The organism is Enhygromyxa salina (assembly GCF_002994615.1).
GTDB classification, from domain to species: Bacteria; Myxococcota_A; Polyangia; order Nannocystales; family Nannocystaceae; genus Plesiocystis; species Plesiocystis salina_A.
Window position 1 is genome coordinate 1 of record NZ_PVNK01000242.1, and the last position, 111,398, is coordinate 111,398.

83 protein-coding genes and 2 pseudogenes are annotated in these 111,398 nt (G+C 68.5%); 42 read left to right on the forward strand and 43 right to left on the reverse strand.

Annotated elements, in window-relative coordinates; genetic code table 11:
• Positions 1-998 (reverse strand): annotated as a pseudogene (locus ENSA5_RS27715) (hypothetical protein); the annotation flags it as partial.
• A 244-nt stretch (positions 999-1,242) separates the two neighbouring features.
• Here ENSA5_RS27715 and ENSA5_RS27720 point away from each other — a divergent pair.
• Complete coding sequence (locus ENSA5_RS27720) at positions 1,243-3,642, forward strand: ATP-dependent DNA helicase (RefSeq protein WP_106394704.1); 2,400 nt, start codon at positions 1,243-1,245, stop codon at positions 3,640-3,642.
• A 19-nt stretch (positions 3,643-3,661) separates the two neighbouring features.
• On the opposite strand, the gene ENSA5_RS27725 is transcribed toward ENSA5_RS27720, so the two are convergent.
• On the reverse strand, positions 3,662-4,813 hold the full coding sequence (locus ENSA5_RS27725) for a Vps62-related protein (protein WP_146156185.1): 1,152 nt from the start codon (positions 4,811-4,813) through the stop codon (positions 3,662-3,664).
• A gap of 413 nt (positions 4,814-5,226) precedes the next feature.
• On the opposite strand from ENSA5_RS27725, the gene ENSA5_RS27730 reads away from it, so the two are divergent.
• Together ENSA5_RS27730 and ENSA5_RS27735 are read left to right on the forward strand one after the other, a co-directional pair.
• Positions 5,227-5,424: a hypothetical protein gene (locus ENSA5_RS27730; RefSeq protein ID WP_106394706.1), complete on the forward strand. Its 198-nt coding sequence runs from the start codon at positions 5,227-5,229 to the stop codon at positions 5,422-5,424.
• Between the two features lie 94 nt (positions 5,425-5,518).
• Positions 5,519-6,022 carry an EXPERA domain-containing protein gene (locus ENSA5_RS27735; protein WP_146156186.1) on the forward strand — a complete coding sequence of 168 codons (504 nt, stop codon included), beginning with the start codon at positions 5,519-5,521 and terminating at the stop codon, positions 6,020-6,022.
• Here the strand turns inward: ENSA5_RS27735 and ENSA5_RS38370 are convergent.
• On the reverse strand, positions 5,985-8,150 hold the full coding sequence (locus ENSA5_RS38370) for a hypothetical protein (RefSeq protein WP_181198206.1): 2,166 nt from the start codon (positions 8,148-8,150) through the stop codon (positions 5,985-5,987). The two genes, ENSA5_RS27735 and ENSA5_RS38370, sit on opposite strands and share 38 nt — an antisense overlap.
• 644 nt (positions 8,151-8,794) lie before the next feature.
• Positions 8,795-9,694 carry an SMP-30/gluconolactonase/LRE family protein gene (locus tag ENSA5_RS27745; protein WP_181198207.1) on the reverse strand — a complete coding sequence of 300 codons (900 nt, stop codon included), beginning with the start codon at positions 9,692-9,694 and terminating at the stop codon, positions 8,795-8,797.
• Positions 9,695-10,054: 360 nt separating this feature from the next.
• Between ENSA5_RS27745 and rpe the strand changes: the two genes are divergently transcribed.
• Genes rpe through cdd form a run of 3 tightly spaced genes read left to right on the forward strand, consistent with a single transcriptional unit; the run spans position 10,055 to position 12,151 of the window.
• The gene (gene rpe / locus ENSA5_RS27750) at positions 10,055-10,750 is read left to right on the forward strand and encodes a ribulose-phosphate 3-epimerase (protein WP_106394711.1); all 696 of its coding nucleotides are present in this window, start codon (positions 10,055-10,057) and stop codon (positions 10,748-10,750) included.
• 35 nt (positions 10,751-10,785) lie between these two features.
• Complete coding sequence (locus ENSA5_RS27755; protein ID WP_106394713.1) at positions 10,786-11,211, forward strand: hypothetical protein; 426 nt, start codon at positions 10,786-10,788, stop codon at positions 11,209-11,211.
• Between the two features lie 37 nt (positions 11,212-11,248).
• The gene (gene cdd, locus ENSA5_RS27760; protein ID WP_181198208.1) at positions 11,249-12,151 is read left to right on the forward strand and encodes a cytidine deaminase; all 903 of its coding nucleotides are present in this window, start codon (positions 11,249-11,251) and stop codon (positions 12,149-12,151) included.
• 299 nt (positions 12,152-12,450) lie between these two features.
• On the opposite strand, the gene ENSA5_RS27765 is transcribed toward cdd, so the two are convergent.
• Together ENSA5_RS27765 and ENSA5_RS27770 are read right to left on the reverse strand one after the other, a co-directional pair.
• Positions 12,451-14,487: a tetratricopeptide repeat protein gene (locus tag ENSA5_RS27765; RefSeq protein ID WP_106394718.1), complete on the reverse strand. Its 2,037-nt coding sequence runs from the start codon at positions 14,485-14,487 to the stop codon at positions 12,451-12,453.
• A 720-nt stretch (positions 14,488-15,207) separates the two neighbouring features.
• A complete protein-coding gene (locus ENSA5_RS27770) occupies positions 15,208-16,632 on the reverse strand; it encodes a hypothetical protein (RefSeq protein WP_146156187.1) in 1,425 nt (474 codons plus the stop codon).
• Positions 16,633-17,037: 405 nt separating this feature from the next.
• Here ENSA5_RS27770 and ENSA5_RS27775 point away from each other — a divergent pair, with 405 nt between their 5' ends.
• Complete coding sequence (locus ENSA5_RS27775) at positions 17,038-17,472, forward strand: MAPEG family protein (protein ID WP_181198209.1); 435 nt, start codon at positions 17,038-17,040, stop codon at positions 17,470-17,472.
• Positions 17,473-17,768: 296 nt separating this feature from the next.
• On the opposite strand, the gene ENSA5_RS27780 is transcribed toward ENSA5_RS27775, so the two are convergent.
• Both ENSA5_RS27780 and ENSA5_RS27785 read right to left on the reverse strand, forming a co-directional pair.
• A complete protein-coding gene (locus tag ENSA5_RS27780) occupies positions 17,769-19,181 on the reverse strand; it encodes an RICIN domain-containing protein (protein ID WP_181198210.1) in 1,413 nt (470 codons plus the stop codon).
• Between the two features lie 367 nt (positions 19,182-19,548).
• Positions 19,549-20,943: a sodium-dependent transporter gene (locus ENSA5_RS27785; protein ID WP_106394726.1), complete on the reverse strand. Its 1,395-nt coding sequence runs from the start codon at positions 20,941-20,943 to the stop codon at positions 19,549-19,551.
• Between the two features lie 73 nt (positions 20,944-21,016).
• On the opposite strand from ENSA5_RS27785, the gene proB reads away from it, so the two are divergent.
• Both proB and ENSA5_RS27795 read left to right on the forward strand, forming a co-directional pair.
• The gene (proB, locus tag ENSA5_RS27790) at positions 21,017-22,213 is read left to right on the forward strand and encodes a glutamate 5-kinase (protein ID WP_106394728.1); all 1,197 of its coding nucleotides are present in this window, start codon (positions 21,017-21,019) and stop codon (positions 22,211-22,213) included.
• Entirely contained in the window at positions 22,210-23,529 is a 1,320-nt protein-coding gene (locus ENSA5_RS27795) for a glutamate-5-semialdehyde dehydrogenase (protein ID WP_106394729.1), read from the forward strand. Before proB ends, ENSA5_RS27795 begins: the two co-directional genes overlap by 4 nt.
• A 111-nt stretch (positions 23,530-23,640) precedes the next feature.
• Here the strand turns inward: ENSA5_RS27795 and ENSA5_RS27800 are convergent, their stop codons facing one another.
• From ENSA5_RS27800 to ENSA5_RS27830, 5 genes are all read right to left on the reverse strand, one after another.
• Positions 23,641-25,101, reverse strand: coding sequence for a hypothetical protein (locus tag ENSA5_RS27800; RefSeq protein WP_181198211.1), 1,461 nt, complete (start codon positions 25,099-25,101; stop codon positions 23,641-23,643).
• 21 nt (positions 25,102-25,122) lie between these two features.
• Positions 25,123-26,511, reverse strand: coding sequence for a hypothetical protein (locus tag ENSA5_RS27810; protein WP_146156188.1), 1,389 nt, complete (start codon positions 26,509-26,511; stop codon positions 25,123-25,125).
• A 75-nt stretch (positions 26,512-26,586) separates the two neighbouring features.
• Complete coding sequence (locus ENSA5_RS27820; RefSeq protein ID WP_106394739.1) at positions 26,587-27,633, reverse strand: alkane 1-monooxygenase; 1,047 nt, start codon at positions 27,631-27,633, stop codon at positions 26,587-26,589.
• 10 nt (positions 27,634-27,643) lie between these two features.
• Positions 27,644-28,306, reverse strand: a complete 663-nt coding sequence (locus ENSA5_RS27825) for a TetR/AcrR family transcriptional regulator (RefSeq protein ID WP_106394741.1) — start codon at positions 28,304-28,306, stop codon at positions 27,644-27,646.
• A 99-nt stretch (positions 28,307-28,405) separates the two neighbouring features.
• On the reverse strand, positions 28,406-29,290 hold the full coding sequence (locus ENSA5_RS27830; protein WP_106394743.1) for a hypothetical protein: 885 nt from the start codon (positions 29,288-29,290) through the stop codon (positions 28,406-28,408).
• Positions 29,291-29,524: 234 nt separating this feature from the next.
• On the opposite strand from ENSA5_RS27830, the gene ENSA5_RS27835 reads away from it, so the two are divergent.
• Both ENSA5_RS27835 and ENSA5_RS27840 read left to right on the forward strand, forming a co-directional pair.
• Positions 29,525-30,004: a DUF2062 domain-containing protein gene (locus ENSA5_RS27835; RefSeq protein ID WP_181198212.1), complete on the forward strand. Its 480-nt coding sequence runs from the start codon at positions 29,525-29,527 to the stop codon at positions 30,002-30,004.
• Positions 30,005-30,022: 18 nt separating this feature from the next.
• Positions 30,023-30,562 carry a DUF4136 domain-containing protein gene (locus ENSA5_RS27840; RefSeq protein WP_106394747.1) on the forward strand — a complete coding sequence of 180 codons (540 nt, stop codon included), beginning with the start codon at positions 30,023-30,025 and terminating at the stop codon, positions 30,560-30,562.
• Here ENSA5_RS27840 and ENSA5_RS27845 read toward each other — a convergent pair.
• The 6 genes from ENSA5_RS27845 to ENSA5_RS27865 form a co-directional block, all read right to left on the reverse strand.
• Positions 30,559-32,490, reverse strand: coding sequence for a response regulator (locus ENSA5_RS27845; protein WP_106394749.1), 1,932 nt, complete (start codon positions 32,488-32,490; stop codon positions 30,559-30,561). The two genes, ENSA5_RS27840 and ENSA5_RS27845, sit on opposite strands and share 4 nt — an antisense overlap.
• Positions 32,491-32,623: 133 nt before the next feature.
• Positions 32,624-33,175, reverse strand: a complete 552-nt coding sequence (locus ENSA5_RS27850; protein ID WP_106394750.1) for a hypothetical protein — start codon at positions 33,173-33,175, stop codon at positions 32,624-32,626.
• 105 nt (positions 33,176-33,280) lie between these two features.
• Positions 33,281-34,408, reverse strand: coding sequence for a rod shape-determining protein RodA (gene rodA, locus ENSA5_RS27855; RefSeq protein WP_106394751.1), 1,128 nt, complete (start codon positions 34,406-34,408; stop codon positions 33,281-33,283).
• Positions 34,405-36,624 (reverse strand): penicillin-binding protein 2, encoded by a 2,220-nt coding sequence (mrdA, locus tag ENSA5_RS27860; protein ID WP_181198214.1) that lies wholly within the window; start codon positions 36,622-36,624, stop codon positions 34,405-34,407. Before mrdA ends, rodA begins: the two co-directional genes overlap by 4 nt.
• Entirely contained in the window at positions 36,621-37,169 is a 549-nt protein-coding gene (locus tag ENSA5_RS38375; RefSeq protein WP_181198215.1) for a hypothetical protein, read from the reverse strand. The genes mrdA and ENSA5_RS38375 overlap by 4 nt, the downstream gene beginning before the upstream one ends.
• A gap of 178 nt (positions 37,170-37,347) precedes the next feature.
• On the reverse strand, positions 37,348-38,436 hold the full coding sequence (locus tag ENSA5_RS27865) for a DNA adenine methylase (protein ID WP_106394753.1): 1,089 nt from the start codon (positions 38,434-38,436) through the stop codon (positions 37,348-37,350).
• Between the two features lie 94 nt (positions 38,437-38,530).
• On the opposite strand from ENSA5_RS27865, the gene ENSA5_RS27870 reads away from it, so the two are divergent.
• A complete protein-coding gene (locus tag ENSA5_RS27870; RefSeq protein WP_106394754.1) occupies positions 38,531-40,429 on the forward strand; it encodes a hypothetical protein in 1,899 nt (632 codons plus the stop codon).
• Here the strand turns inward: ENSA5_RS27870 and ENSA5_RS27875 are convergent, their stop codons facing one another.
• Positions 40,430-41,908 (reverse strand): aryl-sulfate sulfotransferase, encoded by a 1,479-nt coding sequence (locus tag ENSA5_RS27875; protein ID WP_106394755.1) that lies wholly within the window; start codon positions 41,906-41,908, stop codon positions 40,430-40,432.
• Between the two features lie 68 nt (positions 41,909-41,976).
• Between ENSA5_RS27875 and ENSA5_RS27880 the strand changes: the two genes are divergently transcribed.
• A complete protein-coding gene (locus tag ENSA5_RS27880; RefSeq protein WP_106394756.1) occupies positions 41,977-42,225 on the forward strand; it encodes a class I SAM-dependent methyltransferase in 249 nt (82 codons plus the stop codon).
• A 116-nt stretch (positions 42,226-42,341) separates the two neighbouring features.
• On the opposite strand, the gene ENSA5_RS27885 is transcribed toward ENSA5_RS27880, so the two are convergent.
• Positions 42,342-44,273 carry a caspase family protein gene (locus ENSA5_RS27885; protein ID WP_106394757.1) on the reverse strand — a complete coding sequence of 644 codons (1,932 nt, stop codon included), beginning with the start codon at positions 44,271-44,273 and terminating at the stop codon, positions 42,342-42,344.
• A 157-nt stretch (positions 44,274-44,430) separates the two neighbouring features.
• Here ENSA5_RS27885 and ENSA5_RS27890 point away from each other — a divergent pair, with 157 nt between their 5' ends.
• The 15 genes from ENSA5_RS27890 (at position 44,431) to ENSA5_RS27960 (ending at position 64,475) form a co-directional block, all read left to right on the forward strand.
• Positions 44,431-47,061, forward strand: coding sequence for a serine/threonine-protein kinase (locus ENSA5_RS27890; RefSeq protein WP_181198216.1), 2,631 nt, complete (start codon positions 44,431-44,433; stop codon positions 47,059-47,061).
• 68 nt (positions 47,062-47,129) lie between these two features.
• Complete coding sequence (locus ENSA5_RS27895) at positions 47,130-47,519, forward strand: hypothetical protein (protein WP_106394759.1); 390 nt, start codon at positions 47,130-47,132, stop codon at positions 47,517-47,519.
• A 45-nt stretch (positions 47,520-47,564) separates the two neighbouring features.
• Positions 47,565-48,245 carry an RNA polymerase sigma factor gene (locus ENSA5_RS27900; RefSeq protein WP_106394760.1) on the forward strand — a complete coding sequence of 227 codons (681 nt, stop codon included), beginning with the start codon at positions 47,565-47,567 and terminating at the stop codon, positions 48,243-48,245.
• A 52-nt stretch (positions 48,246-48,297) separates the two neighbouring features.
• Entirely contained in the window at positions 48,298-49,566 is a 1,269-nt protein-coding gene (locus ENSA5_RS27905; protein ID WP_106394761.1) for an SAVED domain-containing protein, read from the forward strand.
• Positions 49,567-49,604: 38 nt separating this feature from the next.
• A complete protein-coding gene (gene csb2, locus ENSA5_RS27910) occupies positions 49,605-50,384 on the forward strand; it encodes a type I-G CRISPR-associated protein Csb2 (protein WP_106394762.1) in 780 nt (259 codons plus the stop codon).
• On the forward strand, positions 50,381-51,772 hold the full coding sequence (locus ENSA5_RS27915) for an RAMP superfamily CRISPR-associated protein (RefSeq protein WP_106394763.1): 1,392 nt from the start codon (positions 50,381-50,383) through the stop codon (positions 51,770-51,772). The genes csb2 and ENSA5_RS27915 overlap by 4 nt, the downstream gene beginning before the upstream one ends.
• Complete coding sequence (gene cas10 / locus ENSA5_RS27920) at positions 51,769-53,613, forward strand: type III-B CRISPR-associated protein Cas10/Cmr2 (protein WP_106394764.1); 1,845 nt, start codon at positions 51,769-51,771, stop codon at positions 53,611-53,613. The genes ENSA5_RS27915 and cas10 overlap by 4 nt, the downstream gene beginning before the upstream one ends.
• Positions 53,610-54,761, forward strand: coding sequence for a type III-B CRISPR module-associated Cmr3 family protein (locus tag ENSA5_RS27925; protein WP_181198219.1), 1,152 nt, complete (start codon positions 53,610-53,612; stop codon positions 54,759-54,761). Before cas10 ends, ENSA5_RS27925 begins: the two co-directional genes overlap by 4 nt.
• 2 nt (positions 54,762-54,763) lie before the next feature.
• Positions 54,764-55,624 (forward strand): type III-B CRISPR module RAMP protein Cmr4, encoded by an 861-nt coding sequence (gene cmr4 / locus ENSA5_RS27930; protein WP_106394765.1) that lies wholly within the window; start codon positions 54,764-54,766, stop codon positions 55,622-55,624.
• Positions 55,621-55,995 carry a type III-B CRISPR module-associated protein Cmr5 gene (locus tag ENSA5_RS27935; protein ID WP_106394766.1) on the forward strand — a complete coding sequence of 125 codons (375 nt, stop codon included), beginning with the start codon at positions 55,621-55,623 and terminating at the stop codon, positions 55,993-55,995. The genes cmr4 and ENSA5_RS27935 overlap by 4 nt, the downstream gene beginning before the upstream one ends.
• Before the next feature lies 1 nt (position 55,996).
• Positions 55,997-57,157 (forward strand): type III-B CRISPR module RAMP protein Cmr6, encoded by a 1,161-nt coding sequence (gene cmr6, locus ENSA5_RS27940; protein WP_181198220.1) that lies wholly within the window; start codon positions 55,997-55,999, stop codon positions 57,155-57,157.
• Positions 57,158-58,109: 952 nt separating this feature from the next.
• The gene (locus ENSA5_RS27945; RefSeq protein ID WP_146156189.1) at positions 58,110-59,402 is read left to right on the forward strand and encodes a hypothetical protein; all 1,293 of its coding nucleotides are present in this window, start codon (positions 58,110-58,112) and stop codon (positions 59,400-59,402) included.
• On the forward strand, positions 59,402-61,381 hold the full coding sequence (locus tag ENSA5_RS27950) for an OmpA family protein (RefSeq protein ID WP_106394769.1): 1,980 nt from the start codon (positions 59,402-59,404) through the stop codon (positions 61,379-61,381). The genes ENSA5_RS27945 and ENSA5_RS27950 overlap by 1 nt, the downstream gene beginning before the upstream one ends.
• 161 nt (positions 61,382-61,542) lie before the next feature.
• Positions 61,543-62,871: an RCC1 domain-containing protein gene (locus ENSA5_RS27955; RefSeq protein ID WP_106394770.1), complete on the forward strand. Its 1,329-nt coding sequence runs from the start codon at positions 61,543-61,545 to the stop codon at positions 62,869-62,871.
• Between the two features lie 254 nt (positions 62,872-63,125).
• Positions 63,126-64,475, forward strand: a complete 1,350-nt coding sequence (locus ENSA5_RS27960; RefSeq protein WP_181198221.1) for an RCC1 domain-containing protein — start codon at positions 63,126-63,128, stop codon at positions 64,473-64,475.
• 147 nt (positions 64,476-64,622) lie between these two features.
• Here ENSA5_RS27960 and ENSA5_RS27965 read toward each other — a convergent pair whose 3' ends face one another.
• The 7 genes from ENSA5_RS27965 to ENSA5_RS27995 all read right to left on the reverse strand — a co-directional run bounded on the left by ENSA5_RS27965 (position 64,623) and on the right by ENSA5_RS27995 (position 71,682).
• Positions 64,623-65,396: a DUF1295 domain-containing protein gene (locus ENSA5_RS27965; protein ID WP_106394804.1), complete on the reverse strand. Its 774-nt coding sequence runs from the start codon at positions 65,394-65,396 to the stop codon at positions 64,623-64,625.
• Positions 65,397-65,469: 73 nt separating this feature from the next.
• Positions 65,470-66,975 (reverse strand): M20 family peptidase, encoded by a 1,506-nt coding sequence (locus tag ENSA5_RS27970; RefSeq protein WP_106394772.1) that lies wholly within the window; start codon positions 66,973-66,975, stop codon positions 65,470-65,472.
• 175 nt (positions 66,976-67,150) lie between these two features.
• Positions 67,151-67,843 carry a hypothetical protein gene (locus tag ENSA5_RS27975; protein WP_106394773.1) on the reverse strand — a complete coding sequence of 231 codons (693 nt, stop codon included), beginning with the start codon at positions 67,841-67,843 and terminating at the stop codon, positions 67,151-67,153.
• A 233-nt stretch (positions 67,844-68,076) separates the two neighbouring features.
• Entirely contained in the window at positions 68,077-68,787 is a 711-nt protein-coding gene (locus ENSA5_RS27980) for a helix-turn-helix domain-containing protein (protein ID WP_146156191.1), read from the reverse strand.
• The gene (locus ENSA5_RS27985) at positions 68,784-69,308 is read right to left on the reverse strand and encodes a hypothetical protein (RefSeq protein WP_146156192.1); all 525 of its coding nucleotides are present in this window, start codon (positions 69,306-69,308) and stop codon (positions 68,784-68,786) included. The genes ENSA5_RS27980 and ENSA5_RS27985 overlap by 4 nt, the downstream gene beginning before the upstream one ends.
• Positions 69,308-70,132 carry a hypothetical protein gene (locus ENSA5_RS27990; RefSeq protein WP_106394776.1) on the reverse strand — a complete coding sequence of 275 codons (825 nt, stop codon included), beginning with the start codon at positions 70,130-70,132 and terminating at the stop codon, positions 69,308-69,310. The genes ENSA5_RS27985 and ENSA5_RS27990 overlap by 1 nt, the downstream gene beginning before the upstream one ends.
• A complete protein-coding gene (locus tag ENSA5_RS27995) occupies positions 70,108-71,682 on the reverse strand; it encodes a serine/threonine protein kinase (protein WP_181198222.1) in 1,575 nt (524 codons plus the stop codon). Before ENSA5_RS27995 ends, ENSA5_RS27990 begins: the two co-directional genes overlap by 25 nt.
• A gap of 148 nt (positions 71,683-71,830) precedes the next feature.
• On the opposite strand from ENSA5_RS27995, the gene murJ reads away from it, so the two are divergent.
• Positions 71,831-73,384, forward strand: a complete 1,554-nt coding sequence (gene murJ, locus ENSA5_RS28000) for a murein biosynthesis integral membrane protein MurJ (RefSeq protein WP_181198223.1) — start codon at positions 71,831-71,833, stop codon at positions 73,382-73,384.
• Positions 73,385-73,584: 200 nt separating this feature from the next.
• Positions 73,585-74,148, forward strand: coding sequence for a hypothetical protein (locus tag ENSA5_RS28005; protein WP_146156193.1), 564 nt, complete (start codon positions 73,585-73,587; stop codon positions 74,146-74,148).
• A 375-nt stretch (positions 74,149-74,523) separates the two neighbouring features.
• On the opposite strand, the gene ENSA5_RS28010 is transcribed toward ENSA5_RS28005, so the two are convergent.
• The 3 genes and pseudogenes from ENSA5_RS28010 to ENSA5_RS39405 all read right to left on the reverse strand — a co-directional run.
• Positions 74,524-75,066, reverse strand: a complete 543-nt coding sequence (locus ENSA5_RS28010) for a hypothetical protein (protein WP_106394780.1) — start codon at positions 75,064-75,066, stop codon at positions 74,524-74,526.
• A 507-nt stretch (positions 75,067-75,573) separates the two neighbouring features.
• Positions 75,574-76,563, reverse strand: a complete 990-nt coding sequence (locus ENSA5_RS28015) for a hypothetical protein (protein WP_106394781.1) — start codon at positions 76,561-76,563, stop codon at positions 75,574-75,576.
• 456 nt (positions 76,564-77,019) lie between these two features.
• Positions 77,020-77,103: pseudogene (locus ENSA5_RS39405) on the reverse strand (50S ribosomal protein L17); the annotation flags it as partial.
• A gap of 991 nt (positions 77,104-78,094) precedes the next feature.
• On the opposite strand from ENSA5_RS39405, the gene ENSA5_RS28025 reads away from it, so the two are divergent.
• Together ENSA5_RS28025 and ENSA5_RS28030 are read left to right on the forward strand one after the other, a co-directional pair.
• Entirely contained in the window at positions 78,095-78,724 is a 630-nt protein-coding gene (locus tag ENSA5_RS28025) for a hypothetical protein (protein WP_106394782.1), read from the forward strand.
• Entirely contained in the window at positions 78,721-80,229 is a 1,509-nt protein-coding gene (locus ENSA5_RS28030; protein ID WP_146156194.1) for a TIM44-like domain-containing protein, read from the forward strand. The genes ENSA5_RS28025 and ENSA5_RS28030 overlap by 4 nt, the downstream gene beginning before the upstream one ends.
• A 256-nt stretch (positions 80,230-80,485) precedes the next feature.
• On the opposite strand, the gene ENSA5_RS28035 is transcribed toward ENSA5_RS28030, so the two are convergent.
• Positions 80,486-82,762 carry a serine/threonine-protein kinase gene (locus ENSA5_RS28035; protein WP_106394784.1) on the reverse strand — a complete coding sequence of 759 codons (2,277 nt, stop codon included), beginning with the start codon at positions 82,760-82,762 and terminating at the stop codon, positions 80,486-80,488.
• Between the two features lie 2 nt (positions 82,763-82,764).
• On the reverse strand, positions 82,765-83,829 hold the full coding sequence (locus ENSA5_RS28040) for a PEGA domain-containing protein (protein WP_106394785.1): 1,065 nt from the start codon (positions 83,827-83,829) through the stop codon (positions 82,765-82,767).
• Between the two features lie 243 nt (positions 83,830-84,072).
• Here ENSA5_RS28040 and ENSA5_RS28045 point away from each other — a divergent pair, with 243 nt between their 5' ends.
• From ENSA5_RS28045 to ENSA5_RS28055, 3 genes are all read left to right on the forward strand, one after another.
• Positions 84,073-85,569, forward strand: coding sequence for an aldehyde dehydrogenase family protein (locus ENSA5_RS28045; RefSeq protein ID WP_106394786.1), 1,497 nt, complete (start codon positions 84,073-84,075; stop codon positions 85,567-85,569).
• Positions 85,569-85,946: a DUF779 domain-containing protein gene (locus tag ENSA5_RS28050; protein WP_106394787.1), complete on the forward strand. Its 378-nt coding sequence runs from the start codon at positions 85,569-85,571 to the stop codon at positions 85,944-85,946. Before ENSA5_RS28045 ends, ENSA5_RS28050 begins: the two co-directional genes overlap by 1 nt.
• A gap of 331 nt (positions 85,947-86,277) precedes the next feature.
• Positions 86,278-87,927 (forward strand): Glu/Leu/Phe/Val dehydrogenase dimerization domain-containing protein, encoded by a 1,650-nt coding sequence (locus ENSA5_RS28055; RefSeq protein ID WP_106394788.1) that lies wholly within the window; start codon positions 86,278-86,280, stop codon positions 87,925-87,927.
• On the opposite strand, the gene ENSA5_RS28060 is transcribed toward ENSA5_RS28055, so the two are convergent.
• The 3 genes from ENSA5_RS28060 to ENSA5_RS28070 all read right to left on the reverse strand — a co-directional run bounded on the left by ENSA5_RS28060 (position 87,890) and on the right by ENSA5_RS28070 (position 96,274).
• Complete coding sequence (locus ENSA5_RS28060; RefSeq protein ID WP_106394789.1) at positions 87,890-91,063, reverse strand: response regulator; 3,174 nt, start codon at positions 91,061-91,063, stop codon at positions 87,890-87,892. The two genes, ENSA5_RS28055 and ENSA5_RS28060, sit on opposite strands and share 38 nt — an antisense overlap.
• Positions 91,064-91,623: 560 nt before the next feature.
• The gene (locus ENSA5_RS28065; protein ID WP_106394790.1) at positions 91,624-95,634 is read right to left on the reverse strand and encodes a zinc metalloprotease; all 4,011 of its coding nucleotides are present in this window, start codon (positions 95,632-95,634) and stop codon (positions 91,624-91,626) included.
• Positions 95,635-95,638: 4 nt separating this feature from the next.
• Positions 95,639-96,274: a PGRP and LysM peptidoglycan-binding domain-containing protein gene (locus tag ENSA5_RS28070; protein ID WP_146156195.1), complete on the reverse strand. Its 636-nt coding sequence runs from the start codon at positions 96,272-96,274 to the stop codon at positions 95,639-95,641.
• A gap of 119 nt (positions 96,275-96,393) precedes the next feature.
• Between ENSA5_RS28070 and ENSA5_RS28075 the strand changes: the two genes are divergently transcribed.
• A complete protein-coding gene (locus ENSA5_RS28075) occupies positions 96,394-96,951 on the forward strand; it encodes a hypothetical protein (protein WP_106394792.1) in 558 nt (185 codons plus the stop codon).
• Positions 96,952-96,970: 19 nt separating this feature from the next.
• Here the strand turns inward: ENSA5_RS28075 and ENSA5_RS28080 are convergent, their stop codons facing one another.
• The 4 genes from ENSA5_RS28080 to ENSA5_RS38385 all read right to left on the reverse strand — a co-directional run bounded on the left by ENSA5_RS28080 (position 96,971) and on the right by ENSA5_RS38385 (position 100,845).
• Entirely contained in the window at positions 96,971-97,921 is a 951-nt protein-coding gene (locus ENSA5_RS28080) for a DUF4349 domain-containing protein (protein WP_106394793.1), read from the reverse strand.
• A 51-nt stretch (positions 97,922-97,972) separates the two neighbouring features.
• Positions 97,973-98,623, reverse strand: coding sequence for a CAP domain-containing protein (locus tag ENSA5_RS28085; protein ID WP_181198225.1), 651 nt, complete (start codon positions 98,621-98,623; stop codon positions 97,973-97,975).
• Positions 98,624-98,937: 314 nt separating this feature from the next.
• A complete protein-coding gene (locus tag ENSA5_RS28090; protein ID WP_106394795.1) occupies positions 98,938-99,447 on the reverse strand; it encodes a hypothetical protein in 510 nt (169 codons plus the stop codon).
• Between the two features lie 288 nt (positions 99,448-99,735).
• A complete protein-coding gene (locus tag ENSA5_RS38385) occupies positions 99,736-100,845 on the reverse strand; it encodes a hypothetical protein (protein ID WP_181198226.1) in 1,110 nt (369 codons plus the stop codon).
• Between the two features lie 135 nt (positions 100,846-100,980).
• On the opposite strand from ENSA5_RS38385, the gene ENSA5_RS38390 reads away from it, so the two are divergent.
• Positions 100,981-101,811: a YkgJ family cysteine cluster protein gene (locus ENSA5_RS38390; RefSeq protein ID WP_181198227.1), complete on the forward strand. Its 831-nt coding sequence runs from the start codon at positions 100,981-100,983 to the stop codon at positions 101,809-101,811.
• A 5-nt stretch (positions 101,812-101,816) separates the two neighbouring features.
• Here ENSA5_RS38390 and ENSA5_RS28100 read toward each other — a convergent pair whose 3' ends face one another.
• Positions 101,817-103,511, reverse strand: a complete 1,695-nt coding sequence (locus tag ENSA5_RS28100) for an FG-GAP repeat domain-containing protein (RefSeq protein WP_146156196.1) — start codon at positions 103,509-103,511, stop codon at positions 101,817-101,819.
• Between the two features lie 62 nt (positions 103,512-103,573).
• The gene (locus tag ENSA5_RS28105) at positions 103,574-104,452 is read right to left on the reverse strand and encodes a Cys-rich lipoprotein (RefSeq protein ID WP_506737593.1); all 879 of its coding nucleotides are present in this window, start codon (positions 104,450-104,452) and stop codon (positions 103,574-103,576) included.
• 431 nt (positions 104,453-104,883) lie between these two features.
• On the opposite strand from ENSA5_RS28105, the gene ENSA5_RS28110 reads away from it, so the two are divergent.
• The 5 genes from ENSA5_RS28110 to ENSA5_RS38395 all read left to right on the forward strand — a co-directional run bounded on the left by ENSA5_RS28110 (position 104,884) and on the right by ENSA5_RS38395 (position 111,184).
• Positions 104,884-105,795, forward strand: coding sequence for a tetratricopeptide repeat protein (locus tag ENSA5_RS28110; RefSeq protein ID WP_146156197.1), 912 nt, complete (start codon positions 104,884-104,886; stop codon positions 105,793-105,795).
• A 60-nt stretch (positions 105,796-105,855) separates the two neighbouring features.
• Complete coding sequence (locus ENSA5_RS28120; protein ID WP_181198228.1) at positions 105,856-107,853, forward strand: vWA domain-containing protein; 1,998 nt, start codon at positions 105,856-105,858, stop codon at positions 107,851-107,853.
• Positions 107,850-109,448: a serine/threonine-protein kinase gene (locus ENSA5_RS28125; protein WP_106394800.1), complete on the forward strand. Its 1,599-nt coding sequence runs from the start codon at positions 107,850-107,852 to the stop codon at positions 109,446-109,448. Before ENSA5_RS28120 ends, ENSA5_RS28125 begins: the two co-directional genes overlap by 4 nt.
• 300 nt (positions 109,449-109,748) lie before the next feature.
• A complete protein-coding gene (locus ENSA5_RS28130) occupies positions 109,749-110,726 on the forward strand; it encodes a hypothetical protein (RefSeq protein WP_106394801.1) in 978 nt (325 codons plus the stop codon).
• A 233-nt stretch (positions 110,727-110,959) separates the two neighbouring features.
• Complete coding sequence (locus ENSA5_RS38395; RefSeq protein WP_181198229.1) at positions 110,960-111,184, forward strand: acyl-CoA thioesterase; 225 nt, start codon at positions 110,960-110,962, stop codon at positions 111,182-111,184.
• Here the strand turns inward: ENSA5_RS38395 and ENSA5_RS38400 are convergent.
• The coding region (locus ENSA5_RS38400; RefSeq protein WP_181198230.1) for a hypothetical protein at positions 111,181-111,398 on the reverse strand (218 nt) is incomplete at its 5' end. The two genes, ENSA5_RS38395 and ENSA5_RS38400, sit on opposite strands and share 4 nt — an antisense overlap.

Sequence of the window (111,398 nt, forward strand, 5' to 3'; positions counted from 1 at the left end):
CCTCCATCCCCGGTGTCAGGGCAGCCACCACCAACGCACACGGGGATCTCGGTCGAGCGCTCGTTGCCGTCGGCATCCGTCGCGGTAACCAACAGCGTCACAGGCCCATCACCGAGCCCGAGGCTGTTCCAGCGATAGGGAAACGCCTCATCCACAGCCGGCGGCGCGTCGAGGCCGACGACCTCGAGCTGAGCCGTGATCCCCCCGAAGGCATCCTCGATCTCGACGACCACATCAAAAGGCGCGACCACGTCGGCCCCAGGCTGCGGCTCGATCACCACGATCTCCGGCGCCCCGTCGTCAACCCGCGCGCCGATGTTGGCGAGCAGATCCGCGCTGCTGTTTTGCTCGCCCATCGAGCACTCGGCGTGGACACAGCCCGAGCCGCCGCCGTCGAGGTTGGCGCAGGCGTCCCCGAACTTCAGCGCGGAGTTGCTCCACCCCGACATCACCTGGCCGTTGCCGGCGATGTTCTCGAGCCCCCAGCCGTAGCCGAGCGCGCCCAGGGTATGAAAGGCCACGCGCTCCGGGTCGAGCTGATCGTCCAGGTCGAGGCAGCCCCAGTACGCGAAGGAGATCGCCGGGCCGCTGGCGTCACCGCAGTCCGAGAGCCCGACCTGCGTCGAACAGGTCCCGCCGAAGGAGCTCATGTGATCGTCGGCGCTCCCGAACACCACCATGTCGTAGGGGCCCGTGGCCGGCCGCTCGCCCACGAAGACGATGTCGAACGCGACGCTGGTGTCCTTGAGCAGCGCGAGCAGCTCGGCCTTTTGCTCGTCCGTCGCCCCGACCCAGCCGTCGAACTCGGTCATCATGTAGCCGTTGACGTTGACCGTATCAGTGCTCGGGTCGTTGACCGCCCCCGCCTGAACCGTGACCGGGTCGGTGTTGACGTAGACGACACGGCTGGCCTCGGCGTCGGTCGGCAGCAGCACGAGGACGCCCGCGGCCAGCGGGGCGAGGGTCAGCGGGGCGAGGATCCAATACAGGCTGCGCATGGGACCGATGGTACTGCCGAATCAGGCCGGGCGCCTCCAGTCGAAGGCTGTGGAGACGAGCACCCCAGCAGTGACCGGACCCGCGCGCCCGTCGATCGTCCGACCAACCAACCCGCGCGGCGCTTTCTTGGTCGTCTCCAACTCGCAGAGCTCGATCGCTGGCGCCGCCGCCTGTAGGGTCACCCGCATGTGGGTATCGCGGCCCCCGGGCTGCTAGACTCCGCGTCGACGCCGAGGAGATCGCATGCGCTACGACGAGGAGCGACAGACGCTCGAGCTGAGCGTGCGCGAGCTCGCCTTCGAGGCGCGCGAGCGGGGTCTGGTCGCGCCCGCGTTCGCGCGGCTTCGGACCGAGCTCGGCCGCGTCGTCCATCGTCGAGTCCAGCGCGAGTTCGGGCCCGGCGAGACCGAGGTCCCGCTCGAGCTGGTCCGCGAGATCGACGGCGTCCGCTGCCGTGTGCGCGGGCGCGCCGACCTCGTCCGGCGCCCGGAGCCGGGCGCGGAGTCGGGCTGGGTCGTCGAGGAGATCAAGAGCGTGATCGGGCACGACGCCGACCACGAGCGCCCCGGCGCCCAGTTTCAGGTCCAGCTCTACGCGCTCGCGCTGATCGAGGAGGCCGAGCGCGCCGGGGCCAGGGCCGAGCGCGTCGAGGCCCGGATCGTCCTGGTCGAGCTCGAGACCGACGCCCGACAGACGGTCGAGGTGCCCCTCGAGCGCGCGTCGGTCGAGCGGCGACTCGACGAGTCGCTCGCGCGCCAGCTCGCGGCCGCGCGCGCCCAGGCCGAGCTCGCGCGGACCCGGCGGGCGTCGGCCGAGACGGTTCGCTTTCCCTTTGCGTCCTTCCGGCCCGGCCAGGCCGAGCTGCTCGACGCCGTCGGCGAGGCCCTCGCGCAAGATCGCCCCGTGATGCTCGCCGCGCCGACGGGGACCGGCAAGACGGTCGTCTCGCTCGTGCCCGCGCTGCGTGAGGGGCTGCGGCGCGAGGCCTCGGTCTGGTTCCTCACCGCCAAGACGACCCAGCGCCAGCTCGCCGCCGAGACCTTCACCGCCGTGCGCGAGGCCTCGGGCGCGAGCTTGCGCGCGGTGGTCACCCGGCGCAAAGAAGACATGTGTCCGCCCGGGCACCTGCGCTGCCACCCCACGACCTGCCCGCTGATCGCCGAATTCTCCGAGCGCGCGGGCCCGACCCTGGCCGAGCTCGCCGACGAGCCCCTGCTGACCCCCGAGCATCTACTCGAGCGCGGGCGCGCGGCCAAGCTGTGCCCCTACGAGCTCATGCACGCGCGGATCGAGCAGGCCGATCTGGTCGTCGCCGACTACGCCCACGTCTACGATCCCCGCCGGAGCCGGGCCTTCGAGGGCCCCCGGCTCGTCGTCGTCGACGAGGCCCACAACCTCGTCGACCGGGCCCGGACGATGACCTCGGTGTTCGTCCCGGGTCGGCTGCCCCCGCTCGAGCGCGCCCCCAGCTGCGCCGCCGCGCTGGCCTCGCTCGGGCGCGAGCTCGACGACGTGATCAACGAACACGCGCGCGCGGCCGCCGAAGACGAGCGCCCCGCCCACGAGGGCCAGACCACCGTCGAGCTCGACCCGGGCACCTGGCAGGAGCTGGGCCTCCGGGCCGGGGTGCTCGCGCTTCGCTACGCCAACGAGCGCGCGCGCCTCGGCGAGCTCGACCCGCGCGACCCGGTGCTCGAGGCCCTCGAGGCGATCGCCCACCTCGGTGAGCTCGCCGGCGATCCCGATCCGGCGCTGACCGCCTACCTCGCCGGGCCCGAGGCCCCGCGCGGCGCCGGGGTCGGCGTGCTCTGCCTCGACCCCGGACGGCGGCTCGAGCGGGTCCATCGCCAGCTGGCCGGGGTCATCACGATGAGCGCGACGCTCGAGCCCCTCGACTACTTCGCCGACGTCCTCGGCCTCACGCGCCTCGACCCCGCGCAGCTTTGCGCCGCCTCATCCTTTCCGCCCGAGCATCGCTGCGTGTGCGTGGTCCCTGCCGTGCGCACGACCTTCGCCGAGCGCGACGAACACACCCCCGCGATCGCCCGCAGCATCGTCGAGGTCCTCCGCGCCCGACCGGGCAACTACGCGGCCTTCTTCCCCAGCTTTCGCTTCCTCGCGAGCGTCGCCGCCGCGCTCGGGCGCGACGCGCTCGGCGAGGTCGAGCTGCTGATCCAGCCGCCCGGAGCCAGCGAAGCGATCCGGGCCCGCTTCCTCGATCGCCTGACTCGCGCCGAGCGGCCCACCTTGTTGCTCGCAGCCACCGGAGGGGTGTTCGCCGAGGGCGTCGATCTTCCCCATGACGCGCTGATCGGGGCGATCGTCGTCGGCCCGGCGCTGCCAGCCCTGAGCTTCGAGCGCCTGTTGATGCAGGCCCATCACCAAGCCCGGCGCGAGGCCGGCTTCGCCTACGCGATGGCCTACCCCGGGATGCAGCGGGTGATCCAGGCCGCCGGCCGCGTGCACCGAAGCCCCGACGACCGCGGGGTGATCGTGCTGCTCGGGGCGCGCTTCGCCGAGCCGCCCTTTTGCGAGGCGCTCCCAGGCCACTGGTACGACCACGCGCCCGCCGAGCTGCTGACCGAAGATCTCGACGCCCTCGGCCAGCGGCTCCGCCGGTTCTGGGCCCGGGCTTCGACCTGACCCGGTGCGACCCGAGCCGCTACTCGAGCTCGGGCCCCCACACCCCCTTCGAGACCGGCCCCGTCGGCCCATTCTCGAGCCGACACACGCCGATCAGATCGGTGATGTCGATCGGGATGCCGAGGACCGAGCAGTCCTCCTCGTTGCCCCAGCGGTAGATCGGCCCCATCCCCGGGACGGCGGGATCGCCCGCGCCCGCGTCGGTGAACTGGTCGCTCATCCACACCGGCCACTGGGCGCCGCCGATGCCCGCCTGCCCGCCGTAGTCGAGGGCGACCATGTTCGTCCACGTGTCCCAGGCCACGCCCGCGCTGGTCTGATCGGTGAGGTCGGCGCAGATCAGGGTCACGCAGACGTCGAAGAAGGTCTCGCCGATCGACTGGTACACGTGATCGCCGGGCCCAGCCCACAGCCCGTGCGAGCCCCAGGCCGAGTACACGACCGGGTGCGTGCCCTCGAAGAGCTCGACCTCGCCGCTGTCCCAGTCGTAGGCGCCACCGAAGCTGTGCGCCGACAGATAGACCTGGCTCGGCGTGTAGCCCTCGTCGGCGTTGCCGAGCAGGCGCACGGTGATGTGCTCCCAGTCGCCGACATGGTTGCCCCAGATCGTGTCGGCGACCGACTTGCCCCGGTTGTAGGGATAGTAGAAGAAGTAGACCAGATCGACGACGTCGCCGCCCTTGTCGGCCCAGAAGGCGTAGACCGGCGCCGTGTCGAGCTCCCCCGCGAAGAAGGGCAGCGTGTCCGAGGGGCTGTCGAGCGAGGCGATGCTTCGAACCGAGTGCTTGCCCTCGCCGTCGATGAAGCGCTCGAGCTCTGGAAACGCGAACTCGACCGAGGACGGCCAGTAGATCTCGTTGGCCGGAAACCACACCCGCGGCGCGTAGGTCTCGAGCTCGACCTGGCGCGGGTCCGGGTCACCGTCGCCGTCGCCGTCACCGTCACCCGTATCGCCGTCGCCGTCACCGTCACCCGTATCGCCGTCGCCGTCGCCATCGCCCGAGTCGCCGTCACCGTCGCCATCGCCCGAGTCGCCGTCGCCCGAGTCGCCGTCGCCCCTTTCATCCGTCTGCGTGGTGTCCGTACCTTGGCCGTCATCGCTCACGAGATCGACGGGATCCACGCACCCGCTGACCGCGAGTGAGCCCACGAGGATCAGATACCTGTTCATTTTCACAGCCTCGCAGATTACTACGGAGACCTGGGCTGTAGGTGGCCGAGACTCGCGCAGGACACGCCATAGCTCAATATCGCGCCTAAGCGAAGACCAGTGGGGCGTAATGCAACACACACACTTATCTTTTGTAGCGCGGGCTACATCCACACGTAGCTATCAAACTGACATCAGCGACTTTGTAGTTGAGTTCACAAAGCTGTTCATTCAGCGTGACTGTACTTTGGTACGAAAGATCTAGAATACTCACTCAGATCAGCTCTCTCGTGTGAAATCAAACCAAAGAAAATGCAGAAAAGCCGGCCCTTTGCGCACAACCTCACTGGTCTTAAGGACATGTCCTTTGGTACAGTTTGGGTGTGTCGGACAAGACGTCCCGTTGGGGCGATTCCGAACACCCGGAGACCACCATGAACCTTCGTGAAGTCAACCTCTCGTCCCGCTCCCTGATCCCGGCGGCCCTCGCGGTCCCGATCAACCGGGGCCCGGTAGACCTTCGGCTCCAGGAAGAGCGTGATCGGCGCCGCCGCGAGCACGAGAACGAGACCGGGCACATCGTCGACAGCACCCCCGCGCGCATCGACTCCTCGGTCAACTTCTTCATCTGAGCGGTCACACACCAACTTTGACGCTGGCCGCAGCCGCACCTGGAGGTGCAGGCTGCGGCCAGCGTACGTTTGGGCATACTCGCCGGTGTTGCAGATGCGCGAGCCCATCCCCCTGACCGAGCGCCGTCACGATCGCTGGTTGATCCTCGCGTTCTTGGTGTTCGCGTCGACCAGCTTGTTCGTCGACCGCCTCGCCGCCCTCGACGTCGACGTTTGCGGCCAACGAAGCATGTGGGGTGCGCTGTGCTGGTACGGCCGCGCGATCGATCCCCTGTTTCTGGCCAACCCGCAGTGGCTGCGGGTGATGTCGGGCATCTCGGCGTGGGTGTTCGGGCCGCTCTACCTGGTCCTGGCCTGGGCCTTTTGGCGGGGCGTCGACGCAGCGCGGGGTCCGGCCGTCGCGTGGGCCGTCGCGATGCTCTACTCCCTCGCGGTCCATCTGTGGATGGAGTTCTTTGGCGAGCATCCCCCCGTCCGACCAGCGCTGCTGCTCGGGGTCTACCTGCCCTACGTGCTCGTGCCCGGGTTGGTCCTGTGGCGCCTGCGTGCTCCACACGCGTTCACGCGGGTGAAGCCTCGCTCTGCGTCGCAGCCTTAGCGTCGCTCGGCTCGTCGCTCGGCTCGTCGCTCGGCTCTTCGCTCGGCTCGTCATCGCTCGGGGCGACGCTCAGCTCGTCAACTCGGGGCACCACCCGCCGGAGCTCTTCGAACAGCGAGACGACCGGGTCCACGGCCTGGCGGACACCGCCGGGCTCGAACTCGTCGCCGCCGCCAGCATCCTCGCCGCCGTCCTCGAGCTCCGCGTCGCCGGCCCCGGCGAGCAGATCATCGCCCGGCTCGAGCTCCGGTTGATCGGTGATGAACCCCGCCTCGCGGTGCACGCCGCCGACGCGCCCGGCCCCACCGCGGCTGGACAAGCCCGAGCGAGTCATCGGCGTGGCGCTGTCGGCGAGCTCGACTTGGGCGTCGTCGGTCTCAGCCGCGCTCGGCTCGTTGGGGTTGAGCTCCTCGCTGGGGTCCTGGCCCGCGTCGGCGAGCTCGGAGCCCGGGTCTGTTGCGAGCTCTTCGCTGTGGTCTCCACCCGCGCCGACTCCCCCCTCGCTCGCCAGCTCGGTGGCGCGCCACGGGCCCACCCCGACCCGCGCGAACACGCGGAGATCCAAGCTGCGCTGAAGGGGGCGGTGCGCTTGCAGATCACCCCAGGCTTCCCCGAGCGCGTCGCTGAAGATCTCGACGCCGAGCTCCTCGGACTCGCGCTCGAGCGCGAGCGCCTGGGACAACATCGGGACGTCGGCGAGCGGGATCACGTAGCGATCGACGAGGACCGCGACCTCTTCGGGCGAGAGCTCGAAGTGGCTGGCCAGCTCGCGGTCGATGCTGGTCCCGACCGCGTTGCGGTAGTCGAAGCGGCTCCACTGATCCTGGACCGACTGCAGCATCCGCGTGCGCAACAAGCTGGCGATGTTGCGGTAGGTGCGGTTCTCGTGCCCGCTGATGCCGCGATCCATGCGGTTGTAGAGCGAGGCCATGAGCTGGTCGGCGTGCCACTCCCACGGCGAGCTCAGCGAGTAGGGCCCGACCATGCCCCAGGTCACCGCCGGGCTGTCGCGCAGGAAGTCGCTGCCCGACTCGCGCTGGACGTCCTCGAACCACGCGGCCCACTCGTTGGGCGCGGACCCACGGTAGAGGTAGCGCGGGCTGGTCGCGTAAAAGTGCGGCCAGTAGAGGCGGTGGTGGTAGCCCTCGCCGAGGGTGTTGTCGTCGACCTCCCAGCCGAAGCGCGCGAGGCTCGTCGTGAAGCGGCCGGGCGGGAAGTGCATCTTCTTGTTCTCGGCCAGGAGGTTGGACTCGTCGAAGTCCTGGGCGAGCTGCCAGGCGTGGTCGACCTCGTGGACGAGCAGCCCGAGCAAGACCAGCGGCGGCGCGCCCTCGAGGCTGCCCGTGTAGACCGTCAGGGTCTGGGTCTGCGCGAGCATGAAGCCGTTGTCGCCGAGGTCGGGGCTGATCAGCAGCTGGTCTTCGACCGCGATCGTGCGCAGGGTCGGCAGGCGCTCGCGGAACACATAGCGGAGGGTGTCGTCGACCGCCTGGGTCAGCTCGGGCGTGAACCGGGCGCTGCGCTCGACGAGGATCACGCCAAAGTCGCGGAACAGCCCGGCCTGAAGCTCGGGCAGCGGCTCGGCCTTGCGTCGCGACCAGTCGAGGTGATCGGGGATCCCGTCGCCGTCGCGGTCGGCGAAGCTGCCGGGCTTGTCGGGCACGCCGTCACCGTCGGTGTCGACGCCGCCGACGTGGCGATCGTAGGGGGCCGAGTCGTAGACGTTGCGGATGCCGTCACCGTCGACGTCGATGTCGCCCTCGAAGAACTTCCCGCGGTACTCGCTGATCCGATAGTCGAGCACGCCGTCGTCGTCGGTGTCGCGGGTCGCAAAGGCGAGCAGCTCGACGTCGTTGCCGAACAGGTCGCGGAGCTCGCGGACCTCGACCGGGGGAGCTTCGGCGAGGTTGTGCTCGAGCCGACGCAGCTCGCGGGCGCTCGGCTTGGGCGGCGTCGCGTTGTTGCGATAAAATACGTGCTCGAGGCTGCGGCGCTGCTCTTCGGCGCGCTCGCTGGGGCCGAGCTCGAGGCCGCCGCTGGGGACGACCGGTGTGCGCGTATAGTTGCGCCCGCTCGTACAGCTGAACACCACCAGCAACAGCAGCAGCACGCCGAGGCCCCGGGGCATCCCGTCCCCTGACCCTCGGTCTCGGCGCCTGAACCACCCGCGGCGGCCCGTGTCGCGCGACGCTCGGCCTGTCGACCGGTCGTCTTTGCGAGGCTCGAGCCGTGCTCTGTCCATCGAGTCCAAGCTACCACCCTCCAAGCTGGCTGCACGAGAATCGTGGTCTTTGCGCGGTCAATGACGACAGCGTGAACGACTCGACGCACCCGCTGTGATCGTGGTGTCAGCCTGCGTCAGACGCCATCGAGCGCCACGACAGGGCGGACGCCCGCGCCTTGCACTGGCGACGGTCGCAGCCAGGTCTGGCATGATTCGCGGACTCTCGACCCCATGGACCACGCAGGCCCCGGGATCGGCCCCGGACCGGCCCATGACTGCGATGTCTCGGGGGGCCCGCGCGCTCGACCACGCAGCTCGCACGCGAGCTCGACGCGGTCAAGAAAACGGCGCGATCGAGGCGGCGGTGCGCAGGCGGGTTAGAGCTTTCACACCTGCGAGGTGACGGGTGCGGTCGCCCCCCGGCCAGGCCACGCGGAGCTCCGTGGCACGCGCAGGCGCCTGGCAGCCCACGCGTTGTTCACGCTCCGTGGCCGTGCAGGCGCGGGACCGGGGCGAGCGAACCAGTTTCTGGCCGGGTGCCTCGGGCTCTACCCGCCGACTTTGATGCGCAGCAAGCCGACCGGCGCGTCTGGACCCCCGCCAAAGCCGAAGTTCACGACGTACAAGGAGCGCCTGTCGCACCTGCGCTGGCCGAACGCGACGGTCGAGGGGAAGAACAGCCCGTCGCTGCCGTCGGCGAGGACCGTGGCGCAACCCGAGTCACGATCAATTCGCATCAACTCCGAGTGGTAGTTCGACACGAGTATCACGTCGCCGTCTTTCTCCAGCGCGATCCCGTCGGCGCCGCGGAGGTGCTCACCCGCGGCGAGGACCGAGAGCGCGCCGGCCTCACCGTCGTCGTCCTCGATCTCGATCAACGCCGGGACCTGGGAATTGACGACCAACACGCTGTCGGTGTGCTCGTCGTAGGCGATGCCGTTGACCCCGATCGGGAAGGGCACGGGCGACATGTCGACGTCACCGAAGAGCAGCGGATCCTGAACCCACAGCTCGGCGACGTTGGAGCCCTCCTCGACCTTGTAGACCGCGCCGCTGATCGACTCGGTCACGTACATGTTGCCCTCGTCGTCGAAGGCCAGGTCGTTGGGGAACTGGTCGGCGGTGAAGGCCACGACCCGGGTCGCGTCGCCCTCGTCGTCGACATGCCAGATCCCGGAGGTCTCGTCGTCGAAGGACCCGAGCGCGACGTAGAGCTCGTCGTCGTCGAAGGCCATGCCGAGCAAGAAGCCCCCGCCCGGGTCGAGCTGGGCGAAGCTCTGGCCGACGTGGGTCTTGCCGTCGATCCGGCGGAGCTCGCCGGTCCCGGCCAGGGTCACGTAGATGTCGCCATCGGGCGAGACGGCGACCCCCTCGGGGTACTCGCCGACGGACGCGTCGTAGCTCTCGATCACCTCGACCTCTGCGGCCAACGCGGGCGCGGAGCCCAAGAGAATCATAGTTGCGACTGCATACTTCATTGCTCGACTCCGATTGTACCGCTCACCGAAAGAAGTGAGGCGATTAATGTAGTGCCTCATGGAGCACATTCGATCAATCGAAGAGAGCATGTTCAATCGACGCGTTCCGTCCACACTGTATGATCGCACACAACATTCGCAGTCGACCCGCATCATATTGGGCCATTCAGTTTTGCTCACACTTCCACACATTCGTCGCAGGTGCCCCCAGGCCCCGCGCTCCCACCGCGGCGAGCTGCGCGACGACATCGAGTGCCTCGACCGCCGCTGCGGGGTTGACGGAGGCTGCGCACCGAGGACCTCGCCCCCGCGGCCGTGTTAGATCGCCGCATGCCCACCCCCGCGATCGCCCCCTCCATCCTCAGCGCCGACTTCAGCCGCCTCGGCGAAGAAGTTTGCGCGATCGACCAGGCCGGCGCGGACTGGATCCACGTCGACGTGATGGACGGCCGCTTCGTGCCCAACCTGACGATCGGGCCGATGGTCGTGCGAGCGCTGCGACCGGTGACGGCCAAATACATGGACTGCCACCTGATGATCGTCGAGCCCGAGAAGTACGTCGGCGAGTTCGCGGCCGCGGGCGCCGACGGGATCACGGTCCACGCCGAGGCCTGCCCGCACCTGCATCGCAACCTTCAGCAGATCCACGACCTGCCCCACCACGGTGGCGATCGCGTCCGCGCGGGCGTGAGCCTCAACCCGCACACCCCGATCGAAGCGGTGCTCCACGTGCTCGAGCTGTGCGACCTGGTCTTGCTGATGACCGTCAACCCCGGGTTCGGGGGCCAGCGCTTCATCCCCCAGGTCCGCCCGAAGATCCGCGCCCTGCGTGCGGCGATCGACGCGCGCGGGCTCGCGACCCGCGTGCAGGTCGACGGGGGCGTGACCGCGGCCAACATCCACGAGAGCGCGAGCGACGGCGCCGACACCTTCGTGGCCGGGTCGGCGGTGTTCCGGAGCAAGGAGCACCCTGGCGACTACGCCGGGGCGATCGCCGCCCTGCGCCGCAACGCAGCGAACGCATGATCAGGACCGCACGCCACCTGGGCTATGCTCCGCCCGTGGCCAAGTCCGACTACCGCCCCGGCCGCCGACGCAAGCCGATCGTCTCGCTGCTCCTCGACTGGGCCGCAGGCGTGCTGATCGGGATCTTGCTGGTCATGCTCGGCGCGGGCGTGGTCGCTGTGGCCGTGGCACCGGGTCTCGAGCGCCTCGGCGCGCTGGTGATGATGAGCTTCATCGCGTGGCCGATCGGCGCGGCCCTGGGCGTGTGGCTGTGCGTCGGTCGGCCGCTCACCGCCCGCGGGTTCGGCTACGGCTTGGGCGTCACGCTGGCGGGGGTCGGCGTGCTGATGCTGCCCTTTTGGCTCGACGTCGAGTCGGACGTCCTGCGGGGGATCGGCGGGATCGCGGCGCTGATCTGTGCGCCGGGCTTCGCCCGCGTCGGAGTCGCGCTGGCCCGGCGCCGCGAACACGCGCTGGAGTAGCGACGCTTTTTGGGACCAACTGCGCTACCATCGTGGGGTGTTGCCGCGCACGCCGACGGTCAAGCGCCTCGACGCGCGCCTCAGCGGCCCGGGCAGCGTGGCGATCGTCGAGGCCGAGGAGCTCGCCGCGCTCGAGCGTGAGACCGGGCTCGACGAGTCAGCGCTGATCCTCGCCTCTCTCGCCTGGGCCCAGCGCTGGGCTCGGGCGCCGCTGTCAAAGTTCGAGGTCGGGGCCGCGGCCCTCGGCCAGTCCGGGCGGCTCTACCTCGGGGCCAACCTCGAGTTTCGCGGGCTCCCGCTGTCGCAGACGATCCACGCCGAGCAGTCGGTCATCGCCCACGCCTGGGCCCACGAGGAGACCCGCCTGAGGGTGATCGCAACCTCGGCCGCGCCCTGCGGCTTTTGTCGTCAGTTCATGCTCGAGCTGCCCGAGCCGCGACCGCGGCTGCTGCTCGCCGACATCGGGCCCACGACCCTCGCCGAGCTCCTGCCCTCGGCCTTCGGTCCCACCCAGCTCGGACGCACGCCCGCGCTGCTGTGCGCCGGGCCCCACGGGCTGCGCTTCGTCGCCGAGCCCGCCGACATCGCCGAGCCCGAGCTCGCGCGCGCAGCCCTGGCCGCCGCCGAGCGCAGCTGCGCGCCCTACACCGGGGCGCTCGCAGCCGTCGCGCTCGAGACCGACGACGGCCACCGCTTTTGCGGCGCGGTCGCCGAGTCGGTCGCCTACAACCCCACGCTCGCGCCGATCCAGGCCGCCATGATCGCGGCCCACCACGGCGGCGCGCGGCTCGAGTCGATCACCCGGGTGGTGCTCGTCGAGCTCGAGGGGGGGCCGGTCTCGCAGCTCAACCTCGCCCGGCAGCTCGTGGCCCAGGTCGCCCCGGGCGCGAGCTTGAGCCGCGAGCTGCTCGCGCGGATCCCCAGCGATCCTCCGGCTTGACCGCCTCCGTGGCTTCGCCAGAGGCTTGTCGAGGTCTCTTCGGTTCCAGGGAGCTCGAGCGGCGAAGCCCCCTCCGCTCCCCCCAAACGCTCACCTCTCGGCTCGTATTGGCCCTAGCACCCCGGGCTGCTAAGTCATTCAGCTTGTTCAATTCAGCGCTTGATTGAGGTTTAGCAGCCCGCGATGTGCGTCCGGGTCATGTCGAGGATCCGATCGAACAGCCGCAATTCAGCGACCGGATCGGACACGAGCAGGCGGACTCTCCCGTCCATCATGCCCTCACGGATCGGGTCGACCGGTCATTCGTCGTCGACGGCGGCCCCGTCGACGAGCGCGCGAAACTCCGCGCGCTCGCGGATCGTCTCGAAGTCCGGGTCGCCGGCGATCAGCTCGCGGCGGCCGGGCTCGAGCTCGAGGGCCCGCGCGAGCGAGGTGATCACGTCGGCCAGCGGCGCCCCAGTCCTGGCCAGGACGCAAGCCCGAACGTAGGGCACGTGCCAGTAGTCGCTCGCGAGCTCGGCGGCGAGCTCGACCGCCGCGAGGGCGTCGCCATAGTGGCCGAGGTTGCAGTAGCAGCTTGCGAGCTCGGACATCGCGTGAACCGAGCCGGGGGCGAGCTCGACGGCCTCCTCCGCGAACGCGAACGCCTCGCGATGGAGCCCGCGCAGGGTGTGGGCCGCGCAGCGCCGAAGCACGAGGGCGTACCACGCCGCGCGCTCGCCCCCGAGCCGCGCGACGGTCGCGAGAGCCCGCACGAACCACGCGTCGGCGTCCGCGTAATTGGCCTCCCCGCCGCGCTCGAGCAGGCGATTGCCCTGGTTGAGCATCGCCCTAATCAACTGGCTCGAGTCGAAGTTGCGACGGTAGCCCCCGGCCCCGGTCTCGCGGGCACGCTCGACGGCGCGCTCGAGCAGCTCGATCGCCCGCGGCCAGTCTTCGCGCCTGAACGCCGAGGCTCCGAGCTCGCTGAGCGCCTCGAGGTGGTCGGGCTGACTGTCGAGCAGGGACTCGAGCAGCGCGTCGCTGCCCTCGCGCTTGGCCTGACGCAGGAACAGCGCGTGGGCGGTGTAGACATCCCCGCCGAGGGGATGGAGCGCGTGGACGCGCTCGTAGAAGCGGACGGCGAGTTCGGTCGACTCGGCCACTTCGATCCCGTGGCACATCTTGATGCGAAACAGCTCGGCCCACACGAGCAGCTCGCGCGCGAGCGCCTCGCGCCGGGCCTCGGTCTCGACGAGGCCATCGAGCGCGTCGAGATAGACCGCGAGCAGCTCGCGATAGAGGCCGCTGCGGTGGAGCAGCTCGGCATGAACGGCGAGGCCGCGCCCGGCCGCGCGGGCGCTCACGCACAGCTCGAAGGCCGCGCGCGCGTGCTCGCGGGCGCGCTCGTGCTCGCCCGCTCGGTCGGCGAGGAGCGCGAGCAGCTGGTGGGCCGCCTGGTGTTCGGGGTCGGCGTCGAGGACCTGCTCGAGCCACGCGGGCGCGCCCGCGTCATCACCGGCCTCGATCGACGCGAACGCGCCCGCGAGCAGCGTCTCGGGATCGGCCGTCAGGGCCGCGTGGCGCTCGAACCACTCGCGCGCCTCGGCCGGCCGTCGCTCGAGCCGCAGGAGGCGAGCCATCTGGGCGCAACACATGGCCTCGCGCTCGTCGAGGGCGAGCGCGCGCTCGACGTAGCCACGGCCGAGCTTGCGGCTCTTGCGACGCTCGCCCTTCGATCGCGAGGGGTGCTCGGCCCGCCCGAGGTGGTACGCGGCCCAATCGGCGAGCTCGCGGGCGGCGAAGCGGACCCAGGCCCGGTCAGCGGGCCGCGCCTGAGCCTCGCGCTCGTAGTAGTCGGACAGCCCGTCGACGAACTCGTTTTCGGCCCACCCGCGCTCGAACACGAGCTCGCCGTCGACGATGCGATAGGCGTCGACCCAGGTGTTGTAGTCCTCGCTGATCACGAACCGACAGTCCTCGACGTGAGGCGCGAGCTCGACGATCCTCCGATAGATGTTCTCGTAGCCGGCGTAGTTGCGGTCGGCGTCGTGAGCGAGGCGCACGAAGATCCGTCCGGGCGGGACCGGCTCGAGCACCGCCCCGCGGTCGCCCTTCCACGTCTTGTCGACCGCCTCGCTGGTCATCGCGCGAAAGAACCCAAGCAGCCGGTCAGAGAAGCCCTCGAAGATCGCAGCAACGGCGTCCTCGGCTTCGGGCCGCACGAGCAAGAAGGCCTCGCACGCCGTGCCCCAGACCGGAGTGATCTGCCCGACCTTGAACTCGCAGCGATACTCTTCGTCGTAGTCGCCGATCTCCGCCTCAAACGTGGGACCGTCTAACTTGGCGTTGGCCATCCGCCATTCTCGCAGCCCCAAACGACGACGTCGAGGGTGTCGACGGCCTCGGCATGATGTAGGAGCTGGCAGCCCGGAGACGGGGTTTGTCTCTGTGGCAAAGCCCGAAAGCGCCTGCGGGGGTCTTAACCAGCCCCCTTCCAGGGGGCCACGCACCCAGATAGCGAAGCTCATACCAGCCCATCGAGCGAAGGAGCGAAGCGACGTAGCGACCGGCCGCGCAGCGGCCGTGCATGGCAAGGTCCGCAAACGGCCGGGGGGGTCTAAACCAGCCGGCCACGCACCCAGATAGCGAAGCTCATGCCAGCCCATCGAGCGAAGGAGCGAAGCGACGTAGCGACCGGCCGCGCAGCGGCCGTGCATGGCAAGGTCCGCAAACGGCCGGGGGGGTCTTAACCAGCCGGCCACGCACCCAGATCGCGAAGCTCATGCCAGCCCATCGAGCGAAGGAGCGAAGCGACGTAGCGACCGGCCGCGCAGCGGCCGTGCATGGCAAGGTCCGCAAACGGCCGGGGGGGTCTAAACCAGCCGGCCACGCACCCAGATCGCGAAGCTCATGCCAGCCCATCGAGCGAAGGAGCGAAGCGACGTAGCGACCGGCCGCGCAGCGGCCGTGCATGGCAAAGTGCGAAAACGGCCGGGGGGGGGTCTTAACCAGCCAAGCCCGCGCTGGAGCTCCAGCGCGGGCTTGGTCAGCTGCTAGCTGCTAGCAGCCCAGGCTCAGGGCGCGGTGCACACGTCGGCGACGCAGGTGTTCGGGTCCTCGCACTCGCTGTTGTCGTCGCAGGCATCTCCGACGCTGCCGTCGGAGCAGGTCAGCGAGACGTCCGGGCAAAACGGCGCCATCATGGTGCAGTCCGAGGAGAACACGCAGGGGTCGCCCTCGTTGCCCGCGTTGCAGACGTTGCCCACGCAAAAGGGAGCCTCGGCCACGCAGTCGTTATCGAAGTCGCAGGGCTGGCCCTGGAGGCCGGTGCTGCACGCACCGAGGGCGCAAAATGGGGCCTCGGCCTCGCAGTCGTTGTCGAAGTCGCAGGGGTCGCCCTCGTTGCCGGGCTGGCACGCGTTCATGACGCAGTGGGGCTGGTCCATGCCGCAGTCGTTGTCGAAGTCGCAGGGCGCCTCGACCTCACCGCTGTTGCACTCGCCGAGTCCGCAAAAGGGGAACTCGTCGCCGCAGTCGTTGGGGTTCTCGCAGGGGTCGCCCTCGTCGCCGTTCCAGCAAAAGCCCGCGACGCAAAAGGGCAAGTCGTTGGGGCAGTCGTTGTTGTCCATGCAGGCGTCGCCCTCGGCCTCCTCGGCGCAGCCCGACTCGACGACCATCGAGCAGACCCCGGCGCAGGTCGGGGTCCCGATCTCGAGGCCGAAGTCCATGCAGGTCACGCCGCCGAGGTCGTCGCCGTCGCAGACCTCGGGCTCCTCGATCATGTCGTTGCCGCACTCCTGATCCACGCACTCGACCTCGTCGATGGTGCAGTCCTCGTTGCACGACAGGTCGCCACCGAGCCAGCCGAAGTCGACGCAGGTCACGCCGCCAAAGTCGTCGCCGTCGCAGCCCTCGTCGCCCTCGACGACGCCGTTGCCACACTCGGCCATGACGCAGGCGGAGTCGTCGGTGGCGGTGCAGTCGTCGGCGCAGGCGAGCTCACCGTCGACGAAGCCGAGATCAACGCAGGTCTGGCCGCCGAGGTCGTCGCCGTCGCAGACCTCGTCGCCTTCGACGACGCCGTTGCCACACTCGGCGCTCGTGCAGGCCGAGGTGTCGAGGGTGCAGTCGTCGGCGCAGCTGAGCTCGCCGCCGATGAAGTCGAGGCCCTCGCAGGTCTGGCCGCCGAGGTCGTCGCCATCGCAGGCTTCGTCACCTTCGACGATGCCGTCGCCGCAGCTCGGCCCGGTCTCGGTCGTGTCGGTGGTGTCGGTCGAGGTCGCGTCGGTGGTCTCGGTCGAGGTCTCAGTCCCGGTCTCAGCGCCCGTCTCGGTCGCCGCGTCGGTCCCGGCTTGGTCGTCGGAGCAGCCCAGGCTGGCAATGCAAGTCGTCAAGGTCAAGGCGCACAGAAGTCGCGTGGTTCGGAGCATCGCCGCGATGATCACAACTTCGCCGCCGAACACCAAACGGTTTTGGTCGTCCTGTGCGCTGGTTCGCATGGGTGGCCCGGAGGTCGGGAGCAGCCCGATCGCGTCGCTGGGTGTCGCCGCGGATCGCCAGCCGAGGCGACGCCGCGTCCGTAGGTCCACGAGGTCGATGCAGATCGCGCAAAACCCGCGAGCGGCGCGAAGTGTGATTCATCGCGTCGCCTCGCGCCAGAATTTTCGTCGAGGCTGTGGTAGCCGCGCTGCGACCTCGGGGGCCGACGCGCTGGGTCTCACCACAGGCTGCTAGCAGCCCGTGGTGCAATGCCTCGCGCCGCCTCGCTTGGCCTCTTCGCCGAGGGCTTTGTCGCCAAAACTTGCAGTACGCCCGGTACAGCGGCGTCTTGGCTTCGCGCCCTCGGCGAAAATTCCGGCGCGAGGCGACACGATGCATTGCACCACGGGCTGCTAGGCTGCCGCATGCACGTCCAACCGGAAGCATTTAACGTCTACTTGATCTGCGTCGCGGCCTTGGCCTTCAACCTGTGGTTTCTCGTGTTCATGATCGGGGCACGGCGCGCCAAGGCCAAGCAGTTCGTCAACCCCGAGGACGCCAAGATCTTCAAGGGCGAGGCGGTCGCGCGGGACGCCGAGGCCGTCGAGCGGGTCAAGGCCGCGCACCGCAACGCCCTCGAGAACATCCCGATCTTTGCGATCCTGGCGCTGCTCTACGTCATGACCGGCGCGTCGAAGAGCAGCGCGATGGCCTACTTCGTGACCTTCACCGCGTCGCGCTGGCTCCACTCCTTCATGTACCTCGGCGGGCTCCAACCATTTCGGACCTTGACCTTTGCGCTTGGGCTCCTCGTCAACATCGGGCTCTCGATTCAGCTGCTGCTCGCGGCCCTCGCCTGAGCGCTTCGACGCGGGGCGACGCGCTAGCAGCCCGGGCTGCTAGCTTCCGACGCGGGGTGACGCGCTAGCTTCCACCGCAGGCTGCAGCTCAGGCCTCGAGGGTGCCCTGCGGCCGAGCGCGGGACGGGCTCCTGACCGCATACTCCAGTGTTGTTGAGACATTCAGTTGTTTGAAGGTGACTCTTGGGACCTGTCACCCGCTGACTCGCGGCTCGTCTGAGCCGCGAGTCAGCGGCGTGCCCGGCCCGAGCTCACGACCTCGGGCCCAAGCATCCGGCGGGGGGGACGATGACCCCTCAGTTCCCGATGATCATGTAGACCAGCTCGTAGAGCGAGTCTTCGGCCTGGGAGCCGACGTAGGCGGTGAACACCTCTGAGCCGTCTTGGACCAGCTCCATGCCAGTGGCGTCGACGCGGAGCTCGCCGAGGACGTCGTCGCCGCTCCCGCTGTCGTAGTCCATGAGCTCCAGGCTCAAGGTCCCCGAGAACGGGATCACGAAGTTGAGGTCGACCCCCTCACCGCCCTCGAGGGGGTGGTAGTCCGCGCCCGACGGCCAGATCTTGGAGCCCTTGCGGATGTAGAAGTCATCCTGGTCGCGGTCGGAGTCGATCCACTTGGCGAGCTCGGCACCGCCACCGATTGCGCCGCCAATGGCGGCGACGAACAGCCCAGCTTTGACCTCGCCATTGAACATGAGCTCGACCCCTAACTCGGCGGCCCAAGACCCGACGTTGGAGAAGAAGTCGGCGATGTCGACCTCGATGCCGACCGCCGGCCGGATGCAGCGGACCATGACCAGGAAAATTTGCAGATCCTCGTCGGCCTCGACCCAGCGGACGTGCTCGAAGGTGAGCGGGTAGCCCTCGGTTGGGGTCGGTCGCCAGTGTTCCCAGCTTTGCGGTACCGGGGCCGAGGCGGTCACCGCTCCATCGTCCGCGGCCCTGACCCACTTACCGTGGGCGCCGCGCAAGGCGATGGCCTCGTCCATGAGCACAGGCCCCGGCTCGGTGCTCCCGTCGGTCCGGGTGACCGTGAAGGTCTCCCAGCTGTCGACCTCGACGGCGGTTGCGACCAGCCCGCCGTCGGGCTTGGCCGAGAGGTAGGTCTGGTGGTGAGTCTGGAGGCTGACCTGGTCCCCGTAGCTCAGGGCCCGGTCCTCGACGCCCCCGATCCGGTCGAGCACGAAGCCCTCCCACGATTTGATGTGGGCGACCACGTTGGTCAAGGTGCCAGTCGGCGAGGCCGACAGCTGCTTGCCGTGGTCGGAGCGAAGCGCGATCCGCTGGTTGTCGTGGAGCACGGCGCCGATCTCCCAGCGCTGGCCGTCTGCCTTCGACCAGCGCCGCTGGACCGGCGGGGCGGCGGGGCTCGGGGCGGACAGGGCCTGGCCGCTGTGACCCACGAGCAGCCGGCAGCCACCGCCTTCGAGGGTCTGGATCTCCCAGCGCTGGTTGTCGCCGCCGTTATCGGCCCAGGTAATTACAGCGGCACCTTCATCGTGCGAGACGCCGGAGACGTCGAGACAAAGGCCGGTATCGACGTTGCGAATCCGACCATTGGTGTTTTCGATGATCCACTGTTGATTGGGCGCTCCGGTCCACTCGCGTTGCTCGACGCTGCTGCCGGAGCCGAGTCCCGTGAGGACGAGATTGGTCTGCCCGTCGTAAATGACGACGTGCTGTTGGGGATGAACGGTGAGCTGTGTCATGAGCCTAGAGTCGGCCGCAAAACCCCGCGAGGGCCATGACATCGACATGACAACGCCGCGGCACTCTGGCGCGCCTGGCCTCGTGATTGGGCGATACGCTCTGCCGCCCCCCCCGAAAGGACGGGTGTATGGATCGCACGAATCGCGTGGGAATATGTGTGACGTCAATTCACGCAACAACACGCGGCGCGGCGCCCAACCTCGCTCCCAAAAAGGCGTGGACCGGGTTGGCCAGACATGGACCTCCTGCCCCAATTACTGACCTTGGTACTGGGTCGTGTGCTCATGAACGAGGCCGTCATCGAGCCCGCGTTCTCGCGTTGCTTGGCGTTGTGGTCGCGCGCATGTTCGATTTAGGGCGAGCCCCTCAGCCCTCGGTCAGGCCAAGCATCTCGAACAGCCCGATCGCGTGGAACATGATCAGCACGATCGCTATCGGCACCGCCCAGCGCAGGACCTGCAGCCAGGTCACGTAGAGCCCCGCGAGCTTCCCGAGTCGCGAACCAACCTCGAACTGAACCCGCCGGGCCTCGTCGCCGAGGCGCCAGGCCGCGAACATCGAGACCCCGAGGCCGCACAGCGGTAGCATCCAATTGCTCGACACATAGTCGAACAGGTCGAACCAGTTCTTGCCGATCGCGCCCTCCATGCCCGCGCCGAACACCTCGCTCGAGGCCGTGAGCGCCGAGGGGACGCCGAGCAAGATGATCACGCCACCGGTGACCGGGACCGCGACCGAGCGCGACCAGCCGCGCTCATCGATGAAGTAAGACGCGGTGACCTCGAGCAGCGAGATCGCCGAGGTCAAGGCCGCGAACACCAGCAACAAAAAGAAGGTCACCGCCCAGATCGTGCTGCCCGGGAGCTGGGCGAAGGCGATCGGGATGTTCTGGAACACCAGGCTCGGCCCGGCCGCGGGCTCCATGCCGTAGGTGAAGGTGATCGGGAACAGGACCAGGCAGGCCATCAGCGCGACCGCGGTGTCGAGCAGCGAGATCGCGACCGAGGCCGAGACGATGTCGTCGTCCATTTTGAGGTAGGAGCCGTAGGTCAGCATCGCGCCCATGCCCACGCTGAGCGTGAAGAAGCTGTGGCCGAGGGCCTCGAGCACGCTCCCGGCCCCGAGCTTGTCGGTGTGGAAGCCGAACACGAAGGACAGGCCCTCGCCAAAGCCCTCCAGCTGGCTGGCGTAGACCAGCAGCGCGATGAACATCAAGAGCAGCATCGGCATCAGCACGCGCGCGGCGATCTCGACGCCCTTTTGAACCCCGCCGATCACGATCGCGATCGTCAGCGCCATGAACGCGACGTGCCAGAGGATCGCCCCGGTCCCGTCGCCCGCGACCTGGTCAAAGCGCCCGGCGAGCGTGGCCGGATCCCCGCCGCTGATCTCGCCCTTGGCCGCGAGCACGGTGTACTCGAGGGCCCAGCCGGCGACGACGCTGTAGTAGGACAGGATCACAAAGCCCGCGAGCACGCCGATCCAGCCGACGCCCTGCCACAGGGTCTTGTCACCGGCGAGCTTGCGGAACGCCCCGACCGGTGAGCGCTTGGTCATGCGCCCGAGCATGACCTCGCCGATCATGATCGGCAGGCCGACGAAGGCGATGCAGATCAGGTAGATGATGACGAACAGCCCGCCGCCGTTCTCCCCGGTGATGTAGGGGAATTTCCACACGTTGCCGAGCCCGACCGCCGAGCCAGCGGCCGCGAGGATGAAGCCGAGCCGGGAGCCCCACTCGCCACGTCGGTCCTGCGCCATTCGCTCGGTTTCGCCGTCTGTGTCGGAGCTGTCAAGGGTTTCGGGGGCCGCCCTCGCCCAGTAGAGTCGGGCCGTGAGCGACTCGGGCTCGAAGGGCGCGCGCGGGCGCCTCGCACAGGCGCAGCGGATCGTCGTCAAGTTCGGCACCCACGTCGTCACCCACCACGGCCGCGAGTTCGCCCTCGGTCGAGTGTTCGCGCTCGTCGAGGCGATCGCGGGGCTGCGCCGCGCAGGCAAGGACGTGCTCGTGATCTCGAGCGGCGCGGTCGGCCTCGGCCGCCGGGCCCTGAAGCTCGACGGACCCCTCTCGCTGGGCCTGCGCCAGGCTTGCGCGGCGGCGGGCCAGGGGCGGCTGATCTCGCTCTACACCCAGGCCTTCGCCCAGCTCGACGTCGAGGCCGCGCAAGTCTTGCTGACTCAGGACGACCTCGCCGATCCCGATCGCGCCCTGTGCCTGCGCACAACCTTGCTGCGCCTGCTCGAGCTCGGGGCCGTGCCGATCCTCAACGAGAACGACTCGGTCAGCGTGCGCGAGATCGTCGAGCAGCGCGGGACCGAGCGAAGCACGGTGTTCGGCGACAACGACGGGCTCTCGGCCCGGGTCGCCGCGGCCGTCGACGCCGACCTGCTCCTGCTCCTGACCGACGTCGACGGCCTCTACACCGCCAACCCACGCAGCGACCCCGAGGCCCGGCGGATCCCGACCCTCGACGCGCTCGACGGCGAGGCCTTCGCCCAGGCGCTCGCGGGCGCCAGCGGCACCAGCGGCGCGGGGACCGGGGGCATGCGGTCCAAGCTCGCGGCCGCGCGCATCGCCTGTGAGGCCGGCGTCGACGTGCTGATCGTCGACGGCCACGCCGAGCGCCTGCTCGAGCGGGCCCTCGCGGGCGAGGACATCGGCACGCTGATGCCGAGCCCCGAGCGCCGCAACCGACGGCGCCGCCGCATCGCCCTGGCCCGCTGCGAGGGCGCGCTGGTCGTCAACGAGGGGGCGATCCGGGCGCTGAGCGAGACCAAGGCGTCGCTGCTGCCGATCGGTGTGATCGCCGTCGAGGGCAACTTTGGTGTCGGCGGGCTCGTCGAGCTGCGGGACCCAAGCGGCCTCGCGTGGGGCCGCGGCATGGTCAACTACGACAGCCACGCGTGCCGCAAGCTCGCGGGCCACCACAGCCGCGAGATCGATCGGCTCTTGGGCTGGCGGGGCTACGACGCCCTGGTGACCCGCGACAACCTGATCTTGCAGGATCTCCCCCAGGAGCCCGATCCATGACCGAGCCCAACACCATCGAGTCCATGGCCGCGGCCGCCCGGCGCGCGGGCAAGCAGCTCGCAGCCCAAACTGGCCAAGCCCGCGTGGCGCTGCTGCAGGCGCTGGCCTCGGCCCTCGAGGCCCCCGCGCGCGCCGCCGCCTTGCTCGAGGCCAACCGCGCCGACCTCGAGGCCGCGAACGCGGCCCTGGCCCGGGGCGAGCTGTCCCCTGCCCTGGTCGCGCGCGTGGCCCTGACCGAGTCGAAGCTGGCCGCGCTCGCCGACGGTCTGCGCCAGCTCGCCGCGATGCCCGAGCTGCTCGGGGCCCGCCAGGTTCACCGCGAGCTCGACGAGGGCCTGGTCCTCGAGCGGGTCAGCTGCCCGCTCGGGGTCCTCGGGGTCGTGTTCGAGGCCCGGCCCGACGCGGTCCCGCAGATCACCGGGCTCGCGCTCAAGAGCGGCAACGCGGTCCTGCTCAAGGGCGGCAGCGAGGCGCTGCGGACCAACCGGGCGCTGGTCGAGCTGATCCACGCGGTCCTCGGCGAGCACGGGCTCGACCCGGCCTGCGTCGGGCTGCTCGAGGACCGCGCGGCCTTTCGCGGCCTGCTCGAGTGCCACGCCCAGGTCGATCTGATCATCGCGCGCGGGTCCGGGCGCTTCGTCCAGCTGGTCATGGACTCGACCAAGATCCCCGTGCTCGGCCACGCCGAGGGCCTGTGCCACCTCTACCTCCACGCCGACGCCGAGCCCCTGCGCGGGGCGGCGATCGCCGTCGACGCCAAGTGCTCCTACCCGGCGGCCTGCAACGCGATCGAGACGCTGCTGTGGCACGCCGAGGCCCGCGACGCGACCCGGGCCGCGCTCGCCGAGCTCGCGGTCCGCGGCGTCGAGCTGCGCGGGGATCCGGCCACGGTCGAGCTCGCGCAGCGACTCGACATCCAGCCGGCGACCGAGGAGGACTGGGGCACCGAGTACGGTGAGCTGATCTTGGCGGTGCGCCAGGTTGCGAGCCTCGACGAGGCCCTCGCCCACATCGAGCGCCACGGGTCCCGCCACACCGAGGCGATCGTGTCCACGAGCGAGGCCGCCGGCGAGCAGTTCGTGCGCAGCGTCGACGCGGCCTGCGTGTTCGTCAACGCCAGCACCCGCTTCGCCGACGGCTATCGCTTTGGTCTGGGCGCCGAGGTTGGGATCGCCACGGGCAAGCTCCACGCGCGCGGACCGGTCGGCGTCGAGGGGCTGCTCACCTACCGCTGGCTGCTGCGCGGACAGGGCCACATCGCGAGCGACTACGGTCCAGACAAGAAGCCGCTGCGCCACCGCGACCTGGAAAACTAGCAGCCCGGGGTGCTAGGCCAGCACGAGCCGCAAGGCGAGCGTTTGGGGTGAGCGGAGGGGGCTTCGCCGCCGCAGCGAGGGACCTTTTTGAAAGGCCCCCTGAAGACTAGGCTAGAACACGTCCGCTTCGATCAGGCCGATGACCTCCGCCTGGCTGATGTCGCCGGCGTCCATGCTCAGCGACACGCCCTCTTCGTAGTCGTCGTTGAGCCCGGTCATCCACTCGTCGCTGGGGATGAAGTAGCCGAGCGCGTCGCCAGCGTTGCCGAGCACCGCCTTGTAGGGCGCGCTCATCACCTCCTTGATCGGGAGCCCGCAGCGCGTGAGCGCCTCGCCGGGGAACGCGACGATCTGAACCTGGGTCCCGAGCCGCACGTAGGCCGACTGGGTGATGACCGTGCCCGTGAGGCCCCGGAACATGAAGTCGTAGTCGAGGATCCCGAGCTGGGCGGCGAGGTTGAACAGGGCGTTGTCGACGACCAGCTCCCACTCGGCATAGTCGTGGGCCATGATCGGCTCGACCGGGACCGCGTCGGCGAGCATCAGCTCGGCCTGCTCGGCGACGTGGCCGCCGTACGCCGCGGCCTCCTCGAAGTCGTCGGCGTACATGCCCGGGGGCACGCTCGGGCTGACGTCGCCGAGGATCCCGTTGAAGAACACGACCGGCGCGCCCGTGCTGGCCTCGAGGCTGTCGACGGCGTAGCCGGGGTAGTCCCGGGAGATCTCGGTGTTGTCGGACCCGATGATGACCGGGTGGGCCGCGAACGACATCATCGTGCCGAGCAGCGCCGCGTCGTCCTTGGCGTGGGCCTGGAGCACGAAGATCGTGTCGTCGGTCATCGGCCAGTCGCGGCGGTTGCGGTTGAGCGCCGTCGAGTTGCTGACGCTGAGCTCCGCAGGTTGGCGGGTCTGCCAGGCCGCGAGCATCGAGCCGACGGTCTCGTTGATGACCATCGTGCGGTAGCTGTCGCCGACCCCGCCCCACAGGCCCTGAAAGTCGGGCCCGGCGTGCGAGTGGGTCGTGGCCACGATGATGCGATCCTCGGAGAGCCCGGTCAGGTTGGCGGCCTGGCTGCGGATCTGACGGGTCCAGTGGTTGCCCATGCCGATCGCGTCGACGACCGTGAACACCACCCCCTCGTCGCCGAGGCCGACGGCCATCGTGCGCGCGTAGGGGGCGTCGTGGACCGCGGTGGCGGTCCCGCCGACGAAGGGGGCCCCGAACCCGCCGAGGTAGATGCTGTCGAGCTGCTCGTCGGTGGGCTCGACGCTGCGCACGTCGAAGCCGACCCAAAACTCCGAATCGCCGGGGTCGGGGTCGCCGTCACCGTCACCGTCTCCATCGCCGTCGCCGTCACCGTCGCCGTCACCCGGATCACCGTCGCCGTCGCCCGGATCGCCGTCGCCGTCACCAGCGTCTGCGTCGCCAGAGTCGCCGTCGCCGTCACCGCTGGTCGCCTCGCTGCCCGCGGTGTCGCCGGTCTCCCCCGGGTCGCTGACGGCGTCGTCGGCACAGGCCGGGAGCAGCACGAGGGACAGGCAGGACCAAAAACCAATATGACGAATCAACATGACAGCAGCTCCTCGCTTTGCTCAGCCCGGGTCTTGACCGATGAGGTCGATCAGGACGTCGCGGGTCACGTCTCCGGCGTCCATCCCGAGCGAGACCGACTCCTCGTAGTTGTCGTGGAGCCCCGTGTTCCACTCGTCGGCGGGCACGAAATAGCCGAGCGCGTCACCCGACAGCCCGAGCACGACCTGGTGCGGGGCGGTCATCATGTCCTTGATCGGCAGGCCGTTGCGCGTCAGCGACTCGCCGGGGAACGCGACCAGCTGGATCTCGGCGCCAAACCGGAAGTACGCGGTCTGGGTGCTCACGGTGCTGACGCCGTCGTGGATCTCGAAGTCGTAGTCGAGGATCCCCGAGTCCGCGGCGAACAAGAAGGTCTCGTTGGTGACGTCGAGCTCGAAGTCCGCGTAGCCGCGGAACATGTCGACGCCGACGGGCTCGACGGTGTCGAGGGCGAGCAGGGTTCGATCGGCGACGTGGTCACCGTAGGCCTGGGCCCGCTCGAAGTCGTCGGCGTACATGCCCTCGGGGACCCGCGGCGAGACGTCGCCCTGGATGCCGTTGAAGAACAGCACGGGCGCGTCGAGCTCGGCCTCGAGCTTGTCGATCGCGTAGCCACAAAAGTCGCGGGACATCAGCAGGTTGTCGCTGCCGAGCACGACCGGGTGGGCCGCGAACGCGACCATGGCCCCGAGCACCGCGCCCTCGAGGTTGCGCGCCTGGACGACGAAGAGCCCGTCGTCGGTGAAGTCCCAGCCCCGGCGGTTGCGGTTGTCGGCGGTCGTCGAGGCGACCTCGAGCTCGGCCTCCACGCGGCTGTCCCAGGCGCTGGCCATCGAGGCCGCGATCGTGTCGATCACCCGGGCCCGATAGTCCTCGGGCACGCCGCCCCACAGGCCCTGAAAGTCGGGCGCGGCGTGGCTGTGGGTGCTGGCCACGATGATCTGCTCTTCGCTGAGCCCGGTCGCCTCGGCGCCCGCCGCCCGGATCGCGCGGGTCCAGTGGTTGCCCATGCCGATCGTGTCGACGACCGTGAAGATGCCGCCCTCGGCCGGCCCGTAGCCGATCGCCATCGAGCGGACGTAGACCTGATCGTGGACCCCCTCGGCCGCGCCGCGCTCGGTGTAGAAGCCGTAGCCGCCGAGGTAGAAGTCCTGGGCCAGCTCGTCGGCGGTCGGGGTCAGATCCGTGACGTCGAAGCCGACCTCGTAGGAGCTCGGGGGCGGATCGCCGTCACCGTCGCCCGGGTCCCCGTCGCCGTCCCCGTCGCCCTCGCCCGTCGAGGTGTCGCCATCGCCCTCGCCGGTCTCGGTCCCGGACTCCTCGTCGGCCGGGGGGTCGCTGGCGCACGCGAGCGAGCCGAGCAAGACGGTGGTTGCGAACAGGATCGTGAACGGCGCAGAACGGGTCATTTCAAGGCTCGAATGCCCTAGCCTCGCTCAGGCGAGGGCATCTCCACAAGGGCCGATCTGCGGTGGAGCCTGAGCTCAGCCAGCCTCGGCCCGGCGCGCGTTCCAGTCGGCGACGCGCCGATCCATCACGCGGAACCACAGCGGGGGCGCCAGGGCCAAGATGACCATACCCGCGTATCCGGTGGGCAGCTGCGGGGCCTCGGCGTGGTGGCGGAGGCGATCATACTCACGGCTCGCGAGGTAATGGTGGTCGCTGTGCCGGGCGAGGTTGAACAAATAGTAGTTGGACACGCGGTGGGCAGAGTTCCACGAGTGCTCGGGCCGCACGCGCTCGTATTTGCCGTTGTCGAGCCGGCGCCGCAAGAGCCCGTAGTGCTCGATGTAATTGATCGCCTCGAGCAGGCTGAACGCGACCACGCCCTGCGCGATGAACAAGCCCAACCCGAGCCCACCGAGGGCCAGATAGACCCCCGCATAGACCGCGAGGATGACGACGAGGTAGCGCGTCCGCCGATCCCGCAGGCCCCACCAGGCGATACCGCGCTTGGAGCAGCGCTCGCGCTCGAGCAGCCACGCGCTGCGCAGGCCCCCGAGCAAGGTCCGCGGGTAGTAGCGATAGAAGCTCTCGCCCAGGCGCGAGGTCGCCGGATCATCGGGGGTTGCGACCTTGCGGTGATGCCCGAGCACGTGCTCGACGCAAAAGTGGGTGTAGCTGACCGAGGTCATCAGGATCTCGGCGAAGGCCCGGTGCAGCGCCTGCTTTCGGTGGGTGAGCTCGTGGGCGATGTTGATGCCCCCGCCACCGTTGACGATCCCGAGCGAGACGACGCTGCCGGCGATCTCGAGCCCGCTGAGATCGCCGCTCACGAGGCGCCAGAGCACGTAGGCGGTGGTCGCGAGCTGGACCGGGACCCACGCGAGCACGGGCAGGTCGAACCACCGGCTGTGCCCGCGGGCCTCATCGGGGTTGACGCGATCCTGATCGAGCGCGGCGTCGAGCGCCGGGATCATGCCGAAGGTCAGCAGCACGGGGAGGATCGTCCACAGCCCCCCGAGCTCGACACCGAGCACGAGCATGAGGGGCAGCGTGAAGACCAGGAAGAAGGGGGCGAGGCGGCGCATTGGGGATGGCTCACTTGGGGTCGAGGGGGTCGAGGGGGTCGTGGGGGTCGTGGTCGGCAAAAAACAGCAGCTTGGCGAGCGTCATGGCGTGGTCGCCCGGGCCCCACAGGGGCACCCGGAGGCCGCCGACCGAGCTGCGCAGGAGCAAGTTGGCGGCGACCTGAACGAGGGCGGCGCGGACCGGAAGGCCCGGGCGCAGGCGCTCGGCCCCGCGCTCGCGGATGAAATTTTCGACCAGGGTCAGGAGCGGGACGACGCGCTCGAGCACGATCGCGCGCCCGGGCCCACCGCCGCCGCGACGGGTCGCGTCTTCGTCGTGATCGGGGTCGTCGATCAGCTCGCGCACGAGGATCGGCGCGAGGGTCGGCCGCGCGTCGAGGAAGCTCGCAAACGAGCGCACGACCGCCTCGAGCTGGGCTTCAAACTCACCGTCGCCGCCCATGAAGCGACGCAGCTGGGCCCCGAGCTGGTCGAAGGCGAGCTCGACGACGGCCCGGTAGAGCAGCTCCTTGGACTCGAAGTGATAGAGCAGCGAGGGCCGCCGGATGCCCGCCCGCGCGGCGATGTCCGCGAGGCGCGCGGGGGCGTAGCCGACCGCGGCGAACTCGAGCTCGGCCGCGTGAAGAATGCGATCGGCCGTGCTGAGCTCGCCCGCAGCTTGTTGCCTACTCACGAGTAGACATGTACCTACTCACGAGTAGACAGACAAGCGCGGTATGCGTGAGCGAGCTCCGAACATGATTCAAGAGCTAAGATCGGACTCTGAACGGCCTCAGAACTGGCCGACGAGGCCGACCGTCGCGCCCGCGCGCGTGGGCGCGACCATGGGCACACCCGTGACGCGGTCGCGCCACTTGCCGTAGCGAGCCCGGCGAACGATGCCGGCGATCAACAGGGCCGAGCCCCCACCGAGGGCGACCCCGGCCGTCGCCCACCCGGCGGGGATGCTGCGCGGGGCGTCGAGCTTCATCTCGGCGGCGATCGAGGTTGCGACCGCGGCCATCGACCCGAGCGAGATCGCCGTGACGCCTCCGACGATCAGGCCCGTCCCCATGGGCTTGGCGTTGATCCGGGTCGCGGCCTCCCACTCACCGAGGCGCCGCTGGTCGCGGACACCGGTGCCGATCATGACGCCGCCCGCGGCCAGCATCGAGATGCCCGCGGGCACCTGACTGACGACGGGCTGGGTCATGTCGCGGCCGTCGGCGAACTCGAGCGTGGCCGCGGTCAGCAGGCCGAGCCCGGCGACGAGCATGACCGATCCACCGACGAAGCGGCCGGCGCCCGACCACGGCGGCTCGGGCACCGCCTGCATCCGCGGGCCGACGGGCTCGACGCCGCGCGGCCCGCTTTGGTCGACGATCACGACGGTGTCGCCGCTGGCGACCGCCACATCGCCCGGCACACCGCCCGGCACGTCGCCCGGCCCCGGAGCGACGACGACGGCGCCGACCTCCTCGGCGACCGGCAGGCCGACCTCGTCGGGCGGGGCCGGCGGGGCGACGACGATCGGCGCGGCGACGACGATCGGCGCGGCGCTCTCGTCGCCGGCCGGGGCAGGACCCTCGACCGCGCCGACGGGCGCGGAGGCTGGCTCATCGGGGAGCGCGGGGGGAGGAACCGCGAGCAACGAACCAGCAAACACGAGCGACAGCATGGTTCTACTCTATCGGATTTTTGGCTCGGATCGAGGCGCCGAGCACCACAGCGCGCCTTGTCATCGCGCACTTCGAGCGCCGCGCGAGCGCGTGCAAGTGGTGATCGGCCCTCGCGTTGCCCCAGCGCCGCGGACCCCCACCGGAGAGTTGGCGCCGAGACTCGCCAACTGGTCCAACGATCACGCGAGCCACGAGTCATGGCGCGGATACACGCGCAGCGTATAAAAACCAGCGTGCTCTACCGACTCCGCCAAGGCGCGCTTCGCCTGGTACGCCTCAACGCGTCGCCGCACGGGATCGCGCTGGGCTTCACGTTGGGGTTGAGCCTGTCGCTGTTCCCGATCCCCTTCCTCGGCATGCTCGCGGCCCTCGCCCTCGCGCCGCTGCTGCGGGCGAGCCTGCCCGCGACCTACGCCGGCAGCGCGATGGTCAACCCCCTGACCGGGGCGGCGATCTACTTCGGCGAGCTGTGGGTCGGCAGTCGGCTGACGGGCGTGCTGCTGCCGGCCTGGGCCGAGGTTCGCTACTACGACTGGCGCGAGTGGTGGTCGCTGTTCACCTCGATGATCCCAACCTTCTTGCTCGGCGCGCTGGTCTTGATGGTCGGGGCGGCCGTGCTCTGTTATCCGACGCTGCGCTGGACCGCGGCCGCCTACCGACGCCGCCACCCGGCCGAGGCCCCCGCCACGGCCCATGGCAGCGAGACGCCCTAAGGGCTACCATTCGCCGCCATGCTTCGCCCGCGCGCCCTCCTCCGCGTTGTTCCGCTCGCACTCCTGCTCACCGCGCCGCTGGCCGGTTGCTCTCAGCAGCTCTCCGCCGAGACCGAGTACGCGAAGGATCAAGACTTCTCGCAGTATCAAACCTACCGCTGGCTGACCGACGATCTGGTCCTGATCCAGTCGGGCACCGGCAACGAAAAGATCCGCAACCTCGAAAACGAGAAGCGGATTCGCGCGGCGGTCGAGCGCGAGCTCGAGGCCAAGGGGCTGAAGAAGGCCGAGGGCGAGGCGGCCGAGCTGGTGATCGCCTTCACCGTGGGCACCAAGGTCCGCTACCAGATCCAAGGCGGAACAACGGCGCTGGACATGGCCACCGCCGACCCCGCCACGGTCACCCGAGGCATGCTCACGCTCTACTTCTTCGACAGCGAGCGCGAGACCCAGGTCTGGTCCGCGTGGACGAAGAAGGACCTCGAGCCTGGCGCCGACCCCGACGAGGTCATCAACGCCGCGGTCTCGGTCTTGATGGACGAGTTCCCGCCAGCTTAGTCCGCCGCGATCAGGTTTTCGAGCTCGGCGACGAGCTCATCGAACTCGGCCGGTTTTTGGATGAACACGGTCCGCGGCCGCGCGAGCGCAGCGACGATCGCGGGGTCGCCGTAGGAGCACCCAGACAGATACAAGACCGGTGGAACCAAGCCGCGCTCGGCCAGCCGCTCGACGAGCTCGTCGCCGTCAAAGTCGGGGAGCTGAAAGTCGGTGACCACAGCCTCGAGCTCGCTCCCCGCCTCGATCGCCCGGCGAAGGGCCTCGTCCCCGGTCTCGGCCTGCAAGACGGCGTGGCCGGCGTCCTCGAGCAAGTCGGCGAGGGCCGAGCGGCTCATGCGGTCGTCGTCGACCACGAGGACGACTCCAGCTCCGTCGGCCCCCGGGACCCCGGGCCCGGGGCCGTCCAGCACACCGCGGACCGCCCGGAGCAGGACCGGCTCGTCGAAGGGCTTGTGGAGCACGACATCCCCGACCTCGATCCGACCGGAGGCGAGCAGCAGCTGGCGCGGGTGGGCAGACATGAACATGACCGCCGCCTCCGGCGCCAGCGCCCGGACCTCACGGGCGACCTCGGCCCCGGAGGTCCCCGGCAAGACCATGTCCGTGAGCACGAGATCCAGGGCCCCATCGACCCGCCGACAGGCCCGGCGCGCCTCGTCACCATTCGTTGCGACGAGCACCCGATAGCCCGCGCCGCCGAGGTAGTCACGCAAGGCATCGCGGACCATGAGCTCGTCCTCGACGACCAGCACGGTCTCCTCGCCCGTCGCCACCGGCCCGAGCCTGGATGTCTCCGCGACCGCGGCCTCGGGCTCCGGCTCCGGCTCCGGCTCGAAGCGGGGCATGTAGATCTCGAAGGTGGTCCCATGTCCGAGCTCGCTGATCACCCGGATCAGGCCGCCAGCGCTGCGGACGATGCCGTAGACCGTGGACAGCCCGAGCCCCGTGCCCTGGCCGACCCCCTTGGTCGTGAAGAAGGGGTCGAAGATCCGCTGCCGGGTCCCGAGGTCCATCCCGGCGCCCGTGTCGCTGACCGTGAGCAGGCAGTAGCAGCCGGGCTCGAGGTCGAGGGGGCTGCCCACCTCGAGCTCGACCGAGCTCGTCGCAAGGGTCACGGCGCCGCCGCCGGTCATCGCGTCGCGGGCGTTGACGACGAGGTTCATCAGGATCTGGACGATCTGACCGTCGACACACATCACGGCGTCGTCCGGGCAGGCGCTGCGGATCTCGAGCTCGATCGACTCTCCGAGCAGCTGGCGGAGCATGCCTTCGCTCTCGAGCACGATCTCATCGAGCTTCTGGCGCCTCCGAGCTCCGCTGGACTTGCGGCCGAAGGCGAGCAGCTGCTTGGTGATCGCCGCGCCGCCGACCGCGGCGCTCTTGATCTCATCGAAATAGTAGCGAAGCGGGCTGTCGGCCTCGACCCGCTTGAGCCCGACGTTGGCCGTCCCCGCGATGCCCATGAGCAGGTTGTTGAAGTCGTGGGCGACGCCGCTGGCCAGGCGACCGACGGCCTCCATCTTCTGAGCCTGGCCCAGCTCGATCTCCAGCAGGCGCCGCGCGGTGATGGCTCGGTGCTGAGTCAGGATGTAGCGCCCGCCCCTCGTCTCGAAGGGCACGGCCTGCAGCTCGAACCAGCGCTCGACGCCAGCTGGGGTGTGGCAGGGATACTCGAGCACGTAGCTCGACGAGCTGCCGGCGACGATGGCGTCGAAGGCGGTGAGCGCGGCGACGGCGTCGGCGCAGTCCGCCCTGCGACAGACATCCCAATAGTTGACCGAGGTCCACTCGATCTCGGGCATCCCGTTTTCCTGCGCGAACTGTCGCCACGCCGCGTTGACCAGGACGATGCGACCGGTGCCGTCGACGACGGCGATGCTGTGGGGGAGCGCCTCGACCAGGCCTCTTCGTAGTCTAGACAACAGCATCACGCGCTCGATGACGATCGAATCATACTCCTATAGAGCGCTGGACCGCGCCCGCAACGCGGATCGGCGCGCAAGCGTGGCGTTAAACGTCATTCAGTGCCTTTTTGATCGGGCCGCGACGCGGCGACCGGACTCAAGGCGCGAGCTGATCGGCCGGGAGCCCGATGATGAAGTCCGTGTTCTTGCCCATCGACGAGTGGCAGTCGACGCAAAAGGTGATCTCCGGACCCTTGCCGATGCGGCCCTGGAGCGGGGTTCCGTCGCGCTGGATCAGGGCGGAGAACCAGTCGTTGCCGTCCGGGTAGTAGCCGTCCTCGAATTTGGCCAGCACCTGCATGAAGTCGAGGGGGTTGCCGTCGAGATCGTAATTTTCTTTGACGAACACGGCCCCGCGCGGCATCTCGACCATCTGGGTCGGGTCGTCCGGATCGAGGGTGCGAAACACCTCGGCGCCGGCTTCATTGGCCCACATCCGCGCCACGACCATCCCGCCCGAGTCGTGGGCCGTCGGGACCCCGTCGAGATCGAGGCGCACGTAGTTGGCCTCGTAGTCGACGGCCTCGGCGATCACGGCGTCCGGGTCGAAGGTCTCGGGCTCCTCGTCCTCGGCGCAGGCCGCGAGACCGAAGAGGCAAAACGAGCAGACGAGGGACAGGCGGGGGGGCAGGCAGGGGCGCAAGGACATGGTCGAACCAGACAGCGGGGAGCCCCGCTCGAGAGCGAAGAGTCTGCAGGCAGGCTGGGCCAAGGCGCAAGTCCCCGACCACGTCCCCGACCACACCCCGGGCTGCTAGCGCCACTTGCGAGAGCGGCTCACCGACATCAAGACGCCGAGCGACATCATCATCGTGACCACGTTCGAGCCGCCGTGGGAGAAGAAGGGCAGCGGCAGCCCGGTGTTGGGGAAGAACTCGAGCACGACGCCGACATTGAGGACCGCGTGCCACAAGAACATCGCGCCCACGCCCACGCACAGGCAGGCGGCGAAGCGATCGCGGGCCTGCGAGGCCAGGTTGATCGCCCACAGCACCAGGCTCATGTACAGCGCCAGCAGCATCGTGGAGCCGACGAAGCCCCACTCCTCGGCGAAGACCGCGAACGAGAAGTCCGACTCCTTGTAGGGCACGAAATCGAGCACGTTTTGGGTGCCCTGGCCGACCCCGCGCCCGAAGAAGCCGCCGTTGGCGACCGCGGTCCGGGCCTGGATGATCTGGTAGGCCTCGTCGGGGTGCGACTCGGGGTCGAGCCACACGTCGATGCGCTTCTCCTGGTAGCCCTGCATGAAGAAGGACCACGCGACCATGAAGGTGACGACCCCGGCCGAGAGCAGCGCGAGCAGGGTCTTGAGGTCGAATTCGGTCACCGCGAGGACCGACAGCGCGATCAGGATCAAGATGATCCCGGTGCTCAGATCCGGCTGCTGAATGACCAACAGGGCCGGCGTGAGCACGAGCAGCCCGGGAAAGACCAGGGTCTGAACCAGGGTCCGGCGCGCGTCCTTGCGCGCGAGCCGATGCAGGTAGCGCGCGAGCCCGATCACCAGGACCAGCTTCATCAGCTCCGAAGGCTGAAAGCGCACGAACGCCAGGTCGAGCCAGCGCGTGGCGTTGTTGGTCGTCGTCCCGACGATCGTCACCAGCAGCACGAAGCCAAAGCCGACCGCGTACACGGCGTAGGCCACGCGGTAGTAGACGCGGTAGTCGATCGCCGCCGCGCCGATCATCAAGACCGTGCCGATCGCCACGAAGCGGAGCTGGTCGCGGACGAGCTCGCCCGCCCAGTTGCCGCCCTCGGCGCTGTTGAGGTTGATCAGCGCGAGCGCGATGATCCCGACGGCGAGGGTGACCAAGACCCAGTCGACCGAGCGCCGCAGCTGCGTCCACCAGGTCTGGGGCCCCGTGATCAGCTGGTTGCTCACAGGCCCTCCTCGATCTCGGCCTGGCGTTGGCGCGCGCTCTCGCCGGGCAGCGGCGGCGGCACCCCAGGCGCGCGCGGGCGCGAGACCTCGCCACGGGCGCCTTTTGCGCCAAGGTAGTGATCGATCATGCGCATGACGATCGGCGCGGCCGCGTCTGCGCCGACGCCACCGTGGGCGACGAGGGCGACGACGACGATCTCCGGATCCTCGGCTGGCGCGTAGCTCGCGAACCAGGCGTGGTCCTTGGTCACGTCCCAGCCCTCGATCAGCTCCTCGCCCTCCTTGCGCTCGATCCCGACCTCGGCGGTGCCGGTCTTGCCGGCCACGGTCACGCCCTCGAGCCGCTCGCTGTACGCGGTGCCGTGCTCGCTGTTGACCACGCCGATCAGGCCCCGGTGGATCCGCTCGCGGTCGAAGGCCGCGATGACCGGCTCGGACTGCTTGAACTTGGGTTCGGTCTGAAGCACGAGCTTGCCGTCTGAAGTTGCGACGCGATCGACGAGGGAGGGCGTGACCACGTAGCCGCCGTTGGCGAGCGCCGCGTAGAGCACGGCGATCTGCAAGACGGTGGCCTTGACGTTGCCCTGGCCGATCGCCGAGTTGAGCCGGACGCCGCGCTGGAAGGTGCCCTGGCGCGACTCCGAGGCCTCGGTCGGGACGACGCCGGGGACCTCGGCGTTGATGCCCAGGCCCGTGCGCTCGCCGAGCCCGAGCCGCCGCGCGACCTCTTCCATGCGCGCGAGGGTCAGATCTTTCTCGATCGCGAGGTGGAAGAAATACACGTTGCAGCTCTGAACGATCGCCTGCTCGAGGTTGATGGTCCCGTGGCGGTGGGCGTCTTTGAAGCGCCGGCCGCCGTAGTCGATGTGGCCGTCGCACTCGATCGTCTGGTCGGGGTTGAAGTTCGGCTCCTCGAGCATCGCGAGGGCCGAGACGACCTTGTAGGTGCTGCCCGGGTAGTAGTTCTCCTGGACGGTCTTGTCGACGAAGGGCTTGAACGGCGAGTTGAGCCATTCGTCGTACTGCTGCCGGGTGATCCGGCCCTCCCAGACGTTGGGGTCGATCGCCGGGGCCGAGACCATGGCCAGGATCCGCCCGGTCTCGACCTCCATCGCCACGACCCCGCCCGCGCGCTTGACCCCGTCGATCGACAGGCGCTCGCCGGTCCCGCCCTCCATCGACTGGCCCGCGAGCGCGGTCGCGGCGACGCGCTGCAGATCGAGGTCGAGGCTCAAGAAGATGTCCTGGCCGGGGATCGGCTCGCGGTCCTCGGGCAGCGCCGCCGTCGCGGCTGGCGGGGCCTCGGCGACCTCGCGGCCGAGGGCGTCGACGACCCGCGAGCGCTGGCCGAGGCGCCCGCGCAGGTAGTTCTCCCACTGGCGCTCGATGCCCGTGACCCCGATCCGATCGCCGGGCCGATAGTCGCCGTAGCGGGTGTCCTCGAGGGCGTTGCGGCCGATCTCGCGCATGAAGCCGGTCACGAAGGCGGTCAGCTCGCGCTCGGGGTAGTAGCGCCGGGCCGACTCGCGGATCTCGACCCAGGTGTCGAAGCCGCGGGTCTGGATCCGGGCGTTCTCCTCCCACGAGAGGTTGTTGCGGACCGCGACGGCGTAGCGACCGTTGCGCTCGTCGGCCCGGAGGCGCTCGAGCTTCTCGACGAAGTTGGCGCGATCCTCGTCGTCGACGAAGTCGATCAGCGCGCCGAGATCGATGATCTGCTGGTCGTCGATCGGCGCGCGAATGATCTTGGGCTCTTCGCCCCGCTCTTCGGGCTCGACCTGGACCCGGGGGATCGTGGTGACGTAGAGCGCGTAGGTCGCGTGGTTGGTCGCCAGCGGTCGGCCCTTGGCGTCGAAGATCCGCCCGCGCGGGGCCTCGACGTCGATCGTGTCGACGAAGTTCTGCTCGGCCCGCCGGGCGAAGTGCACGCCCTCGAGGATCTGGAGCTGAAACAGGCGCACGACCAGGCTCAGGAACACCAGCCCGGCGACGATCACGAAGACCTGGAGCCGCGGCTTGAGCACCCGGACGTCGTCGGAGGGGCTGCGCCGGGTCAGCTCCTTGCTGTTCGAGCCGCCACCGCCGCCGCCGCCGGACGAGCCGCCCTGACCGCGAGCCTTGGCCCGGCGCTTGACCGCCTCGCGGAACTCGTTGGCCGAGAAGCCCGCGCGCCCCTTGTGGACCACCTTGGGCTCGTCCGGCCCCTCCCCCGTCACGGCGTGGCCTCCTCGGGCGCCGGGGTCGGGCCCGTGTCCAAGCGCAGGCGCCGCAGCAGCCACTCCGTCAGCAGCCAGACCGGGTGGGCGACCAAGAAGGTCGCGAGCAGGTGCCAGCGCGCCTGCCACAGCGCGGCCATCAGCGCCTCACGAGGGATCCGCATCGACTCGGCCAGGACCATCAAGGTGCCCCAGGTCGCGAGGTCGACGATCCCGACGGCGACCAGGGCCGCCGAGGCCCGCGACAGCCAGCCGTGGAGCGCGAGCCGACCCGCGGCCCAGTGCAGGGCCAAAAAGCACAGCTGGTGGGCGAGGATCAGGGTTCCGAGCGGGGCGCCCTGGTGGAGATCCTCGAGGTAGCCGAGCACCGTGGCGACGGCGAGCTTGGCCGGCAGCTCACCCTCGCGCGAGAACGCGAGGTGGACCAGCAGCACCGCCGTCGTCGACGGCAGCATGACGCTCAGCTCGAACACATGCCCGAGCCCGGCCACGGCTGCGAGGAGCAGCCAGCCAAGCGCGATGTAGGCGAGGGCACGAAAGAGCATGTCGCGGGCTCGCGGCGGATCTTAGAACGCAGCGGGCAAAAGTCGAAGCCGGGTGTCTTGGAGTCTCTGGCGAGGTTCTGGCGCGCCAAGCTACGCGCGGGCAGCCCCCGCTGTTTCGGTCGCCACGCGAGCCGACTCACTGCGCGGTGGCTCGGCGACAATGACGCCCCGGGCGTGCTCACTCGAACAGGGGCAGCTGCGAGGCGTCCTCGGCCTCATCATCGTGGCCTGGCAGGCGCAGCTCGTGCTCGAGCGCGTCGGTCTCGACGACGTAGAGGTACTCGAGGTTGCGCAGGTGGCTGACGGCCCCGACCTTGGCGCCGCTGGGGTTGTAGATGCCGATCTGGGCCCCGACGTAGCGCTTGTAGTCGTGGCTGAGCACGGTCACGCGGCCGCGGGTGGACAGCAGGGCCTCCATCTGGGCGCGATCGATGTAGCCCTCGTTGTTGAACGAGACCAGCAGGACCTTCGCGTCGACCGCCGCGATCAGCTCGGTCAGCGCGTCGTGGAATTTGCGCTTGGAGTTGAAGGGGCTCTTGCGCGTGCGGCAGTCGACGCGCTTGCACGCGACGCCGTAGACCTCGGGCTGATCCCAGAGCACCAGCGACTCCCACACGTGGTAGTTCGACAGGTAGCTGTGTTGGTTGTAGGGCGGATCGAGGTAGACGACGTCGGCGGCGAGGGTCCGCGCGGCGTCGAGGGCCTCGAGCTGGTGGGCCTCGCTCTTGCCCGCGGGCGCGCGGGCGAGGACCTCGGGCAGGCGCAGGCACAGATCCTTGTTGGCCCGCGGCGCCCACTTCTTGAGGTAGGCCATCTGGAGGCCGCAGGTCGAGTCGACCCGGTCGGCGGCCTCCATCAGCGCGACGAGCAGCACGGCCTCGAGCTCGGGCTCGAGCTCCTTGGCCGCGATCGCCTCGCGGATCGCGTCGACCCGGGCGCCGTTTTTGGGCTGAAAGAAGCGCGACTGCTCGCAGAAGGTGTCGGTGAACCACCCGGGCCGGCCCGGGAGGGCGTTGAACTCGGCGATCAGGCGGGTCGCGTCGCGCTCGATGTCTTCGAGGTCCGCGGCGACGTAGCAGCGGGCCAGGGTCGCGGCGTAGGTGTTGTGATCGTTGGAGAGGACCCGGTAGCCGGCCCGCTTGAGCGCGTGGCCGACCCGCGAGGTGCCCGAGAAGAGATCCACGACCGTGCGCGTGTTGGGGACCGCGGCCACGGCCGAGCACACGACCGGCAGCAGGGTCCGCTTGGAGCCGATGTACTTGATCACGACGCGCTCGCTCGCTCGTTCGCGCCAGCCTACGCAGCGGGCGCGCGACCGTCCAGCTTGAACCTCGGCCGTTGCGGGGCGAAGCTTTGACCTCGTGCCCGCCGACCCGCGCTGGGCCAGCGGTTGGCGCTGGCTGCTGATCCTCGTCGGCCTGGGTCTGCTCGCCGCGCTCGCGCGCCTGCAGACCCTCGACGTCGGGCTGATGAGCGACGACTTCGCGCAGCACGGGATGCTCGCGGGCCTCTACCCGGGCGAGGGCTACGCCCCCTTCGATCTCTACGCCTTCTTCCGCGACGACCCCGAGCTGCTCGCGGCCCAGGCCGAGGCGGGGACGGTGCCGTGGTGGACCGCGCCGGGCCTGCACGGCACCGTCATGCGCCCGCTGTCGAGCGCGCTGCTGACCCTCGACCACGCGCTCGCGCCCCACGCGGCGCGCCTGTGGCACGCGCACTCGCTGCTGTGGTTGGCGGCGATGGTCGTCAGCGCCGGGCTGGCCCTGCGGCGGCTGCTGCCGCCCTCGATCGCCGCCCTCGCCCTCGTGCTCCTGGCGTGTGAGGCCGGCGTTGCGACGCCGCTCGCGTGGCTCGCCAACCGCTGCGTGCTGGTCAGCGTGAGCTTCGGGTTCCTGGCGCTGTGGGCCCACGTCAGCTGGCGCGAGCTCGAGGTCGACTCCCCCCGTCGACGCCGATGGATCGCCGCCGAGGTCGGGCTCGCGGCCCTGGCCCTCGCGGCCGGCGAGTACGGCCTCGCCTGCGTCGCCTACGTGCTCGCCTACGAGCTGCTCGGGGCCAAGGCAGCGCCCCTGCGCGCCCGGGCGAGCGCCCTGCTCCCGGCCCTGCTGTTGACGGGGACCTGGCTGATCACCCACCGCGTCCTCGGCTACGGGACCTCGGGCTCGGAGGTCTACGTCGATCCCTTCACCGCGCCGCAAAGGTGGCTCGCGCTCGCGGCCGAGCGGCTGCCCAAGCTCGCGCTCGGGGCCTTTTGGTCGATCCCCGCCGACACCGGCGACATGCTGCGCAGGTTTGGCTCGGGCTGGGTCCCGTGGACGCTGAGCGAGCCCCCGACCGCCGCCGAGCTCCAGCGCGCGCACCTGATCGTCTCGGCCCTGTTGCTGCCCCTCGCCGCCCTCGCCCTCGGCCTGGTCCGTCGGGCGCTGAGCGAGGACGAGCGTCGAGCCCTGCGCTTTTTGACCCTCGGGGCCCTGCTCGGCTTGCTGCCCCTGACGGTCGCGCCCGCCCACTCGCGGCTGCTGATCCCGGCCCAGCTCGGCAGCTGCGCCCTGGTCGCCGCGACGATCGTCGGGGCTGCGCGGCTCGTCTCGAGTCGGGTGCCCGGGCCGCGGCCTCACCTCCTGCGCCGCGTCCTGCCGCTGCCGATCGCGGCCGCGCTGTTGTGGTCGCACACCTGGTCGGACCTGCGCTACGGCCGGGCCTACCTCGTGGGCCTGACCAGCATGAACCGCTCGATCGAGGCCGCCTTCACCCGCGGGGATCTGCTCGGTGACGACCTCGACGGCCGCGACGTCATCGTGCTCAACGCCGTCGGCCAGACCGTCGCGCTCCACGGCCACTACCTGATCCACGCCCACGGCGGCCCGACGCCGAGGACCTGGCGCTCGCTGGCCATGGCCGAGTTTCCGATGGTCGCGATGCGCACGCGCGCCGACACCCTCGAGCTGTCGGCGATCCAGGCCGGCTGGCTGTACACGGGCGGCGAGCTGTTCTTTCGCCACGCCGATCAGCTGCTCCCGGCCGGGACCGCGTTCGAGATCCCCGGCCTCGCCGTCGAGGTCACCGCCGACGTCGACGGCCACCCGACCCGGATCGAGTTTCGCTTCCCGAGCTCGCTCGACGATCCCCGCTACCTGTTCTTGATCTGCACGCCCGAGGGCCTGCGCCGGTGGCAGGTGCCCAAGCTCGGCAAGCGGGCGCCGGTGCCGATCCCGAAGCTGCCCCTCGTCGGGCCGGGTGAGCAGGCCGAGCTGCGCTGATCACTCTCGCGGCGCGCCGACCAGGCGGTCGATCGGGACGGCTCGATAGGCGAAGCCCCCGACCGGCCCCGTCAGGGTCCACGCGGCCATCGGGCTGCGCGCGGGGTCGAGCTCGCGGATGCGCATGTAGGCGCCGCCGAAGGGGTCGAGCGGATCGAGGGCGATCAGCGAGTCGAGCGCGAGCACGTGGCCGCCCGAGCTGCGATCGGCGTCGCCTGCGACCGTCGACAAGAAGGGCGCCGCGTCGTCTTGCCAGACCTGCGCCGCGCTCATGCTCGCCGTGTCGAGCTCGTAGCGAACGACCCGGGACCGCGCCTCCTCGACGGGCAGCTCGGGAGCTCCGATGCCGTTGTCGTAGAGCAGCAAGCTGCCGTCGGGCTGCCACTGCGGCGAGTGCTGGTGCCAGAACCAGGTCCCCGCGCTGAGGCCAAAGTCGCCCTCGGGCCCGAGGCGCCAGCGGATCTGCCCGGTCGCGTGGTCGAGCGCGAGGATCCAGTCCTGGTGGCGGAGCGAGACCAGGAGCTCGTCGCGGCTGGGCTCGTAGACGAGGCCGTTGGCGTGGGTCCAGTCGTGGTGCTCGACCCCGGTCTCGGGGTTGACGATCACGAAGCTGCCCCAGAAGTCCTCGACCCGGCGGTTGACCTCGAGGTGGTCGAAGCTGTCCCACAGCCACACGACCTCGCCCGCCGGGGTGAACTCGACGATCAGATCGCCCGCGACCGGGAGCACCCCCTCGGGGCCGTAGTCGATGTCGCGGAAGCTGAAGCTCAGGGCGACGAGGTTGCCGCTCGGGAGCTCGAGGATGTCGTGATGAAAGCCGGGCACGCCGAGGGCCGCGGCCTCGATCCGCAGCTGCTCGACCCCGAGCTCGTCGACGATCAGCGCGGCGTCATCACGTACAAGCAAGAGCTCGCCGGTCTCGCGCAGGCTCAGCCCGGTCCACAGCGCCGAGAGGCCGACGCTCTGGGGCGCGTGGCCGAGGTGCCAGCGGGTCACGCCCTGAGCGTCGACCGCGAACACGCCGAGGGGTTCGTCGGACAAGAGCGTGGACAGATCGAACAGGCGGTAGTCGCCGTCGACCGCGGACGGATCGGGGGCGTCGACGGTGAAGGATTCGATGTAGCCCGGGAGCGGGGCGAGGGTTGTGAACTCGAGGGTGTGGAGCTCTTCGCCGGGTTGCGTGGCGGCGGTCAGGGTTAGCTCGACCTCGTGGTCGAGGCCCGGCGCGAGCCCGCGCAAGCGGACGCAGTCGCGGCCGTCGTCGAGGGGCTCGAGCCTGGCGCTGAGGACCCCCGGGTCGTCGCGCACCCTCGCCGCGGCCGTCGCGTCGGCCGAGAGCGCGAAGCACAGATCCACGACCATTGGCTGGGTCTCGTGGTGGAGGATCTCGACCTCGCCCAGGAGCAGCGGCTCGTCTGCTTGCGCCGAGCAGGCCAGGCTCGCGATAGAGACGATCGCAATCGTGGAGATCCGACGCATGACCCAAGGTAGTTAAAGTTTGGCGCCGCGCGAAGTGCTATGCCGGGCCCGACCGAGAAACGCGAGCCATGGGCTGGTACGACATCTTCTCCCGCTTCTATGACCGCTCGCTCGAGTCGCTCTACCGCGAGCAACGGCGGCTCGCAGCCGACGCGCTCGCGCTCGCGCCCGGGCATCGGGTGCTCGATCTGCCCTGCGGGACTGGGCTGAGCTTCGAGGCCATCGCGCCGCGGGTGGGCTCGCTGCTTGGGGTTGAGCTGTCCTCGGGCATGCTCGCCAAAAGCTCCGTCACGGTCATGCGGGGTAGGGTGAGGTAGGGGGTGGGTCGAACTCGGAGATGCTCTTGGCAAGAGCATGCGGCAAAGCATGATGGAGGAGCTGCCACACGCCAGAAAAAATGGTTGGCCCATAGTGGGACACCGAGGTGGCCGTATTAACGAATCTCGAGGTCGACGATCTGCACAGCCCAGCGAAGGACGAGCTCCGGCAACTGCGGACCCCGGCGACGAATCACCGGCGACTTCCTCGGGCGCAGCCCTTGCATCGCATATGCATCAATGCTCGAGGCCCTCGAGCTACAGACCAGGTGACCGAACTCGAGCGGCCGAGGCGTCTCCACCACAACGATCTTCGCGCGCCCGCTGACGAGCCCCACTCCCCCCTCGCCCCCCGGCAGCGCGAGTCCGGCCTCAGTCGCACCTGCCCGCAGCCCCAGAAGCTCCCGATCGCCGCGCTCGAGCTCGATCCCGGTGGGGACGCGGGCGTTGAGTTGCCACGGGCGCCCGGCGACGTCGATGTAGATCACGTTGACGAACCAGCGTTGCGCGCGGGGCCAGCGAGACTCGAACTTCAGCCATATCCGAGCTTCGCTAGCCAGCGTCGCGCGCGAGGTCGACAGCTCCTCATCTTTTCCGACCACTCCCCAACTCCACGCGACGGGGAGCTGCTCGAGGCAGCGACCGCTCGGCTCATCCGCGAGGCCGCGCAGCGCCGAGAGCAAGCGCTCGCCTCGGGCTCGGTCTTCGAGCAATTCGATCGCCCCCTCGGGCTCGTCGAAGCCGAGCGCCGCGCTCCCCTGTGCCCCCACCACCGGCCGCAACCAGGCCGAGCTTCGCAGGCGCGCACGCGAAGCCTCGTCCTGCGTCTCCACGTCCACCCGGCGGGCCGCCGCGACCAGCTCGGCGGCGTTCGAGCGCAGTCGCCCGACATCAACCCCCGCCGCAAACTCGACGCACGCGCGGTTGAGGTCCACCCGCACGACCTCGCCGACCGCCAGCGGCTCCGCAGCCCGGCCGAGCGCGTGGACCGGACTCGTGACCCCCCACTGATCCCCGAGCTCGACCCCTTGCAGCCCGCCCACGCGCAGCCACGCATGGCTCGGGCTGTCCGGATCTTTGACCAGCCCGACCGTGCGCGGCACACGAGCGTCGGCGGTCGAGAACAACAGTCGCTCGCGGGGTCCGGCGAAGCTCACCCACTGCCCCTCGCCAACCTCATCGATGACGAGCTGGCGGACCCGACGTGCGACGCCGTCCCAGCTCGCAGGGAGACTGTCTTTACTGTCTTTATCGTCTCCAAGACTCGGGGCTGTGCCCCGACAACCTCGCTCCGCTCGGCCCCAAGGTCCAGGGAGACTGTCTTTATCGTCTCCAAGACTCGGGGCTGTGCCCCGACAACCTCGCTGCTCCGCGAGGGTCTCGAGCAAGGCGTGGGTCATGAAGCCAATCTGCCCCTGCTCAACCGTCCGCACGAAGCTCTCGCGCTTGGGCGTCGAGCCAACGAGGCGCACGATGTCGGGGTGAGAGTCGACCGCGAGCTCGGCGTGGGTGCGCTCGAAAAATGTTCGGACACACGCGGGCGCAGACACACGCCGCAAGGTATCGGCCGAGCAACCTCCGCGAACGAGCTGGCCGGCGTAGCAACAGTCGAGGAGCGCGACCACGCTTCGCTTTGGCTCCGCGAGCACGCTCAGCTTCGCGCTCAGCTCGCAACCGAGCACGCCCTCGAAGGACGGCCGACCGTCGGGATCCACGGGCTCGACGCGCCGGCAGGTCACGTAGCCGAACACCTCATCGATGACCGCGGGCAGGTCCACAAACTGAACCCGGCCGCCGTGGCCGAAGTAGTAGAACACGCAGACGTCGACGTCGTCCGCGCGGCAGCGATCCACCCAGGCCCCGAGCGCTTCCAAGATCCCCTCGCGAGTCGCTCGCGCGCCCACGCAACGCTCGATATCGAACGCAAAGCGATCTTCGAGCTCCTGCGCAACTCGGTTCACGGCGTAGTCGACCGACAGCTGGTTCTTGCCATCGTCGGCCGGAACAGCGACCAGCAGGGCGCGTCGACGCAGACCTTCGGGTGTCATGGGACCGCAGTGAGCGCTCGCCCACGATCGATCGCAAAAAAATTCGACGGGCCCTCGATCTAAACCGGCCTTCCCCTCACTCCCCCCGACGATGACGGATACCAGCAGCCGTCTTTCGATTGTTAGGCTCCCCCGACCGAAGCAGTCGAAGCCGACGATGACCACTGACGAGGCCCACGACGACACCCCCGCCGACGACTGGGACGATACCGATGTGCCCGAGGGCGAGGAGCTCGAGGAGCTCGAGCGGCTCCGGGCCAAGCTCGGCCTGGCCAACGGCGCGCCACGACGAGTGATCGACGGTCGCTACGAGATCCTTGGCCGCCAAGGCCAAGGCGGGATGGGCGTGGTCTATCAGGCTCACGACAGGCGCCTCGACCGAGACGTCGCCCTCAAGCTCGTGCGCTCACGGCCTTTTCGTGACGAAGATCGCCTCCGTGAGCGGCTCGCGCGTGAGGCCAAGGCCCTCGCCAAGCTCGACGGCCATGATCATGTCGTCGGCGTCTACGACGTCGGGCGCCACCAGGATCGTATCTACTTCACGATGCCCTACGTTCAGGGGCTCAACCTGCGTCAGTGGCAAGATGAGGCGCCCCGACAGGTCGACGAGCTCATCGACGTCTACCTGCAGGCGGCCCGCGGCCTCTCGGCGGCGCACGAGCTCGGGATCGTCCACCGTGACTTCAAGCCCGGCAACGTGTTGGTGCGCGCGACGGACCACCGGATCCTGGTCGCGGACTTCGGCATCGCCGAGGCCGTCAGCAAGTTCGACACGCCGCCCGAGGGACTCGAGGCGGTGCCCGACGAAGCTCAGCGTCTGACCGCGAGCGGCGCGGTGCTCGGAACCCTGCCCTACGTCGCCCCAGAGCGCCTGCCGACCCTCGACCAGGCGCCAGTGCGCGGCGTCCCGGCCAGCGATCAATTCAGCTACTGCGTCGCGCTGTGGGAGGCGCTCGCCGGCGAGCTGCCCTTTGACGCCCGCACGCCTGCGCAGATGCTCGAGGCCATCGAGCGCGGGCCAAGCGGTGAGGGCCGGATCCCGGTCTGGCTCCGCTCGATCCTTCGACGCGGGTTGCGGCGCGACCCCGACGCGCGCTTCCCCACCATGGCAGCGTTGATCCGAGCGATCGAGCGCCGCCGACATCGCCGGCGCAGACGGGTGATCTTCGCTGCGAGCGTGATGCTCTTCATCGCGCTCTTCGTCAGCGGGTTCGTGGCCTGGACCCGCGCGCACGCCCCCTTGGAGACCCGGGTCGCGTGCTCGGTCTTCTCCGACTCGGCGGCGCGAGTGTGGAGCGACTCGCGGCGGCAGGCGCTCCTCGACCGCCGGGACGACGGGCCCGAGACCATCGACCACGTGATCGCGCAGCTCGACGCCCTGATGGAGCGGTGGGTCGAAACCGGCGAGCGAGGCTGTGTCGACGGCTACACGTCGGCGGAGGCAGCCACCGAGATCGAGTGTCTCGAGCAGTGGCTGCGGGTGGCCGAGGACTCCATCGCGCTGTTGGTCGAAGTTGACGATGTCACCGCAGCCCCGCGCGCGGGCGAGGTCGTCGACAGGCTGCTGCCGCCCTCGCTCGATTTTTGCGCCTTCACACCGCCGCCGGTCGTCGACGCCGAGCTGTGGCGACTCACCCAAGCGACCCGCGCGGCCGCGCTCCTCGGTGCAGGGGAGCAGGCCCTCGCCCTCGCCGATCGAGCCCTCGAGCGCGCCACGACGCTGGCCGACGCTCGCGCCCACACGGCAAACTTCGCCGAGGCCTACTCCGCCCGCGCCGAGGCCTTCTCCCGCCAGCGCCAATACCAAGCCGCGCTCCACGACTTCGAAGACGCCGACGTCCACGCTCACCTCAGCGGATACCGCGAACGCGAGATCTCAAACCAGGCGCTATGGGCCAAGGTCCGGTCTCTGTCCGGAGCTGCGCTCGACTACGCCAAGGCCCTCGAGGATCTCGAACGCAAGCGCAAGCTGATCCTCGCGGTCGGCTCCGGCCCGCTGCGCACCCGCCTCGAGGCCGAGCTCGAGGACGCGGCCGGCTTCGTCGAGTATCGACGCGACGCCTATCCCGAAGCCCTCGCGCACCACCAGCGCGCCCGCGAGCTCCTCGCGCAGCTCGACGATCCCGTGTTGCTGGCCACGACGCTCAACAACCTCGGCGCCGCCCATCAGATGCTCGACCAGCTAGACGAGGCCCGAGCCTCGTACACGCGCGCGCGCCAGACCCTGGCTGCCGCTGGTGTCCCGCCTGGTCACTCGACCGCGGTCGAGGTCGAGCTCAACCTCGGGATTTTGGACGTCGAGCTCGATCGATCCACGGGCTTCGATCACCTCGCCTCCGTGGCACGACTCAGCAGCGGCCCGCGCCAGCTCCAGGCCCTCGACCAGGCGCTGACGCTCGCGGTCAACCTCGGCGATGAGCCCCGCATGCGCGAGTACGCCGAGGAGCTGCTCGCCAAGCTCTCGTCGCAGCCGCTGACCTCCGCGTCGCAGGCGCGAGCCAAGTTCGACGTCGCGACGGCCTTCGTTCACCTCGGCGACCCCCGCGGGGACGAGTTGTTCGCGACGATCGACACCTTGCCGCCCGAGCTCGTGTCCCCTGCCCTGGGCCTCCGCCTGCGCCGCAGTCACGTCCGCGCGCTCGAACGGCGGGAGCGCTGCGCCGACGCGGCCGTGGTCCTCGCCGGCGTCGACGACTACGCCCGGCGGCATGGCCTCGTCGACCCAGAGTTCCGTGAATGGCGAACAAAGCGCGAGACCGCGGCATGCGAGCTCGCGCCCTTCCAATAACAACAGCACTAGCAGCAGTAGCTCGCTCGCGCGCTCAATGGGCGCGGGCTCGAAAGGACAAGCGAATCATGCAATACCTCCTCGTTGAAGATGAGACGACGGTCGAGCTCACCGGATACCTCGACGGCAGCGACAACCTTCAATTTCGTCACTCCACACACAACCTGACCGACAACGGTGATGCCCTCCAAGCCGAAGATCGGGGCACGAGCATCCGCATCAAGCTCATGGACTTCGTCGACGGCAGCACCACCTGGCAGATCAGCGCCGAGCACGAGGACCCGACCGGCACGATCAACTGGAGCCGCGGCACGGACCACGCCTACTACGACTTCAGCGTGTACATGACCGACTTTCAGGGCGTCACGATCACCGGGACCGCCGCGGAGACCAAGGAGAAGGTCATCGACATCAAGACCAAGCCGGAGGGCTCGCTCCCCGACGACGCGCTACCCTGAGTCGGTATATCCGACCGTGACCAAAGATGGTAGACAAGCTCTGTGATGAGCGCGACCGCACCTGAGCCCGATCGCCGAGACCCCCGGCGCACCCGTGACGAGATCGACCACGAGCTGTTCACCGCCTGGCGTGGAGGCGATCGGCGCGCGGGCAACAAACTGGTTAATCACTACTTTTCACGGGTGCGCCTGTACTTCGTCGCTCGGGCGGCGGGTGAGCATGAAGATCTCATCCAGGAGACCTTCATGCGCCTGCAGGCCAAACAGGCCAACTACGCCAACGGGTCGTTCCGCGCGTACTTGTTCGGGATCGCCCGGCTCGTGTTCTTCGAGTTCCTGCACCATCGTTACCGCCTGCGCGAGATCGACCCCTGGACCGACTCGCTGAGCGTGATCTCCAAGGGCAGCTTCTCGTCGCGGCTCGCTGCGCGCGAGGACCACCGGCTGCTCCTCGACGCGCTCGGCATGCTCTCGCTCGAAGACCAGGATCTGCTCGAGCTTCATTACTGGCAGCGGCTCACGGGGCGCGAACTCGCGCTCGTGTTCGGCGTGGGTGAGCCAACCATCCGCAGCCGGCTGGGCGCGGCGCGCAAGCGGCTAATCGCGCGCTTCTCGGAGGCCGCCGGAAAGCCGCACACCAACGAATACCGCTTCGAGGACCTCGAGGCGTGGCTCATCGAGTTGCGGGCCCTGCTCAAGCGGCCCACCGACACCAGCGATGAGTGATTTTTTTTGATCGCGCCTCGATCGTTCGGGGCGCTGGCAACACAGCGTGGGCATGCCGAGCCCACCCGAATCGCTTCGCGTCCTCTTCGTCTCCGCCAACCCCGACCGGGACATCAGCTCTGAAGCAGAGCTCAAACGTGTCCGCTCGATGCTCGATGGGATACCGGGCATCGACCTCCAGCCGGTGCTTTGCGCGACGATCGATGATCTTCAAAATGAGCTCATCAAGCGCGACTTCGACTTCGTGCACTTGGTCGCGCACGGCGCAACGGACGCGGTCACCCTCGAAGACGCGGGCGATCTGTGGGGCGAAGACGTGCCCGCGAGCATGGTCGTCGACTTGCTGCGTGACCACAGGTCGTTGAAGTGCGTCGTTCTCAACACCTGCAACTCTGCGAGTTGGATCACCGAGCCGCTCGGTCCTGCGTTGGTCGCGATGCGGGGCCCGATCGGCGACGACGCCGCGCTCGAATTCAGCGACGCGTTCTACCGCTCCGTCGCCGCGGGCCGTCCGCTGGACTTCGCCCTCGACCAGGGCAAGAAACGAGCGGAGCGAAAGGCGCCCCACGCCAACTTCCAGCCAGAGTTCTGGCCCGAGTGCTTTGGTGTCATCGGCATCCGCTCGTACCCGCGCTTCAAGAAGGACAGTCATACCCGCTGCCACTTCTTTTGTGATCTCGAGGCTCACTTCCCGCAGGACGGCGAGCCCGACTGGGCGGCCGCCGTGGCGCAGGTGACCGAGTTCCTCGAGGGTGACGAGCTCCGCGCGCAGCTCAACCGCCAAGCCTGTCAGATCAACCTCGACTGCCCGATGGCGATCGCGCTGCTGGCCGGGCGCTTGCTCGGCCCGCACGCGAAGGTCTATCCCCTTCAAAGTCGGCCAGTTCGAGCGCTGTGGAAGCCAAACCACGCCCTGCCCATGCCCGACAGCTCACCGTGGCAGGTCACCGAACACCCGTCCATCGGCGCGCGCAAGATGGCCGTGTCGATCTCGGTTGCCGCCGACACCCAGGCCCTAGTCGGGGCCCACCTCGACGCGATCGGTGAGCCTGTTCACTGGGTCGACTTTCGTCCCCTCGGAGGTACGCATCAACACGCGATCCGAGACCCCGACCACGCCAACGCGCTCGCGTTGACCCTGGCCCAGGAGCTGTCACGGCGCCGGATCGAGGATGACTTCAATGAGGTCGACTTGTTCTTCGCCGCGCCGGGTGCGTTCATGTTTTTGCTCGGGCAGCAAGGAGCGCAGCTCGGCCGGCTCAACCTTCATCACAAGATCCACGGGCAGGACCGCTATGTACCGAGTTTTTGCAGCAAGTGATCGATCGAATTGCTGCCTGCGATCACTCCCAGGATGCCATGCCTGACGCCTTCCCATTGCCCGAGCTTGCCGCCGTCGACGAACGGGGCCAAGGCGTCGTTCTGGGCGTGTTCGGGAGCTGGACTCCGAGCCTCGAGCTTGCGCTGCCGATCGCGGAGCGAGTCCGCGTGGCGTTGATGCGCGCGAGCGACTCGAGGGTTCCGTGGCAGATTTGTGGCAAGGACGAGCACGGGCGGCCTCGGCGAGGTCATGAGCACCTCTATGTCCTGCCCTTCAGCAGCGCTGGAGGGGCGCGGATCGACCGGGTCCTGCTGTGGGCAGACAAGGGGCTCGAAGACTCGACCCTCGCCGTCGTCGAGCGACTCGCTGACCGAGGAGGATGGGTGCAGCTGCGAGGGCGCGAGCGGCTGCGGCTCGAGCTGCTTGGGGTTGGGGCACCTGAGGTGATCGCGCCCACGGTCCCGCGCGGGGTCCTGGGTCCGGCCCGGATCTGGCGCAGCGCGACCAGCTTTGTTCCGCCCCGCTTCACCAAGGTGCGAGGGGGGCGTGTGATCGACACCGCGCAGGAGCAGGTCCTGCGCCTCGCTAGCGAGGTCTTGGGTCTGGCCCCGGTGGGGATCTCGGCCCTGGAGCGGGAAGACGGGGAGTGGCGGGGGTTTCGTCAGCGTCGGGTCAAGGATCCGCGGTCGCCCAGGCGGGCAGCGGGCGGCTGGGTGTTGCGCTTTTCGGCGCCGGTGCGTGGGCCTGTTGTGTTGGGGTACGGGGCTCACTATGGGCTTGGGCGCTTCGAGGCTGAGCCAGGAGATGAACGACGATGACAGTTGGAAAAATACCGGCGCCCCCTCGTGCTCAGTTGCCCCAAAGGCGGGCTCGCGGTCAGGCCGAGCTGAAGATCGAGTTGAAGATCTCAACCCCGGTCTTTGGCGGCTCTCCAATCCCGCGTAGGGTCGACTCGGTCGACACCGTCCGCGCGGCGAGTATTCGCGGACAGCTTCGCTTCTGGTGGCGGGCGCTTCACGCTCAGAATCACGCGAGCAGCCAGGAACTTTATGTCGCCGAATCACGCCTTTGGGGCGGCCCAGCGGTCAAGGGTGTCGCGGACATCGGCCGATCTCCGGTCGAGCTCCGTGTCAACGTCCGCCGAGCCTCTGAACTGGCAAGCCCCCCCTCCAGCGGCCCCGAAGGGTACGCACTTTTTCCTGCGCGCGATCAGCAAGATGGGACACCCCCTCCCCAAATTCGCCTGCAAGGCACTTGCTTTGAACTCCACATGCGTTTTCCCCTCGAGCACGAACGAGCGATCCGCGACTCCCTTCGCGCCTGGGTGCTGTTCGGAGGCTACGGGGGCCGGACCCGACGAGGGCTGGGGAGTTTGACGGTCGTCGGTGATGGCACTCCGTGGCTGCCAAAATTCCCAAGCCCCACTGCGATCAACGAACTGTTCGGTCGCGATGTGTTCGCCCAACCCGACGCACCTGCGGGCGTGACGCCCCTGCTTGGAGGCGCGCGCCTGTTCAGTTCTTTTCAAGTAATGAGAGCTTACGGCGCTTGGTCCAAGGCCGTGGGTTGGTTGCTCGAGTTTCGTCAGGGCAGCGAGTCACATTGTGGTGCCCGGCGCCCCGGCGCCGACAAACGACCATCGATCTCCAATTGGCCCGAGGCCGACAAGGTTCGCCATTTCAGCGACGCCGCTTTGCCATGGGCGCACCCGCCACGGCACAACAAAGCCCCCGCGTGGCCCCGAGCGGGCTTCGGGCTCCCGATCATCGGGCAGTTCCAGGCCAAGAGCCGCAACAAGAAGCCCTGGGAGGCAGAGCAGCCCCCACGAACCGAGCCCGAGGACTTCCGCATCGGCTGGCAACAAGGCGATACGCCACGCGACCGGCTCGCCAGCCCCCTGATCCTCAAGCCGCTCGCGCTCCTTGCCAACGGCGATGAAGAGCAATTCAGCCCGATCGCGTTGTGGCTCAATCGCGCGCCCCCCGATGGCAAGGTCATCCTCCAGCGCAGCAACGGCGCAGTCGTCGCTGGCACGGAGGTCTCCTTCACGCAGTTCTTGGCCCCTGACGACAAGGTGTTCTTCGGCGCCCTCGAGGGGAAGGCCAGCCTTCAGGATGCCTTCTTCGCCTGGCTCGATCAGCATGGCCGCGAGCAACAGTCCAGCAAGCCCAGGAAAAACCGACCCAAGAGGCGAAGGCAACGATGACCGAGCACCTACTCCTCGTGGCAATTGGCCCGGTCCAAGACTTCATCGCCCAGGCCCGGCGCACGCGGGATCTGTGGCATGGGAGCCACCTGATCTCCGAGCTCAGCCGAGCGGTCGCGCGATCCCTGAGCGGATCGGGCGCGCGTCTACTGGTGCCCGCGCTCGACCCGGGAGACCTCGGTCTCGTCGAGTGCTGGACGCCCATCCGGCCGACCACTGGTGCGCCTCCGGACGCGGTGGCCAACAAGATCTGGGCGCTGGTTCCAACCCACGAATCTCCTCGGCGGATCTCCGAACTGGCGCGCGACGCTCTCAAGCAATGCATGCGCGAGCAGGCCGCGAAAGTGTGGGCCAAGCTCGGCGAGCAGCTCCCGGTCGAGAGCGAAGCTGTCTGGCACGAGCAAGTCGACGACGCGCTCGAGTTCGTGGCCGGGTGGCTCGCCATCGGCGACCGAGCCTTCGGCGAGGTCCGGGCCGAGCTCGACGACGCGGTCTCGGCCCGTAAGCGCCTGCGGGACTTTCGCCCCTGGACGCAGCAGCGTGGGTCTGTGCGCAAGTCGAGCCTCGACGGCGCCCGAGAGACCGTGCTACCCGACGCACGCAAGCGTCCACGCCAGCGCGCGTTCTTGCAGCGGAAGTTTGGCCTCGGCGAGAGCGAGGAGCTCGACGCCATCGGTCTGATCAAGCGAGCTGGCGCGGAGCCTGAGCACTTCATTCCCCTCGTCAACGTCGCGCTCGCACCGTGGCTGGCGTGGGCGACCCGGCACCACGAGGCCGCGGTCGAGGCCTGCCGATCAGCGTGTCGAGACCTCGGCGTGCAGCGAATCGACTCACCGACCTTGGCTGACGACTTCCGCTTCGAAGCCAGCATCCTGCTCCCAGATCGCTGGCCCGCGCTCGAACGCGAACAAGGCTATGACGAGCCCAAGCGACAGACCCAATGGGAGGCAACCAAGGCCGCCGTCCTCGGCTTGCGTCGAACGGCGCGAGCGCCACAGCATGGGCCCTACGTGGCCTGTCTGATCGCCGACGGTGATCGCATGGGTGAGGCGATCAACCGTCTGTCCGATCCCGAGGGCTTTCGGCGCTTTTCTGGCGGGCTCTCCACCTTCGCCAAGACGGCACGGACCATCGTGAGCGAGCACAGCGGCTCTTTGGTCTACGCCGGCGGTGACGACGTGCTCGCCTTCGTCCCCGTGTCCACGGCCCTCGCTTGCGCCGATGCACTGCGCCGCCGCTTTGTCGAGATCGTCGGCCCCACATGCCGGGCACTCAACCTGGTCGACGACGATCACCCCGCCCCCTCGCTCTCCGTCGGGATCGGTGTCGGTCACTTCATGCAGAGCATGGGCGAGCTACTCGAGCTCGGACGCGACGCCGAGAAGCTCGCCAAGGGCTCGGCCCTACCCAAGCACCAGCAGCGCAACGCGCTTGCGATCATCGTCGACAAGCGCTCGGGCGGCCGACGCTCATGGCGGCTGCGCTGGCCCGCCGATCCCTGCGGTCGCCTCGCCGAGGACATCGCGCTCATCCCCAGTTTGTCGACTACCAAGATCCACGAGATCGCGACAACGGTCCGCCGACTGCCCAAGCCCGGGCCCAAGCCCCCCAAACAAAAACAGCGCGACGCACTCTCCAGCGTGCTCGAGCTCGAGGTCGCGCGCTCCCTCGCTCGCAACGAAGGCGAGGCCCTCAGCTTTACGGAGGTCGGGCTGTCGCTGCCTGTCAACGACTACTTCGGCAAGCGAGAGGCGGTGCTCCGCTGGATCGATCGCCTGCTGATCGCCCGCGAACTTCATCGGGCCGATCCCCTGCCCCGCTCACGACCGGAGGCGACATGAAACACGGAGACTTCGTACTCACGCCTCGCGATGGTCTGTTCTGCAAGGACGGTCGCGGATGGTTCACCAGCTCGATGGGCCGCGGCCACGCGCTCGAGTGGCCCTACCCCTCGACCCTTCTCGGCGCTCTTCGATCGACCTGGGGCCGGGCTCGCGAAGAGCACAAAGGCGCCCCCTTCGTCGGACATGAGTGGCCGAGGCGCACGGCCGATCTATCCCTGGGCCCCTCGTTGCCGCTGCGCCGAAGCTGGGGCGACGCCTGGTCATCGAAGCACCGGGTCTGGCCAGCGCCAACGGACTCGCGAGTCGTCGAAGGCGGCATCATCCAACGCCTCGAGGCTCGCCCGCCGCTCGTCACGACCATGGGCATCAACAACGACCCCGCGCGCGAGCGACTGTGGACGGCGCCCAGCACCCGAGAGAAGTCGGTTCAGGCCGCAAAGTGGTGGCGCGAGCAGGCATTTGTGGCCTGGCTCTGTGGCGCGCACGAGGGCGCGTCAACCGATGGTCTCGAGCTGCCCCGGCGTATTCAGACCCATGTCGCCATCGACGAAGACACGGGCAGCGCTCTCGACCGGAACCTCTACTCCCACGACATCGTCGAGACCTTCAGCCGCAGCGAACAATGGGGGATCGGCGTCCGCGTTTCAGCGAATGACCTGGACCACGTCGACATCGCCACCGTTGGCTCCGACCGACGCTTGGCCGCCGTCGAGCCCGGCGCCTCGGTCTTTGACATGCCCAAGGCGCTACTCGAGGCTTTCAAACCCGGCGTCCCGGGCTTGCGCTTGTTCCTCGTCACCCCCGCAGCCTTCACCGCCGGGTGGCTGCCCGACGGCTTGACAGCCCACGGCGACGAGTACCGGGGTCGACTGCGAGGGCTCGAGGTCGATGTCGTGCTGCGCGCCGCGTTCGTGGACCGACCCCGAGCGATCAGCGGCTGGGATATGGCCGAGCGCAAACCCAAGGCTTGCACTCGCGCGGTCTCCCCCGGCTCCGTCTACGCCTTCACGCGCCTCGACGGTGAGCTCTTCTCGTCCGATCACGCCCGCGCCCTGTGGCTGGCGGCGATCGGCCAGCGGCGTGACGAGGGCTTCGGCGTCGTCGTCCCCGGCACCTGGACCCCATCCCTCTCACAACGGAGCTGACCATGCAATCTCGCGCATTCATCGTTCACGCGCTCTCACCGATCCACGCCGGCACGGGCCGATCCGCGGACCTCATCGACCTCCCCATCGCCCGCATGCGAGCGACGGGCATCCCCATCATCCCCGGCTCCACGATCAAGGGCGTGCTGCGTGATCTGAGTCGCGGCAAAGACAAGGATGAGCAGCGCCTCGCCGTCTTCGGACCCGAGAAGGACAACGCCAGTGTTCACGCGGGCGCCCTCGTTGTTGGTGACGCCGTCCTCTTGGCCATGCCTGTGCGCAGCATGTTGGGCACCTTCGCCTGGGTCAGTTCGCCGCTGCTGCTGCGCCTTGCCCTGCGCGACCTCGACTGGGACCTACAGCTGCCAGAGGTCGCGGGGCCGCGAGCACTCACAACGAGCCGCTCCTGCTGTGTTCACCGGGGCAAGGTCTACCTCGAGGATCTCGACCTTTTTGCCGACCACGATCCGCGCGTCGACAGCTGGGCCCGGCGACTGGCCGAGCTCACCTCGCCAGAGCTCGACATCTTCAGCCCTCGGTTCGTGATCGTCGATGACGAGACCATGAATTTTTTGCTCGAGACCGCGACCCAAGTCGACGCGCGAGTTCGCCTCGATGACGAGACTCGGACCGTGGCCCAAGGCGCGCTATGGCTGGAAGAGAGCTTGCCACCTGAGAGCCTCTTGTTGGGGTTGATGGCCGCGGATCCAAGCCGACGGACAGATGTAACCATGAAACCCACGCAGGTGCTCGACTTCGTGCTCGAGAGTGAGCGGACAGCTCAACTTGGTGGGAACGCCACGATCGGTCGGGGCCGGTGCCGGATCGTGCCTGTACGGGCCGGGGCAGGTGGCCAGCGATGAGTATCCTACGTGACCAAGAATGGGCTTGCCTCGCGTACACCAAGGTCGCCGCGGTCGAACCCGACCAGCGGGCTGACTATCATATCGCGGTGCAGGATCTCGGCACCAACCTGCGTCGGATGGGGCTGGCAACCGCCCTGAGTCGCCTGGAACCACGACCAAACGCGGACAAGCCCCCGCTGCTCCTCACCCATCTCGCCGAAGCGAACATCGTGGGCCTCGGCACCGACGCGAAGCAGCTGCCCGCACGTGCACGTGAACTTGACGACCTGGCGAGCTACATGCTGGCGACCCGCGAGCTGCTGCGCCTCGCAACATGGTTCAAACGCGCCGCGCAAGCCATCTTTACGGACGATGACCATGCGAGCTAGCTTGTCCCACGCCTTCGATGATGCCCGGCCCGAGCAGTGCTGGAATTTTGGCCTGGCCCATGACCACCTGCTGATGTTCGCGAGCGACGACGTCCGCAACCCAGAGATGAAGAACAAGTGGCTCGAGCAACTCGAGCGCACGCAGATTAGCCCCGAGTACAGCGACTTCTTTCGACGGTGGCGGGCGACCTTGGATGGGCCGAGCACCCGTCGTCAAACCTGCGAAGCGGCGAGTCGATTATTCGTTGGCCACGGCAACCCGAGCGGGAGCGAGGTGGGTTTGACCGTGCATCATACCTGGGGAGCCCCCGTGATCCCGGGTTCAGCCCTCAAGGGTCTGCTGGCTCATCGAGTCACAACGCTATACGGCGCTCAATCGGGTGACGAGGACCCTGAGCGCGAACGCTGGCGGGGGGTGACCTGGAACAAGAATCGGATCACGCGAGGCCCGGGTGATCTTTACCGAGTTCTCTTCGGGGCCCCTGATGCGGAGGATGCAGACGAGACTTCGGGTGCCTGCGCGGGGTCCGTCATCTTCCACGACGCTCTCTATGTCCCTCGTGCGGGAGAGAAGGACCACCCTTTCGCACGCGACGTCTTGACCGTGCACCAAAAGAGCTACTACGACAGCTGCGGAGCATCAGCGCCCAATGACTACGACGACCCCAATCCGGTCGGATTTTTGAACGTCAAGCCGGGGGCGCGTTTCCTGCTCGCTCTCAGTGGCCCTGCTGACTGGACCGAACTCGCCATGCAACTGCTGCTCGAAGCCCTCGAAGATTGGGGCGTCGGTGGCAAGACATCGCTGGGCTACGGGCGTCTGCTCGCCGTCGACGAGCACGCCGCGTCGGCGAGCGTTGCGACAAAGGCCAGTCCAAACGAGGACCCGCAGCCAATACGCGCCGGTCCATCTCAACTGCTGGTCGAGTTCGAAGCGGCTCTAAAGGGGAAAAAGGGCGTTGTCGTCCGGGAAACCCTCGAGCTCATGCTCGATCAATGGCCTGAACGCCTGGACAAGCTCGACGACAAGGAGCGCCGACGGGCCGCCAACAGTCTGAACAAGAAGTCCAGTAAGTTGAAGAAGGCCCGCGACAACGCCCTCAAAGCTCGTCTAAACGAGTGGATCGCTCGACTGCGAGGCGAGTCTGCGGACCCGACCTGACCAGGAGAAAACCGCCCCTTTCCAGCCCCATGCGTTGGGTCCGCGGGCGGTCGCCTGAACTCGCCGCGGTGGGCCCCGACTCCAAGGCGAGACGACCGCCGTCGCGGCGACCTCGCGCTCGGCGATGCGCTCGAGGGCACGACGCAGGCCCTAGCAGCCCGGGGTGCAATGCATCGTGTCGCCTCGCGCCGGAATCTTCGCCGAGAGCGCGAAGCCAAAACGCCGCTGTACCGGGCGTACTGCAAGTTTTCGCGACAAAGCCCTCGGCGAAAAGGCCAAGCGAGGCGGCGCGAGGCATTGCACCCCGGGCTGCTAGTCGTCGCGGGGATCGAGGCAGCCGAGGAGACGCACGTCAGAGGCGTGTGCTGCATCACTTAGAACACGAGCGAAGCGAGGCCCTCGCCAACTTGGTCCTCGGTTCGCGCCCGCCCGACCGGCGAGACCCTCGTCGTCCCTGCCCCAACCGTGCTAGAGTCGGGCAATGTCCTCCTGGCGTGGACGACGAGGTACGACGCTCAGATTGCCCTCATCGGGGAGCATGCAACGATGGCTCTGCCTCGGAACCAGAGTAGAGGATGCGACGCGGATCGAGCCTGACCGCGCCTTGTCGGTTCTGCGCCAGTCCACGAGCAGTACCTCGTGCAGCCTCAGCCAGGTCTGGGCCCTCATCTCTCGACAAGGTCTCGCCGGCCACTTGCCACGGTCGGCGCGCGAACAGTGGAGCCGGATTGGGTCAGCGCTGCGCTCAGGACAACTGACGATCTTCGAGCGTCCCCGCGCCCTGTCCAAGTACTCACACACAGACCCCGAGCTCCACGCCGACGAGACCGCCCCCGCCCCCGCGCCGATCAGCGACAACCTTCTCTCCTTGATGATCTCACGATGTGACCCGACACTCGAACAGCAGCCGCTGAAGTTCACGTATCTCCTGCGCGGGCTCGAGGGTCGCCCAGTGTTGCTCAAGATCGTCTCGGAGACCTTCCCCGGCCGGATCGTCCACGAGCGTGCCTTGTCCCCCGTCGAGACCCGCGATGGCTCCCACGACGCCGAGTGGGACGGCATCATCACCCAGCCGGGCGCTCTCCAGGGCGAGCGCCTTGCCCCTCCCTACGGCCCCGCCAAGGTCGAACTCGTCTACGACCAGACTTACCGCGACGAAGCGTCGTTCTCGCTCGCGCGGGCGGAGTATCTTTTCGCCCAGCGCTCGATGCTTCGTCACAAAAAGGGCTCGGCACTCCTGCTACCCGGGCCGCTCTCCGACTTCGAACATCCCCTGGTCGCGGTCGCTTGCTTGCTGCGGCGAGCGTCGCGCCTCGACGACCCGACGGTCGTGCTGGTGGGGCACGCCTCGCCGTCGGGCAGCGCCAGTGTTAACGACACGATCTCTCGTGCGAGGGCCGACGGGCTTTGCGCTCTTCTCGAGGAAGACACCGACGCGTGGGTCCGCATCGCGACCGATCATGGGAGCCTCCCCGAGATCGTGGCCTACTTCCACTACCTCACCACGTCACGCGGATGGGCGCTCACCGAATCCCCGCCGCCTCCCGACATCGCCACGAACGAGGCCAAGCCCATCGTCCGGCGGTTTCAGGAGCAGTACAACGAGTTCTTCGACGGCGACCTCGAGCCAGACGGCAAGTGCGGCAAGCTGACACTCGGTGCAGTGTTTCGAGCGCTGCGGCGAGACCTCGAGCAGGCCTGCGACGTCGTGGGGGCACCGCTCATTGCCCTACACGCCAAAACGCCGACATTGGCGGCAAGCCATGCGTTTGCAACCGAGTTTGCCGAGGTGCAAGCCGACGAAGACGCGCAGCTGGTCGACGTCCTGGCCCTCCCTGCCGCCTCGGCCGATGGCCTTGGCCCCGAGCTCTTGTACCAAAGCGCCAGCTTCCGTGGTCAAGAGGTCCCTACAGAGGAAGCAGAGCTTGGCAACATGTTCATCGGTGAACTGGTGCTGGCAACAGACATTCACTTCGACAGGCGGACCCAAAGCGGGGTGGTCTTCGAGCTCGAAGGTTCCGGAGGGTTTCAGCGAACGGTGTCGATGGAGGAAGGCGCGCAAAACGGCGCCGAGACCGACCTTCGGTTCGATGGCGTTCCCAAGGATCAGCGATACACCCTGTACTGCCACTACGAGAGCGGCTCTCGACTCGCCGTGTTCGACCAGTTGTCCTGGGGAGAAATGTTGCACAACAAAGACTCGTTTGAAGATGTCGTCGACCCTTTCTCGGGGGAGCCGGTCTGATGTCCGTCGAGGAGCGAACCCTGCCCGACGGCAGTGTCGTCTGTCGCACCCGCGCGTATGCCAAACGCGAGGAACTGCCCGACACCCCCGACGCCGCGAGCGTCGTCATCGGCGTCTCCGACTGTCAGGAACAGGCCTTCGAGCCCGAGCACAGCCAGCTCAAAGACCTCACAGGCCGCTACCAAAACGACAACTGGGCCGCCAACATCAACCAGGCGGGAAACCAACTGTGCCTGTGGCTCTGCCGACTGCCAAATCTCCTGAATGAGAGGTGGGGGACGGTCGAAGAGATCTACGGTGAAGCCGACAACGCGACCGGAACATCGTGGGGTCTGTACGACGCCAGCGAGTCCCTCGTTGGTGAACTCAAGGTGCTCGCGGCGGGAAAGATCGAGATCCATGGAGAGGTCGGTAAGACGCGCCCGCTGGTCCGCTCATCGACCCGCGCCACGCTATCACAGCGCGCGATCAAGAGCATCGCCGCTGTGGCGAACTCCATTACCGACAAGCGCGGCGGCCAGATGTTGGACCTCGAGCACCAGCCGTACCCAGCAGCCTGGACCCACCACCTCAAGGAGACCCTGCTGTGCCACGAATTCCGTGCAATGATGCAGGAGATCGTCAAGCAAAAACCGTCGGGAGAAATGGACACTGATCTCGCCAGGAGCATCAGGAAGCTCCTCACGTACATCCGCGACGAATGTGCGATATTGTTCTTTGGCCTTCAGGACTCGAGAACCAAATTTGCAGATCTGAAGGGGCTTTTAATGGCCGGCTGGCCCACGCGCGATCTTTTCCATACGGTCGTGTCGCTCATCCTTCAGAAGGAAATCAAGCTGCTCATTCCCGATGGCTCAATGCGCAATGACACGTACCAGGGCTGGCTCGAGCGCATTGTAGCATTTGCCAAGAATAACTGCCAGAACCTCATCTCAAACGAGTTACGTTACTGCCTGAGCCGGTTTTTGGGGATCTACCCCAAACTGCACGAATACAAACTCAGCATCGACGCACTAGGAACCGCCTACGAAGTCGACATGGGCAAGAAAATCTCTAAAAAGGTAGGGAAAAAGGCGACCGAAAAATTCGGAGACGAGTGGGGGAGGGCCGTCGAGGACATAGTCGACAATCTCCAGGTACACGCCGGAGTCAAAGCGTTCGCCGGACCAATCACCATCGAGTCGATCGACCCGCCGTGGAGTACCACGCGTGCGATCACCCTCGCCTTCGCAGGCGTGGGGGGTGGCTCATCCTCCACTGCCGATGTCCTCAAACTCCAGGGAACTGGAAGCGTCAGAACGCCGACTGTTTTCGGTCCCGAGGACTTTGACGGCCCCCTCACCGTTTTCCGCGGCATCACGGCTCACCTAGACGGGCAAGAGATGGAGATGCGCCTGCTCATCAAAGGAAGCGGCGCGAACGCCCAGGTCATCGCCAACATCGACAAGTTAGATACGGATCTACCGGGCGAGGCCCTTGCCCACGGTTGGGGGGCTATCTTCCCGACTGACGACGCAAAACAGGTGATCGACCCGCCCAAGATGAGGTTTGAAGACGTCACCTCGGGCTACATCGACAAAAAAAACTTCCAGTTTCACCTGTCGAGCGCGACCCTACGCGGCAACGGGCATGTCGCGCTCAAGAAGTGGGCGGCACGTGAACTCGCTCTACTCGAGGACCCCAAAGGAGACCTCCAGATCATGGGGTTCGCCGATCGTTTGGGGCGCAAGTGGTACAACGACGTGCTCTCGGAGTCGCGGGCCAAGAATGTGGATCGAGCGCTGCGCGCTGCCCTGGGCGGCAGGCTCGCCGCCTTGACGACCGTCAGCAGCTACGGTGAACGGTACCTGGCTCTTCTGGACGAACACTTGCACTTTCCGGCCCCCGATAACGTAGCCAGTCCTGAGTGGCGCCGAGTGATCCTGTTGCTGAGCCAACAACTTGCGCTAACGTTCATCGTGGAGGAAAATACACCGTGACCCGCTGGATGCGCATCTTGGCAGCCTCGTTGCTCGCCCTGGGGAGTTGCGAACGGGTGGATAGGTCATCGCGCAGCGGCACCGCGCCAACCGAGGAACCGCAGCCCTCCGCCCATAATCCCGTCCCGGCCCCCGCGTCGGGAGCGACCCTCGAGGGGGTCGTGGCGATCGACGCCCACCCCAACGGCGAGTTCGCCTGCGCCCTCGTCGATGACGGTCAGGTGTATTGCTGGGGCGGACTGGCGGAGGCATATCGCTGCGACGTACTTCAGCCCGGCCCACACCCGCGTCGCGTCCTGGGGCTGTTTGATGCGACACAGATCGCTGTGGACGAGGAGCGCGCGTATGCTCGCCGCGCCAACGGAGAGATCGTGTCCTGGGGCCGCGGCGCTTTCGCCCGTGGCTACTTCAGGTCCGCCGCAGACGGAGAGATCGAGATCGAGCGAGCGGTGCATCACGACCTAGCGAGGCGATGGGACAACCACTGTTTCGCCGACTGCAGCAACACAGCGGTGTCCACCCGGGTGTGCACGAGCGATCTCTACAGCCCGCTTTGCTTTGCGACGGACGCAGGCGTGGCCTGCGACCGCTCCAGGGAGTTTCTGGGCCCGCGGGCACCGAAGCTAAAGGTTCTGCGCCACCCCCTTACATGGAACAAGGATGGACAGGGGATGGCCCTGCAGGTACGGGCGGTCGAAAACAACTGCATCCTCACCACGAAAGGCGAGGTCCGATGCAATGCGTTTTCCGACGATGGCGTCGAGCCGCAACTCATCGAATTACCAGGCCACGCGACCGACCTTTCGTTCACAATGGGGGACGCAGGCTACCGCTACGTCGCCACGCTCGACGACGGACGTATCTTCCGCTGGGACATCGGCGAGCGCCAAACCAAGCCCGAACTCATCGCTACAATCGCCGGAGTCAAAGCCGTCGAGTTTGTCCGCGCAACGGGTTGGGGTGACATCTGCGCCCTCGATGCGAAAGGCCAAGTCTGGTGCTGGTTCGATGCTTCCCCCGACGACTGGGTGCCTACGACGTGCCGCACAAGCCGCGACGGCCCGGCGCTCGTGCCCGGGCTGCCGCGAACCACCCAACTCATGGGAGCCTGGAATCTAGCCTGTGCTCTGGGCGTCGACCAGCGCGTACGGTGCTGGGGCATCGCGTTCGGGCTCGGTACCCTTGGCCCCTCCGACACGGACCGTTCGAGCGCGAACTTCATCTGCGACCCGATCTTAGTTAGCTCGCCACAACCCGGCCAGGACCAAGCGCCGCCCAACCCAAACGACGCCGCGCCGACCTGCGCCAAGCTCTCATCGGCGACGGAATTCGTGCCGTGGGACCAGGGAGCCTTCCTCGAGTATGAGCCAGATGAGCCAGAAGATCCGGACCTGGGGGCTGCCGCAGAACCGGGTCCTCGTCTCGGCCGCGGCAAGGTACGCATGCGAGCTTGCCCGGGCACGGGGCCCCTGTACCCGCTTGACCTGTAATCCCCCCACCTCGAGCCGCCCCCCGAATAGGCCCTTTACTCAGGTCGCCAACAACTTGCGCTAACGTTCATCGTGGAGGAAAACACACCGTGACCCGCTGGATGCGCATCTTGGCCGCCTCGTCGCTCGCCCTGGGGAGTTGCGAACGGGTGGATAGGTCCTCGCGCAGCGGCGCCGCGCCAACCGAGGAGCCGCAGCCCCCCGCCCATCATCCCGTCCCGGCCCCCGCGTCGGGAGCGACCCTCGAGGGGGTCGTGGCGATCGACGCCCACCCCAGGGGCGAGTTCGCCTGCGCCCTCGTCGATGACGGTCAGGTGTATTGCTGGGGCGGACTGGCGGAGGCATACCGCTGCGACGTAATTCAGCCCGGCCCGCACCCGCGTCGCGTCCTGGGGCTCTCTGATGCGACACAGATCGCTGTGGACGAGGAGCGCGCGTATGCTCGCCGCGCCAACGGAGAGATCGTGTCCTGGGGCCGCGGCGCTTTCGCCCGTGGTTACTTCAGGTCCGCCGCAGACGGAGAGTTCGAGATCGAGCGAGCGGTGCATCACGACCTAGCGAGGCGATGGGACAACCACTGTTTCGCCGACTGCAGCAACACAGCGGTGTCCACCCGGGTGTGCACGAGCGATCTCTACAGCCCGCTTTGCTTTGCGACGGACGCAGGCGTGGCCTGCGACCGCTCCTGGGAGTTTCTGGGCCCGTGGGAAACGAAGCGAAAGGTTCTCCGCCACCCCCTTACATGGAACACGGATGGACAGGGGATGGCCCTGCAAGTACGGGAGGTCGAAAACAACTGCATCCTCACCACGAACGGCGAGGTGCGATGCAATGCGTTTTCCGTCGATGGCGTCGAGCCGCAGCCCATCGAATTACCAGGCCACGCGACCGACCTTTCGTTCACAACGGGGGACGCAGGCTACCGCTACGTCGCCACGCTCGACGACGGACGTATCTTCCGCTGGGACATCGGCTGGCACCAAACCAAGCCGGAGCTCATCGCTACAATCGCTGGAGTCAAAGCCGTCGAGTTTGTCCGCGCGACGGGTTGGGGAGACATCTGCGCCCTCGATGCGAAAGGCCAAGTCTGGTGCTGGTTCGATGCTTCCCCCGACGACTGGGTGCCTACGACGTGCCGCACAAGCCGCGACGGCCCGGCGCTCGTGCCCGGGCTGCCGCGAACCACCCAACTCATGGGAGCCTGGAATCTAGCCTGTGCTCTGGGCGTCGACCAGCGCGTACGGTGCTGGGGCATCGCGTTCGGGCTCGGAACCCTTGGCCCCTCCGACACGGACCGTTCGAGCGCGAACTTCATCTGCGACCCCATCTTAGTTAGCTCGCCACAACCCGGCCAGGACCAAGCGCCACCCAACCCAAACGACGCCGCGCCGACCTGCGCCAAGCTCTCATCGGCGACGGAATTCGTGCCGTGGGACCAGGGGGCCTTCGTCGAGTATGAGCCAGAAGATCCGGACCTGCGGACTGCCGCAGAGCCGGATCCTCGTCCCGGCCGCGACAAGGTACGCATGCTAGCTTGCCCGGGCACGGGCCCCCTGTACCCGCTCGAGCCGGAATCCCCCCACGTCGAGCCGCCCCCCGAATAGGAGTTGTCGTGTGCGGGGCGAAGGTCGAAAGTGGCAACTGCACGTGCACGACAGACAAGCCCGAAGGACCCCCGCGCGGCTCGACGGCCACGTCGCGTTTCGCAAGGCCAAGGTCGGCGAGCGACTCGTGCCGCGAGGGGCCAACGCTCAGCGCCGCGGCCACCACAAGATGAGCTTCGAGGTCGAGCGCTGATAGTCGGCGTAGCTCGGGTACTTGCGCAGCGACAGCGCCTCGGTGAAGGCCGTCGAGCCCTGGAACAGCGCGACCAGGATCACCGGGCCAGCGAAGATCACCGCCCAGTCCCGGGCGCCCGCGGCGAGGGCGAAGAGCGCGACAACCCACCACATCCCCTGCTCGGCGAAGAAGTTCGGGTGGCGCGAGTAGCGAAACAGGCCGCTCGTGAGGAAGGGCTGCGCGGGCTCGCCACGCTCGAGGGCGGCGCGCTTGTCGGTCTGGAAGCGCCACTGCTGCTGGTCGGCGACGGTCTCGACGCCGAGCAAGACCACGAACGCGAACGCGAGCGCGGCGTCGATCCAGCCCAGCGGCGTCGTCTGCCTCGCGGCCGCCCAGGCCGGCAAGCTCAGCAGCAACAACAGCGCGTTTTGGAACCCGGCGATGAACACGAAATTGAACACCTGGAAGGCCGTCGGGCTCATGGCCTCGCGCAGGGCCGCCCAGCGGTAGTCCTCACCTCCGGGCGCGTAGCCGCCCTTGCGCGCGTAGTTGAAGGTCAGCCGCGCGCCCCAGGCCAGGACCAGCGCGGCGATCAGCACGAGCCGCGGCGTCCACCCGCTCGCCCACGCGAAGTAGCCGACGTAGGCGACCGGCGCGATCGACCAGACCCGGTCGACCCACGAATACTCGCGGGTCACGACCGAGAGCAGCCAGCAGCTCGCGGCCACGGCGGCGCAAGCGAGCATCGCGTTCGAGAGGATCGGATCCAGCACGGGCGCAGCATGCCGCAGGCCCGGGCGCGGTGTCACCCCTCGCGGGTCAGCCGGGGTTCACGGGCGCCTGCATCACGCGACCGTAGAACTGGATCATCCCGGCGAAGTCCTCGAGCGAGAGCCGCTCGTCGACGCCGTGGTAGCGCGCGACGTCGTCCTTGGTGATGAAGAAGGCCGAGAGTCGGTAGATCTGCGCGGCCACGTCCTCGTAGTGACGGGCGTCGGTCGCGGCGACGAACAGGCCGGGCGCGACGACGACCTCGCTGTGGACCTCTCGCAGCGCCCGGGCGACCGTCGAGAAGGCCGGGGCGTCGGCGTCGGAGATCCGCGGGACCTCGTTGCCGACGACCAGCGAGACCTCGACGCGAGGATCGTCGACGGCCGCCTTCACGTGGGCGAGGACCTCGTCGACGGTGTCGCCCGCGTTGATCCGGTGGTTGACGAGCGCGCGGGCGGTGCTCGGCAGCACGTTGGCCTTGACCCCGCCCTCGATGACCGTGACCGCGGTCGTGGTCCGGACCCCTCCCGCGGTGCTCGGGCTCGCGAGCAGGGCCCGCTTCACGATCGGCCGCAGCAACCACAAGTTGGTGTGCACGAGCTTCATCGGCCAGCCGAGCTCGGGTCCGATCGCCTCGAGGGTCTGACGAAAGGGACCGCCGAGCGAGGCCGGCATCTGCGAGGCCTCGACCCGCGCGACGGCGGCCGCGAGGATCCCGATCGCGGTCTCGTTCGGCGGCGACGACGAGTGCCCGCCCTCGGTCTCGACCCGCAGCTCGATCGTCGCCGAGCCCTTCTCGCCGAGCGCGAGCAGGGCCACGGGCCGCTCGATGCCCGGGATGATCCCGACGGTGATCCCGGCGCCCTCGTCGAGCAAGAACTCGGCCTCGACACCGCGCTCGTGCAGGCGAGCCGCGATCGCTACGGCGCCGTGGCCGAGCAACTCCTCGTCGTGGCCGAAGCACAGGTAGACGGTTCGCGGCGGCACGATCCCGGCCTCGAGCATGGCCTCGGCGGCCTCGAGCATCGCGAACAGCGACCCCTTGTCGTCCATCGTCCCGCGGCCCCAGAGGTAGCCCTCGGCCTCCTCGGCGGCGAAGGGCGGGTGCGACCAGGCCTCGGGATCCACGACCGGGACCACGTCCATGTGGGCGGTGAGGATGATCGGAGCGGCTTCGGGGTCGGCGCCCTGCCAGCGATACATGAGGCTGTAGTCGGCGACGCGCTCGCGCTCGAGCTCGGCGTGGACGCGGGGGAAGGCGCGCTCGAGCAGGGCGTGGAGGTCTTCGAAGGCTTCACCGTCGAACGCGGCGGAGTCTTGGGTTGAGATTGTGCGTAGCTTGATCGCCTCGCGCAGGTGCTCGACGGCCTGAGCCTCGTCGATCGCAAGGGGTTCGAAGGTGCCGGGCTCGACCTGGTGAGACTCGCTCGACAGGGTGTTGATGAGCAAGATGGCGATCAGCAGGGCGAACGAGGCGAGCAACCCGAACAAGGCCCGGCGCGCGCGGGCTCGCCATGTACGGAGGGCGGGATCTGGTTGGCTGGCGCTCGGCATCGGGGTCGGGCGAGCCTAGCAGCCCGTAGTGCAATGCCTCGCGCCGCCTCGCTTGGCCTTTTCGCCGAGGGCTTTGTCGCCAAAACTTGCAGTACGCCCGCTAAATCAAGCGCGCCCCCGTGAGCCGTAGCTCACGGGGGCGCGAAAGGGCCAAAGAGCCCCTCAACTCATGCGCCTACCCGGAGACGCAGGTGTCGACGCCCTCGGCGGTGCAGTTGCTGTCCTGATCGCAGTAGCACGCCCCGCTGTCGACATCGCAGATGCCGTAGCCCCCGCAGTCAGCGTCGCTCTCACACCCGGGCGCGTCCTCGACGGCACAGTACATGGTCCCGTCGTCGGCCTCGCCGGAGCAGGTGGCCCCGGGCTGCAGCATGCAGTCTGCGTCGGTGGCGCAGGGCTCGAAGCAAGTCGGCTGGTCGGCGATCGGGTGGCACTCCTGGCCGGGCAGCAGCCCGCCCAAGGTGCAGTCATCGTCGCTCGCGCAGCCGCCGAACTCACACACCCCCTGGTCACCGCAGAACCAGTTGTCGGGGTAGCTGTCGCCAGGACAGTCGAGCGAGCCCATCGGACAGCAGTCCGCGTCGGCCTCGCAGCCCATCGCGCAGTAGCCCGAGTCGCCGTCGCCCGTGTCGCCGTCGCCCGTGTCGCCGTCGCCGGTGTCGCCGTCGCCCGTGTCGCCGTCGCCCGTGTCGCCGTCGCCCGGGTCCCCGTCGCCGTCTCCAGTGTCGCCGTCGCCCGGGTCCCCGTCGCCGTCGCCGGTCTCGGTCAGGCTCTCACCGGCTTCTTCGACGCTCCCGTCGTCGCCGCAACCGGACAGCGCGAAGGGAAGGGACAGGGACAGGATGAATAGAGAGGTAAGTTTTTGCATGTTGTGGTTGCCTTTCGTCGCGTGCCCGTCTTCGGGGCCGCACCTACAAGCTACGCAGCGACGCCCGATCAAGCGAACCGCAGGGCGCCAACAAAATCAACAAACGAGCTCAAAAAGACCGCCAGAGGTCGATCTGAGGCCGTTTAGCCGGCGCACACGTGCCCCCCCCAGACCCGACTTACATCGAAATGGGGGAGCCCATCACCCGCTCTTCCCCCGAAATGGGGGACAACTCAACCATCGAGCTCGGCGACGCAGACCTGCCAAAGCTGCTTGGCCGAGGCGAGGTTCAGCTTGGCGAGGATCGCCTTGACGTGGCTGCGCACCGTCTCCGCGGATAGCCCGTGCACCGCGGCGACGCTGTTGTAGTCGCGGCCAAGGAGCAAATCCGGGACCAGGCGGGCCTCAGCCGGGGTTAGCTGGCCCTGGGCGACCACCATCCTCGCCATGCGATCCAAGAAGCCAGGGGCGGAACCGCGCTGCTCGTCGCCCGAGGAGTCCGTCGCCATCAGGACCTTGAGCCACGAGTCGTGGCGCTCGCCGACGGTCTCGGGGTTGAGCCAGCGCCGCATCTCGGCGCTGCGCTTCTTGGCCGACTCGACCGCGGCCTCGAAGCCCTCGGTCGAGAAGGGCTTACGGAGCAGGCGATGGACGCCGAGGCTCAGGGCCAGCGGCGCGGCGGCCTCGAGCTCGTCGCCTCCGGCCAGCACCATCGCGCACGGCAGCGGCGGGACTCGCAGCTGGCCGAGCAGCGCGAGCCCCTGACCGTCTCTGAGCTGCGCGTCGACCACGGCAGCGGAAAAATCGCGGGTCGGATCGCGCAGGAGCTGGCGCGCGGCGGCCAGCGTGGCGACCTCGACGGGGATGAGCTCGAGCCGCGGGCACAAGCGCGCGATCATGCGCCGCTCGGGCGGCGCGTCGATGACCAGGAGTATTCGTGTCATAGGCCGCACTTGTTGGTGACGAGGTTGCAGTTGGTGTTGCAGCACTCCCCCGGCTCGCAGACCTGGCCATCCATGAGGCAGCACTGCGAGGTGTCGACCACGCACTGACCGACCACGCACACGAGGGTCCCGCTCGGCAGCCCGAAGGGGTCGGCGCAGCTCAGCTCACCGAAGTCCATGCCGTCGCAGTCTTCACCGGGCTCCTTGACGCCGTTGCCACACTCGGGGGTGAGCCCAGTCTCGGTCGCAACGGTCTCGCCGCCAGACTCGGCGTGAGTCTCGGTCGCGCCGTCGCCCGGATCGGATCCGGATCCTGCGGGTCGGCAGTCCGCGGTGATCTCGGCCACAGCCTCGACGCAGCCGTCGTGCTCGGGCTCGCACAAGCTGCAGTAGGGCCGCGCGGAATCGCGCTCGACGCAGGTCGCGTCGCCGTCGCGGCGGCCGCAGTGATCCTCGTTGGGGATCCGACAGGCAAGCTGCGAGACCGCCAACGCGAGCAAGATCAATCCGGCGCGCCTCATCAACGAAAGCTCCAACTCACGACCCCGCCGACGTGGCCGGGCGCGCCGTAGGGCGCCACCGACCACTGGGCCTGACGCCGCTTGCGGACCGCGACCGCGGTCAGGACCGCGCCCGTGACCGCGAGCGCGGCTGCCCCGGCGAGCAGCGTGTAGCCGACGGGGCGCGTGGTGATCAGAAATAGGGGGTCGTCTTGGTCGACCTTCGGCTCGGGAACGATGAGCGCGACCGCCGTAGCGAGGGAGCCCGCCCCGAGCGCGAGCAGGGTGACCCCGCCAGCGAGCAGCCCAAGGTGACCGCGCGGAGCTGGGGTGAGCTCGGTCGGCGGGTCCACGGGCTCGAGTGGCCTGGGATCTTCGCCCAGGCTCTCGATCGGGTCTCGCTCATCCGAGCTGTCCGCGTGCGCGCGCAGGGCCGCGATGACCGGCTCGAGCTCGGTCTCGACCCGGGCGACGAGCTCGGTCTCGGTGCACAGCGAGCACGCGATCTCGGCGGGCTCGTCGAGGGCCGAGCCGTCGGCGGCGCGCAGCTCGAAGATCACCACGTACCCAGGCTCGTCACCTTCGACCTCGCGGACAGCGATCTCGAGCGTCGCGTCGTAGCGATCACCGGGCAAGACCTTGGCGTGGCGCAGCACGATGTTGGCGCGCTCGTCGATCCGACGGTGGAGCACCTCGCCGCCGGCCCCCGCTTGGCTGGTGTCGATCTCGAGCCGGGCCTCGACGGGCTCCGGCTCGGGTGTCGGAGCCGCGACGGCCGCCCCGGCCCCGATCTGGATCGCCGCTGCGACCGCAAACGCGATCAGCCGGCGAGGCGCTTGCTGCACAGGGTGACCCACTTCTTCACCTCAGTGTCGTTGACGTGCTTCCCTGCGCGCAAGCAGTCGTCAAAGCGACCCAACTCCATGTAGGCCTGGGTCTCGAGCTTCTTGCGCTCACGCGCATGTGCCCAGCACTCTCGCTGCTGCGCCGCGTCGAGGACAGCGGGCCAGTCATGGGCCTGGCGGCTGTCGAGCCCGCGCTCGCGGACGGCCTTGCAGCGGGGCGTCTCGTGCTCTCGCGCCCGGGGCTTCGCGGGGCTGTCGGCCTCGGGTGCGTGGGTCGCGGGCGTGGCACCAGGCTCGATGCTCGGGGCCTGCGGCGGGGGCCGGTCCTCGCTCGGCGTCGGCTCGTCCGCGCTCGGCTCGTCCCTCCCCTGCTCGCCCGCGGCCGCCTCGTCCGCAGCCGGCTCTTCTGGGAGCCGCCGAGGGTCCGCCTCGGCCTCGACGAGCTCGGCGTTCCGGCCTCGCTGTCCAACCATGAGCAGCCCAATCGAGAGCGCAGCGCTCAGTGCGAGACCCGCTCCCAACCAAAGCAGGGGCTCGCTCGCCCACCCGCGCGTCTGGCCTGCGACGCGTACGGCCGCCCCCTCGTCGGCCGAGATCCCGCGCATCTCGGCGTAGGAGCGCGTGAGCCGAGACGGCCGCGGCGGGGGCGTGCTCGGGTCGGCCACGAGCGTGGTCGTGGGCGCTGGCGCGGACTCGAGCGCAGCGAGGATCGGCTCGAGCCGGTCGAGGAACAGCTCGCACGAGGCCGGGCGCCGGCTCGGATCGATCTCGAGGCAATCGGCGATCAGCTGGTCGAGCGCAGCCGGGACCTCCGGCCGAAATTCGACGATCCGCGGCGCGGGCAGGTGGCCCTTGAGGGCCATCAGCTTGAGCGGGTTCTCGTCGGCGATCGGCAGCCGCTTGGTCAGCAGCTCGAAGAGCATGACCCCGAGGGCGTAGATGTCGAAGCGCACCGTCGGCTCGGCGCCGTCGACCTGCTCCGGGGCCATGTACTCCGGGGTCCCGAGCGCCATCCCGGCGACGGTCGAGCGCTTGCGCGTGATCACGCCCGCGGCGATGCCAAAGTCGAGGACCTTGACGACCTCGCCCTCGGGCAGCACCTGGACCATCACGTTCTCGAGCTTGAGGTCGCGGTGGATCACCCCGCGCGCGTGGGCGGCCCGGACACCGAAGGCCGCGTCGCGGATCAGTCGGCAGGCGCGGGTCAGCGCGAGCGGATGCTCGGCCCACAGCAGCTTGTAGAGCGTCGGGCCCTCGATGAACTCCATGACCGAGTAGAGCCGCTGGTCGGGCAGCTCGCCGACGTCGAACACCTGAATGATGTTGGGGTGCCCCGCCGCCGACGCAGCCCGCGCTTCGGCCTCGAAGCGGTCGCGGACCGACGCCTTGTTCGACCACGCCCGGGTCAGGACCTTGAGCGCCACGGGCCGGCCCACGCGCACGTGCTCGGCGGCATACACGATGCCCATCGCACCCCGCCCCACGACCTCTCCAACGCGGTAGCGATCCGCGATCAACCGGCCAGGGAGTAAGCGCTCGGAGTCGGGCACCGGGGTCGACAACGATAGCGCACCCGAATCGGCCCTCCTGCGCGGGCCAGCAAGGCCGGCCAGGTCCCCTCGCGCCAGGCCCGCGATCTGGAGAGGCGGACATCGCTTTTTTGGGCTCCGCGGGCCCTTCCCGCATGCTCCTGACCACGTGTCCACGCGCGTCGGCATCGCCTCGCTGATCTGGGCGAGCACCATCTTGCTCTCCCGGGTCGTCGGCCTGGTCCGCGAGGCGGTGCTCGGCCGGACCCTCGGCGCCGGAGCCGAGGCCGACGTCTACCACGCAGCCTTCATCATCCCCGACTGGCTCAACTACCTCCTGGCCGGCGGCGCGCTGTCGATCGTGTTCATCCCGATCTTCGGCGCGTACCTGGCCCGCGACGAGGAGGAGCGCGGGTGGGAGGCCTTCAGCGTGATCGCCAATTTCCTCGTCGTGCTGATGCTGGTCGTGATGACCGGGCTGTGGGTTGCGATGCCCGCGATCGTCGACGTGGTGTTCCCGAAGTTCGACGCGAGCCAGCGCGCCGAGCTCGTCGCGCTGACCCGCATCGTGCTGCCCGCGCAGCTCTTTCACGTCCTCGGTGGCCTGCTGTCGGCGAGCTTGCAGGCCCGCGACCGCCACGCCCTGCCCGCGATCGCCCCGCTGCTCTACACGGGCAGCATCGTCGCGGGCGGGTTGATCGGCGGGCAGGAGGCGGGCGCCTACGGCTTCGCGTGGGGCGTGCTGGTCGGCAGCGTGCTCGGGCCCTTCGGCCTCCCGCTGCTCGGCTGCCTCCGCTCGGGCCTGCGCTGGATGCCGCGGCTGTCGTTGCGCCACGAGGATCTGCGCACCTACCTGTGGCGCTCGCTGCCGATCATGCTGGCCTTCTCGGTCGTCGCGGTCGACGAGTGGATCTTCAAGGTCCTGGCCCAGGGCATGGACGAGGGCTCGGTCGCGATCACCCAGTACGCCCGCAACCTGATGAAGGTCCCGATCGGCGTGTTCGGGCTCGCGATCGGCGCGGCGACCTTCCCAACGCTGACGCGCCTCGTCGCCAACGACGATCGCGCGGCCGCCCACGCGACGCTCAGCCAGGCCGTGCAGCGGATCTTGATCCTGGCCCTCGGCGCGCAGGTGGTCTTGACCTGCGCGGGGCCCGAGATCTCGCGCGTCATCTACGGCGGCCGGATCACCGACCTCCAGCACGAGACCCTGGGCCTGACCCTCGCGGTCATGTGCCTCGGGCTGTGGGCCTGGGCGATCCAGTCGATGCTCGCCCGGGGCTTCTACGCGATGGGCAAGACCTGGCTGCCGAGCCTGCTCGGGACCGGCGTCGTGCTCGGCTGCCTGCCGCTCTACATTGCCCTTGGCCGCGAGGCGGCGACGGTCGGGCTCGCGGCCGCGGGCGCGGTCGCGATCACGATCTACGTGGTCGTGCTCGCGATCTTGCTGCGTCGTGAATTTGCCGGGCGAAGCTCGGGCTACGGCGCGTTCGCGGCCCGGGCGATCCCAGCGCTCGCGCTCGGGATCCTCACCGGGCACCACGTCGGTCAGGCGCTCGACCTCGCCGCGCTGCTCGGGCTCGACGGGGTCCTCGCGGCCCTCGCTCAGGGCGCGCTGCAAGGCGGCGTCGGGGGCTGCGTGTATCTGATCGTGGCGGTGATCCTGCGCGTGCCCGGGCTCGCGGAGCTCGCGAAGATCGCGAAGCGACGGCGCAAGACCTGAGCGCGCACCTCACCCAGGTGTAGGGAATGACACTGGCTCGACAGCCTGGACCCTTTGGCCGGTCGCAGCCCGAAATTCGGTCTTTTGGCCAGCTGTGGGGCATTTTGCGACGGATCTCAGCGCAATTTATCTTTCAAGAACAACACGAATTGGTCTCTGGGCCAATGTTCAGTCAGCTGAGTTCATGATCTAATCCCTTCATGGATGGCCGACACGGGAACGACCGCACTCCCCTGCACCCCAGCGCGCGCAGCTCGGCGCGGATGGGCCTTGGCCAGGTCGACGTCATCGCCCCGGGGCTGATCCACTGTCGCCTCGCTGGCCACGTCAAGGCCGAGCACATCCAGCCGGTCCTCGACGCGGGCGACGAGCAGATCGCCGCGGGCTTCCGGGTCCTGCTCGTCATCGACGCCGACGACGTCCACGCGTGGAAGAGCGAGGTCCGTCAGATCTTCCAGGCCTGGCTGGTCGACAACGCCAGCTGCGTCGAGAAGGCCTGGGTCATCTACCGCTCGCCGATCATCAAGATGGGCCTGCGGCTGATGAACGCACAGACCGACGGGCTCGTGATCGGCTTCGACGATCCCGAGGCCTTCGACGAGGCCGTCGACGCCGCGACCCGCCGAGCGCGAGCCGGGCACTCGAAGCTGTCCAACAACGACTCCTGCGAGGCTCAGCTGCGCGTGGATAGTCAGGCCCACGCGGGGCTCCGGCGCCTCCTCGGTGACCGCGGCCTCGAGCAAATCGGCGTACGGGCGAGCTGACCTTCGCGCCCAAGTTCCGGGTCTCGCGCCCGTGCTAGCGTGAGCGCGTGGCCCATGATGATTGGATCGACGAGCACGCCCACAGGTCCGCGCGACGGCTTCGCGCGACGCTCCTCCGTTAGCTCGGGCTCGCGTCGCCGCTGCTGGTCCTCGCGGTCGGCTGCTCGCCGACGCCCGCCGACAACGACGGCGGCGGCGTGACGACCAAGCCCGGCGAGGGCGGCGACGAGCCGAGCACCACCGCCGAGGGCTCGGGTGTCCGACACCGCAGCTACGCGCTCGCTGGCGGCGCGTCGGCCTGCGCGAGCTCGTTGGGCCTTGCGCGGCGCGGCTGCTCGCGCGCACCGAGGATGGCGCGCGCGCCGACGCCTGACCCTACTGGGCCGGCGGCGCGGCCGGATCTGCGCCCTCGGCTGGCGCGCTGAACTTCTCGATGCACGCGGCGAGGATGTCGGGCAGGTCCTTCTTGTACTCACCCGGCGCGTTGTTCATCGCGTTGGCCTGGCACGCCGCGATGTCGATGCTCTGGGCCTTGACGCAGCCTGCCTTGAGCATGCCCATCTGCGTGCCCTTGGCCTCTTCCCAGCGCTTGAGGCCCTCGCCGTCGTAGTGCTTCTTCATGAACTCGTCCTGCGCAGTGGCGACGCCGTCGCAGGCGGCCTCGAGATCCTTGGGCATCTCCTCAGGCAAGGTTGCGAGCGCCTTGATCGCGTTGGCCTTGTCTTCGAGGGCCTTGGCCTCAGCCGCGCGGTCGGCCCGCTTCTTGGCCAGCCGCGCTTCGAGCTCCTTGTCAGCCTCGGACTTTTCTTCAGCGGCCTTGTCGTCCCTCTTCTCTTCTTTTTTGTCGCACGCCGGGAGTAGCGCGCAGAGCAGGAAGGAGGACAGGAGCAGCTTCGAGGTTCGCTTGAGGTTCTGCATCGATCTGCCTGGAGCATGCCACGATCGCCCCCTGCGCGTCTGCGCTCGCCCGCTTGCTCGCCCTCAGCGCTTGAGCCCCGCTGGGGCATCCGGACGCGCTGGGGCATCCGCGCGCGAGGCATCCGGACGGGGAGTCTTTGCGCATCCGGGACGGCGGGGGCATCCGGACGGGGAGTCTTTGCGGGGCATCCGGACGGGGAGTCTTTGCGAGCGCCGGACAAAAACCAGTCATCTCGAGACCCGGGTTGCTCGTCCGACGCTCCTCAAGCCACAGATCCCGGGGGCATCCGGACGGGGAGTCTTTGCGAGCGCCGGACAAAAACCAGTCATCTCGAGACCCGGGTTGCTCGTCCGACGCTCCTCAAGCCACAAGTACACGCCCACTTTCGATGATCGAAGCTCGACAATCGTGTTGTTTCGCCCCTCAAGCTGGGTCTCAGCGCCGCCGAACCAATACACCCCGGCAGGATAGCTCACGCGACCCCGCCATCTCTCTATTTCCACCCGCTACGGCGCCTGCGCGATCACATCAACACCCGCGAAGCGCCGCATCCAGTAAGTCCCCGCTGGAAACACCGCCGGCTCACCCGCGAGCAGAGCCGCCCGCGCCGCCGCGTAGTCACGCTCCCACTCCCGGTCCCGCGCCACCTCGTTCAAGACCAGCCTCAGGCACGAGGCCGCGTGCTTCGGTGTGATCGTGAACCGCTCCTCGAAGCTCTGCGGCGCACGATTCCAACGCTGCCGGGCGAGCTTGCGCTGCCCCATGAATCGACGCCCGACCTTGCGCATGTATCGATGAACCTCGAGCTCGCGCTCACGCACCGCGTCCATCAACTTGTCGTAGAACGCGTCGTCATCGAGCTTCGAGAAGATCGCTGGCCGAACCAGGGTCAGTGAGACCTCCTCGGGCATGTCGCCGTCCTCGTCGAAGATCCCATCCGGCCGCTTGAAGGTCCGGGTCTCGCCGAAGCGCCAGCCGATCGTGGTGAAGCTCGGCCAGTCGCGCGACCACTTCACGAGCCCGGCCTCGACCGGGTTGGTCAGCGTGTAGACGAGGTCCATCAGCGACTCGTCGTCGGTCGGCCGCTGCGTGTCGCATGGGGCGTCGCCGCTCCAAACGCTGTCAGTGCGTCCGAGCTGGGCGTTGCGACCCCGGGCGACGAGACTGTGCAGGAGCTGCTTGAAGGGCACGAGGTTGGCGTCGGGGTCCGTGAGGTCGGTGTGGTGGTGATTGGACATCCACAGGCTCGAGTGGACCTGGATGCCGTAGCGCGTCGCCGCGTAGGCGAGGCAGTAGCCGAGGAAGTTGGTGAGCTCGGCAGGCTTGTATCCTGGAGAGAAGAGGAACAGCCGGCCGATGCAGCGCCTGGTGATCTTGTAGCGGCCACCGCGATAGATCGGCCGAGCGCGAACACGCAGGTGGTCGCGGGCGAGGCCGCGGGCTCGGTTTTTCGCCCGACGGGCGGCGCTGGCTTGCTTCTGGGCGGAGGTGGCCACGCAGGGTTCTCGGCCCGCGGCGCCTGGTGTTGCAGGAATTCTGAGAGCGCGTGCATTGCGCCCCGGCGCAGCCTGGGCCGAGTAGTCTGAGCATCAAAAAAGGGACTCCGAGTTCGGTTCAAAAAGTGATCCGAAGATCAAAATGGGGACTCCGAGTCCGGTTCTCCTTCTTCGTGGACTCCGAGTCCGGTTCTCCCCAAAGTGATCCGAAGATCAAAATGGGAACTCCAAGTCAGGTTCTCCTCCTCAAAAGTGATCCGAAGATCAAAATGGGGACTCCGAGTCAGGTTCTCCCACTCCCACTTAAAAAGTGATCCGAAGATCAAAATGGGGACTCCAAGTCAGGTTCTCCCCAAGTCAGGTTCTCCGTGAGTCCTCTCCGGTTCTCCGAGTCAGGTTCTCCGGTTCTCCAGCTCGGTTCTCGAGTCAGCGCCTCGCAGCCTTCTTCTTCGCAGCCTTCTTCTTCGTCCCCTTCTTCTTCGCGGCCTTCTTCTTCGCAGCCTTCTTCTTCGCCGCCTTCTTCGCCGCCTTCTTCGTCGCCGCCTTCTTCGAAGCCTTCTTCGCAGCCGTCTTCTTCGCAGCCGTCTTCTTCGTCGCCGGCTTCTTCTTCGCCTGCTTCTTCTTCGCCTGCTTCTTCTTCGCCTGCTTCTTCGCAGCCGTCTTCTTCTTCGCCTGCTTCTTCTTCGCCTGCTTCTTCTTCGTCGCCTTCTTCGCAGCCGTCTTCTTCGCAGCCGTCTTCTTCGTCGCCTTCCTCTTCGTCCTCTTCTTCTTCGCCGCCTTCTTCTTCGCAGCCTTCGTCGACGGCCGCTTGTAACCAGAGAGCTTCTCCGCGGGCGAGTTTCGAACTAGTCGTGGCATGTCCCCTCCTTCGTATGCGCACCTGAGCGCGCGACATGTTCCTTCGTCGTAAAATCTACTGCGGCCACCGACCAGCGGCCAGACGCGACGAGTTCCCAGCCCCTCGAGGCCCGAGCACTGCCAGCCTGCGCGGGGCGTTGATAGGGTTGATCGTGGGGGGCTGATCACCGTCACCGCCTGACCCCGCGCCCCCCTTCGCTTCGCCTCGTCCCCGCCGAGGTCGAACGCTCGCCTACGCTGTCGATACCCACCGCCGAGCCGCTGAGCGACGCTACAAGCAACCTGACGTCGATTTTTCTGTGAGCCGCGACTGCCCGCGGCATGGAGAGGCATTGCCTCATCCATCCCAGCGCAGCTCACGAACCAGAGCCACGGGCGCGGTGACGACATGAAGCAAGAGTCAGATACGCCAGCAATCCGTGCGCTCGAGCACCTCGGCCTCCCCCCACACTTTGCGAGGCAACTCGAGCTTCACGCAGGACCCCGAGCGCGCCCCGGCTGGGTCGCGCTCGTCGGCGCCCAGGGCCGCGCTGGCGTTGATTGGCTGCGTGTTGATGGCGATCGCCCTGACCTACCCGCCCTTCTTGCGCCCGTGCCCTTCCTCGGCGGCTGAAGTCGGCGGCTGAAGTCGGTGGCTTGACGCAGCTTCAGCACGCGCGGGACGCTGGAGCCCGTGAAATTCCTCAGCGAGCATGGCGAGCGGCAGCTCGCGGCCGCGATCGAGACCGTCGAGACCCGCAGCCGCGCCGAGCTCGTGGTCGTGGTCCGGCCGATCGTCGGCAATTATTTGGGCAGCGATCTGATCGTCGCCAGCGTCATCGCACTCTCGGTCCTGGCCTTCCAGCTCTACTCACCGTGGGTGTTCAACCTCCACTGGCTGCTGATCCACCCGCCGCTCGCGGGCGCGGCCACCGTCGGGTTGCTGCGCGCCGTCCCCGGCCTCCGCGCGATGTTCGTGAGCGAGGCCCGCAAGCGCAGCGAGACCCAGACCGCCGCCGCAGCTTGTTTCCAGACCAAGGGCGTTCGCTACACCCGCGAGCGAACCGGGCTGCTGGTGTTCGTCTCTTTGTTCGAACAGCAGATCAGGGTGCTCGCCGACAGCGGCATCAGCGAGACGATCCCCGCCGACGAGTGGCGCGAGGCCGTGGCCCCGATCACCGCGGTGCTCCACGACGAAGGCGACGCCGCGACCCTCGCCGAGCGCCTCACGACCCTCGCTGACACCCTCGAGCGCTGGTGCGAAGCGCGAGAAGACGACATCGACGAGCTGCCCAACGCGATCGATCTGGGGGCCAAATCATGAGCAGCTGGCGACGAAGGCTCGGCCCGCAGATGCTGGTCTGGATCGTGCTCATGGGCGCCGGGTTGCTCGCGGCCGAGCTCGCCGAGGCCCGGCCCGGCGGCGGGCAGAGCTACTCCGGCAGCAGCTACTCCGGCAGCAGCTACTCCGGCTACTCGGGCAGCGGCTACTCCGGCTACTCGAGCGGCAGCTACTCCGGTGGCGGCGGCGGCGGTGAGCTCGGCGGGTGCGGCCTCGCCGGCGTCCTGTTGCTGATGTTCATCGGCACGGCGAGCAACGTCCTCAAGTTCGTGGCCAAGACCCGCGACACCTGGGACAGCCACACGACCGACTTCACGCCCCCACCACCCCCGCGGGCGCGCGCGATCGACTGGCAGCCGCTGTTGGCCCGCGATCCGCACTTCTCCTCGGTGGTATTCGAAGACTTCGCCTACCAGCTCTACGCCCGGGTTCACGAGGCTCGGGGCGACGCCGAGGCCATGGCCTCGCTCGCGCCCTATGTCGTCCCGGGCGTCCGCGAGACCCTGGCCAGGCGCGAGCCTGTCGGCGCCAAGATCTCCAACGTGGTCATCGGCAGCATGCAGGTCACCGCGCTCGAGCTCGGCGGGCTCCAGACCGTGGTCACGATCCGCTTCGAGTCGAACCTCAGCGCCGCGGGATCGCTGCACTACGTGGTCGAGCAGTGGCGGCTCAGTCGCGGGAGCAAGGTGACCAGCAAGCCCCCGGACCAGGCCCTCGCCCTGAAGTGCCCAAACTGCGGCGCGCCTTTCGAGTCGACCGACGATCAACGCTGCGACTACTGCGGGGAGGTCGTGAGCAACGGGCGCTTCGACTGGCACCTCATCGGCACCCGGCTGCTGACCGACGAGCGCCGGCCGCCGGCCCTCGGCGGCTACGCGCCCGAGCTCGGCACCGAGCGCCCGACCCTGGTCTCGCCCCGCTTTGCTCGGGCGTGGTCGTCACTGGTCCACGACGATCCCAGGGTCGAGCGCGGCGCGCTCCAGGCTCGAATCGAGCGGATCTACGACCATCTCAACACCGCGTGGGCCGCCCGCGACCTGACCCTCGCGCGCCCCTACCTGTCCGACGGCATCCACGACTACCTGCGCTATTGGATCGAGGCCTACGAGCGCCAGAAGCTGATCAACTGCCTCGAAGACATGCGGATCGAGACCGTGGAGTTCGTCAAGCTGACCCGCGACGAGTGGTACGACGCATTGACCGTGCGCATCTTTGCGTCGGGGCTCGACTACACGATCCGCGCGCACGATAAAACGCTCGTCGGCGGATCGCCGACCAAGAGGCGGCGCTACAGCGAGTACTGGACGGTCATCCGCGGAGCTGGAGTACGCGGCGAGGCCCGCGACGACAGCGGCTGCCCCAACTGCGGCGCGCCGCTGACCGTCAACATGGCCGGGAACTGCGAGCGCTGCGCTGCGCACCTGACCCGCGGTGAGTTCGACTGGGTCTTGTCACGCATCGAACAAGACGAGAGCTACCTCGGCTGAGCTCAGGGCCCGGTGCCGGTCTCGGTCCCTGTACCTGTGTCCGTCCCCGTATCGGCCCCGGTCTCTGAGTCTGTCCCTGTCCCTGTCCCTGTGTCGGTCTCGGTCCCTGTCCCGGTGTCGGTCTCGGTCCCTGTCCCTGTCCCTGTCCCTGTCGCGGTCCCGCTCTCTTGATTGTCGTTGGGGTCGACGAATTGCGGGTTGGCCTCGACGAGGCACCTCACGAACATGAGGGCACACAACGAGTAGTAGCGAGGCTTCACTTCGACCCTACCCGCTTCTCGAGCAGACTCAGCCGTTGACCGGCCTGCGAGTGACCGAGGCCCTTTGCCTTTTGATAGTGCTTGCGGGCGCAGCCGTAATCCATGATCTTCGTGCACGAGTCTCCCACGAACATATGTAGATCTTTGCGCTTGGGCCGGAGCCTGACCGCGCGTCGAGCGAACTCCAGCGCCTGGCGGTAGTCGCTGCGGTCGAAGTAGATGTGGTGGAGGCCGACGAGGGCGGCGACATTCCTCGAGTTGCGCGCGAGGACCTGGCGAAACAAGCGCTCGGCTTCGTCGTTGCGGCCGGCCTCGTAGGCGGCCTGGGCTGCCTCGACGGCCGCCTTGTTCGAGGACTTGTGCTTCCTCGACGGTCCAGACGAGTGGCTTGGGCCCGCGTCATTGAGCTGGCCCGCCCCGGGCTCACCGTCCCCGAGCTCGACGTCCGCGGCGAGCTCGGCGTCCGCGAGCTCGCCGTCGGTGGCCTCGCTGACCTCGACATCAAACGCATCGACCGGGAGCTCGGGCGGCTCGGCCACCGCCCGCGGCCCGAGGGTGGCAGCGACCTCGCGGACGAGCTCGTCGGGCAGCTCGGCGCCGAGCGTGTCGAACAGGCGATCGACCTCGGCTGAGGTGCGGCCCTGCTGGCGGCGGGCTCGCTTGACGGCGGCCAACTTCTCATAGCGAAGCTTCTCATCACCTTCGGCCAGGGCCACCAGGGGCTCGGTGGCCACGAGCTCGTGGGGCTCGAACTCGCCGACCGCCGCGCGCTCGCGCAGCTTGAGCAGCGAGGCCTCGGACAGGGCCACGCGCTGTTTGACGCGCTCGTGGTCACCGAACATCAGCGCCTGAACATAGAACTCCCAGGCGAACTCGCGCCCGCCCTCGCGATCCCAGTAGTTGTCGCCGAGCCCGAGGAGCGTGTCAGCGAACTCGTCGCGCAGCGTCGCGCCGGTCTGCTCGACGCCGACGAGCTGCAGGCTCTCGAGCTCGAGCACGACTCGGTAGGCGGTCTCGGCCTCGGGGTCGGCGACCGTCGGGTAGACCCAGCGCGCGTGCGCGGCGGCTTCGCGCGCGCGCTCGCTCAAGCCCTCGATCTCGCGCTGGACCTCAGCGACGGTCTCGGCCTCGGCGCGCAGGTGATTGCGCCAGCCCAGGGCCAGGGCGACGCCGAACAGTGCCAGCAAGGCGACGCCAACGATCGTTCGGCGTCGTGCGGCGATCCGCTCGAACCCCCGCATCGTCGCCAGGCCCTCTTCGAGGCGCTGGGTCCGTTTTTCGTCGGTGAGGATCGGCGCCGGGAGCTCGTCCCAGGCGGTGCGAAGGCCCAGCTCGAGCTGGAGCTCGATCAACGCGGCCTCGAGCTCGGCCGCGGATGGGTAGCGCAGCTCCGGATCCTTGGACATGCCTCGCAAGATGATCTTGTCGAGACCCGACGGGAGCCCGCCCTCGACCAGCTCCGAAGGTGGCCGCGGTGGCGTGATGACGTGGCTCGTTCGCATGGCGTCCACGTCGGTGGTCTGAAACGGCAGGTGCCCGCTGGCGAGCTCGTAGAGCGTCACGCACAGCGAGTAGATGTCGGCGCGCTCGTCGGCGGTGATGCCCTGGCACTGCTCCGGAGACATGTAGGCCGGGGTCCCGCCGTTGTTGCCATGCCGGGGCCCTTCGGCCAGCGCGGCGAGGCCGAAGTCGACGAGCTTGACCTGCTCGCGCCCGCGCGCGTCGGTGCTGACCATGACGTTCTCGGGCTTGACGTCCCGATGCACGAACCCGGCCTCGTGGGCGTCGTGGAGGCCCTTGCAGATCTGACGCGCGAGCCCGAGCAGACGCGGCAGCGCCAGCGGTCCCTCGTCGCGCCCGATCGCGCAGAGGCTGACCCCGTCGACGAGCTCCATCAGGTACATCAAGCGCCCGTCGGACAGCTCCTTGAAGTCGAAGATCTCGACGATCCACGGCGAGCCGATCTGGCTGATCGTCCGAGCCTCCTCGCGAAAGCGACGCATGCTCCTGAAGCTCTGGCTGAGGCTGAGCAGCTTGACGGCGTAGCGACGCTCGATGTCGAGGTGGCGAACCTCGAAGACCACGCCCATGCCCCCCTGCCCGAGCCAGCGGACGATGCTGAGCCGGGTCTCGGGGATCACGCTGCCGGGCGCGAGCTTGGGCAGGAGCCAGTCGTCACGGGTCGCAGGGCCGGGCTTCGCCGGAGCTCCGGGGATCGGATCGGGGCGCGTCTTGGTGTACGCGACGAGGGTCTTGACCTCTTCGCCGCGCATGCTCAGAACCTCCCCCGCCAGGTCAGACCCGCGCTGACCTGCCCGCGCTGGGCCCAGACGACCAGACCGACCCCGGTCGCGAACATCGCTGCGCCGCCGGCCGCCAACCCCACGCCAAGGTTGCGCGTGGTGTAGGAGAAGCGACAGGTACCGTTGACATCGATGTTGATGCCCGTGCAGCGACCCGGCCAATCCTTGCCGTGCATCGCGATCAACGCCGTCCCAGCGATACCAAGCGCAACGCCCAGGCTCAGGCTCGTCCACCCCGGCCACGCCGGTCGGCCGCGACCGAGCTTCGGCACCAGCACGAAGTCCTCGCGCTCGTCGAGGCCGCCGACAATTTGCAAGGTGCGCTCCTCGGACTCGTAGCCGCCAAAGCGAACCTCCACGTGGTGCTCGCCCGGGACCAACTCCCCGATCCACGGGCTCCGCCCCGCGGCCCGGCCGTCGATCCGGACCTGGGCGCCGTCGGGATCGGTGTTGATCTGGACCCGGCTGGGGGACTTGTCGAGCACGGCCAGCCGCGTGCACAAGGTGTCGAGATCGGTGGCGAGCTGCTCCTCGAGCTCGGCGACGCTGCACAGCTCACAGGTGCTGGCGAGGGTCAGCGGCGCGTCGAGGCGAGGATCGCTGACGACCCAGTCGAGCGAGTAGACTCGGCTGGTTCCGCCGATCCGCGCGCTCAGGCTGGCTTCGTCTGCGGCGCAGTCCTCGACACACGGCGGCGGCTCGCAGGCCATGCCCAACATCCGCCCGAAGTCGTCAGCCAACGCCGCCTGCTCGCGCTTTGGGATGCCATCTTCAAAGCTCAGTCCAGCGGCGGCGTCGACCGGAGCTGCCGGTTGGAGCACGAGCAAGGACAGCGCGACGACACCGAGCGATGTTGCGCTCACTGAGTCGGCCTCCTGACCGCTTCGCTGGTGCTCCTGAGGGGATTCATGGCCGGGTCGAGACAGGTACTTTCGCAACGTGTTCGGGCAGACGCCGCTGATGTCCGCGAGCGCGGCGAGCTTGGCCACGGTCAGCTGCTCGTCGAGGTGGGCCTTGGCGTACTCGACGGCGGCCACCAGCGGATCGAACCGGCCGCGAGCGCTCGATCTGCGTCAGAGGCTCTCGAAGGTGGGTCCGCAATTGCGCGGCGGGTGGTGTAGACGAGGGCATCTCAACGCTGGCAGGATCACACGATTTTTAGCGAGCGCTGTGAGAGACTCACGCGTCGACCTGCAAATAAGAGTGAATCACCACCAAACCCTCCACCGCAAGGCAAACCCGTCGAGCGGCCCCCCCCCACACCACGGAGCGATGCACCGATGATCTACGAACGACCCGAGCTAAAATCCCGCTACGAAAACTTCATCAATGGCGAGTACGTGGCCCCCGTCGAGGGCCGCTACTTCGAGAACCCGTCCCCGATCGACGGCAAGACCTTCTGCGAGATCCCGCGCTCCGGCGCCGCCGACGTCGAGCGCGCGCTCGACGCTGCGCACGCAGCCGCGAAGACCTGGACCAAGACCTCCGTCGCCGAGCGCAGCAAGATGCTCCTCGACATCGCCCAGATCACCGAGGACAACCTCGAGTACCTCGCCCGCGTCGAGACCGTCGACAACGGCAAGCCGATCCGCGAGACCCTGGCCGCCGACCTCCCCCTCGTCGTCGACCACTTCCGCTACTTCGCCGCGGCCATCCGCGCGCAGGAGGGCGGGATCTCGGAGCACGACGCCAACACCGTGTCGATCAACCTGCCCGAGCCGCTCGGCGTCGTCGCCCAGATCATCCCGTGGAACTTCCCCCTGCTGATGGCCGCGTGGAAGCTCGCCCCGGCGCTCGCCGCCGGCAACTGCGTGATCCTCAAGCCGGCCGAGCAGACGCCGGTCGGGATCATGGCCTGGGTCGAGCTCGTCAAGGATCGGATCCCCCCGGGCGTCCTCAACATCATCCATGGCTTCGGGCCCGAGGCCGGCAAGCCGCTGGCCCAAAGCGAGCGCATCGCCAAGGTCGCGTTCACCGGTGAGACCACCACCGGCCGGCTGATCATGCAGTACGCGTCCGAGAACATCATCCCGGTCACGCTCGAGCTCGGCGGCAAGAGCCCCAACCTGTTCTTCTCGAGCGTCATGGATCACGACGACGCGTTCTTCGACAAGTGCCTCGAGGGCGCCGCGATGTTCGCCCTCAACCAGGGCGAGGTCTGCACCTGCCCGAGCCGGGTGCTCGTCCAGGACGCGATCGCCGGGAAGTTCATCGATCGCTTCGTCGACCGGGTCAGCAAGATCAAGGTCGGCAACCCGCTCGACTCCGAGACCATGGTCGGCGCCCAGGCCTCCAACGACCAGTACGAGAAGATCCAAAACTACCTGAAGATCGGCGCGCAAGAGGGCGCCGAGGTCCTGATCGGCGGCGGCGTCTACGAGGGCGACGCGCCCGAGGGCGGCTACTACATCCAACCGACCGTGTTCCGCGGGACCAACCGGATGCGCGTGTTCCAGGAGGAGATCTTCGGCCCGGTCACCAGCCTGACCACCTTCGCCGACGAGGCCGACGCGGTCGAGATCGCCAACGACACGCTCTACGGGCTCGGCGCGGGCGTGTGGACCCGCGACGCCCACGAGCTCTACCGCGTGCCGCGGGCGATCCAGGCCGGGCGCGTGTGGGTCAACTGCTACCACCTCTACCCCGCCCACGCGGCCTTCGGCGGCTACAAGAAGTCGGGCATCGGCCGCGAGAACCACAAGATGATGCTCGACCACTACCAGCAGACCAAGAACCTGCTGATCAGCTACGACAAGAACGCCCTGGGATTCTTCTAATGTCGACCCCACGCGTGCTCGTCACCGACGCCGCCAAGGCCGTCATCGATCAGCTCCGCGAACAGCACGGCCCCCTGATGTTCCACCAGTCCGGGGGCTGCTGCGACGGATCCCAGCCGATGTGCTTCGCGCTCGGCGAATTCCGCCTCGGCCGCTCCGACGTCAAGCTCGGCGAGATCCACGGCTGCCCGTTTTACATGGACAAGCGCCAGTTCGAGACCTGGGAGCACACTCAGCTGACCGTCGACATCAAGCCCGGGCGCGGCTCGAGCTTCTCGCTCGAGATCCCGCTCGGGCTGCGCTTCCTGATCGAGAGCCGGATGTTCGACGAAGGTGAGCTCGCCGAGCTCTCCCCCGTCGAGCCCGTCGACGCCTGAGCCCCCCAGGGTGGAAGGATGACGTGGGGCTGGGGCCTGTCCCTGCTGCCGTGCGCATCGGGGTCAGGCCGAGGGCGTACAGCTCGAAGGGCTCGGCGCTGAGCTCGCTGTCGCTTGCGAAGTCGACGCTCGTTCTGGGCGCGCCGTGCCCGGGACTGCGGTGAGCGGGTCCGGGTCGCGCCGGGTCCTGCGCCGAGCGCCACCCAGTCGAGCTGCCGGACACAGCGAGAGCCCCAGGACCGCCCGGGTCGCTACGAGAGTCGACCTCGCGCGGCCGGTCGCAGCGCCCGACCGGGGTCGCGCTATTGTGCAAGCTCCAGCGGAGGTGACCATGGCGGAGGCCGGCATCCGTGTCCTGCTCATCGAGGACGATCCCGTTCATGTCGCGCTCGTCGAAGGCCTGCTCGGCGCCGAGCCGCGCCTCAACGCCGAGGTCGAGACGGTCGGCCGGCTCGACACGGGCTTGGCCCGGATCCGCGAGCGCCGCCCCGACATCCTGCTCCTCGACCTCAACCTCCCCGACAGCACGCGCCTCGACACCTTCTATCGGGTCCGGGCGGCCGACCCCAGCCTCCCCGTCGTGGTCCAGACCGCGGTCGACGACCTGTCCCTGGCGATGAAGGCGGTCGACGCCGGGGCCCAGGACTACCTGATGAAAGACCGCATCAATCATCAGACCCTGGCGCGGTCGATCCGCTACGTGCTCGAGCGCTCGCGGGCCCGATCGGGCGAGTGGGACTCGCCGATGTTTCGCCTCGCGCAACAGCAGCTGCTCAAGGCCGCGCAGGTCATGGACCTCGACGACAATGTCCGCCAGCGGCTGCTGTTCCCCCAGCGCAGCCAGGTCGCGGCCCTGTCCTTTCGCCGCGAACGCTACGGCCAGGTCGAGACCGTGTTCGGCTACCGCGTCCAGCACGTGCTGACCATGGGCCCGACCAAGGGCGGGATTCGTTACCACCCCGACGTCGACCTCGGCGAGGTCTCGGCCCTGGCGATGTGGATGACCTGGAAGTGCGCGCTGGTCCGGCTGCCCTTCGGCGGGGCGAAGGGGGGCGTTCGCATCGATCCCGCCCGCTTCTCCCGGACCGAGCTCCAACGGGTCACGCGACGCTACACCTCGGAATTCATCGCCATGCTCGGTCCAGACAAGGACATCCCGGCCCCCGATCTCGGGACCGACGAGCAGATCATGGCCTGGATCCTCGACACCTACAGCCAGCAGGCGGGCTACACGGTCCCGGCCGTGGTCACGGGCAAGCCCGTCGAACACTTCGGCTCGCTCGGCCGCAAGGAGGCCACGGGCCGCGGGCTGGTCGATGTCGTCGAAGCGGCCGCGAACCACCTCGCGCTCGATCTGACCAAGGCCACGGCCGTCGTTCAGGGCTTCGGCAACGTCGGGCGCCACGCGGCGCAGCTGCTCGCCGAGGCGGGGGTCCGCGTGGTCGGGGTCAGCGACGCGAGCACGGGCCTCCACGATCCCAAGGGTCTCGACCTCGCGGCGGTCACGGCCTGGGTCGATGACCACGGCCTGCTCGACGGCTACCCCGACGCCGACCGGCTGACCAACGCCGAGCTGCTCGAGCTGCCCTGCGATATCCTGGCGCCCTGCGCGATCCAAAACCAAATCACGGCCGCCAACGCCAGCCGGATCTGCTGTCGGATCCTCGCCGAAGGCGCCAACGGACCGACCTCGCTCGAAGCTGACGAGATCCTGGCCGAGCGCGACGTGTTCGTGATCCCCGACATCCTGTGCAACGCCGGGGGCGTGACGGTCTCGTACTTCGAGTGGGTTCAGGGCATGCAAAACCTGATGTGGAGCCTCGACGAGATCAATCGCCGGCTGCGGGAGCTCCTCGTCCACGGGTTCGACCGCATGACCGCGCGAGCACAGGCCCTGGGCGTCGACAACCGCACGGCGGCGCTGGTCGAGGGGGTCGAGCGGGTCACTCGCGCGAAGCTGGCCCGGGGTCTGTTTCCTTGACCGGGGCCTCGAGCCGAGCCTCGAGTTCGGCCTCGAGCTGCGAGAACAGGGCTCGAAGCTGCGCCCAGTCCGAGGCGATGGTTTCGAGCTGGCCCCGCTCGCCAGCGAGCTCGAGGCGACGGGCGAGCTCGGCGACCCGCTCACTACCGAGCGCGCCCGCAGCCCCCTTGCAGCGATGAGCCACGGCTCGCAACGCGGCCGCGTCTTCGGCCTCGACGGCTTGGCCGAGCCCCTCGCGCAGCGTGGGCAGCTGCTCGAGGAACACGGTCGCGACCCGGAGCATCATCGCTTCACTGCCCCCGAGCCGTTCGACGGAGCGCTGCCAGTCGACCAGCGGCGCGGGTGAGGGGGCCGAGGCTGGCGTTGGCTCGGGTCCGGGCGAGCTCGGCGAAGCCGCGTCCCGGACCCGGCCGAGGGCATCGGCGAGCTGTGCACCGGTGACCGGCTTCGCGACGTAGTCGTCCATGCCGGCCGCGAGGCACCGCTCACGATCACCGGACATGGCTTGCGCGGTCATGGCAATGATCGCCACATGCCCGCCGGTCTCACGCTCGCCCTCGCGGATCGCCCGCGTCGCCTCGAGGCCGCCCATCCTCGGCATGCGCAGGTCCATGAGCACGACGTCGAAGCGCTCGTGGTCCGCGAACACGCGCTCGAGCGCAGCCCGGCCATCGGCGACGGTCGTGACCTCGTGGCCGCGCTGCTCGAGCAGGGTCCGGGCGACCGTCTGATTGACGGGATCATCTTCGGCCACGAGCACACGCAGCGGTCGCGCGCCGGGCTCTCGCGCCGGCGCCAGACGGGGCGCACTGACGCCGAGCTCGCGCTCGATCGCGCGCAGGAGATCGGACTGCTTGACCGGCTTGGTCAAGAATCGGGCGACGCCGAGCGCCTGGGCTTCGGCGACCTCGCCGCCCAGCCCGCCCGACGACAGCAGGATCAGGCTGGTCGCGCGCAAGCGCGGATCGTCGCGGACCTGTCGCGCGACCTCGAGGCCGGTGATGCCGGGCATCTGCGAGTCGAGCAGGACCACGCGAAAGTCCCGACCGACGGCCGCCGCCGCCCGCAGACATTCGAGCGCCTCGGGCCCCGAGGTCGCCGTGGTCGGGTGCGCGCGCCAGGTCGAGAGCAGCCCGGCGAGGACCCGGCGGTTGGTGTCGTTGTCGTCGACGACGAGGATCGGCAGGTCACGCATGAGGTTGCGCAGCGGGCCGGGGGTCGCCGCGGCTTCGTCGACGCCGAACTCGGCGCTGAACCAAAACCGACTGCCGTGACCGAGCTCGCTGTCGAGCTCCAGCTTGCCGCCCATGATCGCAACGATCTCGCTCGAGATTGCGAGGCCGAGGCCGGTCCCGCCGGCACGCCTCGGCACGCTCCGGCCGGCCTGCTCAAAGGCTTCGAAGATCCGCTTGCGGTCGTCCACGGGGATGCCGACGCCCGTGTCGCGGACCTCGAAGCGCAGGCGCACGCGGTCCTCGTGCTGTCCGACCATGTCGATGCAAACCACGACCTCACCGACATCCGTGAACTTCACGGCGTTGTCGACGAGGTTGAGGATCACCTGGCGAAGGCGGATCGGGTCGCCGATGAGCCCGTCGGGAACCTCGGGCAGGATGCTCTGGACCAGCTCGAGGCCCTTGCCCGCCGCCCTGACGCCGAGGGTCTGGAGCGCGTCACCAAGGGTCTCGCGCAGGCTGAAGCTGGTCTGCTCGAGCTCGAGGCGCCCGGCTTCGACCTTGGATAGATCGAGGATCCCATTGATCAGGTGCAAGAGGGTCTCGGTCGACTGGCGGATGGTCTCGACATAGTCGCGCTGCTGACCGCTGAGCTCCATGCCCGCGAGCAGCTCGGTCATCCCGAGGATCCCGTTCATCGGGGTCCGGATCTCGTGGCTCATGTTGGCGAGGAACTCACTCTTGGCCCGGTTGGCCTGGTCGGCCTCGTCCTTGGCCTGGCGCAGCGCCTCGCCAGCGAGCGCGAGCTCGTCGGCCTGGCGCTTGCGCTCGGTGATGTCCTCGGAGACCCCGAGCAGGAAGGCCGGCCGGCCTTCCTCGTCGAAGATCGGGTCCTTGATCGTGTGCAGGACCCGCGGGCCCCGGTCCGTGTCGATGATCTCCTCGGGGATGTCGACCACGACCCCGCCCTCGATCACCTCGCGGTCCCTGGCCACGAATAGGTCGGCCTGAGCGGCCGGGAACAGATCGTGGTCACGGCTTCCGATCAGCGCCTCTCGGTCCAGGCCCGTGAGCTGCTCGCCGGCGCGGTTGAACAGCACGAAGCGACCGGTCTTGACCTCCTTGACGAAGACCATGAGCGGGATGCCCTCGACGATGTCGTGCAAGAAGCGCTCGGACCGACGCAGCTCGGCTTGCTTGGCCTCGAGCTCGTCCTTGCGCTGGCGCAGCTCCTCCTCCATGCGCTTGCGGAACATGAAGTCCGGAACGTGGACCGAGCCCGGCCGGGGGCGATGCGCTTCGCGGGCGAGCAGGCCCTCGATGTGCGCGTCGATGCGATCCGGCGGGGCCATCACGAACTGACAGGCCTCGTCACCCTTGGCCCGACAGCGCAGCTCGGCGGCGACCAGCGGCATCCCGAGCGCGGACTCGCACCAGCCCGAGGAGTAGCCGGCGTTCATGATGCACACCGGCAACTCGGTGCTCACGCCCGCGCGGATCCACGCGTCAGCCTCGAAGCTGTTGTGGTGTTCGAAGAGTTTCATGAAGGAGTCGTCGGCGACGACCCTCGAGCGCGGATCGACGCTCACCCGCGCCCAGCCCGAGTGCGCGAAGTGGGCCGGGCCTGCGGCGACCTTGGCGAGCGGATCCTCGACGCCGCTGCGCTCGGCGTAGCTGAGGGCGTCGGCCTTGCCGATCCCGTGGGCGAGGTCGAACAGGATGTTGCGGGCGAAGTCGTCGGCCTCGGCCTCACGGCCTTCGCCGTAGAGCCCGCGAACCATGCCGAAGAACTCGACGGAGAGCGACGCCGCGCGGACCAACACGTAGCGCTCGCCCGCGATCTCGATGGTGCCCTCCGCGTTGCTCACGCCCTTGTCCCGAAACAGCTCGGAGACCAGGCGCTCGGCCTCCGCGAACACGGGGCCTAGCGGATCGGGGACGTCGGCGAACTTCGTACCCATGGCGGCCTTCGTGATAGGCGAAACCAGCGACGCCGACAAAGCCAGGCGCGACAAAGGCGGCGATGCTGGCGCTCAACCAATCCAGCCGCGCCCCCAACCAGTATGCTGGACCCGCGGCGACGCTGCACAGAGCGCCCTGGCGAGGGCCCTCGCTCGCCGACCGCGCACCGAACGCGTTGCTGTTCACATCCGGGGGCAAGATCCATCGGGGCTTGCGGTGAGGCCAGATGAAGCAGGCTTGGGGTGGCGCGACGTACGCCCCGCGCTGCGAAGTCCTGCAAGGCTGGACCGACAAGGCGGAGGTAGGCGGCGCGAGCGGGGCATGGCAGCGGCTCGACGAGTGCCGACCTCGCCCTCGACCACCTCGCTTCGCAAGGTTGGCGCTCGAGCCCGTCCCCGCCCTACGTGGGGCATTCTTCGATCCGAAGCCAAATTTGATCCTCGAAAATGATCGTGCCCATCTCGAACCAGCCAACCCAAAATAGGTCTGGCAAAGAGTATTTTGTCTTATCGGGCTCGACCCCGAGCACAAAGATTATTTGGGGTGCTCTCTCCAGCCCTCAGCGCACGGTCGGGTCGTTCCAGGAGAAGCCCACGCCGTTGACGGGGTCCTCGTCAGGCGGCATGTGCCGCGGCTTGTAACAGCTGAGGCTACCCGGCGGGCACCACTCGAGGTCGGTCTCGACCGCGCTGACGAGCGTCACGTGCTTGGTCTTGGCCAGGGCGAACACGTGCATCTTGGTGGGTGCGCGTCCGCGGCGGCCCGCGAGGTTGACGTTGTACTCGGCCTCGAGCTCCCACGGCAGCTCTTCGGCCACGCCGATCAGGCACGGCGCGCTGTGGGTCCAGACGCACAAATAGGCGGTGAACTTGGTCCGCAACCACACGCGATCGATGTCGAAGTGGCCGAGGGTCGGGGGGTGGATGTCCCACCCCTGACTGGGCGCGTCCTCGGCCTGGATCCAGCAGTGCGCGCCGATCGGCTTGGTCTTTGCGTGGAGGCTCAGGGCGTCTTGGGCGTTGGGCTGGGCCACGGTCAAGACCCCGTGGCGCGCGGTCCAGTGGGTCATCACGCCAGCGGGTGCGCTCTTGTCGACGACCGGCGCGGTGTCGCTCGGCTGGGGATTCAAGCGCGCATAGGCAGCGCCCCCGGCGTCGCGCTGCAGGGGTATGGAGCGCAAGGTCCAGGTGTCGCCGCTGCCGTCGGTGGTGATGTAGCTGGCGCCGGTCGAGTCGCTGCGGATGTTGTTGATCCAGCCGGCCGAGACCTTGTCGAGGCCGCGCCTGCCGTCGACGCCGCCGCCGATCAGCCGGATCTTGGTCTGAAGTCGGACCGGAGCTGATTCGTTGCCCCCCTGGCTGCCGAGCACGATGTCGCCGTGGTTGAGCCAGCAGCCGCCCGGGTGCTTGGTGAACTTGTGCTTGCTCTCGAGCCGCTCGACCTTGAGCAGGACCAGGTTCAAGCACAGAAACTCGGCGGTGTCGTCGAACGCGGCCCCGCCCGCGACGTCGACGCTGGCCTTGACGTGGAAGGTGCCGGTCGCGTCGGTCTCGACCTCGAGAAACTCGTTGTTGGGCCCGCTTTCGTGAATCGTCGGGAGCGGGCGCTGGGACGCGGCCTGCACCTGGGCGTGATCATCGGGCGCGCGCTCGATGTGCCACACGTAGCGCGAGCCAGCGGGCATCCGCGCCGTGGCCTCGAGCCGCAGCGGGCCACAGACCCCCTCACGCTGGGCGTCGACCAGCGGTGGACGGCGATCGGCGGTCGCCGACAACAGCACGACGGGCGCGTTGGCGGTGAGATCGGTCGTGTCTGCGCCCTCGACCGTGGGCCGCGTCGGGAGGTTGAGCGTGGTGCTGTCGTTGAGCTGCCGCACGGTCCGCGGCGGGGTGACCGGGAGCGTCGCCGTGAGCGTGACCATCTCGAACTCGCGCTTGTTGCCCGTGTCGACGTTGGACATCTTGACCAGCTCCGCGTCGGCGTTTGCGGCCTCGGCCTCGCCGTGCACCGACCACCCCATCAGCCGGACCATGCACATCCCGCAAAAGTGCTGCGACGAGACGTGATAGTTCATGATGCAGTTGTCGTGCTCATTGTCCGGGACCGCGATGTGGACCGCCGGCTTGGCGCCCTGCTCGTGGGGTGAGTGGGGCAAGAACAGCGCGTGGCCGAGCTCGTGGGCCGCGACCAGGTCGAGGGCCTTGAGCCCGCCCCCACCGAGCGCGGGGTCATCCTGGAGGTACGCGTAGGCGCAGGTCTCGGTCGCGATCGAAGAATTGGTCCCGCCCGCCCGCGACTCCCCCGCGTGGGTCGCCATCTGCTGGAACAGGAAGAAGAACACGCCCTTGTCTGCGGCGTGGTTCGCGGCGACGTACTCGCGCATGACCCGGGTCGAGATGCCCTTGCTGACCTGGCTGTAGCTTTGCTGGCTCAAGCCCACGGCACACAGCGGATTGAGCGCGTCCTCGACGGTCTGGCGGTCGGCGGGCGCGTTCATGCGCTGGACCGCGACGACGTTGAGCGCGATGTTGCCGCGAACCACCGTGAGGTTGGGCCCCGGCGCGAGGTGCTGGCCGAGCGCGTGGTGGACGTAGATCGTGTAGCCAGGCCCGACCTGCTCGCGGTGGATGACGAAGCCCCGGGTGTGGGTGCCCGGGTGCTCGACCGGCTCGCCAGGCCTGAGGCTGTGGTCGTTGACGGCGCCCGTGACCTGGACCTGCCACACGCCCGTAGCCGCCAGCGCGCTCACGTGGGCCGGGGCGTTGAGCGGATCACCAAATTGGACGCAGTCGGGCCCGGCCTGGTCGGCGCCGAGCATGGTCCCGAACCACACCTTGTTTTGGTAGGTCATGTAGTCGGTCACGCCGAGGAAGAACGAGTCCTCCCAGCTCCCGACGTTGACGGTCGCGGGCGGGGCCATCTCCAGCTCGATCCGCGCCTCCTCGAAGATGCCCTCGACCGTGGCCGTGTTGACGTTGCCCACGGTCCCGTCGGCCCGGTAGATCCAGGCGTTGACTCGGCGCCAGATCTCGAACACCCCGCTCGACGCCTGCGGCAGCGCCGAGGCCCGCAAGTTCGGGCCGGTCTCGTCGTAGGGGAAGTCGCGGGTCAGGAGGTAGACCGAGATCCGGTAGCGGTCGCCTGCGATGCGCGAGGGCTGGAACATCACGCCGGTCGAGCCCGCCGCGACCCCGGACTTGCGGGGCTTGCTGCGCCCGGCCCAGCGACGCGCGGGACAGTCCAAGACCTCGAAGGGCGGCTCGTTGGGCAGCAGCGCCGCGGTCGCAGCCGTGTAGTTGGCCGCGGCCTCGGTCGGGAACACCCGCGCCGCGCCCCGGCCTCGCTTGCCGCCGTGCTGACGGTGGCAATTGTTCGAGCCCTCGGGCGCCTCGCCGGCCTCGGCCTCGACCTCGACGAGGTGATCGAGGGCGTGGGTCAGGTAGTCGCGGGTGCGCTGGGGCGCGGCGCCAGCCCACGTGGTGACCTTGTTGGCCGGGTCGTCCTCCCAGTCCCACAAGAACTCGGCCGCGCCCAGGGCCCAGGGGGCGGCCGTGGCCTGAGTCACCACCCCGTCGGAGCGCAGCAGCGTGATCGCGGCCTGGACCGGGATCAACGGCCCGTCGCCCCACATCTGCTTGTAGCTGCGAAACGGCAGATCCGTGCCTGACTGCCCGTCGAGGTTGGTCGTGAACAGGTTGCTGTCGAGGGTCAGGCGGTGGTCGGCGGTGTCGAGCTCGACGCCCGCGACGACCGCGTTGGCCTTGAGCTCTTGGAGCAGCGCGACCTCGTAGGCGCGGACGTCGGCCTGGAAGCGCGCGTCGACGTCGTTGCGAGCGAGCGGGATCACGGCCTCGTCGCCCCACTCGAGCCGGATCGAGTCGACGAGCAGCTCGAAGTAGGTCCAGGCCTCGCCGAGCTTCGTCCACGCCCTGCGCTTGGGCTTGACGCTGAGCTTGAGCTTGTAGGGCGAGCTGGCCACGTCGACGACCTGACCGTCGACCCGGGCGTCGACCGCGGCGAGGCGCCCGTCCCAGACCAGGTCGTCGTTCTGGAGGCGCACGGGCCCGTTGGCGTCGCGGGGCTCGAGCCGACGGTTGGCCGAGCTGTAGTCGAGCGCGACGCTGAGCAGCGGGTTTGGATCGCCGATCCGAAACACCTCGAGCGTGGCCTCTCGGATCCGCGTGGGCTTGTGGAGGACGTACTTGATCGTGCAGACCTCGCCGCCGACGCCGAGGTTGGCGGCGCTCGGATCACCGGGCACGAAGTGAAGGCGCCCAGGCGCCGCGCTCGCGAGCTGGGCGTGCGCGCGGTCCCATTCGTAATAGCCGTGCTGCTTGGCCCGGACCGGAGAGTAGCTGGTCGAGCGCTGGGGGCCGATCTCGAGCCAGACCTCCCGGACGCCGCAGTAGCGCCGGGCGACGCGATTTCGCGCGACGTCCTGGGTGTCGGCGCTGCGCTGGGCCGCGATCTTCTGGCGGGCGCGGAGCCGATCTTGGCGCGCGTGGGAGTCGCAGACGGGCGCGTCGGTGAACGCGTCGTAGTCGATATCCGGCGGGTAGGTGATCGGCATCGTCTCAGCTGTCGTGATGCTCGGCGAGCGCGGCGATCGTCGGCTCGTCGAGCTCGCCGCTGACGCTCACCTCGTGATCGGCCTGGAAGGCCTCGAGCGCCGCGCGGGTGTCGTCGTCGAGCTGCCCCGAGCTCGGGCAGCCGTAGCCGAGGTTGGTCAGGCGGGCCTGGGCGCCGCGGATCGTCTCGACCGCATCGAGCCCGCCGAGCTCGAGCTCGTACTCCCAGATGTCGTCGGCCTCGACCTCGACCTCGAGCAGCGCGCGCCGCGAGCCCGGCGCGACCCAGACCTCGACCTTGCCGTCCGAGTCGGTCGCGCCCTCGTGGCGGACGCCGTCGACGGTCAGCGTGTAGGCCCGGTCTGCGAGCGCCTCGCCGTCGTCGGACACGAGGACCGAGAGCTTGGCCGGGACGCCCTTGATCTTGAAGGTGTGGCTGCTGTCGAGGGCGAGCTTGGCCTGCTTGGGCTCCCTGTCCGGGATCACGATCACGTCGCCCGGCGCGAGGCTGTTGGGGTTGCGCCGCGCGGCCCGGAGCTCGGCGTTGTCGGGCGCCTGCCACAGATCGTCGGGGAACAAGCCATGGCGATGGGCAATGCTCGAGATGCACTCGCCCTGCCGAACTCGGTACGACGTCGCCATCGACGACGAAGGTATCAGCTTCGTCGCGCTCGGGGGCCTACCCGCAGGAGTGGTGAAGCGCGATCGATCGCGCGCCCTCCCCACTTTCGCTCGGGGGTCCGCGGTGGGACACTGCGTTTGTGATCGCCTGCAACATTCGGCTCGCCGGGGTCGAGTACATGTTCTGCGATGCTCGCCAGCGCGCGCCGAGCTCGGGCCGACGACTCACCGCCCGCGAGCTGCGCGGCCTCCTGGCTGCCCACGGCTCCAACCCGCGGGTTCGCGCCTTGCTGAGCGAGCTCGACCGCGCTCGACCCGAGCGCCTGCGCCACGACCTCGGACGCAGGCGCGAGCGGCCGTCCGCGCGAGCAGTCAACGCCCTGCGCTGCTACGAGCTCGACACCGCGATCCCAAAGATCTCGCCCACGGCGATCCCCGAGCTCGCGCCCCCCGTCGCCTCGACCTTCGAGCCCAGCCCGATGTTCGACGAGCAACCGCACTGGGTCGAGCTTTGCCTCGTCGGTGAGAACGAAGAGCCGATCCCTGGCGTGCGCTGCGAGGTCACCTTGCCGAGCGGCAAGGTCGTGCGCCGCCGCAGCGACCGTCACGGGCTCGTGCGCATCGAGGGCATCACGACCCCGGGGGCCTGCAGTCTGACCCTGCCCGATCTCGATCAGAACGCGTGGGAGCCCGCCTGAGCGCCCGCCCAAGTCGAGCTCAGCGGTAGTCCGTGGCCTCGACCCCGAGCTCGTCGACCCAGGGGAAGGGATCGTTGCTGCTCGGGATGTCCTGACCCGGCCCGCGCTCGGTCAGGCGCAGGATCAAGGTCGAGAACGCGATCGACTTGCTCAGCTCCCGCATCTGCGCGCGCATCAGCTCGAGCTCGAGGGTGACCTCGTCGAGCGCCCGGCGGATCTCGAGGGCCTGCTCGACCGACACCGCCTTGTCGAGCAGCACCTGCAGGTGCGCTTGCATCTGCGTGAGCACGCGGATCCGGGCCTCGAGATCGGTGTACTGCGCGGTCACGTCGAGGGCCTCGAGCAAGCGGTAGTCGACGACGCCGAGCTCGGCGACGGCGTTCATCGCCGCTTCGAGCTGCGCGGCCGGGATCCGCAGCACGACCTGGTCATCGATCCGCTGGTGGAGCCAGCCGCCGTAGCGATCGGGCAGGCTCTCGACGAACGCGAGGGCCTGCTCGAGGTCGTAGACGCTGACCTGCATCGTCGCGGTGTAGATGATCTGGCGCTTTTGTGCGCTCGTGGGCGCCTCGTCGAGCTCCGGGGCCTCGACCTCGAGGGGCGTCGACCTTGGTTCGGCGACGGTGCTGGTGTCGTCCGTGGCCGCTGCATCAGTTGGCACCTCGGCCAGCTCGGGCTCGCCTTTGTTGCGAGTGAACGACGCTTTTCGCTTCTTGGCCATCCGCGGCTCGGGCGGGGCCGGGGCCAGACTCTCGGCCATCACCTCTTCGGACACGTCGCTCCGATAGCCGTAGTCGCCCTCGGCCGCGTACCCGTCACCGCCGCCGTAGTCGTTGTAGGACGGCGCCGAGGGACCGTAGCTACCGGACTTGCTCTTGCACGCCGACAGCCACAGCGGCAGCGCACAGATCAACAGGGGGAGCAGGACCGCGAGGGCTCGGCGGGGACGGCGACTGGCTGCGGGTTGCATCGCCCGGCCATCATAGCGCGAGCGAGCGCGGGCGCTCGGCGACGATCCCCCTCACTTGAAGTTCTGCACGGCCCAGTAGTCGCCCCCACCGGTCTGGTAGAAGCCACACGCGACCTTGGTGAAGCTCGGGTTGCTCATATTGAGGAAGTGCCCGTGCTCCGAGAAGGGCTCGCCGGGGCCCTCGGCCCACATCTGCGCCAGGCAGCCATCGAGGAGCTGGTCGGGGGGCCCGGGCCAGCCGGGGCACTCGTTTTGGGCCGACTCCCCGCACGCCCCGAACGCCCCGTGCGGCGTGTTGGTCATCGCGTCACTCTCGGCCTCGTCGTTGGAGCAGACCTCGGCCTCGGTCCAGCGCTCGAGCGGGGCCAGGTCGAGGGTCGCGCGGTACATGTTGATGATCTCGACGCAGTAGTCGGCGTCGCCCTTGTAGGGGTTGCCGGGGTCGCCCGTGTCGCCGTCGCCCGTGTCGCCGTCGCCCGTGTCGCCGTCGCCGTCGCCCGTGTCGCCGTCGCCCGTGTCGCCGTCGCCCGTGTCGCCGTCGCCCGCGTCGCCGTCGCCCGCGTCGCCGTCGCCCTGGTCGGCGCCGGTCATCTCACCGTCGCTGGTCTCGGCCGCGTCGCCCAAGCTCTCGCCGTCCGAGACCTCGCCATGGCAAGCGAGCCCAGCCACACAGACACACGCGAGGAGACCAAGTCGGCGCATGCCCGGATGGTACCTCACCTCGACTGGAGCGTTCGCTACCGGCCGCGCAGCGGCCATGCGTGGAAAAAAGGCCCCCTCCGCTCCCCCCAAGCGCTCGCCTTGCGGCTCGTACGAGCCCTAAATCATTCAGCTTTTTCAATCCAACGCTTGATCTAGCAGCCCGGGGTGCAATGCCTCGCGCCGCCTCGCTTGGCCTGTTCACCGAGGGCTTTGTCGCCAAAACTAGCAGTACGCCCGGTACAGCGGCGTTTTGGCTTCGCGCCCTCGGCGAAAATTCCGGCGCGAGGCGACACGATGCATTACACCCCGGGCTGCTAGTCGATCGGCAGCTCTTGCTTGTACTGCGGCGGCGGCTTGAGCTTCTCGCGCCGGATGACGCGGACGCACGCGTTCCAGCGCAGGACGGCGTCTTCGTTGCCCTCGGGTCGGAGCTTCTCCGCGGCCTCGTAGAGATCCATGGCGTCGCGCAGGCCGTCATAAGCGAACGCTGCCGCGTGCCCGCGATCGAGAAAGCCAAGCGCCTCGCGCTCGGTGACCAGGCCGCGGTAATACAAGCGCGAGTACTCGTCGCCGAGCTTGTCGACGTGCTTCATGATCGCGGCCGTGCGCGGCGACTTGCGGATCCCGGCGTACTGATCGCTCATCGCCAAGATCAGCTCGAGCCGCGCATCCTCGTTGTCGGGCTCGACGGCGAGGATGTCGAGGCAGATGCTCTCGGCTTGGCGTGGATCGTTGAGATCCCGATATTTGCGCGCCTTGCCCAGCGCGTGGGCGATGCTCCCGTGGTGGATCTTCTTGAGCTCGAAGGTGTCTGACTCATTCATCTTGGACCTGTCGGTTCAAAGTGGCCGGGGCGTGTAATAACGATCAACGACCCGCTCCTTCATTGGAATAGCGGTCGCGAGGGTCCGCCAAGTGCGGGTAAATGTGTTGGCATTGGCATCCTGTTCCGATCCACGAGCTATCTCGCATTCTTACCAGAGCCGCGCATAACACGCAAGGAACCCAAGGCGCCATTTTGGTCTGCGAGGTTGGTCAATGGATAAATTTTTGCGCTGTACTGCCAAGGCTGTCGAGCCGGATAATTGCGCGAGTGATCCAGGGCGGCGGACTCACTCACTCGGCGCACGCTGCGCGACGCCCACAGATTGAGCGGCGCGCCCGACCAGCGCCTTCGAGGCCGCGCACACGAAATTGCGGCGGGTCGGGGGCGGGTCGCAGTAGCGCTCGAGCACGAGCTGATAGAGGCTCGCAGCGCGGGGGTCGTCGTAAAGATGGAGGACCCGGGCGAACAGGTAGAGGCGCCAGGGATCCTCGATTCGGGCGAGGCTGGCCTCGTCGAGGGCCGGGGCGCGAACCTCGAGGCTGACCGGCAGCGTCGGGGCTCGACGTTCGGGCACCAACACGATCGATGTGACGGTGCTCTGAGCGTAGAACGAGGCCGGATGCGGCGCCCTCCCGGGCACCCCGGGCACGACGGCGGGCGGCGGATCGCCGAGCTCACCGAGCAAAGGCGCGGCCCTCGGCCGCGAGGGATCGACGGTGAACGCCGGAAAGTTGGACCACGCGTCGGCGAAGATCGGCTGGTCGAGGGTCGGACCGGTGACGAGCACGAGCTCGTGACCGCTGCGAATCGAGGCCATGTTCACGTCGAGCTGCGGGGCCCAGGCCAGCGCGGGCTCGAGCGCGGTGTCCAAGAGCAGCGCGAGCAGGTGGTTTTGCCCCTCGCAGTTGGTGCCGCCGCGGACCAGACGCGCGAACACGCCGTCGCCAAAGCGCGGATCGCCGACGTAGGCCAAATAGCCGATCTCGTCCTCCTCGGCTCCAAAGTGCTCGATCTTGATCTCGAGCTGGTTGAGGGTCTTGGCCCGGACGACGCTCGTCGCTTCGCGCGCGAGGCCCTCGGGGTCTCGCTCGTCAAAGCCCGCGAGCTCGCGCTCGACCCAGGCCCAAGCCAGGGTCTGGCCCATCGCGAGGACAAACTCTCGATCGCGCTTGGGGAGGCCTTCGAGCCAGCTCTCGAACCCATCCTCGCCGCTGGTGAAGTACTCCGGGTAGCGATCCACGAACCACAGCGCGGCCTCGACCGGGGGCACCTCGAGCTCGACTCGGAAGCGCGCGGGCGGCTCGGGCGGCGGCGGCAGCCACAGGCCCATGAAGATCGCGGCGAACCCGAGGATCGCCGCCAGCGGCAGCGCAACACGCCGAGGCGGGATGTTCACAGGGCATCCCCCGCCAGGTCGGTCCCGCCCATCGCCGCGAAGATATCACTCAGGCCAGCGACGCGGCTGGATCTACGCTCGGTGCCCACGACCTGCGCAGTTGCGTGGCCCCCGACGCGATGCGAAAAAGCGCCGGTGCCCGGGCTGTTCGACAAGCTCCTGCGCCGACGCAAACTCGGCGTCTCGGTCAGCCGTGAGGTCGCCGAACGAGCGTCGGACCACTTGCTGGACATGGACGAGGCCCTCGAGCAGCTCGCCGAGCTCCCGGGCCTCGAAGACTTCAAGCGCACGCGCGAGCTCCCCGCCGAGTTCTTGCCGCTGTGGGACCGGGCCCTCGCCGCCTACGACGCCTATGTCCAGACCATGACGACCGGCCCCCGCGCGCTCGCGGTCCGCTGCCAGGCTGGCTGCGCGGCCTGCTGCCACGACGTGCCCACGGGCGTCCAGGCCGTCGAGCTCCTGGCGATCTACGCCAGCTACCGCGAGTTCGACGACTTCGCCGCGCTCCACAACCAGGCCTGCGATCTGTCCGACGAGCTCACGGCCCTGCTCGCGAGCGAGGCCCCGGGCGAGGCCATGGTCCGGTCCGACAGCCCCGAGTACGCCCGCGCGCAGCTGGCCTACCGCAAGTCCCGGCGCCCCTGCGTGTTCCTCGACGAGGACCAGCGCTGCCGGATCTACGCTCGCCGACCGCTGACTTGCCGGATGCACCACGCGATCACGGATCCGAGCTGGTGCTGGGTCGATCACGACAAGGCCGAAGACGCGGTCACGCCCCGGCTCGAGCCGCCGAGCGACATCCTCGGCCACATGAAGACCATCGCCGCCCGCCTCGATCTCGAGCTGCCCACGACCTTGTTTGGCGGCCTCGGGCTGCTCGGCGGGCAGGTCATGCAGACCCAGCCTCTGACCGTCCGCGACGAGACCAAGACCAGGCGTCGCGCGCGACCGAAGTACCGGCGTTGAGCATCTCAGCCCTCGGGCTCGGGCAGGCACACGCCGTCTTCGGCCTGCGCCTGAGTCCGGAAGGTGTTGAGGTAGTCCCAGGCCGGCAGCTCCTGCGCGGGGATCGTCGCGTCCTCGCGCACGTTGGTCACGTGGTAGGTGTGCTGATTCCAGATCCGCCGGGCCGGGACCCAGCGATCTTCGGCGTCGCCGATGACCTGGACCGTGGCCGAGTTGCCGGGCAGATCGCTCTCGGACACGACCACGAGCTCGGCCGAGCCGTCGTTGTCGACGTCGGCGACGACCGGGTACTCGGTCGTGGTCCGGCTCAGGCGCGGGACCTCAACGACGACCTCGCCGGCGTCGTCGAACACGAACAGCGAGACCTCATCGCCGTAGATCGCCTCGGCGCTGCCGTCACCGAGAAAATCGAAGGCCGTGCCGCCCGCGCTCCCGCTCAGGTCGGCGACCGGCGCGGCCCAGACCAGCGAGAAGTCGCCGCGGATCACGTTGTAGTGGTTGGCCGAGCTGACCGCGAACTCCGATGAGCCGTCGGCCGTGAAGTCGTGAATCGCCGCCGGACGCCGCCAGTTGTTGCTCGCAACCGGATCGCCGCCGGGCGTCTGGTGAATGAAGGTCGGGGTCCCGTCGTGCTCGAGCAAGCTGAGCCCGTCGGGGCCCGAGAGCAGGACCTCGGGCAGCCCGTCGTCGTCGAGGTCGCCGACCTGCGCGTGGCTCGGTGAGATGTTGAAGTTCTCGTAGTAGACCGAGCCGTCGTGGTGGTAGGCGCTGCGGCCGATGATCAGCTCGAGGTCGCCGTCATCGTCGAGGTCGGCGGCTGCGCTCGCGTGATAGAAATTGAGCGGCTCGCCGTCCTTTTGGAAGATGACGTTGCCCTGGTGGTCGAGCAGCCCGTTGCCCAAGAAGATCTCGACGTCGCCGTCGTTGTCGAAGTCGGCCAGCCCAAACGCCGGTCGAAACGAGCTCAGCCAGGGGACCGCGACCTGCGACTGGACCATGCCGTCGTGCGAGAGGATCACGAGCTGGTTTTGGCTGGTCCCGGCGACGATCTCGGGCAGCCCGTCATCGTCGACGTCGCCGATCGCCGGGACCTGGGAGAAGGTCAGGCCGAGCTCGAGGTCCCAGTGGACCTCACCGGTGGCGCCGTCGAGCACCCACAGCCGCTCGGGCGCGTTGTTGAGCCCGTCGTGGGTCATGACCACGACATCGGGCACGTCGCAGAGGTCGACGGCGTCGTCGTCGTTGTCGTCGGTCAGGTTGGCGACGAGCGGCGTGGTGATCGCGTTGACGTGGAGCCCCTCGCCGAACCACTCCCACTGAACCTCGGGGTCGAAGCTCCCGGCGGTCGCGGACTCTTCGCAAGGCGGGATCGCGTCGAGCTCGCCCTCGTCGACGGTGCAGCTCGGGCCGCCGCTGTCGCCGCCCTGATCCGGCGTCGGGCTGAGATCGAAGAGCGTCATACCGCTCTCGTCGCCGTCGCCCGAGTCGCCGTCACCGTCGCCCGAGTCGCCGTCACCGTCGCCCGAGTCGCCGTCGCCGCTGCCCGACTCGTCGCCGGACTCGGTCTCACCGGCCTCGGCGCTGAGCTGGGTCGCCCCGCCCTCGACCACCCCGTCCTCGGCCGAAGAGTCACCACAGGCGACCAGCGCCAGGCCAGGACCGAGCAAGAGCACGAGCGGAGAGACACGACGAGTCAGCATGTTCATGGCTCCCCCTTGGCGTTGTCGGCCAGCCCGTGCCCCAACGATTGGCCTGGCTCGGCTCAGCCGCCAGCCAGGGCGCAGAGGCCCACGTTCTCGAGTCCGGGCGGCGCCGTGCCTTCGTCGTAGAAGGCGATGCACTCCGTATCCGGCACCGGACACGTCGGATTGTCGATCTCACACCAGGACGCGCAGCAGGCCGAGCCCTGGCAGCTCGGGAGCGCCTCGGCGTCGGCGCACAGGTGGCCCGGAAGGCAGTCGTTGATGTAGCCGCAGGGCTCGTTGGTCATGATGTCGCCGGCCGGGTCGCAGTTGAATTGAGCCCCGTCCCAGAAGCAGCCCGAGCCCTCCTGCGCGCAGTCTTGAAGGAGCGGATCGCAGGCGTAGACGCACAGCAGCAGCGAGCCGTCGTTGGAGATCGAGCAGTTGAACTGCTCCTCGCACAGCGGATCGTCGGGGTTACCCGTGCACAGCGGAATGCAAATACCGACAGCTTCCTCGTTGGTGTAATAACACATGAAGCCGACGTCGCAGTCATCGGTGCCTTCACTTGCGCCGTTGTAGGTGCACGCGTCACCGGTCTGACCGCTGCCGAGCAGCGGCACGCACTTGTTGGCGTTCCACGTGTCAGAGCCCGCGTTGTAGGCCGCGCACTTCTCGTCCTCGGGGCAATCTTGGGCCCAGGGGTCGCAGGTGTTGGCGCCGGGGATGTCGGTGTTGGGCACGAAGCCGCCCGTCTCGTCGTCGCCGGTGTCCGGGGTGCCGGTGTCCTTGCCACCGCCGGTCTCGCCAGTCTCGCCGGAGTCACCGTCGCCATCGCCGGACACGGCGGTCGAGGCGCCCGTGTCGGACGGCTGCTCGTCCTTGCCACAGGCCGAAATCACGAGAGTGCTGGCACAAAGGCCGACACCCAGAAAAATTGTAAGTTGATGCTTCCTCATTGTCCCCTCGGCAGCCGACGGTACACCAAGCGCGAGAGGATTGGGAGTCTTCGTGTACAAGTTTTGCCACTTCCGGAGCTCCCGGAACGGGGCGAGCTCGCCGCGGAGCGTGGCTGTGACCCCGAGCCACAACCACAGGCACAAGAGATCACACCTGCGCGTCGGAGCCTCATGATCGACGTAGTCGGTGCGCGAAATGGAGCAGCCCGACGACGTCGGCGATCTTCGCGGTCGTCCTGGCCCTCGACGGGATAGCGACGCGGATCCACGTCCACGGCCAGTGACCCGCAGGGTCCCTCGCTCGCTAGCGATGGCCACATGATGAGCGAGTAAAGCGGCGGCCAGATCGCCGCTCGCTCGAGCCGATGCACGCACTCTCTCTCGCACTCACCTTGATGCTGGGGCCAGAGGTGGCCGAACACCAGGGCGCCGTGACGCAGCTCCTTGCGGCCCGTGACCGCGCCGCGTCCGACGACCACGATCTCGCCATCGCGCGCCTCGAGCGAGCGCTGCGGGAGATCTCGCGCTTCCCCGAGCTGCTCGCCGAGGACGCCGGCCTGCAGACCGTGGTCTCCGACGCGCAGATGCGGCTCGCGTGGCTCTACCTCGCCACTGGCGATCGAGGCCGCGCGACGACGGTCATGGACGAGGCCCTGCTGACGACCCGGGGTCAGCTGAGCGAGCCCCGCGGGTTCGGGCCGGCCCTGCCCAAGCTCTACGCGCGCAGGCTCGAGCGACTCGAGCTCGGCGGACGCGGGACGATCGAGGTGAGCTGTTCGGTCCCCTGCCGCGTGCTCGTCGACGAGCGCGCCGCGACCAACCCGACGGCGCCGCTGTACCTCGGGGTCCACCGCGTCTGGATCAGCGCCATCGACGGCAGCGTGGAGCCCGTGCTCGAGGAGATCGATCTCGACGTGGACGGCGCGCGCTTGAGCTATGGCTCAGCCCTCGTGGAGCCCGCGACCACGGCCGTCAGCGAGGGCCCGGACGCGCAAGAGCGCAGCGAGCCAATCGGCCCCACGACTGCAGCCAGGCCGCAGCCGCGCGAGCCGAGTCGAGCCCCGACCTCGGACGATCAACCGAGAGAGGAAACGCCGCGGCCTCCGTGGGTGTCGCCGTGGGCGTCGGGCTTCGGCCTTGCGGCTGGGGTCGCGCTCGCCAGCGTCGGCGGGATCCTGCTCGCCAGCCCGCGAACCCACAGCAACTTGCCAGCGGCCATCCCGCTGCTGACCATCGGCGGCGCGGCGATGGTCGGCTTCGGAGCCGTGCTCGGCGTCGACCTCGTCAGGATCCACAAACAGAAGGGGCGCCAGGCGATGGTCACCTGGACGCTGCGATTCTAGGAAAACAAGCTTATGAATGGACCCAAATCTGGGGAGAGGCTCGCGCTCGCGTTCGCGTTTTTGACCGCGTGCATTGTGACCGACAACCCGATGTACGTTGCTTCGAACGGTACCACCGCGGACTCAGGCGACAACGACGATGCCTCGTCAACGACGGAAGACGACGGGCATTTTGGCACCGACGGCGCGGGGAACTCCGAGACCAGCGGCGGCGGGGATACCAGCGGCGGCGGGGATACCAGCGGCGGCGGGGATACCAGCGGCGACGGCGATTCCAGCTCCAGCTCCAGCGGCGACGACGATGGCGACAGTTGCGAAGGCGACGACGACGGCAACGGGGACGGCGACGACATCCCGGATTGTCCCGTCGAGGAGGAGTGTACCTTCAAGAAGCCCAACATCATGTTCGTATTGGACTATTCGACGTCCATGAACGCGATCTGGGACATGAACAACAACAAGACCCGATGGGAGGTCACCGTCGCGGCAATTCAGCAGACCGTTCAACCCGGCAGCTTTCTCAGCCAGAACACCCACCTGGCCCTGATGCGCTTCGGTCACGACCCCGCCGCCTCGGAGGGCACGATGATCGCTGGCGACCTGTCGGGCATCATCGACGGCCAGGCCCTCGACATCCAGTGGGACGACGACAACAACGAGTACCTGCCGTGCAACGGCCAGGCGCTGGTCGACTCGCTCAACAACGTCGACGCGCCCATGCAGGGCATGGAGTTCGGCATCGGCACCTGGACCAAGGGTGCCCTCGACGCCGTCGCCGCCGAGATCGCCCAGACCAAGGCCGATCACCCCGACGACCAGGACATGCCCGGCCGCGCCTACGTCAACGTGCTGTTGACCGACGGTGAGTGGACCGGCATGGACGGCACGACCCCGCTCGCGCCGGCCAACCAAAACCCCGCGATCACGGCCGCGGACCTCTACGACAACCAGGACATCCAGACCTTCGTGGTCGCGGTCGCCGGCGATCCCGACGCCGAGGCAGCGGCCGACGAGACCGCCGCGGCCGGTGGCACCACGGAGGCGATCGACGGCGACACGCCCGCGCTTCTCAGCAAAGCCCTCGCTGGCGTCGTCCAGAACATCACCGACTCGGTCGTCGCGCCCGCGTGCGTCGGCGGCCTGCCGCGCGTCATGATCCTGCTCGACGCGTCGTCCTCGATGCTCAACGTCAACGGCGGCACGCAGGCCGGCGCGATGGGCGAGACCGGCTGGGATCAGGCCCGCGACGCCCTCTCGGGCGACATGTCGCTGTTCGACATCGACGTCGGCATCGGCGCGGCCGAAGACGTCACCCACCTCGGCCTCGCGGTCTTCGGTCACAACCAACCCGCGCCCGGCGAGCAGACCATCCTCGTCGACTACGGCCCCTGCATGAAGGACAACTTCGGCTGGGCCCTCGATCCGAACACCTCATGCGAGATGCCGGGCTGTGACGATCCGTGGGGCGGCCCGCCGATCTCCTGGACCTTCCAGGACGGGACCCTCGAGCCGCCCGGCTTCGACCAGGCGACGACCAGCCACATGCCTCAGTGTGGCGGCGGCGCGGAATTCTGCTCGGGCTCGGGCACCTACACCCACCTCGGTCTGCAGCGCATCAAGAACAACCAGGCGGCGTATCACGCTGCCGCGTTGATGCCGATGGCGCAGTACCCGACCAACGATCAGACGATCTACTTCAACATCCTGATCACGGACAGCCAGTACAACCTCTACTCGACCGACGCCCAGGTCTCGGCCGAGCTGACGGAGATGTACAACAACGGCATCACGACCTACGTCATCGGCTTCGGTGACGGCGTCAACACGCCTCAGGCGATGACGCAGCTCAGCAACATGGCCGACTGGGGCTCGGGCGGCACGGAGAACTACTTCGACGCCGACAACCAGGCCGATCTCGAGGCCGCGCTGGCCGCGATCTTCGCCAACCTGGTGTTCGACCCCTGCTGCGCGCTCAACGACTGCTCGGACAACCCCGAGCCCACCACCATGGAGCCCGACCCCATCCCGATGGCCGACGGCGGCGATGGCTGCCCATGACTATAGACAAGATCGGTCCCTATCAGCTGATCCGCCGCCTCGGCTCCGGCGGCATGGGTGAGGTCTGGATGGCCCAGCGCGCCGGCCTCGGCGGGGCGTCCAAGCACGTCGCGCTCAAGCTCCTGCGCCACGATCACCTCGACAACGACAAGCTCCGCCTGATGTTCCTCGGTGAGGCGCGCCTCGCCATGCTGCTCAACAACTCGAACATCGTGCAGGTCTTCGACGTTGGCGAGGACGAGCAAGGGGGGTGCTACATGGCCATGGAGTGGGTCGACGGCCTCGACCTCGCCCAGCTGACCCGGGCGCTGTGGTCCCGCGGCGAGCAGCTCCCGCAGCCGCTCATCGCCTACATCATCGGTGAGCTGCTCAAGGCGCTCGCCTGCGCCCACGACTTCGTACACGAGGGCAAGCAGCGGACGATCGTTCATCGCGACGTGACCCCGCACAACGTCATGTTGTCGGTCTGGGGCGAGGTCAAGATCATGGACTTTGGCGTCGCCCGCATGGCCTCGGAGGAGACCAGCGGACTCCACGCCAAGGGCAAGCTGCGCTACATGCCGCCGGAGCAGCTCGTCGACGAGGCGCGCACGCCGACCATCGACCTGTTCACCGTCGGCGGCATCCTCCACGAGCTCCTCGACGGCCGGGGCTTCCGTGAAGCGGTCGTCGACGAGGCTCGGCTGTTCGGCATGGTCATCCGGGGCGAGGTCGATCCCCTGCGCGCCCCCAACACCGTCCCCCCGGAGCTCGAGACGCTGCGCCGAGGGCTGCTCGCGGCCGCGGTCGAAGATCGCATCCCGTCTGCCCGGGATGCACACCAGATCCTGGCACGCTGGCCTGGCTACCGCGACGCGAGGTTCGAGCTCCAGGATCTCGTTCGGCAGCTGACGCGGTCCCAGTCACCGATTCAGACCGCCGATCCCAACGCGCACACGACCGCGCTGACGCGCCAGTTCGAGGGCACTGGCCGCAGCGCCTCGGTCCGAACCTCGGTCAAGAGCCACGCCCCCACCCGAGACTCGAGCTCAGCTCAGCTCCGCAGCTCGGAGCGCCGCAACCCCAGCCTCGCTCTGCGTGCGCTCGCGCTCGGCGGGCTCGTCAGCGGACTCGGCGGGGCCGCCATCGCTTGGCACACCTACGCCGACCGACCGACCGTGGAGGCCCTCGCCTTTCCGACCCTGCTCGACGACCCAGCCCCCACCAAGGTGGCCCCGCGCGTGCCGTGGCTCGACAGACCGCCGCCGCCTCCCGACGACATCCAGCCCGAGCCCGAGCCCGAGCCCGAGCCCAAGCCCAAACCCAAACCGAGCTCCAAGCGTAGCCCAGCCAGAGCCAAGCAAGAGCAGGTCGGTGTGACCGTGCGAGCGCCTGACTTCTTCTTCGTCGAGATCCGCGTCGGCACCAAGCGCGTCGAGCTCGACAAGATGGTTGGACGTCGCGCCAACATCAAGCTCGACCCAGGCCGCTACTCTGTCGACTACCGCGAAGATCCCCACGACGAATGGCGGCACGCGGGCTTCGTCGAGCTCAACGCCAACACGCCTACTTTGGTGAAGCTTGGTCAAGATGCCTCGCTGACTGTCATTGAGTAAGCGGGGGCGCGCGCGCTCGCCGTGTCGCGCAGCGCTCGGCGGCCTCCGTCACCAGCGGGATCCAGCCTTCGGGGTCGGCGAGCTTGCGCCCGGCGGCCTCGCCCGTCATGCGGTGAAGCTGTCGAGGCACGAAGCGCACGGGCCCTCGACCCAGGTGTGGTGGCCGACCTTGACCGCCCTCGCCTGGCCCGGCGACGGGCCAGCGACCCGCTGGCGGGCCACTCCTGCGGCGCGGTCGGTGCCAAGTCATCGTAATGACTGCATTCACCCCTGGCCCGCTGATTGCGAGTGGAAGCCCCCATGGTCCAGCTCGAGCAACTCGCCAGCGCCCACGAGAGCCTCGTCGAGCTCCTCCGAAACATGCCCCGGCGCGCGCTGGCCGAGATCGTCTGTGCCGCAGGCGGGGTCTCTTCAGACAACATCGCCGAGATCCAAGAGCGCACCCCGAGCGTCGAGGTCTCCGGCCTGGCCCGGGCCGCCCGCAAGGCCGCCGCCGACCTCGTGCTGGTCGTTCACACCTTCGATGGCAAGCTCCTCGTGATCTGGATCTTCGAGGTTCAACTCAGCTGGAACGCCGACAAGCGCTGGATCTGGGCGTTGTTGCAAGCCGCGTTCGCGGCCGAGTCTCGCACCGATGCGCTGGTGGTGGTCGTCGCACCCAGCCCGCGACTTCGAGATCGGATCCGAAAGAAGCTGATGCCGCAGGTCGCGCCACCGCTGATCCTGCTCGAGCCGGATCAGATCAAGCTAATCGACGACGCAGACGAGGCACGCCGCCGCCCGCTCGAGACGATCCTCGGCGCCGTCTACCACGCCCGCGAAGACTCTCCATTCTCCCTCCGGGTGGCCGGGATCCGGGCCGCACTGCTTGCGCTGCAGACACTCGATTCCGCGAGTTGCCGGCGCTACACTGTACTCGTCATGTCGATCGCACCCACCGCCGTCGTTCAACAGGCCATGAAGGAGCTGCGCGAGCGTGGCGAGCTCGACGAAGGCCGCTTCGAGACCTTCACCGAGATGGAGCGCGAGGGCTACAGCTTCAATCACGGTCGTGAAGAAGGTCGTGACGAGGGTCGTCAAGAAGGTCTGCACATCGGTCAGCTCCTGACCCTGCGTCGGGCGCTCGTCGACATCCTCGAGATCCGAGGCTTCGCCGTGAGCGTGGGGCTGCGCGAGCGAATCGAGACCTGCGGCGACCTCGAGACGCTCGAGCGCTGGTACGCCGGGGCCCGCTCCCTCGCTGTCGACGCGCCCCTCGATCAGCTCTTCGACGGCTGACGCTCGGCTGCGGCGTCAAAAACACCGACGCGGTCGCGCCACGCAGTGAACTTCGGCGAGCTCGCTCCCTTCAGCATCCTCCACAACGCTCGCGACCTGCTCCTGTTCGAGCGCGCGCTCGGGGCGTTTTGGATGGACATCGGCTGGGGCGCGTTTCAAGACTCGGACCGGCCCGAGCAGCTTCACCTCGTGGGTCACAACGGCATCGAAGACCTCTCGCCGGTCCGAGGCGCGTGCAAGGTCGCGTTCGCGTCGGCGTGGCTGCGAGCGGTCGGACCTCGCTCGACTTCGGGTTTCGGATGCTACCGATGGACCGCGACCTCGACCATGCCCGAGGGGTCCGCACGATCGTCCACGTCGATCCGACTACGCTCGAGCCCAAGCCGTGGAGCGACGAGTTTCGCGCGGCGATGGCCGACGGGCTCGGGCCTGCCGCCGCTGTCCCAGTGATGTCCTAGTCATCGTCGTCCTCCTCATCGTCCTCCTCCTCCTCGTCATCGTCCTCCTCCTCCTCATCATCGTCGTCCTCCTCCTCCTCCTCCTCATCATCATCGTCGTCGTCCTCCTCCTCCTCATCATCCCCGTCCCTGTCGCCGTCCCCGTCGCCATCCCCGTCGCCATCACCGTCCCCATCGCCATCGCCATCGCCATCGCCGTCGCCATCGCCATCGC

Coding starts and splice junctions, on each gene's coding strand:
- ENSA5_RS28005 (WP_146156193.1), top strand. CDS start 73,585: ATGGATGGCCGACACGGGAACGACCGCACTCCCCTGCACCCCAGCGCG.
- ENSA5_RS27770 (WP_146156187.1), bottom strand. CDS start 16,632: ATGCGAACCAGCGCACAGGACGACCAAAACCGTTTGGTGTTCGGCGGC.
- ENSA5_RS27845 (WP_106394749.1), bottom strand. CDS start 32,490: ATGCTGTTGTCTAGACTACGAAGAGGCCTGGTCGAGGCGCTCCCCCAC.
- ENSA5_RS27830 (WP_106394743.1), bottom strand. CDS start 29,290: ATGCTGTCGCTCGTGTTTGCTGGTTCGTTGCTCGCGGTTCCTCCCCCC.
- ENSA5_RS27905 (WP_106394761.1), top strand. CDS start 48,298: ATGCCGAGCCCACCCGAATCGCTTCGCGTCCTCTTCGTCTCCGCCAAC.
- ENSA5_RS27890 (WP_181198216.1), top strand. CDS start 44,431: ATGACCACTGACGAGGCCCACGACGACACCCCCGCCGACGACTGGGAC.
- ENSA5_RS28065 (WP_106394790.1), bottom strand. CDS start 95,634: ATGCCGATCACCTACCCGCCGGATATCGACTACGACGCGTTCACCGAC.
- ENSA5_RS27875 (WP_106394755.1), bottom strand. CDS start 41,908: ATGCGTCGGATCTCCACGATTGCGATCGTCTCTATCGCGAGCCTGGCC.
- ENSA5_RS27935 (WP_106394766.1), top strand. CDS start 55,621: ATGAGTATCCTACGTGACCAAGAATGGGCTTGCCTCGCGTACACCAAG.
- ENSA5_RS28045 (WP_106394786.1), top strand. CDS start 84,073: ATGATCTACGAACGACCCGAGCTAAAATCCCGCTACGAAAACTTCATC.
- ENSA5_RS27975 (WP_106394773.1), bottom strand. CDS start 67,843: ATGCAAAAACTTACCTCTCTATTCATCCTGTCCCTGTCCCTTCCCTTC.
- ENSA5_RS27965 (WP_106394804.1), bottom strand. CDS start 65,396: ATGCTCGCTTGCGCCGCCGTGGCCGCGAGCTGCTGGCTGCTCTCGGTC.
- ENSA5_RS27850 (WP_106394750.1), bottom strand. CDS start 33,175: ATGTCCTTGCGCCCCTGCCTGCCCCCCCGCCTGTCCCTCGTCTGCTCG.
- ENSA5_RS38370 (WP_181198206.1), bottom strand. CDS start 8,150: ATGCCCCGGGGCCTCGGCGTGCTGCTGCTGTTGCTGGTGGTGTTCAGC.
- rpe (WP_106394711.1), top strand. CDS start 10,055: ATGCCCACCCCCGCGATCGCCCCCTCCATCCTCAGCGCCGACTTCAGC.
- ENSA5_RS27780 (WP_181198210.1), bottom strand. CDS start 19,181: ATGACACAGCTCACCGTTCATCCCCAACAGCACGTCGTCATTTACGAC.
- ENSA5_RS27925 (WP_181198219.1), top strand. CDS start 53,610: ATGAAACACGGAGACTTCGTACTCACGCCTCGCGATGGTCTGTTCTGC.
- ENSA5_RS38375 (WP_181198215.1), bottom strand. CDS start 37,169: ATGCTCTTTCGTGCCCTCGCCTACATCGCGCTTGGCTGGCTGCTCCTC.
- ENSA5_RS27720 (WP_106394704.1), top strand. CDS start 1,243: ATGCGCTACGACGAGGAGCGACAGACGCTCGAGCTGAGCGTGCGCGAG.
- ENSA5_RS27915 (WP_106394763.1), top strand. CDS start 50,381: ATGACAGTTGGAAAAATACCGGCGCCCCCTCGTGCTCAGTTGCCCCAA.
- ENSA5_RS28055 (WP_106394788.1), top strand. CDS start 86,278: ATGGCGGAGGCCGGCATCCGTGTCCTGCTCATCGAGGACGATCCCGTT.
- cmr4 (WP_106394765.1), top strand. CDS start 54,764: ATGCAATCTCGCGCATTCATCGTTCACGCGCTCTCACCGATCCACGCC.
- ENSA5_RS28060 (WP_106394789.1), bottom strand. CDS start 91,063: ATGGGTACGAAGTTCGCCGACGTCCCCGATCCGCTAGGCCCCGTGTTC.
- ENSA5_RS28125 (WP_106394800.1), top strand. CDS start 107,850: ATGACTATAGACAAGATCGGTCCCTATCAGCTGATCCGCCGCCTCGGC.
- ENSA5_RS27900 (WP_106394760.1), top strand. CDS start 47,565: ATGAGCGCGACCGCACCTGAGCCCGATCGCCGAGACCCCCGGCGCACC.
- ENSA5_RS28030 (WP_146156194.1), top strand. CDS start 78,721: ATGAGCAGCTGGCGACGAAGGCTCGGCCCGCAGATGCTGGTCTGGATC.
- ENSA5_RS27730 (WP_106394706.1), top strand. CDS start 5,227: ATGAACCTTCGTGAAGTCAACCTCTCGTCCCGCTCCCTGATCCCGGCG.
- ENSA5_RS27885 (WP_106394757.1), bottom strand. CDS start 44,273: ATGACACCCGAAGGTCTGCGTCGACGCGCCCTGCTGGTCGCTGTTCCG.
- ENSA5_RS27810 (WP_146156188.1), bottom strand. CDS start 26,511: ATGACCCGTTCTGCGCCGTTCACGATCCTGTTCGCAACCACCGTCTTG.
- ENSA5_RS27725 (WP_146156185.1), bottom strand. CDS start 4,813: ATGAACAGGTATCTGATCCTCGTGGGCTCACTCGCGGTCAGCGGGTGC.
- ENSA5_RS28130 (WP_106394801.1), top strand. CDS start 109,749: ATGGTCCAGCTCGAGCAACTCGCCAGCGCCCACGAGAGCCTCGTCGAG.
- ENSA5_RS28070 (WP_146156195.1), bottom strand. CDS start 96,274: ATGGCGACGTCGTACCGAGTTCGGCAGGGCGAGTGCATCTCGAGCATT.
- ENSA5_RS27775 (WP_181198209.1), top strand. CDS start 17,038: ATGCACGTCCAACCGGAAGCATTTAACGTCTACTTGATCTGCGTCGCG.
- ENSA5_RS28010 (WP_106394780.1), bottom strand. CDS start 75,066: ATGCAGAACCTCAAGCGAACCTCGAAGCTGCTCCTGTCCTCCTTCCTG.
- ENSA5_RS27820 (WP_106394739.1), bottom strand. CDS start 27,633: ATGCGCCGCCTCGCCCCCTTCTTCCTGGTCTTCACGCTGCCCCTCATG.
- ENSA5_RS27800 (WP_181198211.1), bottom strand. CDS start 25,101: ATGTTGATTCGTCATATTGGTTTTTGGTCCTGCCTGTCCCTCGTGCTG.
- ENSA5_RS28100 (WP_146156196.1), bottom strand. CDS start 103,511: ATGCTGACTCGTCGTGTCTCTCCGCTCGTGCTCTTGCTCGGTCCTGGC.
- ENSA5_RS27880 (WP_106394756.1), top strand. CDS start 41,977: ATGGGCTGGTACGACATCTTCTCCCGCTTCTATGACCGCTCGCTCGAG.
- ENSA5_RS27795 (WP_106394729.1), top strand. CDS start 22,210: ATGACCGAGCCCAACACCATCGAGTCCATGGCCGCGGCCGCCCGGCGC.
- ENSA5_RS28090 (WP_106394795.1), bottom strand. CDS start 99,447: ATGAATGAGTCAGACACCTTCGAGCTCAAGAAGATCCACCACGGGAGC.
- ENSA5_RS27895 (WP_106394759.1), top strand. CDS start 47,130: ATGCAATACCTCCTCGTTGAAGATGAGACGACGGTCGAGCTCACCGGA.
- ENSA5_RS27985 (WP_146156192.1), bottom strand. CDS start 69,308: ATGAGGCGCGCCGGATTGATCTTGCTCGCGTTGGCGGTCTCGCAGCTT.
- ENSA5_RS27970 (WP_106394772.1), bottom strand. CDS start 66,975: ATGCCGAGCGCCAGCCAACCAGATCCCGCCCTCCGTACATGGCGAGCC.
- ENSA5_RS27785 (WP_106394726.1), bottom strand. CDS start 20,943: ATGGCGCAGGACCGACGTGGCGAGTGGGGCTCCCGGCTCGGCTTCATC.
- ENSA5_RS27950 (WP_106394769.1), top strand. CDS start 59,402: ATGTCCGTCGAGGAGCGAACCCTGCCCGACGGCAGTGTCGTCTGTCGC.
- ENSA5_RS27735 (WP_146156186.1), top strand. CDS start 5,519: ATGCGCGAGCCCATCCCCCTGACCGAGCGCCGTCACGATCGCTGGTTG.
- ENSA5_RS27980 (WP_146156191.1), bottom strand. CDS start 68,787: ATGACACGAATACTCCTGGTCATCGACGCGCCGCCCGAGCGGCGCATG.
- ENSA5_RS27765 (WP_106394718.1), bottom strand. CDS start 14,487: ATGGCCAACGCCAAGTTAGACGGTCCCACGTTTGAGGCGGAGATCGGC.
- csb2 (WP_106394762.1), top strand. CDS start 49,605: ATGCCTGACGCCTTCCCATTGCCCGAGCTTGCCGCCGTCGACGAACGG.
- ENSA5_RS28085 (WP_181198225.1), bottom strand. CDS start 98,623: ATGCGCCGACTTGGTCTCCTCGCGTGTGTCTGTGTGGCTGGGCTCGCT.
- ENSA5_RS27840 (WP_106394747.1), top strand. CDS start 30,023: ATGCTTCGCCCGCGCGCCCTCCTCCGCGTTGTTCCGCTCGCACTCCTG.
- ENSA5_RS28035 (WP_106394784.1), bottom strand. CDS start 82,762: ATGCGCGGCGAAGAGGTCAAGACCCTCGTCGCGTACACCAAGACGCGC.
- ENSA5_RS28105 (WP_506737593.1), bottom strand. CDS start 104,452: ATGAGGAAGCATCAACTTACAATTTTTCTGGGTGTCGGCCTTTGTGCC.
- cas10 (WP_106394764.1), top strand. CDS start 51,769: ATGACCGAGCACCTACTCCTCGTGGCAATTGGCCCGGTCCAAGACTTC.
- ENSA5_RS28050 (WP_106394787.1), top strand. CDS start 85,569: ATGTCGACCCCACGCGTGCTCGTCACCGACGCCGCCAAGGCCGTCATC.
- ENSA5_RS28080 (WP_106394793.1), bottom strand. CDS start 97,921: ATGCAACCCGCAGCCAGTCGCCGTCCCCGCCGAGCCCTCGCGGTCCTG.